Origin of the sequence: Citrobacter sp. XT1-2-2 (assembly GCF_023516235.1) — a bacterium.
In the GTDB taxonomy this organism is placed as follows: Bacteria; Pseudomonadota; Gammaproteobacteria; order Enterobacterales; family Enterobacteriaceae; genus Citrobacter; species Citrobacter werkmanii.
In genome coordinates this window covers 4,367,909-4,483,251 of sequence record NZ_CP097324.1, presented here as the reverse complement: position 1 = coordinate 4,483,251, position 115,343 = coordinate 4,367,909, and the positions used below count along the sequence as shown (strand labels likewise).

Annotated in this window: 103 protein-coding genes (2 of these 103 running past the window's edge); 60 read left to right on the top strand and 43 right to left on the bottom strand. The window is 53.3% G+C overall.

What is annotated here, in order from left to right:
* Positions 1-3, bottom strand: partial view of an OapA family protein gene (locus M4I31_RS21290; RefSeq protein WP_085048460.1) — the 5' portion only. The gene continues 648 nt to the left of window position 1, outside the view; 3 of the gene's 651 nt are visible here — the first part of the coding sequence; the start codon lies at positions 1-3; its stop codon lies beyond the left edge, outside the window.
* Positions 4-222: 219 nt separating this feature from the next.
* Between M4I31_RS21290 and fklB the strand changes: the two genes are divergently transcribed.
* Positions 223-843: an FKBP-type peptidyl-prolyl cis-trans isomerase gene (fklB, locus tag M4I31_RS21285; RefSeq protein ID WP_038642968.1), complete on the top strand. Its 621-nt coding sequence runs from the start codon at positions 223-225 to the stop codon at positions 841-843.
* 308 nt (positions 844-1,151) lie between these two features.
* A complete protein-coding gene (cycA, locus tag M4I31_RS21280; protein WP_038636591.1) occupies positions 1,152-2,561 on the top strand; it encodes a D-serine/D-alanine/glycine transporter in 1,410 nt (469 codons plus the stop codon).
* Between the two features lie 147 nt (positions 2,562-2,708).
* Here cycA and ytfE read toward each other — a convergent pair whose 3' ends face one another.
* Positions 2,709-3,371 carry an iron-sulfur cluster repair protein YtfE gene (ytfE, locus tag M4I31_RS21275; protein WP_069324744.1) on the bottom strand — a complete coding sequence of 221 codons (663 nt, stop codon included), beginning with the start codon at positions 3,369-3,371 and terminating at the stop codon, positions 2,709-2,711.
* A gap of 244 nt (positions 3,372-3,615) precedes the next feature.
* On the opposite strand from ytfE, the gene M4I31_RS21270 reads away from it, so the two are divergent.
* The gene (locus M4I31_RS21270) at positions 3,616-5,187 is read left to right on the top strand and encodes a methyl-accepting chemotaxis protein (RefSeq protein ID WP_061382738.1); all 1,572 of its coding nucleotides are present in this window, start codon (positions 3,616-3,618) and stop codon (positions 5,185-5,187) included.
* Between the two features lie 61 nt (positions 5,188-5,248).
* Here M4I31_RS21270 and M4I31_RS21265 read toward each other — a convergent pair whose 3' ends face one another.
* From M4I31_RS21265 to M4I31_RS21255, 3 genes are all read right to left on the bottom strand, one after another.
* Positions 5,249-6,217, bottom strand: coding sequence for a DMT family transporter (locus tag M4I31_RS21265; RefSeq protein WP_085048459.1), 969 nt, complete (start codon positions 6,215-6,217; stop codon positions 5,249-5,251).
* 76 nt (positions 6,218-6,293) lie between these two features.
* The gene (locus M4I31_RS21260; protein ID WP_085048490.1) at positions 6,294-7,118 is read right to left on the bottom strand and encodes an AraC family transcriptional regulator; all 825 of its coding nucleotides are present in this window, start codon (positions 7,116-7,118) and stop codon (positions 6,294-6,296) included.
* Positions 7,119-7,199: 81 nt separating this feature from the next.
* A complete protein-coding gene (locus tag M4I31_RS21255; RefSeq protein WP_085048458.1) occupies positions 7,200-8,048 on the bottom strand; it encodes an SDR family oxidoreductase in 849 nt (282 codons plus the stop codon).
* A gap of 90 nt (positions 8,049-8,138) precedes the next feature.
* Between M4I31_RS21255 and M4I31_RS21250 the strand changes: the two genes are divergently transcribed.
* Positions 8,139-8,519, top strand: coding sequence for a helix-turn-helix domain-containing protein (locus M4I31_RS21250; protein WP_038642973.1), 381 nt, complete (start codon positions 8,139-8,141; stop codon positions 8,517-8,519).
* 62 nt (positions 8,520-8,581) lie between these two features.
* Here M4I31_RS21250 and M4I31_RS21245 read toward each other — a convergent pair whose 3' ends face one another.
* Positions 8,582-10,525, bottom strand: coding sequence for a bifunctional 2',3'-cyclic-nucleotide 2'-phosphodiesterase/3'-nucleotidase (locus M4I31_RS21245; RefSeq protein WP_085048457.1), 1,944 nt, complete (start codon positions 10,523-10,525; stop codon positions 8,582-8,584).
* Between the two features lie 186 nt (positions 10,526-10,711).
* Between M4I31_RS21245 and cysQ the strand changes: the two genes are divergently transcribed.
* Positions 10,712-11,452, top strand: coding sequence for a 3'(2'),5'-bisphosphate nucleotidase CysQ (cysQ, locus tag M4I31_RS21240; protein ID WP_038636607.1), 741 nt, complete (start codon positions 10,712-10,714; stop codon positions 11,450-11,452).
* Here the strand turns inward: cysQ and M4I31_RS21235 are convergent.
* Positions 11,442-11,999, bottom strand: a complete 558-nt coding sequence (locus tag M4I31_RS21235; RefSeq protein WP_038636612.1) for a YtfJ family protein — start codon at positions 11,997-11,999, stop codon at positions 11,442-11,444. The two genes, cysQ and M4I31_RS21235, sit on opposite strands and share 11 nt — an antisense overlap.
* 327 nt (positions 12,000-12,326) lie before the next feature.
* Here M4I31_RS21235 and M4I31_RS21230 point away from each other — a divergent pair, with 327 nt between their 5' ends.
* Positions 12,327-12,533 (top strand): DUF1107 domain-containing protein, encoded by a 207-nt coding sequence (locus M4I31_RS21230; RefSeq protein ID WP_003025710.1) that lies wholly within the window; start codon positions 12,327-12,329, stop codon positions 12,531-12,533.
* A gap of 67 nt (positions 12,534-12,600) precedes the next feature.
* Here M4I31_RS21230 and M4I31_RS21225 read toward each other — a convergent pair whose 3' ends face one another.
* Positions 12,601-13,941, bottom strand: a complete 1,341-nt coding sequence (locus tag M4I31_RS21225) for a hemolysin family protein (RefSeq protein WP_003025713.1) — start codon at positions 13,939-13,941, stop codon at positions 12,601-12,603.
* Between the two features lie 151 nt (positions 13,942-14,092).
* A complete protein-coding gene (gene msrA, locus M4I31_RS21220; protein ID WP_032940276.1) occupies positions 14,093-14,731 on the bottom strand; it encodes a peptide-methionine (S)-S-oxide reductase MsrA in 639 nt (212 codons plus the stop codon).
* Between the two features lie 212 nt (positions 14,732-14,943).
* Between msrA and tamA the strand changes: the two genes are divergently transcribed.
* From tamA to M4I31_RS21205, 3 genes are read left to right on the top strand one after another with little or no spacing between them, the layout of a single operon-like run.
* A complete protein-coding gene (gene tamA, locus M4I31_RS21215; protein ID WP_085048456.1) occupies positions 14,944-16,677 on the top strand; it encodes an autotransporter assembly complex protein TamA in 1,734 nt (577 codons plus the stop codon).
* Positions 16,674-20,450 carry an autotransporter assembly complex protein TamB gene (gene tamB / locus M4I31_RS21210; RefSeq protein WP_085048455.1) on the top strand — a complete coding sequence of 1,259 codons (3,777 nt, stop codon included), beginning with the start codon at positions 16,674-16,676 and terminating at the stop codon, positions 20,448-20,450. The genes tamA and tamB overlap by 4 nt, the downstream gene beginning before the upstream one ends.
* A 2-nt stretch (positions 20,451-20,452) precedes the next feature.
* A complete protein-coding gene (locus M4I31_RS21205) occupies positions 20,453-20,797 on the top strand; it encodes a gamma-glutamylcyclotransferase (RefSeq protein ID WP_003025723.1) in 345 nt (114 codons plus the stop codon).
* 118 nt (positions 20,798-20,915) lie between these two features.
* On the opposite strand, the gene ppa is transcribed toward M4I31_RS21205, so the two are convergent.
* Positions 20,916-21,443 (bottom strand): inorganic diphosphatase, encoded by a 528-nt coding sequence (ppa, locus tag M4I31_RS21200; protein WP_038636623.1) that lies wholly within the window; start codon positions 21,441-21,443, stop codon positions 20,916-20,918.
* A gap of 309 nt (positions 21,444-21,752) precedes the next feature.
* Here ppa and ytfQ point away from each other — a divergent pair, with 309 nt between their 5' ends.
* The 5 genes from ytfQ (at position 21,753) to M4I31_RS21175 (ending at position 27,610) form a co-directional block, all read left to right on the top strand.
* On the top strand, positions 21,753-22,709 hold the full coding sequence (ytfQ, locus tag M4I31_RS21195) for a galactofuranose ABC transporter substrate-binding protein YtfQ (RefSeq protein ID WP_085048454.1): 957 nt from the start codon (positions 21,753-21,755) through the stop codon (positions 22,707-22,709).
* 158 nt (positions 22,710-22,867) lie between these two features.
* Positions 22,868-24,370, top strand: a complete 1,503-nt coding sequence (gene ytfR / locus M4I31_RS21190) for a galactofuranose ABC transporter, ATP-binding protein YtfR (protein WP_038636628.1) — start codon at positions 22,868-22,870, stop codon at positions 24,368-24,370.
* 13 nt (positions 24,371-24,383) lie between these two features.
* A complete protein-coding gene (gene ytfT, locus M4I31_RS21185; protein ID WP_038642975.1) occupies positions 24,384-25,406 on the top strand; it encodes a galactofuranose ABC transporter, ATP-binding protein YtfT in 1,023 nt (340 codons plus the stop codon).
* Positions 25,393-26,394 carry a galactofuranose ABC transporter, permease protein YjfF gene (gene yjfF / locus M4I31_RS21180; protein ID WP_085048453.1) on the top strand — a complete coding sequence of 334 codons (1,002 nt, stop codon included), beginning with the start codon at positions 25,393-25,395 and terminating at the stop codon, positions 26,392-26,394. The genes ytfT and yjfF overlap by 14 nt, the downstream gene beginning before the upstream one ends.
* Positions 26,395-26,497: 103 nt before the next feature.
* Entirely contained in the window at positions 26,498-27,610 is a 1,113-nt protein-coding gene (locus M4I31_RS21175) for a methyl-accepting chemotaxis protein (protein WP_085048452.1), read from the top strand.
* 111 nt (positions 27,611-27,721) lie between these two features.
* Here the strand turns inward: M4I31_RS21175 and fbp are convergent, their stop codons facing one another.
* Positions 27,722-28,720: a class 1 fructose-bisphosphatase gene (gene fbp, locus M4I31_RS21170; RefSeq protein WP_032940279.1), complete on the bottom strand. Its 999-nt coding sequence runs from the start codon at positions 28,718-28,720 to the stop codon at positions 27,722-27,724.
* 175 nt (positions 28,721-28,895) lie between these two features.
* Between fbp and mpl the strand changes: the two genes are divergently transcribed.
* Entirely contained in the window at positions 28,896-30,275 is a 1,380-nt protein-coding gene (gene mpl, locus M4I31_RS21165) for a UDP-N-acetylmuramate:L-alanyl-gamma-D-glutamyl-meso-diaminopimelate ligase (RefSeq protein ID WP_085048450.1), read from the top strand.
* A 492-nt stretch (positions 30,276-30,767) separates the two neighbouring features.
* Positions 30,768-31,601: a myo-inositol utilization transcriptional regulator IolR gene (iolR, locus tag M4I31_RS21160; RefSeq protein ID WP_085048449.1), complete on the top strand. Its 834-nt coding sequence runs from the start codon at positions 30,768-30,770 to the stop codon at positions 31,599-31,601.
* Between the two features lie 52 nt (positions 31,602-31,653).
* On the opposite strand, the gene iolT1 is transcribed toward iolR, so the two are convergent.
* Positions 31,654-33,087 (bottom strand): myo-inositol import MFS transporter IolT1, encoded by a 1,434-nt coding sequence (gene iolT1, locus M4I31_RS21155; protein WP_085048448.1) that lies wholly within the window; start codon positions 33,085-33,087, stop codon positions 31,654-31,656.
* A 458-nt stretch (positions 33,088-33,545) separates the two neighbouring features.
* Here iolT1 and iolT2 point away from each other — a divergent pair, with 458 nt between their 5' ends.
* Positions 33,546-34,982, top strand: a complete 1,437-nt coding sequence (gene iolT2 / locus M4I31_RS21150; RefSeq protein ID WP_085048446.1) for a myo-inositol import MFS transporter IolT2 — start codon at positions 33,546-33,548, stop codon at positions 34,980-34,982.
* 364 nt (positions 34,983-35,346) lie between these two features.
* Here iolT2 and iolB read toward each other — a convergent pair whose 3' ends face one another.
* On the bottom strand, positions 35,347-36,156 hold the full coding sequence (gene iolB, locus M4I31_RS21145) for a 5-deoxy-glucuronate isomerase (protein WP_085048445.1): 810 nt from the start codon (positions 36,154-36,156) through the stop codon (positions 35,347-35,349).
* A gap of 24 nt (positions 36,157-36,180) precedes the next feature.
* The gene (gene iolA, locus M4I31_RS21140; protein ID WP_085048444.1) at positions 36,181-37,686 is read right to left on the bottom strand and encodes a malonate-semialdehyde dehydrogenase IolA; all 1,506 of its coding nucleotides are present in this window, start codon (positions 37,684-37,686) and stop codon (positions 36,181-36,183) included.
* A gap of 426 nt (positions 37,687-38,112) precedes the next feature.
* Between iolA and reiD the strand changes: the two genes are divergently transcribed.
* The 5 genes from reiD (at position 38,113) to iolI1 (ending at position 43,420) form a co-directional block, all read left to right on the top strand.
* Entirely contained in the window at positions 38,113-38,937 is an 825-nt protein-coding gene (reiD, locus tag M4I31_RS21135; RefSeq protein WP_137361604.1) for a myo-inositol utilization transcriptional regulator ReiD, read from the top strand.
* 258 nt (positions 38,938-39,195) lie between these two features.
* Positions 39,196-40,116, top strand: a complete 921-nt coding sequence (gene iolE, locus M4I31_RS21130) for a myo-inosose-2 dehydratase (protein WP_139815567.1) — start codon at positions 39,196-39,198, stop codon at positions 40,114-40,116.
* 18 nt (positions 40,117-40,134) lie between these two features.
* Entirely contained in the window at positions 40,135-41,145 is a 1,011-nt protein-coding gene (iolG1, locus tag M4I31_RS21125) for an inositol 2-dehydrogenase IolG1 (protein ID WP_085048442.1), read from the top strand.
* A gap of 97 nt (positions 41,146-41,242) precedes the next feature.
* Positions 41,243-42,586, top strand: coding sequence for a lysosomal glucosyl ceramidase-like type III secretion effector SrfJ (srfJ, locus tag M4I31_RS21120; RefSeq protein ID WP_085048441.1), 1,344 nt, complete (start codon positions 41,243-41,245; stop codon positions 42,584-42,586).
* Positions 42,587-43,420 (top strand): 2-keto-myo-inositol isomerase IolI1, encoded by an 834-nt coding sequence (gene iolI1 / locus M4I31_RS21115; RefSeq protein ID WP_085048440.1) that lies wholly within the window; start codon positions 42,587-42,589, stop codon positions 43,418-43,420.
* Here iolI1 and M4I31_RS21110 read toward each other — a convergent pair.
* Positions 43,417-44,583 (bottom strand): MFS transporter, encoded by a 1,167-nt coding sequence (locus M4I31_RS21110; protein WP_085048439.1) that lies wholly within the window; start codon positions 44,581-44,583, stop codon positions 43,417-43,419. The two genes, iolI1 and M4I31_RS21110, sit on opposite strands and share 4 nt — an antisense overlap.
* A gap of 60 nt (positions 44,584-44,643) precedes the next feature.
* Positions 44,644-46,581, bottom strand: a complete 1,938-nt coding sequence (gene iolC, locus M4I31_RS21105) for a 5-dehydro-2-deoxygluconokinase (protein ID WP_139815566.1) — start codon at positions 46,579-46,581, stop codon at positions 44,644-44,646.
* A 418-nt stretch (positions 46,582-46,999) separates the two neighbouring features.
* On the opposite strand from iolC, the gene iolD reads away from it, so the two are divergent.
* The 5 genes from iolD to iolH all read left to right on the top strand — a co-directional run bounded on the left by iolD (position 47,000) and on the right by iolH (position 53,356).
* The gene (iolD, locus tag M4I31_RS21100; protein ID WP_085048437.1) at positions 47,000-48,940 is read left to right on the top strand and encodes a 3D-(3,5/4)-trihydroxycyclohexane-1,2-dione acylhydrolase (decyclizing); all 1,941 of its coding nucleotides are present in this window, start codon (positions 47,000-47,002) and stop codon (positions 48,938-48,940) included.
* Between the two features lie 180 nt (positions 48,941-49,120).
* Complete coding sequence (iolG2, locus tag M4I31_RS21095) at positions 49,121-50,143, top strand: D-chiro-inositol-2-dehydrogenase IolG2 (protein WP_085048436.1); 1,023 nt, start codon at positions 49,121-49,123, stop codon at positions 50,141-50,143.
* A gap of 72 nt (positions 50,144-50,215) precedes the next feature.
* Positions 50,216-51,442 (top strand): MFS transporter, encoded by a 1,227-nt coding sequence (locus M4I31_RS21090; RefSeq protein WP_085048435.1) that lies wholly within the window; start codon positions 50,216-50,218, stop codon positions 51,440-51,442.
* Between the two features lie 160 nt (positions 51,443-51,602).
* A complete protein-coding gene (gene iolI2 / locus M4I31_RS21085; protein WP_085048434.1) occupies positions 51,603-52,418 on the top strand; it encodes a 2-keto-myo-inositol isomerase IolI2 in 816 nt (271 codons plus the stop codon).
* Between the two features lie 53 nt (positions 52,419-52,471).
* Complete coding sequence (gene iolH, locus M4I31_RS21080) at positions 52,472-53,356, top strand: sugar phosphate isomerase/epimerase IolH (RefSeq protein WP_085048433.1); 885 nt, start codon at positions 52,472-52,474, stop codon at positions 53,354-53,356.
* Between the two features lie 66 nt (positions 53,357-53,422).
* Here iolH and yjgA read toward each other — a convergent pair whose 3' ends face one another.
* Positions 53,423-53,974, bottom strand: a complete 552-nt coding sequence (gene yjgA, locus M4I31_RS21075) for a ribosome biogenesis factor YjgA (RefSeq protein WP_038636638.1) — start codon at positions 53,972-53,974, stop codon at positions 53,423-53,425.
* A 95-nt stretch (positions 53,975-54,069) separates the two neighbouring features.
* On the opposite strand from yjgA, the gene pmbA reads away from it, so the two are divergent.
* From pmbA to M4I31_RS21020, 11 genes are all read left to right on the top strand, one after another.
* Entirely contained in the window at positions 54,070-55,422 is a 1,353-nt protein-coding gene (pmbA, locus tag M4I31_RS21070) for a metalloprotease PmbA (RefSeq protein ID WP_085048432.1), read from the top strand.
* Between the two features lie 86 nt (positions 55,423-55,508).
* Positions 55,509-55,895 (top strand): cytochrome b562, encoded by a 387-nt coding sequence (gene cybC / locus M4I31_RS21065; RefSeq protein WP_038636643.1) that lies wholly within the window; start codon positions 55,509-55,511, stop codon positions 55,893-55,895.
* Positions 55,896-56,204: 309 nt separating this feature from the next.
* The gene (locus M4I31_RS21060; RefSeq protein WP_016151467.1) at positions 56,205-56,513 is read left to right on the top strand and encodes a PRD domain-containing protein; all 309 of its coding nucleotides are present in this window, start codon (positions 56,205-56,207) and stop codon (positions 56,511-56,513) included.
* A 10-nt stretch (positions 56,514-56,523) separates the two neighbouring features.
* Complete coding sequence (locus M4I31_RS21055) at positions 56,524-56,886, top strand: SFCGS family glycine-rich protein (RefSeq protein ID WP_038636646.1); 363 nt, start codon at positions 56,524-56,526, stop codon at positions 56,884-56,886.
* A 2-nt stretch (positions 56,887-56,888) separates the two neighbouring features.
* On the top strand, positions 56,889-57,188 hold the full coding sequence (locus tag M4I31_RS21050; protein ID WP_085048431.1) for a DUF4312 family protein: 300 nt from the start codon (positions 56,889-56,891) through the stop codon (positions 57,186-57,188).
* Between the two features lie 22 nt (positions 57,189-57,210).
* Positions 57,211-57,987: a DUF4311 domain-containing protein gene (locus M4I31_RS21045; protein WP_006686375.1), complete on the top strand. Its 777-nt coding sequence runs from the start codon at positions 57,211-57,213 to the stop codon at positions 57,985-57,987.
* Positions 57,988-57,998: 11 nt separating this feature from the next.
* Positions 57,999-58,643 (top strand): DUF4310 family protein, encoded by a 645-nt coding sequence (locus M4I31_RS21040; RefSeq protein ID WP_038636652.1) that lies wholly within the window; start codon positions 57,999-58,001, stop codon positions 58,641-58,643.
* 58 nt (positions 58,644-58,701) lie between these two features.
* Positions 58,702-59,835: an amidohydrolase/deacetylase family metallohydrolase gene (locus M4I31_RS21035; protein WP_085048430.1), complete on the top strand. Its 1,134-nt coding sequence runs from the start codon at positions 58,702-58,704 to the stop codon at positions 59,833-59,835.
* Positions 59,819-60,937 (top strand): DgaE family pyridoxal phosphate-dependent ammonia lyase, encoded by a 1,119-nt coding sequence (locus M4I31_RS21030; RefSeq protein ID WP_085048429.1) that lies wholly within the window; start codon positions 59,819-59,821, stop codon positions 60,935-60,937. The genes M4I31_RS21035 and M4I31_RS21030 overlap by 17 nt, the downstream gene beginning before the upstream one ends.
* Positions 60,934-61,674: a KDGP aldolase family protein gene (locus tag M4I31_RS21025; protein WP_085048428.1), complete on the top strand. Its 741-nt coding sequence runs from the start codon at positions 60,934-60,936 to the stop codon at positions 61,672-61,674. Before M4I31_RS21030 ends, M4I31_RS21025 begins: the two co-directional genes overlap by 4 nt.
* A gap of 21 nt (positions 61,675-61,695) precedes the next feature.
* Positions 61,696-63,609, top strand: coding sequence for a BglG family transcription antiterminator (locus M4I31_RS21020; protein ID WP_085048427.1), 1,914 nt, complete (start codon positions 61,696-61,698; stop codon positions 63,607-63,609).
* Between the two features lie 68 nt (positions 63,610-63,677).
* On the opposite strand, the gene M4I31_RS21015 is transcribed toward M4I31_RS21020, so the two are convergent.
* The 6 genes from M4I31_RS21015 to M4I31_RS20990 are packed head-to-tail and all read right to left on the bottom strand — an operon-like array spanning position 63,678 to position 71,066.
* The gene (locus M4I31_RS21015) at positions 63,678-64,070 is read right to left on the bottom strand and encodes a DUF4280 domain-containing protein (RefSeq protein ID WP_085048426.1); all 393 of its coding nucleotides are present in this window, start codon (positions 64,068-64,070) and stop codon (positions 63,678-63,680) included.
* Complete coding sequence (locus M4I31_RS21010; RefSeq protein WP_233593214.1) at positions 64,067-64,990, bottom strand: ImpA family type VI secretion system protein; 924 nt, start codon at positions 64,988-64,990, stop codon at positions 64,067-64,069. Before M4I31_RS21010 ends, M4I31_RS21015 begins: the two co-directional genes overlap by 4 nt.
* Positions 64,987-68,526 (bottom strand): type VI secretion system protein, encoded by a 3,540-nt coding sequence (locus M4I31_RS21005; RefSeq protein WP_201745927.1) that lies wholly within the window; start codon positions 68,524-68,526, stop codon positions 64,987-64,989. The genes M4I31_RS21010 and M4I31_RS21005 overlap by 4 nt, the downstream gene beginning before the upstream one ends.
* Entirely contained in the window at positions 68,526-69,275 is a 750-nt protein-coding gene (locus tag M4I31_RS21000) for a DotU family type IV/VI secretion system protein (protein ID WP_085048423.1), read from the bottom strand. Before M4I31_RS21000 ends, M4I31_RS21005 begins: the two co-directional genes overlap by 1 nt.
* The gene (tssK, locus tag M4I31_RS20995; protein WP_085048422.1) at positions 69,256-70,593 is read right to left on the bottom strand and encodes a type VI secretion system baseplate subunit TssK; all 1,338 of its coding nucleotides are present in this window, start codon (positions 70,591-70,593) and stop codon (positions 69,256-69,258) included. Before tssK ends, M4I31_RS21000 begins: the two co-directional genes overlap by 20 nt.
* A 14-nt stretch (positions 70,594-70,607) precedes the next feature.
* On the bottom strand, positions 70,608-71,066 hold the full coding sequence (locus M4I31_RS20990) for a hypothetical protein (protein WP_038636684.1): 459 nt from the start codon (positions 71,064-71,066) through the stop codon (positions 70,608-70,610).
* A gap of 372 nt (positions 71,067-71,438) precedes the next feature.
* Here M4I31_RS20990 and tssB point away from each other — a divergent pair, with 372 nt between their 5' ends.
* From tssB to M4I31_RS20940, 10 genes are all read left to right on the top strand, one after another.
* A complete protein-coding gene (tssB, locus tag M4I31_RS20985; protein WP_085048421.1) occupies positions 71,439-71,951 on the top strand; it encodes a type VI secretion system contractile sheath small subunit in 513 nt (170 codons plus the stop codon).
* An 18-nt stretch (positions 71,952-71,969) separates the two neighbouring features.
* Entirely contained in the window at positions 71,970-73,451 is a 1,482-nt protein-coding gene (gene tssC, locus M4I31_RS20980) for a type VI secretion system contractile sheath large subunit (RefSeq protein WP_069324762.1), read from the top strand.
* 18 nt (positions 73,452-73,469) lie between these two features.
* Positions 73,470-73,952: an Hcp family type VI secretion system effector gene (locus M4I31_RS20975; RefSeq protein ID WP_085048420.1), complete on the top strand. Its 483-nt coding sequence runs from the start codon at positions 73,470-73,472 to the stop codon at positions 73,950-73,952.
* A 9-nt stretch (positions 73,953-73,961) separates the two neighbouring features.
* Positions 73,962-74,339 (top strand): type VI secretion system baseplate subunit TssE, encoded by a 378-nt coding sequence (gene tssE / locus M4I31_RS20970; RefSeq protein WP_085048419.1) that lies wholly within the window; start codon positions 73,962-73,964, stop codon positions 74,337-74,339.
* A gap of 19 nt (positions 74,340-74,358) precedes the next feature.
* The gene (tssF, locus tag M4I31_RS20965; protein ID WP_085048418.1) at positions 74,359-76,080 is read left to right on the top strand and encodes a type VI secretion system baseplate subunit TssF; all 1,722 of its coding nucleotides are present in this window, start codon (positions 74,359-74,361) and stop codon (positions 76,078-76,080) included.
* On the top strand, positions 76,044-76,988 hold the full coding sequence (locus tag M4I31_RS20960) for a type VI secretion system baseplate subunit TssG (RefSeq protein ID WP_085048417.1): 945 nt from the start codon (positions 76,044-76,046) through the stop codon (positions 76,986-76,988). Before tssF ends, M4I31_RS20960 begins: the two co-directional genes overlap by 37 nt.
* Entirely contained in the window at positions 76,979-79,480 is a 2,502-nt protein-coding gene (gene tssH, locus M4I31_RS20955; RefSeq protein WP_085048416.1) for a type VI secretion system ATPase TssH, read from the top strand. The genes M4I31_RS20960 and tssH overlap by 10 nt, the downstream gene beginning before the upstream one ends.
* Positions 79,481-79,554: 74 nt before the next feature.
* Positions 79,555-80,061 (top strand): hypothetical protein, encoded by a 507-nt coding sequence (locus tag M4I31_RS20950; RefSeq protein WP_139815565.1) that lies wholly within the window; start codon positions 79,555-79,557, stop codon positions 80,059-80,061.
* A gap of 90 nt (positions 80,062-80,151) precedes the next feature.
* A complete protein-coding gene (locus tag M4I31_RS20945) occupies positions 80,152-82,116 on the top strand; it encodes a type VI secretion system Vgr family protein (RefSeq protein WP_250856826.1) in 1,965 nt (654 codons plus the stop codon).
* On the top strand, positions 82,116-82,637 hold the full coding sequence (locus tag M4I31_RS20940) for a toxin-antitoxin system YwqK family antitoxin (RefSeq protein ID WP_085048414.1): 522 nt from the start codon (positions 82,116-82,118) through the stop codon (positions 82,635-82,637). The genes M4I31_RS20945 and M4I31_RS20940 overlap by 1 nt, the downstream gene beginning before the upstream one ends.
* Positions 82,638-82,658: 21 nt before the next feature.
* Here the strand turns inward: M4I31_RS20940 and nrdG are convergent, their stop codons facing one another.
* The 5 genes from nrdG to treR all read right to left on the bottom strand — a co-directional run bounded on the left by nrdG (position 82,659) and on the right by treR (position 90,016).
* Positions 82,659-83,123, bottom strand: coding sequence for an anaerobic ribonucleoside-triphosphate reductase-activating protein (gene nrdG, locus M4I31_RS20935; protein WP_085048413.1), 465 nt, complete (start codon positions 83,121-83,123; stop codon positions 82,659-82,661).
* Positions 83,124-83,243: 120 nt separating this feature from the next.
* Positions 83,244-85,382 (bottom strand): anaerobic ribonucleoside-triphosphate reductase, encoded by a 2,139-nt coding sequence (gene nrdD / locus M4I31_RS20930; RefSeq protein WP_038636715.1) that lies wholly within the window; start codon positions 85,380-85,382, stop codon positions 83,244-83,246.
* A 409-nt stretch (positions 85,383-85,791) separates the two neighbouring features.
* A complete protein-coding gene (gene treC / locus M4I31_RS20925; RefSeq protein ID WP_085048412.1) occupies positions 85,792-87,444 on the bottom strand; it encodes an alpha,alpha-phosphotrehalase in 1,653 nt (550 codons plus the stop codon).
* A 49-nt stretch (positions 87,445-87,493) separates the two neighbouring features.
* Entirely contained in the window at positions 87,494-88,912 is a 1,419-nt protein-coding gene (gene treB, locus M4I31_RS20920) for a PTS trehalose transporter subunit IIBC (RefSeq protein WP_038636721.1), read from the bottom strand.
* 156 nt (positions 88,913-89,068) lie between these two features.
* On the bottom strand, positions 89,069-90,016 hold the full coding sequence (treR, locus tag M4I31_RS20915) for a trehalose operon repressor TreR (RefSeq protein WP_038636723.1): 948 nt from the start codon (positions 90,014-90,016) through the stop codon (positions 89,069-89,071).
* Here treR and mgtL point away from each other — a divergent pair.
* From mgtL to M4I31_RS20895, 5 genes are all read left to right on the top strand, one after another.
* The gene (gene mgtL, locus M4I31_RS24145; RefSeq protein ID WP_353654526.1) at positions 89,988-90,260 is read left to right on the top strand and encodes a mgtA regulatory leader peptide MgtL; all 273 of its coding nucleotides are present in this window, start codon (positions 89,988-89,990) and stop codon (positions 90,258-90,260) included. The two genes, treR and mgtL, sit on opposite strands and share 29 nt — an antisense overlap.
* Before the next feature lie 144 nt (positions 90,261-90,404).
* Complete coding sequence (mgtA, locus tag M4I31_RS20910; RefSeq protein WP_069324770.1) at positions 90,405-93,113, top strand: magnesium-translocating P-type ATPase; 2,709 nt, start codon at positions 90,405-90,407, stop codon at positions 93,111-93,113.
* A 375-nt stretch (positions 93,114-93,488) separates the two neighbouring features.
* The gene (locus M4I31_RS20905; protein ID WP_085048411.1) at positions 93,489-94,466 is read left to right on the top strand and encodes a TRAP transporter substrate-binding protein; all 978 of its coding nucleotides are present in this window, start codon (positions 93,489-93,491) and stop codon (positions 94,464-94,466) included.
* Positions 94,467-94,528: 62 nt separating this feature from the next.
* Positions 94,529-95,038 (top strand): TRAP transporter small permease, encoded by a 510-nt coding sequence (locus M4I31_RS20900; RefSeq protein ID WP_038636733.1) that lies wholly within the window; start codon positions 94,529-94,531, stop codon positions 95,036-95,038.
* A 30-nt stretch (positions 95,039-95,068) separates the two neighbouring features.
* Positions 95,069-96,355 carry a TRAP transporter large permease gene (locus M4I31_RS20895; RefSeq protein WP_003839607.1) on the top strand — a complete coding sequence of 429 codons (1,287 nt, stop codon included), beginning with the start codon at positions 95,069-95,071 and terminating at the stop codon, positions 96,353-96,355.
* 91 nt (positions 96,356-96,446) lie between these two features.
* Here the strand turns inward: M4I31_RS20895 and ridA are convergent, their stop codons facing one another.
* From ridA to pyrL, 4 genes are all read right to left on the bottom strand, one after another.
* Positions 96,447-96,833, bottom strand: coding sequence for a 2-iminobutanoate/2-iminopropanoate deaminase (gene ridA, locus M4I31_RS20890; RefSeq protein WP_000047544.1), 387 nt, complete (start codon positions 96,831-96,833; stop codon positions 96,447-96,449).
* Positions 96,834-96,909: 76 nt separating this feature from the next.
* Positions 96,910-97,371, bottom strand: a complete 462-nt coding sequence (gene pyrI, locus M4I31_RS20885; RefSeq protein ID WP_069324772.1) for an aspartate carbamoyltransferase regulatory subunit — start codon at positions 97,369-97,371, stop codon at positions 96,910-96,912.
* Positions 97,372-97,384: 13 nt separating this feature from the next.
* Complete coding sequence (pyrB, locus tag M4I31_RS20880; RefSeq protein WP_085048410.1) at positions 97,385-98,320, bottom strand: aspartate carbamoyltransferase; 936 nt, start codon at positions 98,318-98,320, stop codon at positions 97,385-97,387.
* A gap of 36 nt (positions 98,321-98,356) precedes the next feature.
* Positions 98,357-98,458: a pyr operon leader peptide gene (gene pyrL, locus M4I31_RS20875; RefSeq protein ID WP_003025819.1), complete on the bottom strand. Its 102-nt coding sequence runs from the start codon at positions 98,456-98,458 to the stop codon at positions 98,357-98,359.
* Here pyrL and M4I31_RS20870 point away from each other — a divergent pair.
* A complete protein-coding gene (locus M4I31_RS20870; protein ID WP_087857458.1) occupies positions 98,438-98,560 on the top strand; it encodes a hypothetical protein in 123 nt (40 codons plus the stop codon). The two genes, pyrL and M4I31_RS20870, sit on opposite strands and share 21 nt — an antisense overlap.
* Here the strand turns inward: M4I31_RS20870 and M4I31_RS20865 are convergent.
* The 5 genes from M4I31_RS20865 to arcA form a co-directional block, all read right to left on the bottom strand.
* Complete coding sequence (locus M4I31_RS20865) at positions 98,557-99,036, bottom strand: arginine repressor (protein ID WP_038636746.1); 480 nt, start codon at positions 99,034-99,036, stop codon at positions 98,557-98,559. The two genes, M4I31_RS20870 and M4I31_RS20865, sit on opposite strands and share 4 nt — an antisense overlap.
* A 144-nt stretch (positions 99,037-99,180) precedes the next feature.
* Positions 99,181-100,584 carry a YfcC family protein gene (locus tag M4I31_RS20860; RefSeq protein WP_038636748.1) on the bottom strand — a complete coding sequence of 468 codons (1,404 nt, stop codon included), beginning with the start codon at positions 100,582-100,584 and terminating at the stop codon, positions 99,181-99,183.
* A gap of 55 nt (positions 100,585-100,639) precedes the next feature.
* The gene (gene argF, locus M4I31_RS20855) at positions 100,640-101,644 is read right to left on the bottom strand and encodes an ornithine carbamoyltransferase (protein ID WP_085048409.1); all 1,005 of its coding nucleotides are present in this window, start codon (positions 101,642-101,644) and stop codon (positions 100,640-100,642) included.
* A gap of 56 nt (positions 101,645-101,700) precedes the next feature.
* Positions 101,701-102,633: a carbamate kinase gene (arcC, locus tag M4I31_RS20850; RefSeq protein WP_038636753.1), complete on the bottom strand. Its 933-nt coding sequence runs from the start codon at positions 102,631-102,633 to the stop codon at positions 101,701-101,703.
* Positions 102,634-102,642: 9 nt separating this feature from the next.
* Complete coding sequence (gene arcA, locus M4I31_RS20845; RefSeq protein ID WP_085048408.1) at positions 102,643-103,863, bottom strand: arginine deiminase; 1,221 nt, start codon at positions 103,861-103,863, stop codon at positions 102,643-102,645.
* Between the two features lie 672 nt (positions 103,864-104,535).
* Here arcA and M4I31_RS20840 point away from each other — a divergent pair.
* Entirely contained in the window at positions 104,536-104,988 is a 453-nt protein-coding gene (locus M4I31_RS20840; protein WP_038636759.1) for a YhcH/YjgK/YiaL family protein, read from the top strand.
* A gap of 108 nt (positions 104,989-105,096) precedes the next feature.
* Here M4I31_RS20840 and argF (M4I31_RS20835) read toward each other — a convergent pair whose 3' ends face one another.
* Positions 105,097-106,101, bottom strand: coding sequence for an ornithine carbamoyltransferase (gene argF / locus M4I31_RS20835; RefSeq protein WP_085048407.1), 1,005 nt, complete (start codon positions 106,099-106,101; stop codon positions 105,097-105,099).
* Positions 106,071-106,166: a hypothetical protein gene (locus M4I31_RS24140; RefSeq protein ID WP_371924008.1), complete on the bottom strand. Its 96-nt coding sequence runs from the start codon at positions 106,164-106,166 to the stop codon at positions 106,071-106,073. The genes argF (M4I31_RS20835) and M4I31_RS24140 overlap by 31 nt, the downstream gene beginning before the upstream one ends.
* Before the next feature lie 98 nt (positions 106,167-106,264).
* Here M4I31_RS24140 and rraB point away from each other — a divergent pair, with 98 nt between their 5' ends.
* The 3 genes from rraB to M4I31_RS20820 all read left to right on the top strand — a co-directional run bounded on the left by rraB (position 106,265) and on the right by M4I31_RS20820 (position 108,498).
* Positions 106,265-106,690 (top strand): ribonuclease E inhibitor RraB, encoded by a 426-nt coding sequence (gene rraB / locus M4I31_RS20830; protein ID WP_005134179.1) that lies wholly within the window; start codon positions 106,265-106,267, stop codon positions 106,688-106,690.
* Between the two features lie 51 nt (positions 106,691-106,741).
* A complete protein-coding gene (gene miaE / locus M4I31_RS20825) occupies positions 106,742-107,500 on the top strand; it encodes a tRNA isopentenyl-2-thiomethyl-A-37 hydroxylase MiaE (RefSeq protein WP_085048406.1) in 759 nt (252 codons plus the stop codon).
* A gap of 167 nt (positions 107,501-107,667) precedes the next feature.
* Complete coding sequence (locus tag M4I31_RS20820; protein ID WP_038636769.1) at positions 107,668-108,498, top strand: hypothetical protein; 831 nt, start codon at positions 107,668-107,670, stop codon at positions 108,496-108,498.
* Positions 108,499-108,524: 26 nt separating this feature from the next.
* On the opposite strand, the gene M4I31_RS20815 is transcribed toward M4I31_RS20820, so the two are convergent.
* From M4I31_RS20815 to pepA, 4 genes are all read right to left on the bottom strand, one after another.
* Positions 108,525-109,028: a GNAT family N-acetyltransferase gene (locus M4I31_RS20815; RefSeq protein WP_038636772.1), complete on the bottom strand. Its 504-nt coding sequence runs from the start codon at positions 109,026-109,028 to the stop codon at positions 108,525-108,527.
* A 220-nt stretch (positions 109,029-109,248) separates the two neighbouring features.
* Positions 109,249-112,104 carry a valine--tRNA ligase gene (locus M4I31_RS20810; RefSeq protein WP_085048405.1) on the bottom strand — a complete coding sequence of 952 codons (2,856 nt, stop codon included), beginning with the start codon at positions 112,102-112,104 and terminating at the stop codon, positions 109,249-109,251.
* Entirely contained in the window at positions 112,104-112,547 is a 444-nt protein-coding gene (gene holC / locus M4I31_RS20805) for a DNA polymerase III subunit chi (RefSeq protein ID WP_085048404.1), read from the bottom strand. Before holC ends, M4I31_RS20810 begins: the two co-directional genes overlap by 1 nt.
* A gap of 144 nt (positions 112,548-112,691) precedes the next feature.
* Positions 112,692-114,203, bottom strand: coding sequence for a leucyl aminopeptidase (pepA, locus tag M4I31_RS20800; protein WP_038636783.1), 1,512 nt, complete (start codon positions 114,201-114,203; stop codon positions 112,692-112,694).
* 153 nt (positions 114,204-114,356) lie between these two features.
* Here pepA and M4I31_RS20795 point away from each other — a divergent pair, with 153 nt between their 5' ends.
* Positions 114,357-114,407, top strand: a complete 51-nt coding sequence (locus M4I31_RS20795; protein WP_212723231.1) for a hypothetical protein — start codon at positions 114,357-114,359, stop codon at positions 114,405-114,407.
* Positions 114,408-114,469: 62 nt separating this feature from the next.
* Positions 114,470-115,343: the 5' portion of an LPS export ABC transporter permease LptF gene (gene lptF / locus M4I31_RS20790; RefSeq protein WP_038636786.1), read on the top strand. Its footprint extends 227 nt past the window's final position; only the first 874 of its 1,101 coding nucleotides appear in the window; its start codon is at positions 114,470-114,472; its stop codon lies off the right edge, out of view.

The following is a 115,343-nucleotide window of genomic DNA, read 5'->3' as shown; positions in this document are numbered from 1 at the left end:
CATGGCTTTCCTCCTGCTCCGCGTCTCGTTCCTCAGTCATAGAGTATAGATCGCTAACTCTATGATACTTGTTCGGGTACCCGCTTTCGTGACATTCATGCGGACAATAGTCATTGTTTCTTTTTCCTCGCGATTTGTCATCAGTTCCCGAGACAAAGTTTTACCGGATGCGGCATGGCTGATATGCTGCCCGCTACTTTACATCCGATGAAAGGAAATATGATGGCTACCCCGACTTTTGACACTATCGAAGCGCAAGCAAGCTACGGCATTGGTTTGCAGGTAGGACAGCAGCTGAGCGAATCCGGTCTGGAAGGGCTGTTGCCTGAAGCGCTGGTAGCGGGTATCGCTGACGCGCTGGAAGGCAAGCATCCGGCAGTGCCGGTTGATGTTGTGCATCGCGCACTGCGTGAAATCCACGAGCGTGCTGATGCAGTTCGTCGCGAGCGTTTCCAGGCTATGGCCGCTGATGGCGTTAAATATCTGGAAGAAAACCGTGAGAAAGAGGGTGTGAACAGCACTGAATCCGGTTTGCAGTTCCGTGTTCTGACCCAGGGCGAAGGTGCTATCCCGGCACGCACCGACCGCGTTCGCGTGCATTACACCGGTAAACTGATCGACGGTACCGTGTTCGACAGTTCTGTCGCACGTGGCGAACCGGCTGAATTCCCGGTTAACGGCGTCATCCCTGGCTGGATTGAAGCGCTGACTCTGATGCCGGTGGGTTCCAAATGGGAACTGACTATTCCTCAGGAACTGGCTTACGGCGAGCGTGGCGCTGGCGCGTCCATTCCTCCGTTCAGCACGCTGGTATTCGACGTTGAACTGCTTGAGATTCTGTAAGCAGTGACTTCTGTTCCCCCCGAGGCCGGGGGGAGCAAAGAAATAGCGTGAAAAGCTATAGTTACGCCGTTGTCGATATTTTATCTTGCAAATGCCTCACCAGCGTGTATTTTTGTGAGCTGATTCGCGCTATCAGAGTGATATGACACTCACTTTAAACATTAAATTAACATTATATCTAAATCTTAGTATTCATCCCGCCAATTCTTACCTAATATCGATGAGTCCTGCTAACAGGATCGTCGTATCATAGACACACTAAAGGCCGTAGAGCCTGAACAACACAGACAGGTACAGGAAGAAAAAACATGGTAGATCAGGTAAAAGTCGAAGCCGCAGAAGAGGCTTCGTCTGAACAGTCGCTACGGCGCAATCTCACAAACCGTCATATTCAACTTATTGCCATTGGCGGCGCAATCGGTACCGGCCTGTTTATGGGCTCCGGTAAAACTATCAGTCTTGCCGGACCGTCGATCATCTTTGTGTATATGATCATCGGTTTCATGCTGTTTTTCGTGATGCGGGCAATGGGAGAGTTGCTGCTCTCGAATCTGGAGTACAAATCCTTTAGTGATTTTGCCTCCGACCTGCTTGGGCCATGGGCCGGGTATTTTACCGGTTGGACTTACTGGTTCTGCTGGGTTGTTACCGGGATGGCCGACGTTGTCGCCATTACGGCGTATGCGCAATTCTGGTTCCCTGAACTCTCAGACTGGGTCGCCTCGCTGGCGGTGATCGTGTTGCTGCTGAGCCTTAACCTCGCCACGGTAAAAATGTTCGGTGAGATGGAGTTCTGGTTTGCGATGATCAAAATCGTTGCCATTATCGGTCTGATTGTCGTCGGCCTGGTGATGGTGCTGACGCACTTCCAGTCGCCAACTGGCGTTCAGGCATCGTTCACGCATCTGTGGAATGACGGTGGCTGGTTCCCGAAAGGGCTGAGCGGCTTCTTTGCCGGCTTCCAGATTGCGGTGTTCGCGTTTGTGGGCATTGAGCTGGTGGGGACAACCGCTGCGGAAACCAAAGATCCGGAGAAATCTCTGCCGCGCGCCATTAACTCGATCCCGATCCGTATCATCATGTTCTACGTTTTCGCGCTGATTGTGATTATGTCCGTCACGCCGTGGAGCTCGGTAGTACCATCCAAGAGCCCATTCGTTGAACTGTTTGTCCTGGTTGGTCTGCCCGCGGCGGCGAGCCTGATCAACTTTGTGGTGCTAACTTCTGCGGCCTCTTCCGCAAACAGCGGCGTGTTCTCTACCAGCCGTATGCTGTTTGGTCTGGCGCAGGAAGGCGTGGCGCCTAAAGCGTTTGCCAAGCTGTCTAAACGCGCGGTTCCGGCGAAAGGTTTAACCTTCTCCTGTATCTGCCTGTTGGGCGGCGTGGTGATGCTGTATGTGAATCCGAGCGTGATTGGCGCGTTCACCATGATCACCACCGTGTCGGCGATTCTGTTCATGTTCGTATGGACCATCATTCTTTGCTCGTACCTGGTGTACCGCAAGCAGCGTCCGCACCTGCATGAAAAATCAATCTACAAGATGCCGCTCGGTAAGCTGATGTGCTGGGTGTGTATGGCGTTCTTTGTTTTCGTACTGGTACTGCTGACGCTGGAAGAGGATACTCGCCAGGCGCTGATCGTGACGCCGCTGTGGTTCATCGCGCTGGGTCTGGGCTGGTTGTTTATCGGTAAGAAACGTATGGCAGGCGTGCGTTAATCGCTACGCAGTGAGGTGTAGGCCGGATAAGGCGTTTACGCCGCATCCGGCACTATGCTGGCGGGATTGCCTGATGCGGCTTCGCCTTATCAGGCCTACGTTCGAGGTCGTTGTAGGCCCGGTAAGCGCTAACGCCACCGGGCTTTTTTATTCACCTGCGAGGGCACGCGGGAACAACACATTATTTTCCAGACTGATGTGTTCCATCAGGTCGTCGATCATCTCGTTAATGCCGTTATACATGGCTTTCCAGGTGGTGCAGGCTTCTGGCGGCGGCGTCACATTATGGGTGATGTGTTTGATCACTTCGACCAGTTCACCGGCATCGTCATGCTCGCTTTCCATCACGCTGATTGGTCCCATTGCCTGGCTACCCATACCCTGTTTAATCATCGGGAACAGGATCTGCTCTTCCTTCATCATGTGGCTGGACAGCTCTTCATGCAGCATGCTCAGGTTCTTCGCCAGACCGCGCGGTACGTTCGGTTTGTCTGCGTGGACGCGTTCAACTTTCGTGGCCTGCAGGATCAGTTCCGGCAACTGTTCGCGATGTCTGTCGTGATAACGCACAATGATATGGTCGATGATTTCAGCCAGCGCCACGGTACGCCAGTCTTTCTCCAACGGCTGTTCAGCCAGTTGCGCGAGCTGCGCCTCGATAGCGTCTAAATCCAGCTCTTTACGTGCGGCAGCGCGTGCCAGCGTTTGCTTACCGCCGCAGCAGTAATCCATATCGTATTTACGAAACAGGGCCGAAGCGCGAGGAATAGAGAGCGCCAGTTCACCTAAAGGTTGATCGCGATAAGACATTGCCGTTACCTCATTCTCAATAATATAAGGTGTATTTTAAATGCAACTTATAGAGAAGGCTATAACCCTTTCGGGGTGGGGTGTTTTGTGATGAGCGTCACGAAAATTTCTTATTTCGTTAAGGTGCTGAATCTTATTGAAAAGGGGAGAAATGGCGAAAAAAGCTGCGCCGGAGAATTAAATAAGCGCACGCCGCTGCCGATAGTTAGACCTCAGACAATACCTGCATAATAAAAGGCAACAGATGTTCAAACGAATCAAAGTGATAACCTTACTTATCACCGTGTTACTCGCGCTGGGCGCGATGCAGCTCATCTCCGCAGGCGTCTTTATTGGCGCACTCAATAACGATAAACAGAACTTTAATGTCTCTCAGCTTTCCAGTCAGAACGTGGCTGAATTTACCGATGCGTGGATTAGCCTGAACCAGGCTCGCGTCACGCTCAACCGGGGGATGCTGCGTTTACAGGGAACGATGGCCAGCGAGATCAACGGTGGTCAGTTGAAAGAACTGGTGAACACGGCAAATCGTCTGCTGGCCGAGTCGAAAGAGCATTACGATAAATACTACGCCCTGCCAGAAACGCCGGGGCTGGATGAGCGTCTGGCCGATCGACTGGAAGAACAGTACGGCATCTATTCTGCGACGCTGGCTAAAATGAACGCGCTGCTGGCTGAAGGTAAGCTGGAAGAGATGTTCAAGCAGAATGCTGAGCAGAAGCAGACGGCCATGCAGGAAGTATATCGGGAATGGCGTGCCGCGCAAACGGCGCTGGCCACTGCCGGCGTGCAGGACAATGAGAGTGATTACCGCAAGATAATCTGGCTGTTGTCTGCCGTGATGTTGACTGTCGTCACTGTGATTGTCGCCAGCTGGCTGGCGATGCAGCGCGTGTTGCTCAAGCCGCTCCACGAGGTGATGGGACATATTCGCCACATCGCTGCGGGTGACCTGACGCATAGCATCAACGCCGATGGCAGCAATGAAATGGCGCTGCTGGCAAGTAATGTGCGTGACATGCAGCAGGCGCTGGCGAATACGGTCAGCGTGGTGCGTGACGGGGCTGACACTATCTACACCGGCGCGGGTGAAATTGCCGCAGGCAGTAACGATCTCTCTTCACGTACCGAGCAGCAGGCTGCCTCTCTGGAAGAGACCGCTGCCAGCATGGAACAACTCACCGCCACCGTGAAGCAGAACGCGGATAACGCGCGTCAGGCGACCAGTCTGGCAAAAAACGCCTCACAGACGGCGCTGAAAGGTGGAACCGTGGTTGATGGCGTGGTGCGTACAATGGACGAAATCGCCACCAGCTCCAGCAAAATCGCGCAAATTACCTCTGTTATCGACGGTATTGCCTTCCAGACCAATATTCTGGCGCTGAACGCGGCGGTAGAAGCGGCGCGTGCGGGCGAACAGGGCCGTGGTTTTGCCGTGGTCGCTGGCGAAGTTCGTACTCTGGCGCAGCGTAGCGCTCAGGCGGCAAAAGAGATTAAGGCGCTGATTGATGACTCGGGCAATCGGGTCAATGCCGGTACGGCGCTGGTGCATGAAGCAGGCGAAACGATGGCGGAGATTGTCAGCGCCGTGACCCGCGTGACCGACATTATGGGCGAAATTGCCTCGGCTTCTGATGAACAGAGCCGGGGTATCGATCAGGTAGGCCAGGCCGTTGCCGAGATGGATCGCGTGACGCAGCAAAATGCTTCGCTGGTGGAGGAGTCCGCTTCCGCTGCCGCCGCCCTTGAAGAGCAGGCAGCACGACTGAACCAGACCGTGGCGGTATTTAAAGTGTCGCGCCGGATGGCGGCGTAAACGCCTTATCCGGCCTACATGAGATCGTACAGTCCTTGTAGGCCTGATAAGCGCAGCGCCATCAGGCATCCCCTGAAACCGGCACTACCGCCGGTTTCTGCGGTTTTGACCGCACCGCAATTACCACGCCTATTACCAGCAGCGCAATACCGCTTAGCGTCAGCAGCGGCGGAAAAGCCTGGCGCAGCATAAAGGTATACAGCAGGCCAGCCAGCGTTTCGAAGACAATCAGCGGGCCGAGGATCACCGTCGGCAGCTTCTGGCTGGCGACGTTCCAGCACAGCGCGCCAACCCACGAACACAATACCGCAATGGCTATCATCAGGCCGATAAACACATCCGGACGCGGGCCGAAGGGCAGGGCGAAACCTGGCGTTTGCCCATGCAGCCACAGACATGCTGCAATGTACCCCAGCAGAGAAACGGGCAGCGTCACCAGCGCCTGAGCCGTCGCCCATATCATCGGATGCTTATCGGGATTCTCGCGCAGCCAGCGGGCATTACGCAGTGCATACCACGCCCAGCACACCACTGAGACAAGCGCCAGCACGATACCAGAGCCATAACGCCAGCCGCTGAAATCGGGTAATCCCTGGTTCAGCTCCGAGATATTCACGCACAGCAGGCCAATAGCAATTAATATCAGCGCAGGTGACAGACGCCACCAGGATAATTTACCGTCACGCTGGCTATAGAGCAGGTTGGCGAAGACCGGGATCACCACCGGTAATGTACCAATAATCATCGTTGATACCGGCGCGCCGGTACGCTGGATGGCGCTGGCCAGGCAAACGTAATAAATCAGGTTACCCATCATCGTTAGCGCCAGCGCCGTTATCCAGTCTTTACCCGTCAGTTGGCGCAGACGTGCGCGTCCCAGCCAGGCGATCGGCACAGCAATCAGCCCCAGCGCCAGATAGCGTCCCATCGACTGTAATACTGCCGGGTATTCCGGCACGATCAGCGGCCCGACAAAAATTAATCCCCACATCAGCCCTGCCAGCAGGGCGTACAGCACGCCGCTAATCATTGTTAACATCCACATCATTAAACATTGCGTTGAGTGTAGGTAGGGAGAGTGCAGCCGTATTGTATGAGATTGCGCATTAGCGCGAATAAACCTGCTTCTGATAACGTACCGGCGTAATGCCGTAACGATGAGTAAATGCGCGGGTGAGATGCGACTGGTCGGTCAAACCGGTTGCGGCGGCGACCTCTGCGGCGGGCATTCCGTGAGTGAGAAAACCTTTGGCTCGCCACAGGCGAATGGCCATCAGCATTTGGTGCGGCGTAACGTGGAAATGAGACTTAAACTGGCGTTGAAAATGCCAGGGACTCAGTGAGGCAACCCGCGCCAGTTCGTCGAGCGTTATCGGGTGCATGTAATTATCATGCAGATACTCGCGTACCCGTTCAAAGCGATGCGCCCCTTCTGCAGATGTTGGCGCATGGCGGGCCAGCGGCTGGAAGGTGTCGATCAGATCGAGCAATAACCCTTTTTGCGCCAGCGCATCCTCTGTGTTCCACAGGCCGTGGATCAGTGAGCAGATCTGGCGCGAGCGCAGCGGATCGTGACGCGTTACGTCATGAAACCACCAGTGGCGGATCCCGGTGAGCTCTTCCAGAAGATCGGGCTCAAGATAGATCATCCGATAGCGCCAGCCATCGGCGGTTTCGGCTTCGCCGGTATGCAACTCATCGGGATTCATGGTGACGACAGAATGGGCGGGCGCGACGTACTGCGTACCGCGATAGCGAAAACGTTCGGCTCCGGCTTCTATCGCGCCAATGCCAAACGCTTCATGGGTATGTGGTTCAAAGGCGTAACGTGAGATGTGCGCATGATACAGCTCAACGCCCGGCACCTGCGCCAGATGGCGAAAGCGGGCGCTGTCTTTCTCATCAATAAACTGCTCAGGTACACCTTGCACGTTTTCTCTCCCCACGCATCATCCTGTCATTATCAGAGAGGATGCGCGGGGATGCCACCACAATTAACTAATTTTTAACACTTATACGATGCCTTTGACGCTGTCAGCCAATGATGTGGTTGGGCGGCCAATCAGTTTGCTCAACGTATGGCTGTCATCGAACAGACCGCCTTTAGAGGCGCCAACGTCAGAATCAGCCAGCATCTCCGCCAGCCCGGCAGGCAGACCAAAGCCTTTCAGCGCTGCGGCAAAATCAGCTTCGCTCAGGTTCTGATACACCACTTTTTTACCGCTCTGCTTTGCCAGCTCGGCAGCCAACTGGCTCAGGGTCCAGCCTGCATCGCCCGCCAGTTCGTAGGTTTTACCGGCGTGCCCCTCTTCACTGATGACGCGCGCGGCGGCTGCGGCATAGTCGGCACGGGTTGCCGAGGCGATTTTGCCTTCTCCCGCCGCCCCGATAAAGACGCCGTGTTCCAGTGCAGCTGGCGCGCTGGCGAGATAGTTTTCGGTGTACCAGCCGTTGCGCAGTAGCGCATAAGCGATACCGGATTCAGCCAGCATCTTCTCGGTGGCGACGTGTTCATCGGCCAGCCCCAGCGGGGAGGTGTCGGCGTGCAGCAGGCTGGTGTAGGCGATAAATTTCACGTGGGCAGCCTTTGCTGCATTAATCACGTTGCGATGCTGTGGGGCACGTTGTCCCACTTCGCTGGAGGAGATCAGCAGTAGCTTGTCGATACCCTGTAAGGCAGTCGAAAACGCGGCTTCGTCGCTGTAATCCGCCTGGCGAACGGTAATGCCCTGCTGGCTAAGCGCCGTCGCTTTAGCGGGGTTACGCACGATAGCCACAATCTGGCTGGCAGGAACGGTTTTCAGTAGCGATTCAATAACGTGTTGGCCCAGTTGGCCGGTGGCGCCGGTAATTGCGATCATGGGGTAACTCCTTGGTATTGGTCTTGTGTTTAATCACGCTAACACTTAAACTTACTTTTAGTAAGTACGCACAAAAAGGTTAGTATGAAAATGACAGCGTCGACCCTCTCCCAGCAATTACGCGATGGCAATTTGTTTGCCGAGCAATGCCCTTCACGCGAGGTGTTAAAACACGTCACCAGCCGCTGGGGCGTGTTAATTCTGGTGGCGCTGCGCGATGGTACGCACCGCTTTAGCGATTTGCGCCGGAAGATGGGCGGCGTCAGTGAAAAAATGCTGGCGCAATCGCTGCAGGCGCTGGAGCAGGACGGGTTTATCAATCGGGTGTCTTATCCGGTGGTGCCGCCGCACGTGGAATATAGTCTGACGCCGTTGGGTGAGCAGGTGAGCGATAAAGTCGCCGCGCTGGCGGACTGGATAGAACTGAATTTGCCGCAGGTTTTGGCGCAACGGGAAGAGCGGGTTGCGTGATAGGTTGGCAGTGTGTTTTGTAGGCCGGATAAGACGCTAGTGCGTCGCATCCGGCACGAGAGTTACTTACTCAAATCCAACTGATAAATCGCAAAGCCGATATCATCGGTAGCGACTTTTTTCAGCGGATATTGCCCTTTCTCTTTGATAAACGCTGCGGCTTTCTCAGACGGTGACGTTTCAAAACGAATATCCAGTGGCGTATCACTGTGAATCGGCGCCAGACGCCAGTTGTTATCTGCCGCCGGATGAATTTCACCGGCACGCTTCGTCTCAGCACCAATCCATGCGGCCAGCACCGAGCGGTTTTCATCTGGTGACGCAAACGCGATGTGGTTGTCTCCGGTTCCGGCAAACTTACCGCCATAGGCGCGATAGTTGTTGGTCGCGACGAGGAAGGTGGCGTTAGGGTCGACAGGCTTACCGTTAAAGGTCAGATTCTTAATCCGCTCTGCTTTTGGGTTGATGGTCTGGCACTCGCCGTCGTAGCGGGCGGGCTGTGAAACATCAATCTGATAATTCACGCCGTCGATCACGTCAAAGTTATAAGTACGGAACCCATCCCAGTTGATCAGCGACTGCGGCTTGCTGCTGTGAATATCAATTTGATTAAACTGCCCGGCGGAACATTCCAGCCACTCTTTCACCTCTTTGCCGCTGGCTTTCACGACCACCAGGGTATTGGGATAGAGATACAAATCAGCGGCATTACGGAAGGTTAACTGGCCTTTTTCGACTTCGACAAAGCTGGCCGGATCGTTCTTGCGTCCACCGACCTTAAACGGCGCGGCCGCGGAAAGTACCGGCAATTTTGCCAGGTCCGGATCGCCCTGAATAAAATGTTCCACATAGGCTTTCTGGGCGTTATTCACCACCTGCACGGTCGGGTCATCCTGAACCAACGCCAGGTAGCTGTACATGTTGTCGGCGGATTTACCGATCGGTTTGCTGACGAATTCACGGGTGGCGTCGTGATCGGCTTTCAGGATCTCTACGATTTTTTTGTCTTCACCGGCCAGTGATTTTTTCGCCGCGGCGTCATAAATGGGGCGTGCCTCTGCTTTCGCCTGGCTGACCTGCCATTTACCGCTGTCGTTATTCAGTACCAAATCTACGACGCCCAGATGATCGCCCCACATGCCCGGCATCACCGCCGGTACGCCATTGAGCGTGCCTTTCGCGGTATCCGCGCCTTTAATATTGGCAAAATCTTTACCCGGGAAAACGGCGTGAGCATGACCAAACATAATGGCATCCACACCCGGTACTTCACTGAGATAATAAACGGAGTTTTCCGCCATCGTCTGATACGGGTCGGCAGAAAGGCCGGAGTGAGCAATCACCACCACGACATCAGCGCCTTTTTTCCGCATTTCCGGCACATACTTACGCGCGGTTTCGGTGATGTCATTTACCGTCACTTTGCCGCTAAGGTTAGCTTTATCCCAGGTCATGATTTGTGGTGGCACAAAGCCGATATAGCCAATCTTCAGCGTCTGCTTGTTACCTTGCTGGTCGACCACTTCAGTTTCTTTGATCAAATAAGGCGTAAATAGCGGCTTTTTGGTCTTAACATCGATGATATTGGCGTTAACGTAGGGGAACTTCGCTCCGGCCAGCGCGTTATGCAAATACTCCAGACCATAGTTGAATTCATGATTGCCGAGGTTACCCACCGCGTAATCCAGCGTATTGAGCGCCTTATATACCGGGTGAGTTTCGCCCGCTTTCAGCCCTTTGGCCGCCATGTAATCCCCGAGCGGGCTGCCCTGAATCAGATCGCCGTTATCAACCAGCACGCTGTTTTTGACTTCACCACGCGCGGTGTTGATCAGACTTGCCGTGCGCACCAGGCCAAATTTTTCAGTCGGCGTGTCTTTGTAATAATCGAAATCCATCATATTGCTATGTAAATCAGTGGTTTCCATTATTCGCAGATCAACGGTCGCGGCATTCACGCTGGCTGCAATCAGCGTTGCCAGAAGCGTTGCACTAAACTTAATCATCAGGGGCATCCTTTTAAGATCTAAGCCACAAAAGAAAATGTATATAAATCTTCTTGCTTACAGAACTGTGAATCATGACATGAATATAGCGTTTAAAACCGCAGACGCTATCACAGTTGGCGGATCCCCTGACGATCGGGTATAAGTAAAACAACGAGTTAACACCACTGACAAACGAGGTGGAGAATGTTAGAACATGTATGCCAGCTTGCACGGAACGCGGGCGATGCCATTATGCAGGTCTACGATGGAATCAAACCGATGGAGATTACCAGCAAGCAGGATGATTCTCCGGTCACGGCGGCGGATATCGCTGCGCACACGGTGATCCTCGAAGGATTACAGGCGTTGACGCCGGATATTCCGGTTCTGTCTGAAGAAGCTCCTCCTGGCTGGGATGTTCGCCAGCACTGGCAGCGCTACTGGCTGGTGGACCCGCTGGACGGTACCAAAGAGTTTATTAAACGTAACGGTGAATTTACCGTCAATATTGCGCTGATTGAACAGGGAAAGCCGGTGCTTGGCGTGGTTTACGCGCCAGTAATGAAGGTCATGTACAGCGCGGCAGAAGGTAAAGCGTGGAAAGAAGAGTGCGGTGTGCGCAAACAGATCCTGGTACGTGACGCGCGTCCACCGCTGGTGGTGATTAGCCGCTCGCATGCCGACAATGAGTTAAAAGAGTATCTGCAACAACTGGGCGAACACCAGACCACGTCGATTGGCTCGTCGCTGAAATTCTGCCTGGTGGCGGAAGGGCACGCGCAGCTGTATCCGCGTTTTGGACCAACTAACGTCTGGGACACCGCCGCTGGCCACGCCGTTGCCGCCGCAGCCGGAGCGCACGTTCACGACTGGCAGGGGAAACCGCTGGACTACACCCCACGTGAATCGTTCCTCAACCCCGGCTTTCGGGTCTCTATTTACTGAGCAATTTATGCAGCAGGGCAATCACCTGCTGCACCTCTTCCTGCGTTAATGCACCATCTTTTGCCCACTGTACGCGTCCGTCCTTATCGAGTACCGCAATAGCGGAGCTTTCTTCATCCAGTTGCCAGGCTTTACGCGCAATGCCGTTGCTGTCGACAATAAATTGTGACCATGGATAGAGCTTCTTGTTGCTCTCCAGACTGCTGCGCACAAACATACCGGAGCCGGGAATGGCGTCATCCGTGTTGACGATAGTGGTGGTCTGGTATTTGTCGTGCGGCAGGTTCGCCGCTTTGATAGCTTCAATCAGGTTCGCGTTTTTCTCTTTAGCGGAGGTGCGCCCGGCAATGTGTTGCACAATCCGTACTTTGCCGGGCAGTTGCGCGCTATTCCAGCTTTTGTAGCTAAACTTATCGTTATCAAGAATCAGTTCGCCGCGATCGGCGATCCCCACCGGTGGTACGCGCTGGTTAGTCTCAAACTTATGGGCGGAGGCAATCATCGGCAGCAGCAGGCACGACAGCGCCAGCAGTTTTCGTAAGGTCATAGGTTTTCCTTCTTTCTTTATTTTGCAGGTGATCCGACCACTTGGGTCTGGAATTTAATCATATGTGCGATTGATGCTTTTTCCCGCAAGCGCGATGCCAGTTTGCGGACGGGCGCACAAATCCTGCGAAAATCGAAGGCTTATACTGAAGACAGCGAAGCGTTGAAAAGATAATTCTGAATAATTGTAACTTGAAGGTAAATAAACTTATACACGCTGGAAACATCAACGAGATAGTCTATAGTCATAGGGCATTAAAATTTGCGCCTGAGGATTGTCGGACCGATTGTGGTACCGCAAAGGCGTAATGCTCAGCAGGAGACAACAATGAAAATTTTCCAACGATACAACCCGCTGCAGGTGGCGAAGTACGTGAAGATCCTGTTTCGTGGACGGTTATATATCAAGGACGTAGGCGCTTTTGAATTTGATAAGGGTAAGATTCTTATCCCAAAAGTGAAGGACAAGCTGCATTTTTCCGTGATGTCCGAAGTTAACCGTCAGGTCTTGCGTCTGCAAACTGAGATGGCTTGATCAAAGTGCTATGCGGTAGTTAAAAAAACGGCTCCAGGACTGGAGCCGTTGATGTTTCTGCAAGGCGCTATGACGCCTTCGCCTCTTCCTTCGCATCCGGCAGTTTCGGTACCAGAACGGTAGGTTTACTGTCCAGACGCGTCACCAGCAGCTGATCGATCTTGTAGTTATCGATATCCACCACTTCAAATTTGTAGCCTGAATATTTCACCGAGTCGGTGCGTTTCGGGATTTTACGCAACATGAACATCATAAAGCCGCCGATGGTCTCATAGTTGCCGGACTGCGGGAATTCGTCGATATCCAGGACGCGCATGACGTCATCAATCGGCGTACCGCCGTCGACTAACCATGAGTTTTCATCACGCGCCACGATCTGCTCTTCGAGGCCCTGACCGACTAAATCGCCCATCAGCGTCGTCATCACATCGTTGAGCGTGATAATCCCCACCACCAATGCATACTCGTTCATGATGACGGCAAAATCTTCGCCTGCGGTTTTGAAGCTTTCCAGCGCTTCAGAGAGCGTCAGCGTATCCGGGACGATCAGCGTATTGCGGATCTGCACGCCGCTGTTCAGCGCCATGCTCTGGTTGGCCAGCACGCGGTTGAGGAGATCCTTTGAATCGACATAGCCAATGATGTGGTCGATATCTTCGTTACACACCAGGAATTTGGAGTGCGGGTGTTCCGCCACTTTGTTCTTCAGGCTCTGCTCGTCTTCGTGAAGATCGAACCAGATAATGTTCTCGCGCGACGTCATTGAAGACGGTACGGTACGGGATTCCAGTTCGAACACATTTTCAATCAGCTCATGTTCCTGCTTGCGCAGAACACCCGCCAGCGCACCGGCTTCGACCACGGCGTAAATGTCGTCTGACGTGATGTCATCTTTACGCACCATCGGGATTTTAAACAGGCGGAAAATGTTATTTGCCAGACCGTTAAAGAACCACACCAGCGGGCGGAAGACCAGCAGACAGAAGCGCATCGGGTTGATGATACGCAAAGCCACAGCTTCTGGCGCAATCATACCGATGCGTTTCGGGGTTAAATCCGCGAACAGGATGAACAGGCCAGTAACCAGTGAGAAGGACAGAATAAAACTTAACTGTTCGGACAGCTCTGGAGCGAAGTACTTTGAGAACAGACTGTAAAACGCCGGGGAAAAGGCCGCATCACCCACGATACCGCCGAGAATGGCGACCGCGTTAAGGCCAATCTGCACCACGGTAAAAAACATGCCGGGGTTTTCCTGCATCTTCAAAACACGCTGTGCGTTTACATTGCCTTCATCGGCAAGCAGTTTAAGTTTGATTTTGCGTGATGCGGCAAGCGAGATCTCGGATATCGAGAAAAACGCACTCACGGCGATCAGGCAGAGAATGACTAAAATACTGTTTAACATATCTTATCCGACCGTTCGGGTCAGATCCTCGGAAGGGAGAAGTTGATAAATCCGTGTGAAATACACATTGAAAACCGGCTCGTGGAAGTGAGCCGGTAAATTCAGAAGCTAGTATAGCGTAAGGTACTGTAACGTCGCCAGAGGGGGAAATTTAACCTTGTGGTGGCAAACACACGCCAATCCCGCCAATTCCACAGTATCCATAAGGGTTTTTGTGCAGATATTGTTGGTGATCGTCTTCGGCATAATAGAACGGGGTTGCCGTACTGATTTCCGTTGTAATGGTCCGCTCGTCGCCAGCGGCGGTCATCGCCGCCTGAAAACGTTCAAGGCTGGCCTGTGCTGCGGCGGTTTGCTCTGGCGTTAAGGGATAAATAGCGGAACGATACTGCGTACCCTGGTCGTTCCCCTGGCGCATACCTTGCGCCGGGTCGTGATTTTCCCAGAACACCTGCAGCAGTTGCTCGTAGCTGATAACATGCGGGTCATAGACGACGCGTACCGCCTCGGCATGCCCGGTATCGCCAGAGCAAACTTCCCGATAGGTCGGGTTAGGGGTATAGCCGCCGGTGTATCCGGCTGCGGTGCTGTACACGCCGGGTAATGACCAGAATAAACGCTCCACGCCCCAGAAACATCCCATGGCGAAAAGGGCGATTTCCATACCGTCGGGCACGTTGGTCATCGAATGTTGGTTAACCGCATGCAGCGTTGCCACTGGCATCGGGGTGTTGCGTCCAGGTAGCGCATCTGCTTGAGTAACGAGATGCTTTCTATCAAATAAACTCATGGCCGTTCTCCCGAAATCAGTCATTTGGGTTAAGGTTGTAACGAGACGCGTCTTTGCCCACAATAAACGGCATGAATACGTCTAGAGTTAAACATAAGAAATATTTGGGTTGCCGTCTGTTTTTCAACTCTTATTGTTGATTTTTTGTTAAGCCGAGGAACGGCATAGTATTTTTTTCCAGGGGTGGGAAAAAAGGATATTCAGGAGAAAATGTGCCACATATCCGTCAGTTATGTTGGGTGGGATTACTGTGCTTAAGTGGCTCCGCCGCCGCCGCGAATGTTCGCTTACAGGTCGAAGGATTATCAGGACCGCTGGAGAAAAACGTCCGTGCGCAGCTGTCCACGATTCAAAGTGATGAAGTCACGCCAGACCGACGCTTTCGTGCGCGCGTTGATGATGCCATCCGCGAAGGGCTAAAAGCGCTGGGCTACTTTGAGCCGACCATCGATTTTGAGCTGCGCCCGCCACCGGCGAAAGGACGCCAGGTGCTGATTGCCAAAGTAACCCCCGGCGAGCCGGTGCTGATTGGCGGCACCGAAGTGATTCTGCGCGGTGGCGCGCGTACGGATAAAGATTACCTGGATCTGCTGAAAACGCGCCCGGCAATCGGCACCGTGTTGAATCAGGGAGACTATGACAACTTCAAAAAATCCCTCACCAGCGTGGCGCTGCGCAAAGGTTATTTCGACAGTGAATTTAATAAAAGCCAGCTTGGAATAGCGCTTGAGCGCCGTCAGGCGTTCTGGGATATCGATTACAACAGCGGCGAACGCTATCGCTTTGGGCATGTCACCTTTGAAGGCTCGCAAATTCGTGATGAGTACCTGCAAAACCTGGTGCCATTTAAAGAAGGTGAAGCGTACGAGTCGAAAGATCTGGGGGAACTGAACCGTCGTCTGTCGGCGACCGGATGGTTTAATTCTGTGGTTGTCGCGCCGGAATTTGATAAAGCCCGCAAAACCAAAGTGCTGCCGCTAAAAGGCGTGGTCTCGCCGCGTACCGAAAACACCATCGAAACCGGGGTTGGTTATTCAACTGACGTCGGGCCACGGGTGAAGACCTCGTGGAAAAAGCCGTGGATGAACTCCTATGGCCACAGCCTGACCACCAGCGCCAGCATCTCTGCGCCAGAGCAGGTCCTTGATTTTAGTTATAAAATGCCGCTGTTAAAGAACCCGCTGGAGCAGTATTACCTGGTGCAGGGCGGCTTTAAGCGTACCGATTTAAACGACACCGAGCAGGACTCCACGACGCTTGCGGTTTCCCGCTACTGGGATCTCTCCAGTGGCTGGCAGCGCGCGATTAACCTGCGCTGGAGCCTCGACCACTTTACGCAGGGTAACGTCACCAATACCACTATGCTGCTCTATCCGGGCGTGATGATTAGCCGGACACGTTCGCGCGGCGGTCTGATGCCCGTCTGGGGCGATTCACAGCGTTATTCCATTGATTACTCCAATACGGCCTGGGGCTCAGACGTTGATTTCTCCGTCTTCCAGGCGCAAAACGTCTGGATCCGCACGCTGTACGACAAGCATCGCTTTGTGATGCGCGGTAACCTCGGCTGGATTGAAACCGGGGACTTCGACAAAGTGCCGCCGGATCTGCGTTTCTTCGCCGGGGGCGATCGCAGTATTCGCGGCTATAAATACAAATCTATTTCGCCTGAAGGCAGCGACGGTAAGCTGAAAGGGGCCTCGAAGCTGGCAACTGGCTCGCTGGAATACCAGTACAACGTGACCGGGAAATGGTGGGGCGCGATGTTTGTCGATAGCGGCGAAGCGGTCAGCGATATCCGCAAAAGCGATTTCAAAACCGGCGCCGGGGTCGGCGTACGCTGGCAATCGCCGGTCGGTCCCATCAAGCTCGACTTTGCCGTTCCTGTCGGCGACAAAGATGAACATGGTTTACAGTTTTACATCGGTCTGGGGCCTGAATTATGAGTTTATGGAAGAAGATAAGCCTCGGCGTGCTGATTTTTATCCTGCTGTTGTTAGGCACGGTGGCGTTTCTTGTCGGCACCACCTCGGGCCTGCACCTGATCTTCAAAGCAGCTGATCGCTGGGTTCCGGGGCTGGAAATTGGTCAGGTCACCGGCGGCTGGCGGGATTTATCGCTCAAAAATATTCGTTATGACCAGCCTGGCGTGGCGGTGAATGCCGGCGAAGTGCATCTGGCCGTCGGGCTGGAGTGTCTTTGGGATAGCAGCCTGTGCGTCAACGATCTGTCGCTGAAAAATATCAACGTGGCGATCGACAGCAAGAAGATGCCGCCTTCAGCACCGGTTGAGGAAGAGGATAGCGGCCCGCTTAACCTTTCCACACCTTATCCGATTACGCTTTCACGCGTGGCGCTAAACAACATCAATATCAAAATCGATGACACCACGGTTTCAGTGCTCGATTTTACCTCCGGCCTGAACTGGCAGGAAAAAACGCTGACCCTGAAGCCAACGTCATTACAGGGCCTGCTGATTGCCCTGCCTAAAGTGGCGGAAGTGGCGCAGGAAGAGGTCGTTGAACCGAAGATTCAAAACCCGCAGCCGGATGAAAAACCGCTCGGCGAAACGCTAAAAGATCTGTTCTCAAAGCCGGTGCTACCGGAAATGACCGATGTCCATCTGCCGCTCAACCTCAATATTGAAGAGTTTCGCGGCGAGCAACTGCGCGTGACCGGGGATACGGATTTAACGGTGCATAACATGCTGCTCAAAGTGAGCAGTATTGACGGCAACATGAAGCTCGACGCGCTGGATATCGACTCTAATCAGGGCACGGTAAACGCCAGCGGTACGGCGCAGCTCACCAACACATGGCCGGTAGATATTACCCTCAACAGCACGCTGAACGTCGATCCATTAAAAGGCGAAAAGGTGAAGCTGAAGGTCGGCGGCGCGCTGCGTGACCAGCTGGAAGTCGGCGTCAATCTGTCTGGCCCGGTTGATATGGACCTGCGTGCGCAAACGCGTCTGGCAGAAGCCGGATTACCGCTCAATCTGGAAGTGGTGAGTAAGCAGGTTTACTGGCCGTTTACCGGCGACAAGCAATTCCAGGCCGATGACATTAAGCTCAAGCTGACCGGCAAAATGACCGACTATACGTTGTCGATGCGTACCGCGGTGAAAGGGCAGGATATTCCTCCGGCTACCATTACGCTGGACGCCAAAGGCAACGAACAGCAGATTAATCTCGACAAACTGAGCATTGCGGCGCTGGAAGGGAAAACCGAACTGAAAGCGCTGGTGGACTGGCAGCAGGCGATCAGCTGGCGCGGGGAGTTAACGCTGGATGGTATCAACACCGCGAAAACAATCCCGGACTGGCCGTCAAAGCTGAATGGTCTGGTGAAAACGCGCGGCAGTCTGTACGGCGGAAGCTGGCAGATGGAGATTCCTGAGCTGAAGCTGACCGGTAACGTGAAGCAGAACAAGGTTAATGTAAACGGCTCGCTGAAGGGGAACAGCTACCTGCAGTGGACGATCCCGGGCCTGCATCTGGAACTGGGGCGCAACAGTGCGGACGTGAAAGGGGAACTGGGGGTTAAGGACCTCAATCTCGACGCGACGATTGATGCCCCGAGCCTGGATAACGCGCTGCCGGGATTAGGTGGCACGGCGAAAGGGCTGGTAAAAGTTCGCGGTACGGTAGAAGCGCCACAGCTGTTGGCGGACATCACCGCCCGCGGCCTGCGTTGGCAGGAGCTTTCCGTTGCTCAGGTTCGCGTCGAAGGCGACGTGAAATCGGCGGAGCAAATCGCCGGTAATCTCAACGTTCGCGTAGAACGGATTGTACAACCTGACGTGAATATCGGCCTGGTGACGCTCGATGCCAAAGGCAGTGAGAAGCAGCATGAGCTACAGCTGCGCATTCAGGGCGAGCCGGTCTCAGGGCAGCTCTCCCTGGCAGGCAGCTTTGATCGCAAAGAGCAGCGCTGGAAAGGGGAATTAAGCAATACCCGTTTCCAGACGCCGGTTGGTCCGTGGGCGCTCAATCGTGCGATCGCGTTGGATTATCGCAATCAGGAACAAAAAATCAGCATTGGACCGCATTGCTGGAACAACCCGAATGCGGAGCTGTGCGTACCACAAACCATTGATGCTGGTGCAGAAGGACGCGCGGTGGTGAATCTCAACCGTTTCGACCTGGCGATGCTGAAACCGTTTATGCCGGATACGACTCAGGCCAGCGGGGTGTTCACCGGCAAAGCCGATGTCAGTTGGGACACGACCAAAGAGGGGCTGCCGCAGGGGCAGGTCACGCTTTCCGGGCGTAACGTGAAGGTCACGCAAAGCGTGAACGATGCGCCGCTGCCTGTGGCATTTGAAACGTTGAATCTGACCGCCGACCTGCACGACAACCGTGCCGAGCTGGGCTGGCTGATTCGCCTGACTAATAACGGGCAGTTTGACGGAAAGGTGCAGGTGACGGATCCACAAGGGCGCCGTAACCTGGGCGGCAACGTCAATATCCGCAACTTCAATCTGGCGATGGTGAACCCTATCTTCTCACGTGGTGAAAAGGCCGCGGGGATGATCAACGCCAACCTGCGTCTGGGCGGCGATGTGCAAAGCCCGCAACTGCTTGGACAACTGCAACTGAGCGGACTGGATATCGACGGTAACTTTATGCCGTTTGACATGCAGCCAAGCCAGTTAGCCGTTAACTTCACCGGAACACGCTCAACGTTGGCGGGTGTGGTGCGTACGCAGCAGGGGGAAATCAACCTGAGCGGCGACGCAGACTGGAGTCAAATAGACAACTGGCGGGCGCGCGTTGCGGCGAAAGGCAGCCGGGTGCGGATCACCGTGCCGCCGATGGTGCGTCTGGATGTCTCGCCGGATGTGGAATTTGAAGCGACACCGAGCCTGTTTACCCTGAACGGCAATGTCGATGTGCCGTGGGCGCGTATCGTGGTCCACGATCTGCCGGAAAGCGCGGTAGGGGTGTCCAGCGATATGGTGATGCTTAATAACGATCTGCAGCCCGAGAAACCACAGACCGCCGGGATCCCGATCAACAGCAACCTGAATATCCACGTCGGTAATAACGTGCGTCTTGATGCCTTTGGTTTGAAAGCGCGTCTGACGGGCGATCTGAAGGTGGTGCAGGATAAACAGGGGCTGGGGCTTAACGGGCAGATTAATATCCCGAGCGGTCGCTTCCATGCCTATGGTCAGGATCTGATTGTGCGTAAGGGCGAGCTGTTATTCTCCGGTCCGCCGGATCAGCCGTTGCTCAATATTGAAGCGATTCGTAACCCGGATGCTACAGAAGATGACGTGATCGCCGGCGTTCGCGTCACGGGCACGGCTGATGAACCGAAAGCGGAGATCTTCTCCGACCCGGCGATGTCGCAGCAAATGGCGCTGTCCTACCTGCTTCGTGGGCAAGGACTGGATAGTGAACAGAGCGACAGCGCGGCGATGACTTCAATGCTTATTGGCCTGGGGGTTGCACAAAGTGGTCAGGTTGTGGGTAAAATCGGGGAGACATTTGGCGTAAGCAATCTGGCACTGGACACGCAAGGGGTGGGTGACTCATCTCAGGTCGTTGTCAGCGGATACGTACTGCCAGGTCTGCAGGTGAAATATGGTGTGGGTATATTTGACTCCTTAGCGACACTCACGCTACGTTATCGTCTGATGCCTAAGCTATATCTGGAAGCAGTGTCTGGCGTAGATCAGGCACTTGATTTGCTCTATCAGTTCGAGTTTTAGCAATGCGAATATTTGTCTATGGCAGTTTACGAACCAAACAAGGCAACAGCCACTGGATGACCAATGCCCTGTTGCTGGGAAATTTCAGTATCGACAACTACCAGTTGTACAGCCTGGGCCACTATCCAGGCGCCGTTCCGGGAAATGGAACAGTACACGGGGAAGTTTATCGTATTGATAACGCCACGCTGGCAGAGCTTGACGCTCTGCGTACCCGTGGTGGTGAATACGCACGCCAGCTAATTCAAACGCCGTACGGAAGTGCATGGATGTACGTGTATCAACGTCCGGTTGATGGCTTAACGCTGATTGAAAGCGGTAACTGGTTAGACAGAGACCAGTACTGATATATACCCGATAAGTAAAACGCGCCACCCTCGGGTGGCGTTGTTTTATGTGCCCGTTGCACTCGCATTTGGGCACAAAAAAGCCCCGACATGCGGGGCTTAGCATCAAAAGTAAGAATTACTTCTTCGCGCGCTCGAAGGAAGCAACGATTTCAGCTTTAGCAGCTTCTGCGTTGTCCCAACCGTCAACTTTCACCCATTTGCCAGCTTCGAGGTCTTTATAATGCTCGAAGAAGTGGGTGATCTGCGCTTTCAGCAGTTCCGGCAGGTCGGACACATCTTTGATGTGATCGTATTCTTTGCTCAGCTTGGTGTGCGGTACCGCAACCAGTTTCGCATCTTCACCGGATTCGTCGGTCATTTTCAGAACGCCAACCGGACGGCAGCGGATCACTGAACCAGGCTCCAGCGGGTACGGAGTCGGGACCAGAACGTCAACCGGATCGCCATCCAGAGACAGAGTGTGGTTGATGTAACCGTAGTTGCACGGATAGAACATCGCGGTGGACATGAAGCGGTCAACGAACAGGGCGCCGCTCTCTTTGTCAACTTCGTATTTGATCGGATCTGCGTTGGCAGGGATCTCGATAACAACGTAGATATCTTCCGGCAGGTCTTTACCGGCAGGGACGTTGAGTAAGCTCATGTCTGTTTCCTTTAAATAAGCTATGGCAAACAAGTGGCGGGTATTATAGCCAACTCGCGCGGAATGTCTCCGCTTGTTTTCGCTTTCTCTGCGTTCATTTTCTTCTTTTTCTCTCTCTCCGGTGACAGAAAAATCCATATCTTCAGCCGCATTTTTCATAGTGATATGAAAGCGATTACAAACTTGTGATTAACGTTTTATTTACTTTTTTGAAGTGTGATGTAACGCAATCCGTTACATGCTCAATTGTCTATAGTTTTTTCGCGACGGTTTATTAACCAACAATAATCACCCTACGAGGACGCACTTATGTGGAAGCGCTTACTTTTAGTCACAGCAGTTTCGGCAGCCATGTCGTCTATGGCAATGGCAGTCCCATTAACCGTAGGATTTTCGCAGGTTGGCTCTGAATCCGGCTGGCGCGCCGCAGAAACCAACGTGGCGAAAAGCGAGGCCGAAAAGCGCGGAATTACGCTGAAAATCGCTGACGGCCAGCAAAAGCAGGAAAACCAGATTAAAGCAGTCCGTTCATTTGTTGCCCAGGGCGTCGATGCCATCTTTATTGCACCGGTCGTGGCAACAGGTTGGGAGCCGGTGTTAAAAGAGGCCAAAGATGCCGACATTCCGGTCTTTTTGCTCGATCGTTCCATCGATGTAAAAGACAAATCTCTCTATATGACTACCGTCACCGCCGATAACGTGCTGGAAGGCAAATTAATCGGCGACTGGCTGATTAAAGAAGTGAACGGCAAGCCGTGTAACGTCGTTGAGCTACAAGGAACCGTTGGCGCCAGCGTGGCGATCGATCGTAAGAAAGGGTTCGCTGAAGCCATCGCTAACGCGCCAAACATCAAAATTATCCGCTCTCAGTCCGGCGACTTCACCCGCAGTAAAGGGAAAGAAGTGATGGAGAGCTTTATTAAAGCGGAAAACAACGGCAAGAACATCTGCATGGTTTACGCCCACAACGATGACATGGCGATCGGCGCTATTCAGGCGATCAAAGAGGCGGGCCTGAAACCAGGCAAAGATATTCTGACGGGGTCAATCGACGGCGTACCGGATATCTACAAAGCGATGATTGATGGTGAAGCCAACGCCAGCGTCGAGCTGACGCCGAATATGGCTGGCCCGGCATTTGACGCGCTGGAGAAATTCAAAAAAGACGGCACGATGCCTGAGAAGCTGACCATTACCAAATCGATCCTCTATCTGCCGGATACCGCGAAAGAAGAGCTAGAGAAGAAGAAAAACATGGGCTACTGAGCCTTCATGAAACTGCCGGGGGCGCTGCGTTTGCCCGGCCTACATTAAGCTCTTTGTAGGCCGGATAAGGCGTTACGCCGCCATCCGGCATTTGTTGCCTGATGGCGCTGCGCTTATCAGGCCTACGAAACGCCGTGACCTCGTACCGGAGGAATGCCATGACCACCGACCAACACCAGGAAATCCTCCGTACAGAGGGCTTAAGCAAATTCTTTCCCGGCGTCAAAGCGCTGGATAACGTGGATTTCAGCCTGCGACGCGGCGAGATCATGGCATTGCTCGGCGAAAACGGGGCGGGGAAATCGACGCTGATCAAAGCGTTGACCGGTGTATATCATGCCGATCGCGGCACGATCTGGCTCGAAGGCCAGCCTGTCTCCCCCAAAAATACCGCCCATGCCCAGCAACTGGGGATTGGTACCGTGTACCAGGAAGTGAACCTGCTGCCCAATATGTCGGTAGCGGATAACTTGTTTATTGGCCGCGAACCGCGGCGCTTTGGCCTGTTGCAGCGCAAACAGATGGAAAAGCGCGCGACGGAACTGATGGCGTCGTACGGTTTTTCCCTTGATGTGCGCGAGCCGCTGAACCGCTTTTCCGTGGCAATGCAGCAGATCGTTGCCATTTGTCGGGCGATCGATCTCTCCGCGAAGGTACTGATCCTCGATGAACCTACCGCCAGCCTCGATACCCAGGAAGTTGAAATGCTGTTCGGCCTGATGCGGCATCTGCGCGATCGCGGCGTCAGTCTGATCTTCGTCACCCACTTCCTCGATCAGGTTTATCAGGTCAGCGATCGCATCACCGTCCTGCGTAACGGCGGCTTTGTGGGCTGCCGTGAAACCCATGCGCTGCCGCAGATCGAACTGGTCAAAATGATGCTGGGCCGCGAACTGGATACCCACGCGTTACAGCGTGCGGGCCGCACGTTGCTGAGCGATAAACCGGTGGCGGCGTTTAGTGATTTTGGTAAGAAAGGCACTATCGCCCCGTTCGATCTGCAAGTGCGTCCCGGTGAGATCGTCGGTCTCGCCGGACTGCTGGGATCCGGGCGAACGGAAACGGCGGAGGTGATCTTCGGCATCAAACCCGCCGACAGCGGCAGCGCACTGATCAAAGGTAAACCGCAGACCTTGCGATCGCCGCATCAGGCTTCGTGCCTGGGGATCGGTTTTTGCCCGGAGGATCGGAAAACGGATGGCATTATTGCCGCCGCCTCGGTGCGGGAAAATATCATTCTGGCGTTGCAGGCGCAGCGCGGTTGGTTGCGCCCCATTCCCCGCAAAGAACAAAACGAGATTGCCGAGCGCTTTATTCGCCAGCTTGGTATTCGCACCCCTAACGCCGAACAGCCGATCGAATTTCTCTCCGGCGGCAATCAGCAAAAAGTCTTGCTGTCGCGCTGGTTACTGACCAAACCGCAGTTTCTGATCCTCGATGAACCCACGCGCGGGATCGACGTCGGCGCGCATGCCGAGATCATCCGCCTGATCGAAACGCTGTGCGCCGATGGTTTGGCCCTGCTGGTTATCTCATCGGAACTGGAAGAACTGGTGGGTTATGCCGATCGGGTCATTATTATGCGCGATCGCAAACAGGTGGCCGAGATCCCACTGGCTGAATTGTCCGTCCCGGCGATCATGAACGCCATTGCGGCCTAAGGAGACTATGGTGATGCCTCAATCTCTCCCTCAATCCAATCCGCCTGAACGACGGTTTCATTGGCCCAAGGGAATGCCACAGCTGGTGGCGCTACTGCTGGTGCTGCTGGTGGACAGTCTGGTCGCGCCGCACTTCTATCAGGTGATTTTGCAGGATGGTCGGCTGTTCGGTAGCCCGATTGATATTCTCAACCGCGCCGCACCCGTGGCGCTGTTGGCGATTGGTATGACGCTGGTGATTGCCACTGGCGGCATTGATCTTTCCGTTGGCGCTGTGATGGCCATTGCCGGGGCGACGACCGCGGCGATGACGGTGGCCGGGCACAGCCTGCCGGTGGTGCTGCTTGCCGCCTTAGGCTCCGGCATTCTGGCGGGATTGTGGAACGGAGTTCTGGTGGCCATCCTCAAGATCCAACCGTTCGTCGCCACGCTGATCCTGATGGTTGCCGGGCGCGGCGTCGCGCAGTTGATCACCTCCGGGCAGATCGTCACCTTCAACTCGCCTGAGCTTTCCTGGCTTGGCAGTGGCTCACTGTTACTGTTCCCCACGCCGGTGATTATTGCGCTACTGACGCTGGTGGTGTTCTGGCTGCTGACGCGGAAAACGGCGCTGGGCATGTTTATTGAAGCGGTGGGTATCAACATTCGCGCGGCGAAAAACGCCGGGGTCAACACCCGCATTATTGTGATGCTTACCTATGTCTTGAGCGGCCTGTGTGCCGCTATCGCCGGGATCATTGTTACCGCGGATATTCGCGGCGCGGATGCGAATAACGCCGGATTATGGCTGGAGCTGGACGCTATTCTGGCGGTGGTCATTGGCGGCGGTTCGCTGATGGGCGGGCGCTTTAACCTGCTGCTGTCGGTGATAGGCGCGTTAATTATTCAGGGGATGAACACCGGGATTTTACTGTCGGGCTTCCAGCCGGAACTGAATCAGGTGGTCAAAGCCGTCGTGGTGTTGTGTGTGCTGGTTGTGCAGTCACAACGCTTTATCAGCCTGATAAAAGGAGTGCGTGGTCATGATAAAACGTAATTTACCGCTGATGATCACCCTCGGCGTGTTTGTGCTGGGCTACCTCTACTGCTTGACGCAATTTCCGGCTTTTGCTTCCACCCGGGTGATTTGCAATATCCTGACCGATAACGCTTTTTTAGGGATTATCGCCGTCGGCATGACCTTCGTGATTCTCTCTGGCGGGATCGACCTTTCCGTTGGCTCGGTGATTGCCTTTACCGGCGTATTTCTGGCAAAGGCGATTGGCTACTGGGGGATTTCTCCGTTACTGGCCTTCCCCCTGATTCTGCTGATGGGCTGTGCGTTTGGCGCGTTTATGGGATTACTGATTGATGCGCTGAAGATCCCGGCGTTTATCATTACCCTGGCGGGAATGTTCTTTTTGCGCGGCGTTAGCTATCTGGTTTCTGAAGAGTCGATCCCGATTAACCATCCGGTTTATGACACGCTCTCCAGTCTGGCATGGAAAATTCCCGGCGGCGGTCGTCTGAGTGCGATGGGTTTGCTGATGCTGGCGGTGGTGGTGATTGGCATCTTCCTGGCGCACCGTACACGGTTTGGCAATCAGGTATATGCGATTGGCGGCAACGCCACCTCTGCTAACCTGATGGGGATCTCCACCCGCAGTACCACCATCCGTATTTATATGTTGTCTACCGGCCTGGCCACGCTTGCCGGCATTGTTTTTTCAATTTACACCCAGGCCGGTTATGCGCTGGCGGGCGTCGGTGTCGAGCTGGATGCGATTGCCTCAGTCGTGATTGGCGGTACGCTGTTGAGCGGCGGAGTGGGTACGGTTTTAGGCACCTTGTTTGGCGTGGCTATTCAGGGCCTGATCCAGACCTACATTAATTTTGACGGCACATTAAGTTCCTGGTGGACCAAGATCGCGATTGGTATTTTATTGTTTATTTTTATTGCCTTACAACGCGGTCTCACGGTGCTTTGGGAAAATCGTCAAAGCTCGCCGGTCAGCCGCGTAAGCACGGCGGCGACACCAAAGTAACGTCCTGATTTTTCAAGAGACATTTAAATACCTAAACTTTTTCCGGTTGTAGTCGATAGGTTCTGTACAGGTCTGTTTTAACCCTACAACCGGAAATATAACAATGCCAAAATCCCTTTCAATTCGATCAAGTTTGTTGGTGTTATTGTCTCTGCTGGCGTTTCTGCTGTTGCTGACCGGCGGGATGGGGCTATACGCCTCTACCCGCATTATTACTTCATTGATTTATCACGGTATTATGAGTGCAGCAATGCTGGCGGCCATCGCCTTGCTGGCGGTTATTTGGTTTATGCTGCGAAATAAGTTTCTCAAACCGCTGGATAACATTGTTGAACAGCTGGAACGTCTGGCGACAGGCGATTTGTCGCCAGTTAGCGCGCCGTCGGCCAGCGCCGAATTCAACCGTCTCAACGCGGCAATGGATGAAATGCGCCATGCGCTGGGCGACTCGGTGCAACGCGTGCGTGACGCCAGCTTGCAAATTGATATCGGTAGCCGTGAACTGACGGCCGGAAACCAGCATCTGGCGCAGCGTACTGAATCGACAGCCACGTCGCTGGAACAGACCGCTGCCAGCATGGAAGAGTTAACGGCGACCGTGAAACAGAATGCGGACAACGCCGAACAGGCGCACCAGTTGGCAAAATCGGTATCGGATACCGCCGATCGCGGCAGCGAGATGGTGTGCTATGTGATCGAGAAAATGCGCGATATTGCCGGCAGTTCCAGTCGTATTGCCGACATCCTTAGCGTGATAGACGGCATCGCATTCCAGACCAATATTCTGGCGCTCAATGCCTCCGTTGAAGCGGCGCGGGCCGGTGAGCAAGGACGGGGTTTTGCGGTTGTCGCAGGTGAAGTACGTAATCTGGCCAGCCGCAGCGCCGAAGCGGCAAAAGAGATCCGCGCGTTAATCAGCGATTCACACACTCACGTCGGTGAAGGGAGCGAGCTGGCGCAACAGGCGGGCGAAACCATGGATGAGATTGCCACTGAGGTGATGCGCATGACTAAGCTGATGCGTGAAATCGCCAGCGCGTCCCAGGAGCAGAGTCGCGGCATAGAGCAGGTGAATATCGCGGTGATTCAGATGGATGAAACGGCGCAGCAAAATGCGGCACTGGTACAGCAGTCTTCAGCGGCTACCCGCTCGTTGGAAGAGCAGTCACATGCGCTGCTGGAAGCGATGGCGGCGTTTAAGCTACAGACAACGTAACCGAACGTAGGCCTGATAATGCGAAGTCGCCATCAGGTAATGTCACTGCATCATGCCGGATGGCCCTTCGCTTATCCGGCCTACAACGTACAGTAGGCCGGGATAGGGTGTTTACGCGTCCGGGAACTCGCGGATAAAGCGTTCTACATCTTCAACCATATGGTCATTGCCCACGAAGAAGGAACGGCGCTGGTGCAGGCTTTCCGGGATGATATCCAGAATACGTTCTTTACCATCGCTGGCTTTGCCGCCCGCCTGCTCGGCCAGGAAGGCCATCGGGTTGCATTCGTACAGCAGACGCAGTTTCCCTTGCGGGTGGCTGGCGGTGCTTGGGTACAGGTAGATCCCGCCCTTCAGCAGATTGCGATGGAAATCCGCAACCAAAGAGCCAATGTAGCGCGAGGTGTACGGGCGCTGGGTTGACTTATCTTCTTCCTGACAGAATTTAATGTACTTCTTCACGCCATTCGGGAATTTGATGTAGTTGCCTTCGTTAATGGAGTACGTGCTGCCTTTTACCGGGAAGCGCATACGTTCCTGGCTGAGGCAGAATACGCCCAGAGAAGGATCGTAGGTAAAGGCGTGTACGCCACAGCCGGTGGTATATACCAGCATGGTGGAAGAACCATAAACCACGTAGCCCGCAGCAACCTGCTTGTTGCCCGGTTGCAGGAAATCCTCTTCCGTGACCGGTGTGCCGACTGGGGTTACGCGGCGGTAAATAGAGAAAATCGTACCGACAGAGACGTTAACATCGATGTTGGATGAGCCATCCAGCGGATCCATTAGCACAACATATTTTGCGTGTTCGCAGCCTTCGAAGACGACGATTTCATCCTCTTCTTCCGAGGCAATGCCCGCCACAATGTCGCGCGCCTTCAGTGCAGCTTTCAGTTTTTCGTTCGCGAACAGATCGAGTTTCTGCTGAACCTCTCCCTGCACGTTCTCAGCACCGCTGGCACCCAGGATATCGACCAGACCGGCCTTGTTGATATCGCGGTGGATGATCTTGGCGCCCAGCTTTATTGCCGACAACAAAGCAGTGAGTTCACCGGTAGCATGAGAAAACTCGTGCTGCTTTTCGACAATAAATTCACCTAACGTTTTCATAACACTTTCCCTGCAATTTATGTGGAGTAAAGCGACCGCAACAATATTAACAAATATTTCCATTGTTGCGCTTAGGTGAATCGCGCCAGCAAACTACGGAATATCCTGAAATGCGTTTCTCACTTGCCGGACATGTGCGTAAAATGGCCCCCAGATTAAAAAAGGATAGTGACGTATGCGCATTCATATTTTGGGAATTTGTGGCACTTTCATGGGCGGTCTGGCGATGCTGGCGCGCTCGCTTGGTCATGAAGTAACCGGTTCGGACGCCAATGTGTATCCGCCGATGAGTACCTTACTTGAGAAGCAAGGCATTGATTTAATTCAGGGTTACGATGCCAGCCAGCTCGACCCGCAGCCGGACCTGGTGATCATCGGCAACGCCATGACCCGTGGTAATCCCTGCGTGGAAGCGGTGCTTGAGAAAAACATTCCATACATGTCCGGCCCGCAATGGCTGCATGACTTTGTGCTGCGCGATCGCTGGGTACTGGCGGTTGCGGGTACGCACGGTAAAACCACCACTGCCGGAATGGCGACCTGGATCCTTGAAGCCTGCGGCTATAAGCCTGGCTTTGTGATCGGCGGCGTACCGGGCAACTTTGAGGTTTCTGCGCGTCTGGGCGAAAGCGACTTCTTCGTGATTGAGGCGGATGAGTACGACTGCGCCTTCTTCGATAAGCGTTCTAAATTTGTGCATTACTGCCCGCGTACGCTGATCCTCAATAACCTTGAGTTCGATCACGCGGACATCTTTGACGATCTGAAAGCTATTCAGAAACAGTTCCATCACCTGGTACGTATCGTGCCGGGCCAGGGACGCATCATCTACCCGGAAAACGACATCAATCTGAAACAGACGATGGCGATGGGCTGCTGGAGCGAACAAGAGCTGGTGGGTGAACAGGGTCACTGGCAGGCGAAAAAGCTGACCACCGATGCATCCGTTTGGGAAGTGTGGCTGGACGGTGAAAAAGTGGGCGAGGTGAAGTGGGGCCTGGTCGGCGAACATAACATGCACAACGGTCTGATGGCGATTGCGGCTGCCCGTCATGTTGGCGTAGCGCCTGCCGACGCGGCGAATGCGCTGGGCTCGTTCATCAACGCCCGTCGTCGTCTTGAACTGCGCGGCGAAGCAAACGGCGTGACGGTGTATGACGATTTTGCTCACCACCCGACGGCGATTCTGGCAACGCTTGCCGCACTGCGCGGTAAAGTGGGCGGCACCGCGCGCATTATCGCGGTACTGGAACCTCGGTCGAACACCATGAAAATGGGCCTGAGCAAAGACGATCTGGCGCCGTCGTTAGGACGCGCGGATGAAGTGTTCCTGCTGCAACCGCCGCATATTCCGTGGCAAGTGGCGGAAGTCGCTGAAGCCTGCGTACAGCCTGCGCACTGGAGCGGCGATGTCGATGCGCTGGCAGATATGGTGGTGAAAACCGCACAGCCAGGCGATCACATCCTGGTGATGAGCAACGGCGGGTTTGGCGGCATTCATCAGAAACTGCTGGATGGCCTGGCGAAGAAAGCTCAGGACTTAACCGCGTATTAAATTACTATGTAGCCAGCCAACTTTGTGGCTGGCAGTTTTATATTGGGCAACTTGCCATTGGAAGCGCACTCCGCTCGCCGTGGGACGTTAAAGCCCTACTGAAAAAGATCATTTGCCGCTCAGTATTGAAAAAGAGTAGACGCATATCCTTAAGGTAATCAGTGTAATACACTAAGAGTGTTCCGCCAGTTGCCGTAAGCGGGACGAAAAGAGCCAGTTCGCAATAACAGATGAAGATTTCGTGATTTATAAACGTCATCTTCTGCCTTTCAACGTTTGCGATGCCGCCTGGCTGCGGGCATCGTCCAGTCATAACAATGCTGATTCTGTTGCATTTATGCGTTCAGATTCAGATTGCTCAGAACCCAGCCCGCCTGCAAATTCTGTACTGAAGATAACCACAGCGCAATTTGAATGTTGTTAACTGTATGGTCAGTTCATTTGTGCTAATATCGTTATTTACGAAATTTTCGTTCTATTAGAGTATTATGCATGTCTAAACATCAAACTCAACTTTCCTTACTGCAGGATGATATCCGCAGTCGCTATGACAGCCTTAGCAAACGTCTTAAACAAGTTGCTCAGTATATTCTGGATAACAGTAATAGCGTTGCTTTTGACACGGTCGCTTCCATTGCGCAGCATGCGGATGTCCCCCCTTCGACGCTGATTCGTTTTGCTAATGCGTTTGGTTTTAGCGGATTTAATGAAATGAAACAGGTATTTCGCCAACACCTGATGGAGGAAACTGTAAGCTATACCGAGCGGGCGCGCCTGTTCAGACAGAAAAATGCGGATGAAGGGGAACCTACCCCGGAAAAGCCGGGTGAAATTCTGAAGCTATTTTCAATGGTGAATGCACAGGTATTACAACAATTACCGGTGCAGATTAAAAATGAGCAGTTGGATGCTGCGGTAAATCTGCTCGCGAAAGCCGAAAATATATATGTGATTGGATTACGTCGTTCGTTTAGCGTGGCCAGTTATTTAACTTACGCATTGCGCCATCTCGAGAGACGGGCATTTTTAATTGACGGTATTGGCGGAATGTTCTCTGAACAGCTGAGTATGGTCAGCCCTGATGATGTTGTTATTGCCATCAGCTACTCGCCTTACGCGCAGGAAGTGGTGGAATTGGTCGAGCTTGGCGCGAAACGGGGTGCGCACCATATTGCGATAACTGATAGTCAGGTCAGCCCGCTGGCAGCGTTCAGTGAAGTCTGTTTTGTGGTACGTGAAGCGCAGGTCGATGGTTTCCGGTCTCAGGTTGCGTCCATGTGTCTGGCGCAGACGTTAGCTGTTTCACTGGCGCTGGCGACGGAGTAAAAAAAAACAAGCCGATGATCGTATTTAGCGATCATCGGCATTGTGGTGAGAGTTAATCAGAATAACGTTCGGCTTGGATTGGCGGCAGTTTTTTTCTGCGTTTTGCTAACACGACGCTCTCCATTTTCTCCAGCGAAATACCTTTTGTTTCCGGCAGGTAACGGCAGATAAAAAAGTAACTGAAGACGCAGCAGATAGCGAATATCCACATCGGAAATGCGCCGTGGAAATGAGAAAGTAAATACGGGTTTTCATTAATCATCGGGAAGCATTGTGAAACTATAAAGTTTGCCATCCACATAAATCCGACCGAAATACTCATTCCCTGTGACCTCATCCGGTTAGGGAATATTTCAGAAATAAGCACCCATGCACCCACGCCCCAGGAAAGCGCGTAGAAAATCATAAAGAACAGCATACCAAATAGCGCGAAATAACCGGTTGCCTGGCTGTACAGCGCCCATGATGTGAGCAACAAGCCGATGATGCTGCCGATAGTGCCTTTCCGCATCAGTGACAAACGACCCATCTTATCCATAATCATTGCGCCAATAATGGAGCCGATAAGCTGAATTACGCCGATCCAGATTGTCTGGAACAGGGCTTCCTGGGCGCTACCGGTCACATCCTTAAGGACGATTGGTGCGTAATACATCATGACGTTAACCCCGGTCACTTGTTGCAGTATAGCGATCATGCAACCCAGAATCAGGATGAAACGCACGTTCCCGTCGCGGTAATTGAGTTTTTGATGTGCGTTTAGTTGGTCATTTTGCAGTGAGGTTTTTATATCGGCAAGAAGATGTCTGGCATGCTCTTCGTTGGATATTTTGGTCAGGATTTTTAGCGTCTCCTCCTCGCGACCAATCATCATCATCCAGCGGGGAGATTCCGGGATTAAAAAGACTAAAATACAGAACAAAATGCAGGGAATAATACCTGCAGCAAACATATAGCGCCAGCCAAGCTCAATAAGCCAGGTATCCGCTGCAATCGACGCTATTTTGTAGTTAACGTAGAAGATCAGAATCTGACCAAAAACGATAGCGAACTGCTGCATACTTAATGCTCTTCCGCGCATGTTTTTAGGTGAGACTTCAGACATATACATCGGTGATACTGTTGCCGCCAGACCGACTGCCAGGCCACCGATAATTCGATAAATCACAAAATGGGTGAACGTGTAGGAGAGGGAGGTACCCACTGCGGAAATCGTGAATAACAGTGCTGAAATCATCAATGATTTCTTGCGTCCAAAACGTTTGGATAAATATCCGGCGCTAAACGAGCCAATAACGCACCCCACCACAACGCAGGAAACTGCCCAGCCGGTCTCAGCAGGAGATAGATGAAAGTAGCTGGTAAGTGAACCAATCGCACCTGAAATAACAGCAGTATCGTAGCCAAATAATATTCCGCCCAGTGCGGCGATCGCGCAGATGCGTAATATGTAACCCGTATTATAACAACTATCTGATGTGGACATAGGTAGATTATCTCCAGAATAAACTTCATCTATCTGTTTGTATTCAGTGAGCAAATAGACAAATTCATCTTATGTCGGTCATCGCCGTAGCGCTGCCGACGATCTTATAGCTATTGAGAACTCTCGTTTCACAAACTATGTTTTAATTTCAAATCGATCAATAATGAAACTTATGTTTTGTTATGGTTATCACATTTCGAATTTCATAATCCTGGCATTTTTCATCGTTAAGATGCCGGATTTTGCGCAATGACTTTCTTTATCTTTATGAAATTACTATGTTTTATTGGTATGTTGACAGTGCCTCTGTTCAACTTGTCAGGGGCTGTACTTTTTGCTCTTTCCTGGAATATCTCCATTTCGTGATCCTTTGCATGGAATTTTTCTTCTAATAAATGCAAAAATAAAATGAAAAATTTCATTGGTGTGTTGTTTCCTCAACAGGCAAGGGAGGGGTTATGTCTCAGAGAAGTAAGTACAATTCGGCCTATGTGTACACCCTGTGTTGTATTGCGGCGCTGGCTGGATTGATGTTTGGTTATTCAACGGCGGTGATTACCGGGGTGGTATTGCCTTTACAGCAGTATTACCAACTGACGCCAACCGAGACCGGATGGGCCGTTTCCAGTATCGTGATTGGTTGTATCATCGGCGCGCTGGTGGGGGGGAAAATTGCCGATAAACTGGGGCGTAAACCTGCGCTTCTGATCATTGCGATCATTTTTATTGCTTCTTCCTTAGGGGCGGCGATGAGCGAATCGTTTATGATCTTCTCTCTTTCCCGCATTGTGTGTGGTTTTGCTGTTGGGATGGCCGGAACGGCATCCACCATGTATATGTCTGAACTGGCGCCTGCTGAAATTCGCGGCAAAGCGCTGGGCATTTACAATATCTCCGTGGTGTCTGGCCAGGTTATCGTTTTTATAGTCAACTATCTGATAGCAAAAGGAATGCCTGCTGATGTGCTGGTTTCCCAAGGCTGGAAGACTATGCTTTTTGCACAAGTAGTGCCATCAATTGCGATGTTAGCGATTACGCTTTTCCTGCCTGAATCACCGGCGTGGTGCGCCCGTAACAACCGCGGCGAAGCCCGTTCGATAAAGGTGCTTACTCGGGTCTATAGTGGATTAACGGCCACAGATGTGGCTGCTATTTTTGACGGCATGAAAGAAAGCGTACGCCCACAGGACAACGTCGCTGGGGGAGAACGCACCAGCCTGAAAAGCTCAGCGGTGCTCCGCTATATTCTGTTGGTTGGATGCTGTATCGCCGTTTTGCAACAGTTCACAGGCGTTAACGTAATGAACTATTACGCGCCGCTGGTGTTGCAGAACAGCAGTACCGAAGTGGTTATGTTCCAGACCATTTTTATCGCGGTATGTAATGTGGTGGGCAGTTTTATCGGCATGATCCTGTTCGACCGCTATGGTCGTATTCCGATTATGAAAATTGGTACCATCGGCTCAATTGTCGGGCTGTTGATCGCGTCATACGGTTTGTACACCCATGATACAGGTTACATTACCATCTTTGGCATCCTGTTTTTTATGCTGCTGTTTGCCGTCAGCTGGAGCGTTGGCGCATGGGTACTGATTTCTGAGGTTTTCCCTGAAAAGATTAAAGGTTTTGGGATGGGGTTGGCGGTGAGCCTGATGTGGATAGCCAACTTCCTTATCTCACTGTTGTTCCCGGTCATAAATGATAACGCCTGGCTGCAGGAGACCTTCGGTGGCGCTTTCTCGATGTGGATCTTTGTCGTCTTTAATTTGGTCTGCTATGTCTTTATTTCTCGCTATGTACCGGAAACAAAAGGGGTACCGCTAACGGAAATTGAACGGCTGGCCGAGAACAAGCTGCGTGAGATTCAGGGGAAACGTCGCGATGTAATAGTCTGATACACCTCTGATATTAGCGGAGAATATCCGGAGATATTCTCCGCTGGTTACACAACCTTAAATCCCTCCAGCGAGTGCCCACAGGATATACCCTGTTGAAACCTCCACTGTATTGATCACCTCTACGTAAATACTTGCTCCATAATAATATCGGCAAACAGGGTAAGTCCCCTTTGTCCTCATTATTATTTAACAGAAAGTCACGGCGCATTCCTTGTGGGAGCCGTGTCGTAATAAGCTATATACAAAACAGGGAAATAATTTGAGGGAAGGCGGAGATCGATCTTATAAGCTCGTGCTGCGCAGAGTTGAATAAAAAAGCCAGCCGCAGAGGACGGCTGGCAAAATACTACTCAACGAAGTGTTATCGAGGGTAGTCTGGTGAGTTAATCCACGCGTGGTTCTCTTCCCAGGTGAAACGCCATTTTCGTAACGGGCCGGCCATCACGTTCAGATAGTAGTTATCGTAACCCGCGATGGTGGCAACCGGGTGGTAGCCCTTAGGTACTTTCACTACATCCCGGTTATAGACCGCCATACATTCATCCAGGCTGCGATCGTCGGTGTAGACGCGCTGTAAGCAGAATCCCTGAGGTGGATTGAAACGGTGATAGTACGTCTCTTCCAGATAGGTCTCTTGACCTTCAACTGCTGTATCGTGCTTGTGCGCGGGCCAGGAGCTGGTATCACCTTCATTGGTGTACACTTCAACGACTAGCAGGCTGTCGGCGAGCTGGCTATCAGGAAGGATGTTATGCACCAGGCGCTGATTGCGCCCTTTTCCCCGATGCTCTACCCCGACCTCTTGTGGCAAGATCAGACGTACCGGAAGATCTCCGAATCCCGGCGCGCTGCACACGGCCAGCTCAAGGTCGGTTTCGGCTGTCACTTTCGCCTCCGTATGATGCGGGAGGTAAACTGAATAAGCAGGAATGCGCTCAAATGGACTCATGCGCTGGCCAATCCGATAGAAAAAACTGTCGGCGGCCTTAACGCTGGCCAGCCCGGCAACCAGCACCAGGCAGCGTTCGCGCTCATCGGACGGCAGGGTTATCGACTCTCCAGCCTTCAACTGCCAGACATCAAAACCGACATACTCCCAGCCTGCATTTTGAGGGGAAATGTGTTGTATATTCCCCGACTCAGACGTACAGGTACTCAGCAAGTTGGCCATAATCTTCTCCTTCCTGAAAGCGTATTAACCGAGAGTCGGCATACTGAACTCCGATACGATCTGCTGTCCGTTCGGCCAGCGCGCGGTAACGGTTTTCATCCGGGTATAGAAGCGCACGCCATCCGGCCCATGGACGTTCAAAGCACCAAACACCGAACGCTTCCAGCCGCCAAAAGAGTGAAATGCCATCGGCACCGGAACTGGAATATTAATACCGACCATCCCGGCTTCAACCGACTGGGCGAATTCGCGCGCATAGTGACCGTTGGTGGTGAAAATCACGCTGCCGTTGCCGAATTCATGGGAGTTTACCGTGCTAATAGCGGCGGCATAATCCGGGACGCGCACAATTCCGAGAACCGGGCCAAAAATTTCTTCGCGCCAGATGGTCATCTCAGGCGTGACGTTATCAAACAGCGTGCCGCCGACATAAAAGCCTTCAGGATATCCCGCCACGCTATAGTTGCGGCCATCCATGACCAAAGTGGCTCCCTCGTTAACCCCTTTGTCGATGTAACCCAACACTTTCTGTTGATGAGCACGTGAAACAACCGGGCCCATTTCATTTTCATCTTTGCCGCGCAGCTCTCCCGGGCCGATACGTAGCGCCGCAATCAGCGGTTTCAGGCGTTCGATCAGACGGTCCGCCGTTTCATCGCCCACCGCGACCACTACCGGCAGCGCCATACAGCGTTCGCCCGCGGAGCCGAATGCTCCGCCCATAATGGCGTTGACGGTGGCGTCCAGGTCTGCATCCGGCATGACTATTGCGTGATTTTTGGCGGCCCCGAAGGCCTGTACGCGTTTGCCATGGGCGCTGGCAGTGGTATAGATATGTTCCGCGACAGCGGAGGAACCGACAAAGCTGACTGCCTGTACGCGAGGGTCGCTGGTCAACAGGCTAGCCGCTTCATTGCCACAGTGAACAACGTTAAACACGCCGTCCGGCAGGCCAGCCTCCTGCAGAAGCTGCGCCATACGTAACGATGCGGACGGCACCAGCGCGGGCGGCTTCAGGACGAAGGTATTGCCGCAAGCCAGAGCAACCGGGAACATCCACATAGGCACCATTGCCGGGAAGTTAAACGGTGTGATGCCTGCCACAACCCCAAGCGGCTGCATTAATGAAAAGCTGTCAACGCCCGAGCCGACGTTAAAGGAGTACTCTCCTTTGCTGAGGTGCGGGATCCCGCAGGCAAATTCGACAACCTCTATGCCGCGCGTCAGCTCGCCAAGCGCATCTGACCAGACCTTGCCATGCTCGCTGACGATCAGCGCCGCCAGTTCGTCCCGATGTTTTTCCAGTAATACTTTGAATTCAAAAAGGATACGCGCCCGGCGTAGCGGAGTCATTTTACTCCATGCCGGAAAAGCCTCATGTGCGCTTTGAATTGCTGCCAGCATCTCTTCTCGGGTGCTCTGGGTGACCTGACGAATTACTTTACCGGTGGCCGGATTAGTCACCGGTAGCGTCTCGCCGCTGCTGCTCAGTGTCGTTTTGCCATGAATAAAATTGCCGATTGTTTCCATCTCTTTTTTATCCTCTTAAACCGATGTTGACGACGTTCTGACTGAGCGGTACAGGCTTCAGCCTAAAACGCATACCGTATTCAATGTAAATTTTAGGATTAAAAATTTCAAATTTATTTTTATGAAATTTTTTTTTGAAAAAATCATGGTCGATTTTTATCTGGAATTATGTGCAACAAAAAACATGATTTATGATTAATTTATTGATTTTTATTATTTTTCATGAGTTTCTCATCAAGGGTGGTCTGCTGTGTTGGGGGATGGTTTGGAAAAAATTATGATCTGTATAGCATTTTTGTTTCATTTGGTGTGGTATAAAAATTCAAATTTCAGGGGTGTTGCGGCACCACAGTTTCGGATGTTGGAGGGTAAATCATGCGCTTGTGCTTCTGTCCTTCAGAACGAGAGAATAAGGCTCAGCCCCAGTTGGCGTATGTTAGTCAGGTTAGTGAGAGCAATGGTCCGTTTGTCCGGTTCATGCATATGCACCCACAGACCGTTGAACTGATACTTATCACTGAAGGAGATGGGGAGTATTTCATTGGCGATCGCATCTACCCGGTTCGTAAAGGCGACCTGGTAATTTATAACAGCCAGGTGGTACATGATGAGTATCTGGAAAGCGGGAGGCCAATTGGCACTATTTGCTGTGGAATTAACAATATTTCGTGTCCGGGTCTACGTGAGAATGCGCTAATACCGGATGATATTGTGCCGGTTATTCCACTGTATCATCATTATGCAACGGTGGAGAAACTGATGAGCTCCGTGTTTACCGTTATTAACCAGCATGCGGTAGAAGGCCCAACAATGGCGCAGTTATTGACCCGGGTAGTACTCAAATACATTGAGGGAAATGTATTATTGCGAACAGGTAACGATGCCATACAGCGCCATGAAAATTTACTTGATTCAATAAAAACCTATATTGATCGCAATTTCTATGAGCCAATTCGGCTGGATACGCTGGCGACGAAATTTAATGTCAGCCCTTATTATGTGTCCCATGAATTTAAACGCCGCTATGGTTATTCACCGATGGATTACCTGATCAAACGTAGGCTGGGAGAGGCACAATCGTTACTAACCACGGATGAAGGTGGGCGCGAAAAGATCACCTCTATTGCCTATCGTGTTGGCTTTAGCAACCTTAGTCATTTTCAGAATTACTTTAAGAATAAAGTGGGGAAAACACCTGGTCAATATCGCAAGGATTATCGCAAGGCTAATTATTTATTGTTTGAATATTAATGTTTGTTAAAATCTAATTGTAATAGGAATGGTCGCAATACTGCGGCCATTTTTATTTGTTGGTATGTCTTATGCGTTTATCTATAGTGCGAAAAGACTGGCAATATCATTAAAGAGTGATGATTTTTTTGTGATATCTGACGCATTTATCTCTCTTCTTCGACCAGGATAGATAAAGTTTTTCAGGCTACAAAAAGTAATATGTTGTCCATCAAAGGTTAACTTGCATCGCGGTATGCAGTAAAAGCGTTTCATTAAGTGGGAGCCAGCAACATGTACAATGTAAAAAAGAGCATTAAGTTGGGGATTGCGCCTATTGGTTGGCGCAATGATGATATTCCTGAAATTGGTAAAGAAAATACATATAAACAAATACTTAGTGATGCCGCGCTTACCGGTTTTTCCGGGACGGAAGTTGGCGGTTGTTATCCGCAGGATCCTGCTGAGTTAAATAAAGAGTTAATGCTTCGCGGGCTGGAAATACCAGGCCAGTGGTTTTCTTCCTTTATTATTCGCGATGGTATTGAATCAGCGATGAATGCTTTTGAACAGCATTGCGCTTATTTGCAGGCAATACATGCATATGTCGCTGTTGTTTCAGAACAAACTTATAGTATTCAAGGTATTATCGATAAATGCGTATATACGGAGAAGCCTGGCTTCAGCGACAACGAATGGCAGCTTTTATGCGAAGGACTTAATGCGCTTGGGAAAATTGCCAATACGCATGGGCTGAAGCTCGCTTTCCATCATCATATGGGCACCGGTGTGCAGACTCTGCTGGAAGTGGATCGACTAATGGAAAATACCGATCCGCAATTTGTACATCTGCTGTTTGATACCGGGCATATGTATGTTTCAGATGGCGATGTCATGCCGTTACTGCATAAACATTTTGATCGTATTAAACACGTTCACTTTAAAGATGTGCGTAATGAAAAACTCAAAGCGTGTCGCCTCGCGAAGAAATCATTCCTCAATTCTTTCCTGGATGGAGTGTTTACCGTTCCCGGCGATGGAAATATTGATTTTAAATCCGTATTAGCTTATCTGGTCGAGCATCAATATTCTGGCTGGATTGTTGTTGAAGCCGAGCAGGATCCTAAGAAATATAACCCATTGGAATATGCGCAAAAAGGTAAAAAGCATATTGATGAGCTACTGAAAAATTATCTTTGATTGAAAAGGAAACAGAAAATGACTTTAAAAGCAGGTATTGTGGGTATCGGCATGATCGGCTCCGATCACTTAAGACGTCTGGCCAACACCGTGTCAGGTGTTGAGGTTGTTGCTGTATGTGATATCGTCGCGGGCAGGGCGCAGGCGGCGCTGGATAAGTATGCGATTGAAGCCAAAGACTATAATGACTATCACGATCTGATTAATGATAAAGACGTTGAAGTGGTCATCATTACCGCATCAAATGAGGCGCACGCCGATGTGGCAGTTGCCGCGCTAAATGCTAACAAATATGTTTTCTGCGAAAAACCGTTAGCGGTGACGGCTGCAGATTGTCAGCGTGTGATTGAAGCAGAGCAGAAAAATGGTAAGCGTATGGTGCAGATTGGTTTTATGCGCCGCTACGACAAAGGTTACGTTCAGCTGAAAAATATTATCGACAGCGGCGAAATCGGTCAGCCATTAATGGTTCATGGACGTCATTACAATGCCAGCACGGTGCCAGAATACAAAACGCCACAGGCTATCTATGAAACATTGATTCATGAAATTGACGTTATGCACTGGCTGCTTAACGAAGATTATAAAACCGTTAAGGTTTACTTCCCGCGTCAGTCCAGCCTGGTGACCACTCTGCGTGATCCGCAGCTGGTAGTAATGGAAACCACCTCCGGCATCAATATTGTGGTTGAAGTGTTTGTGAACTGCCAGTACGGCTACGACATTCACTGCGATGTTACCGGCGAGAAAGGAATGGCGGAGCTGCCAACCGTCGCCAGCGCTGCGGTACGGAAAGCGGCGAAGTATAGCACTGACATTCTGGTTGACTGGAAACAGCGCTTTATTGATGCCTACGACGTTGAGTTCCAGGATTTCTTCGATCGCCTGAACGCAGGATTGCCGCCGGCAGGCCCAACGTCATGGGATGGTTATCTGGCTGCGGTTACCGCTGATGCCTGCGTGAAGTCTCAGGAAACAGGGAATACCGAGATTGTTGAATTACCCTCAAAACCTGATTTCTACAAATAAACCTTCCGCGTATTAAGACCTCCTGCCGGATAGCGATGCTTAAGCGTCTTATCCGGCATATCACAATTTATTATCTTCTTTTATCCGGAACTCCCCTATGAAAGGCAGACTCATCTCTTCCGATCCGTATCGTCAGCAATTCCTTGTTGAGCGCGCGGTCTCTTTTTCGCATCGTCAGCGTGATTGTAGTGGATTAATCAGCGTCTTACCGCGCCACACGTTACAGCAGATTGACGGATTCGGCGGCAGCTTTACCGAAGGTGCGGGCGTGGTATTCAACAGCATGAGCGAAAAGACGAAGGCGCAATTTCTTTCCCTTTATTTTTCTGCTCAGGAACATAATTACACTCTGGCACGGATGCCAATTCAGAGCTGTGATTTTTCCCTGGGCAATTACGCGTATGTCGATTCCAGTGCTGACCTGCGGCAGGGACGACTCTCCTTTTCCCGCGATGAAGCGCATTTAATGCCGCTGATTTCTGGGGCGTTGCGGTTCAATCCACAAATGAAGCTGATGGCTTCGCCGTGGAGCCCGCCGGCGTTTATGAAAACTAATAACGATATGAACGGCGGCGGCAAGCTGCGGCGCGAATGCTACGCCGACTGGGCCGATATCATTATCAACTACTTGCTGGAATACCGCCGCCACGGCATTAATGTGCAGGCGCTCTCCGTGCAGAATGAGCCAGTGGCGGTAAAAACCTGGGACTCCTGCCTGTATAGCGTAGAAGAGGAGACAGCCTTTGCCGTGCAGTATCTGCGCCCGCGCCTTGCCCAGCAGGGTATGGATGAGATGGAGATCTATATCTGGGATCACGATAAAGATGGCCTGGTGGACTGGGCTGAACGCGCCTTTGCTGACGAAAATAATTATAAGGGAATTAACGGGCTGGCATTCCACTGGTATACCGGCGACCATTTTTCGCAAATACAGTATCTGGCCCAGTGCCTGCCGGATAAAAAACTACTGTTTTCCGAAGGCTGTGTGCCAATGGAGAGCGATGATGGTAGCCAGATTCGCCATTGGCATATCTATCTCCATGATATAATTGGTAATTTCAAATCTGGTTGTAGTGGGTTTATCGACTGGAATCTACTGCTGAACAGTGAGGGTGGACCGAATCACCAGGGTAATCTGTGTGAAGCGCCCATTCAATACGATGAGCAAAACGATGTGTTGCTGCGTAATCACTCCTGGTATGGTATTGGCCACTTCTGCCGCTATGTGCGTCCGGGGGCGAAGGTCATGCTTTCTTCAAGTTACGATAATCTTCTGGAAGAGGTGGGATTTGTGAATCCCGACGGCGAGCGTGTGCTGGTGGTGTATAACCGTGATGTGCAGGAAAGGTGTTGCCGGGTGCTGGATGGCGATAAAGAGATTGCATTAACGCTGCCGCCGTCAGGCGCCAGTACATTGCTATGGCGGCAGGAGTCGATCTGAATGATGAAGCTGGGATTTAATGAAGCGACCTGTATGCGCAACTCCACGCTGGCACAGGATGTCGTATTGGCGGAACGTTTTGGCTATGATTACATCGAAATCCGTCTGGATATGTTGCAGGAGTGGTTGCAGGAACATACGTTAGGTGAGCTGGCAGACATTTTTGCCGCCGGTCACCTTAAGCCCTGGGGCTACAATTCGCTGGAAGACATTACGTTTTGTGATGGCGAAAGCTGGGCGGAGAAACGGCGGCAGTTGGCTTTCGCCTGTCATGCTGGCTCGGTGGTGGGTGGTGATTGTCTGGTCGTGGTGCCCACCATTCGTCAGGGGGGGAATTTTCCGCCAGGGGAAACGGTGAAAGATTCAGTGAAGCGTCTACGCGAGATGGCGGCAGTGGCGGAAGAAAGTCAGATGCGGCTGGCCTTTGAGCCGATAGGTTCCGCAGGATGCTGTGTGCGCAGTCTTGCCATGGCGATGGAGATAGTAGATGCGGTTGATCGCAGTAACGTCGGGCTGGTCGTCGATGCCTTTAATCTTTACCTGCACGATCAATGGCGGGATCTGACCACGCTTCGCCAGATCCCTGTGGAAAAGATCTTCGTTTACCACATTGATGACGCCGATAATCTGCCGCCGGCAACACTGGATCATTGCCATCGTCTGTTTCCTGGCAACGGAGGGGTCCCACTGCATGAGATCACGCGTGAGCTAGTGCAAAAGGGCTATGAGGGGATCTGTTCGCTGGAACTGTTTAACCCAGGCTACTGGCAGATGGCGGCCAGCGAAGTCTTTGCGATAGGGGCGGAAAAGACTCGCCCCTTCTTAACGGCTTAATGTTGCCGCAGCAGGAGATGGACAACCGCCGCGCCCAGCAGCGCAAAGGCCGCGGCCAGAAGAAAGACCTGCTGATAGCCGATGAACGGCGTCAGCAGGCCTGCTATTGGTCCGGTAAATCCGTAGGCCAGATCCTGAAATGCTGACCAGACGCCGAGGGCTGTACCACGAATCTCCGGTGGCACTCTGCGCACAACCTCTACGCCCAGCGACGGGAACATCAGCGAACAGCCGCAGCCGGTAATTGCCGCGCCAATCAGTGCAGCGCCTGCTGACGGAGCTGCCCACATGACTGCCAGTCCGGTCCCCTCTACCAGTAATGAAAAGGTTGCGACCGTGGCACCGCCGTAACGGTCGGGAAATTTGCCGCAGAAAAAGCGGATAGCGATAAACGCAATGCCAAACAGCGTCATCGCAAAACCGGTGTTATCCCAGTGACGCTCGTTGAACCAGAGTGCGGTAAACACGCTGAGGGTGGCAAAACCAATGCCCTGGAGCACAAGCCCTGTTCCTGGTCGCCACACCAGGCCAATTACCCGTAACACCGGAACGCGGGGACGGGCTGTTGGGATATTCCCCGGAATGCCATAGATGACTCCGCTGGCGATGATCGGCAACAGCACAACAAGGACTGCCGGAAGCGCCAGACCACTCCTGGCGTAAAGCGACAGCCCCAGCGGTGCACCGATAGCCAGCGCACCGTAGGTCGCCATGCCGTTCCATGAAATAACCTGACCCGCGTGAGTCGAGCCCGCCAGCCACATCCCCCAGGTTAAATTACCGGTCAAAATGAAACTTTCACCGACGCCCAGCAATACACGACCAACAATCAGTATGGCCCATGCGAGTAGCGGAACCGGGTGAGCGATCAGACTGACCAGCATCAGCAGACCCGATGCGGCGCAGTAGAACAGACCGGTGATAACCGTCCGACGTCCGCCTGACGTGTCGGCTTTTCGACCCGCGGCGCCCCGGGTAAGCAAGGTGGCGATAAACTGGCTACCTACCGCGATACCGATCAACAGATCGCTCAGATGTAACTCCTGCTGAACGTACAGCGGCAGCATAATCAGCGGGATGCCAATAGTCAGATAGTTGAGGAACATCGCGGCGCTGATGCGAAACAGCGCGGTTGATGTGGAATGTTGAGTGAGAGCTGGCATGGGATCGTCCTTGAACACGCCCCGCGCTTGATGTAGACACGGGGCGTGATGGGGCAGGAATTAACGTGCCGGGCGGTATTCGCGCCAGTAGTCGATAAGCGTGCGGTATTTTTGTTTCACCGTTGCGATGAGTTGTTCATCGTTAAGCTGGCCGCCTAACCACTGACGTGACGGTTCAGCAAAGATGGTCCGGCCGACGGCGAAACCTTTCACCCAAGGCATATCCGCCGCTGCGGCGAATCCTGACTTCAGCTCGCTTTCCGGTGCGTCCAGACCAAGTATCAATATACCGCGACATTCGGGGTCATAATGCTCAATGTGCTGGCTGATTTCTCGCCAACGAGCGGGGCTTAACGGCGGCAGTTTCCACCAGTCCGGCTGGATCCCTAGTTGATAAAAACGTTCCACAATCTGAGGATAGTATTGCTCATTCTGGTCTGCTGCATCGCGCGGCAAGATGACTTCCAGCAGCAGATCGTGACCAGACTGACAGCAGGCGCGGTAAACCTCGTCAATGAGCGTCTCTTGCGCAAGACGTACCGACTCTGCGTCCTGTGGATGATAGAAAACCAGGCATTTCACGACGTGCTCTTGCGGCCAACTGACAAGCTGAGAGCCAATATCGCCATGTTCCAGCTTCAGCGGATACGAACCGGGCATCTCAACCGGTCGGCCAATCCACCATCCCTGGCCGGTCACGTCGTTAAGCGCCTGCTGACCAAAGGTGGTATCGGCAAGAATGCCGCTATTATTCTGTAAACCTGCCTCAAGCGCCGCCTGCCGCGCCCCTTCCAGCAGTAGCATCTTCAGGGCGGGGAGCGCAGATTCACTTGCGCCGACTTCATTTGCGATATCCACCAGTTGCTTGCGATGGTCAAAGGCGAATACGCACAGCTCCGGCCAGTGCTGTTTACGGGTTGTAACCCGATGAAGATGATTCAGTCGCTGGTCTTTGTCTGGCCGGGCGATGGATTGTTCACGCGCGAGGTAGTCGTCCAGCTCTTTTTTGGTTGGCATTGCTGGGGCACAACCGTGGCGCGATACTACTAACGCGCCGCAGGCGTTTGCATAGCGGCAAGCCTGCTCCCAGCTTTCATCGTTCAGGTATCCCCGCAGCAAACCTGACATAAATGCATCGCCTGCGCCCAGCACGTTCAGAACGTCTACGCGTACGCCGCTATGTATCTTCACCTGCGACCAGTCATCGGCGATGTTGCCTTCAAATACTGAGCAGCCCAGCGCGCCGCGTTTGCACACAAGTACCGCCGGGGTCAACTGCCGGACGCGCCGTAGGGCGGTCAGCGTGTCGGTACTGCCGCCGGCGATATGGAATTCTTCTTCGGTCCCAACGATCAGATCGAAATGGCGCAATACCTGCTGGAGCTGTTCGGTAACCTGTGGTGAGGCAATGAAACGCGTTTCACCGTCTCCTAGCGACGTCAGGCCCCACAGCACGGGACGATAGTCGATATCCAACGCCCGCCGCAGGCCGTGTTTTTGCGCATACTCCAGAGCTTTAAGAACGGCGGCGCGCGTATTGGGGTGGGAAAGATGGGTGCCGGTGACGGCTAATGCGCGTGAAGAGGCGATGTAATCTTCGCGGATATCCTCGGGTGTTAGCGCCATGTCCGCGCAGTTATCGCGGTAGAAGATCAGCGGAAAGGTGTCCTGATCTTTAATGCCGAGGATTACCAGCGCGGTCAGACGATCGCGATCCGATAGAAGGCACTGCGTATCCACACCAACGCGGTTTAATTCTTCACGTACGAAACGTCCCATATGTTCATCGCCGACGCGGGCCAGCATAGCGGAACGTAATCCCTGAATGGCCGTGCCGTAGGCAACATTGCCTGACGATCCTCCTAAATATTTAGCGAAAGTCGTCATATCCTCCAGCCGTGATCCGATTTGTTGACCATACAAATCAACGGCAACTCGCCCCAGACAGATAACGTCCAGCGGCTTTTGCTCACTACTGACTGCTTTATTCATTGACATATCCCCTAACAGAAGACGGCGTTATTTTTGCTCATACTAAGGTTTGATGATTTCATTTTCAATAAAAATGGAACTAACGTTTTTATTTTTTGTTTGAACAAGATCACAGAAACGGCATTTTTGGGTGGCGTGTATGAATCAATTTTTATTGTGTTTTTTCTTCTAATTTATTGATTAATATTGATTTTAATGCTTTTGTAACTCTATGGAAGATAAATTTCATTTTCATGAAAAATACGACTAAATGGCGAAATTTTTTAACCGTTTTTTGATCTCCTTCCCATAAATGAAATATAAATTCCATATAATCATGAAGACGGAAATTTTGATCCTATGATAAGTCTCTTTGTTTTTGGGGCTGAAGCGATGCATAAGTAGGCAACGACAGCCGAACGGTTGATAAAAGCAGGTGGGGTACATGAAAACAATCAGGTTGACCATGGCGCAGGCTTTGGTGCGCTTTCTTGATAATCAGTACATCGACGTAGACGGCAGCGAAATCAAATTTGTAAAAGGGATTTTCGCCATTTTTGGCCACGGGAACGTCGTCGGATTGGGACAAGCGCTGGAAGAGGACTGTGGCCAACTTAGCGTTCATCAAGGACGTAACGAACAGGGAATGGCGCATATCGCGACGGGATTTGCCCGCCAGATGCGTCGCCATCAAATTTATGCCTGCACCTCCTCAGTGGGGCCGGGGGCCGCCAATATGATCACCGCAGCGGCGACCGCGACGGCTAACCGTATTCCACTGCTTTTGCTGCCGGGCGATGTGTACGCATCGCGTCAACCCGACCCGGTTTTGCAACAGGTTGAACAAGAACACGATCTGACGCTGAGCACCAATGACGCTTTCCGTGCAGTTAGCCGCTACTGGGATCGCATTACGCGTCCGGAACAGCTAATGAGCGCCTGTATCAGCGCGATGCGGGTGTTAACCGATCCGGCGGATACGGGGGCCGTGACGCTTTGCCTGCCACAGGATGTGCAGGGCGAAGCTTGGGATTATCCGGATTATTTTTTCGCTCGCCGGGTCTATCGTCTTGAGCGTCACGCGCCGACGGAGCCGATGCTGAACGAGGCGGTTACGCTGATTTGCCGCCACCAGCGGCCGCTGATCGTTTGCGGCGGGGGCGTGAAGTATTCGCAGGCTGAAGAGGCGCTGCTGAGATTTGCCGAACGCTGTCATCTGCCGATTGCTGAAACCCAGGCTGGCAAGGGAGCGCTCAGTTCTGCACATCCGCTGATCGTCGGTGGGATTGGCGAAACCGGTTCACTGGCGGCGAATTTGCTGGCGCAGGAGGCCGATCTGATTATCGGTGTGGGGACGCGTTATACCGATTTCACCACCTCCTCAAAGTGGATCTTTCAGAATCCCGACGTGCGCTACTTGAATATCAACGTCAGCCGTTTCGATGTCTTCAAGCTGGATGGCATACAGATGCAGGCTGATGCTCGCGTCGCCCTGACGCAGCTTAGCGAACGGCTGGCCCATGAGCATTATGCTTCGCAATGGGGTGAGACTATTCACCGCGTCCGCTCGCAATATATAGCGGAAGTTGAGCGCGTCTATGCTGTGGAATATTGCAGAGAGGGCTTTAAACCTGAAATTGAGGATCATATGGATACTCAAAAGGTGTTTGAAGAGTTTAATGCGATTACGCGGTCGTGGCTGACCCAGACGCGTGTGCTGGGTGTGCTTAACCGGATGCTGCCGGAAAACGCGTTAGTGGTGGCGGCGGCGGGCAGCCTACCGGGCGACCTCCAGCGCGTCTGGCAAAGCCGCGGCGAGAATGATTACCACGTCGAGTACGGCTACTCCTGTATGGGCTACGAGGTCAACGCCGCATTGGGGGCCAAGCTGGCGCAGCCAGAGCGCGAGGTGTACAGCTTCGTGGGTGACGGCTCGTTCATGATGCTGCACTCTGAGTTGGTCACTTCCGTCCAGATGGGGAAAAAGATCACCGTCATTTTGCTCGATAACATGACCAACGGCTGTATCAATAATCTGCAAATGGAACACGGTATGGACAGTTACTTTACCGAGTTTCGTTTCCATCAACAGGAGAGTGGTCGTCAGGAAGGCGGGTTTATCCCAGTCGATTTCGCTCGCATCGCTGAAGGGTATGGCTGTAAAAGCTATCGCGTCACTACCATTGGACAACTGCATGAAGCATTGGAAGATGCACGCAAACAGACCGTGAGCACGCTAATAGACATAAAAGTGCTTCCCAAAACGATGGTGCATAAATACCTGAGCTGGTGGCGCGTTGGCGGGGCGCGGGTATCCCGTAGCGAACGCATCCAGGCGGTGGCGCGTATGCTTGAGGAACATATTGGACAGGCTCGGCAGTACTGATTGACTTGCCGTCGTTCAGGTTGCTGAAGTGTGGTTATTTTTCTGCAACCTGAACGATGCAGTGTCCACGCATTGTTTGCTTTTCAGAACGGCAAAATAAAACGATCCGTTTTTCTCAGAATTACGAATGCTTTTCTTTTGCGGTTTAAAATTTACTATTCATGATATTAAGAGGTATGAATGAAAAAGCTTCGATGTGGTGTTATTGGCCTCGGCCGGGTAGGTAAAATGCATGTTGAGAATATGTATTTGCTGCCTCAATTAGATATTATCTGCGCCGCCGATTATTTTATTGAGGAGATGAGCGATTGGCTTTGTTCGGTAAATATAACTTCAGGGTATAAAAATTATCATGAACTTTTACAGCGTGATGATATAGAGGCAGTTTTTATTTTCACCTCAACAGACATGCACGAAGAGATTGTCATGGCGGCAGCGCAGGCGGGGAAGCACATTTTTTGTGAAAAACCGCTCAGTATGAATGAAGATGAGCAGGCCTCAATGGCGGTGCTGAGAAAAGTGAAAGAGAAGGGGGTGACTTTGCAGGTTGCCTTTAACCGCCGTTTTGATCCTCAGTTTCACGAGGTCTTTGAGCTGGTGCGCAGCGGCAAGATTGGTCGGCCCCAGATGATAAAAATTACCTCCCGCGATCCAGACCTGCTGCCCCATGATCTGATCAAACGTATTGGCGGTCTGATTTTTGACTTCACTATGCATGACTTTGATATGGCACGTTTTATGATGCAGGATGAAGTCAGCGAAGTCTACGTTAAGGGCAATACGCTGATTGATCCCAGCCTGAAAAATATTGATGACGTTGATACTCTTGCGGTGATGTTGACTTTCAGAAACGGCGGCTACGCACTCATTGATAACAGCCGTCGGGCGGTATATGGCTATGACCAACGGGTGGAGGTTTTTGGCTCAGAAGGGATGGCGTATGCGGATAACGTTAGTGAGTCGACGGTGAAAGTTTTCAACAGCCAGCACTGCGTAATGAAAAATCCCCTTCCTGATTTCACTGTCCGTTATCGCGAGGCTTACCGAACGGAAATATTACACTTTATAGATTCAGTCCTGCATCATACGCCAGTTGTCTGTACCGGCGAAGACGCATTATTGGCCCAGCGTATCGCTATTGCCGCGCAGCAATCATTAAAAAGTGGACTACCGGTGAAAATAGCAAGCGATATTTATCTTTAACTGCATCTGTTAATAATGAATAAACTCTCGCACTGAAAAGTGTGAGAGCTTTTCTATACCGAGGGTAATAAAATGAAAGAAATGCAGGCAACGCTGCCCCAGACATTTTATATAAAACCAGGTAAGTTTATCTGGAGTTACCTGGGAACATTTTTATTTATGTTGGGCGGCTGTATCGAGAACAGCTGGTTATCTGCCTGGTTAAATACGCAGGGATTTGATCAGTCTCATATAGGGCAGATTTTTGCCGGATATGGGATTGTGGTCGCGATCACCTCCTGGCTATCCGGTGTCTGTGTGGACGTTTTTGGTCCTAAAAAGGTGATGGTTACCGGTTTTATCGTCTATTTGCTGGCTTCCGTCGCGTTTCTGAACTTTGCGCTACCCAGCCATGATTTTAGCGCGATTCTCGTCACCTACATGCTGCGTGGCGTGGGGTATCCGCTGGTCTGTTACTCCTTCCTGGTACGCCTGACCATCCAGTTGGATAATCACCAGCAAGGGATCGGCACCTCGCTGTTTTGGGTGGTCTATAACCTAGGTTTTACTATCATTGGGCCAGTGGTGGCGGCGTCGTTAATTCCTGCGCTGGGGCACATCAACGTGATGTGGGCCGGGATGGGCGTTGCGCTGCTGGGGGTTCTCTTCATGCTGGTGCTGGAACGCAATGAATTTATTCTGAAGCCGCGAACGACGCCGGTCTTCAAAGAGTTATCTGCGGGTATCTCCATTATGTATGAACGGCCACGGATCGGCCTGGCGGTGATAGTCAAAACTATTAACGGTCTTGGCACCTATGGATTTGTTGTCGTATTACCTCTTTTCCTGCTGGATAAGCATTTTACGCTGGAGGAGTGGGCGAGCATTTGGGGGATTACCTTTATCTCTAACCAGGTCTTCAACATTATCTTTGGCTGGATGGGCGATAAAATTGGTTTTCGCCGAACCATCCAGATTTTTGGCAGCATCCTGACCGGTGTCGCTACGCTGATTGTTTACTGGGTACCGATGATATGGGGCCATAACTATGTCGCCTTTATGCTGGCAATGTGTTTGTGGGGGGCAGGGCTGGCTGGCTTTGTGCCGATGACGCCGCTGGTGCCGATGATGGCGCCGGATAAGAAGGGGGCGGCGAACTCGGCCGTGAACTTTGGTTCCGGCCTGGGGAATTTCGTTGGGCCCGCTCTGGTCTCCGTCCTGGCAGGGTTCGGCACCGGCGTGGTGATGTATACCATGGCGGGGCTCTATTTATTCAGCGGCATTCTGGTGCAATTTCTTAAAGTGCCTGGCGAGAAATAGTTTCAAATATTCTTCAAAAATCCCTTATAACCTGTGATGTTTATCACTAAATTAAACCGGTTTTTATCAAGATTGATAAAGCCGGTTTTTTCACCCTACGTTAAATTGTACTAACGAATTACGATTATTTACCCACTCATATGCGTTCAGGGAGAAAATAATGAATATCGAAAAAACACGGTTTTGTATTAACCGGAAAATTGCACCGGGTCTAAGCATCGAAGCATTCTTTCGACTGGTTAAACATCTTGAATTTAATAAAGTGGAATTGCGTAATGATATGCCGGGCGGCAGCGTTACTGATGACTTGAATTATAATCAGGTACGTAACCTGGCGGAAAAGTATGGACTTGAAATTGTCACAATTAATGCAGTCTATCCCTTCAACCAACTGACCGATGAGGTAGTAAGAAAAACGGAAGAATTATTACGAGACGCGCAGGGAGTTGGCGCGCGGGCATTAGTGCTTTGTCCGCTGAATGACGGAACGATTGTGCCGCCGGAAGTTACGGTTGAGGCAATAAAACGACTGAGCGATCTCTTTGCTCGGTATGATATTCAGGGGCTGGTTGAACCTTTGGGGTTCCGCGTAAGTTCGCTGCGTTCTGCCGTCGAGGCTCAGCAACTGATCCGGGAAGCAGATTCCCCCTTTAAGGTTTTGCTGGATACCTTCCATCATCATCTATACGAAGAGGCCGAAAAAGAGTTTGCGTCACACATTGATATTTCCGCTATCGGTCTGGTGCATTTGTCCGGTGTGGAAGACACCCGACCAACGGAAGCATTGGCTGATGAGCAGCGTATTATGCTGAGCGAAAAGGATGTGATGCAGAACTACCAGCAGGTGCAGCGCCTGGAAAATATGGGATATCGCGGTATTTACGCTTTTGAACCTTTTTCTTCCCAGTTGGCTTCCTGGAGTGAAGCGGAAATAGAGGAACAAATTAATCGCAGCGTGTCATTGCTGTTGCAATGAGGCAGCTAATATCCAGGTGATCGTTTTTCAGTTTCCGCAGCGTGGTACTTACAATGAAAATTGCTTTTGATGTCGATGTTATTAAACATTTACCCATTACACAAATGGTACGGCAGGTTTCCGAGTGGGGATATAAATATATTGAGCAGTCGCCGCACCCACGTATTAATCCGTTTTATAAACATCCTAAAGCCGGTCGCGAAACAATGCAGGAATATAAACGCGCCTTGCAGAACTACGGTGTGGAAATCTCGTCATTTATTGTGGTTTATCGTTGGTCCGGCCCTGATGAAGAGCGTCGGCGCGCCGCGGTAACCAACTGGAAGCGGATGATTGAGATTGCCGTTGATATGGGCGTACAGGTGATTAATACCGAGCTTTCCGGGACGCCGGATGAGCCGGAGATTTGTGAAGAGATGTGGTATCGCTCCATGGAGGAACTGCTGCCGATCGTGGAACGAGAGGGAATTCGAATCGAAATTCAGTCTCACCCTTGGGATTTCTGCGAACTGAACGATGAGACGGTCGACATGGTGCAGTCTTTGCGTAGTGATAATGTGACCTATCTGTACAGCGCACCGCATGGCTTTTTTTACGATAAAGGACAGGGCGACGTCGCAAGGATGCTGAACTATGCCGGGGCCGAACTTTCGCATGTTCTGCTGGCAGATACGCACAACCACACGCTCCCCTGCCGCTACATCATGAATCCGCCAGGCGTGAATGCGACGATTCATCAGCACATCGGGCTGGGAGAAGGTGAGGTCGATTTTGAAGCGCTATTCCGGACGCTGCGCAACATGGATTTTGCAAACCGCACGTTTAAGGTGGGCGGTGAGGCAATTATCACCACGTCGCTGTTTGGTTACCCTGAAAAAATGAGTGTTCAGGCGGTGGAAACGCGCGAGCGGATCGAGCGCGAGCTACTCGGACGTTAAAAACGCGTGGATTTGCCTGTACCGCGCCACAGGCTGGCGCGGTCATTTGCGGCAATTACCCTGAAATTACGCCTCGTTTTCTGCCAGTTCACGCAGGTACTGGAAAATCTGACGCGCTGATTTCGGCGGCTTGTTGCCCGCTTTTTCTTTCCTGGCGTTACGCACCAGAGAACGCAGTTGCTGACGGTCGGCGTCAGGCCACAGGTTCATCACTTCTTCGATGGCTTCATCGCTGCCATCAACCATACGGTCACGCAGTTGCTCCAGCTTATGGAAGACAACAACCTGCTGGTTGTGACGGTTTTTCAGCTTGTCCAGCGCCTGACGGATAGGATCAACATCGCGCTGGCGCAACATTTTGCCAATCAGCTGCAGCTGGCGGCGGCGACCTTCCATCTTAATGCGCTGGGCCAGCTCAATGGCGGCACGTAAATCCGCGTCGAGCGGGATTTTATCCAGCGCGTTTTTCCCCAGTTCTACCAGTTCCACACCCAGGCGTTTTAACTCCTCGGCGTCACGTTTTATTTCACTTTTACTGACCCAGATAATTTCATCGTCTTCGTCTTCGATGTCATCACCGGGAACGTCGTCGAGCCAGTCTTCGGGCTGCTTAGTCATGTCAGGCTCCTTAAAAAAAGAGGCTAATGTTACCAGTTAAGATGCGCACTGAAAAACGGTTCTCTGTTAGACTTCAGAGAAACTCTCTCTACATTATGGCATTTGCGATGAAAGTAATCTCACAAGTTGAAGCGCAGCGTAAGATTCTGGAAGAAGCGGTCTCGACGGCTCTGGAATTAGCGTCAGGTCAGTCGGATGGCGCGGAAGTCGCTGTTAGCAAGACCACGGGTATTAGCGTCAGCACCCGTTATGGTGAAGTGGAGAACGTAGAATTCAATAGCGATGGTGCGCTGGGGATTACGGTTTATCACCAGAACCGTAAGGGCAGCGCATCCTCCACCGATTTAAGCCCGCAGGCGATTGCCCGTACCGTGCAGGCCGCGCTGGACATCGCTCGTTACACCTCGCCGGACCCATGCGCGGGCGTGGCAGATAAAGAACTGCTGGCCTTTGATGCGCCCGATTTGGACCTGTTCCACCCCGCGGACGTTTCCCCTGACGAAGCTATCGAACTGGCTGCTCGTGCTGAACAGGCGGCGCTGCAGGCTGATAAGCGTATCACCAATACCGAAGGCGGCAGCTTTAACAGCCACTATGGCATCAAAGTGTTTGGCAACAGCCACGGCATGCTGCAGGGCTACTGCTCCACGCGTCATTCCCTTTCCAGTTGCGTGATCGCGGAAGAAAATGGCGATATGGAGCGTGATTACGCTTACACCATTGGCCGGGCGATGGGCGATCTGCAAACGCCGGAATGGGTAGGGGCAGACTGTGCGCGCCGTACCTTATCGCGCCTGTCTCCGCGTAAGCTTTCCACCATGAAAGCGCCGGTTATTTTCGCCAATGAAGTGGCGACCGGACTGTTCGGACACCTGGTCGGCGCGATTGCTGGTGGCTCTGTATATCGCAAATCCACTTTCCTGCTGGACTCGCTGGGCAAACAAATTCTGCCGGAATGGTTGACCATTGAAGAGCATCCCCATCTGCTGAAAGGGCTGGCCTCCTCGCCATTTGACAGCGAAGGCGTACGCACAGAGCGCCGTGACATTATTAAAGACGGCATTTTGACCCAGTGGCTGCTGACCAACTACTCTGCCCGTAAGCTGGGGCTGAAGAGCACCGGTCATGCGGGCGGGATTCACAACTGGCGTATTCCTGGACAAGGTCTAAGCTTCGAGCAGATGCTCAAAGAGATGGGCACGGGCCTGGTGGTGACCGAGCTGATGGGGCAGGGCGTAAGCGGCATTACCGGCGATTACTCGCGCGGCGCGGCGGGCTTCTGGGTCGAAAACGGCGAAATTCAGTATCCGGTGAGTGAAATTACCATCGCCGGTAACTTAAAAGAGATGTGGCGTAATATCGTCACCGTCGGCAACGATATTGAAACGCGCAGTAATATTCAGTGTGGTTCAGTCCTGTTGCCGGAGATGAAGATCGCCGGGCAATAAAACCCGTCATACTTCAAGCTGTGGCGTGAATTATTGAGGGCATCTGGCGTTTGTTTATTTTTGAATAATAAAAAAGGAAGTGAGCAATGCGTAAACACCTGTTAGCGATCGTCGCAGCTTCAACGCTGATTCTTGGTTCTTCTGCGTTTGCAGCCGATCTTGAAGACGATATGGGGATCCTCAACGACAACCTGAAAATCGTCGAAAAAACGGATAATGCGACTGAGCTGAAAGACGCGTTAACCAAAATGCGTGCAGCCGCGCTGGACGCGCAAAAGGGAACGCCGCCGAAGCTGGAAAACAAATCCCCGGACAGCCCGGAGATGAAGGATTTCCGCCACGGCTTTGACACGCTGATCGGTCAGATCGACGGCGCATTGAAGCTGGCGAACGAAGGTAAAGTCAAAGAGGCGAAAGCCGTTGCGGAAGACCTGAAAAAAACACGCAACGAAAACCACAAGAAGTTCCGTTAATTTGCTCTATCCGGCCTGCAAATCGTAGGCCGGATAAGACGCCAAAGGCTATCCCCGTCACATTTTTTCAACTTTAGAGTTAGAGAAGTCATTCGCCGAACTGGCTGTTTTCTGCTCATCTCTTGCGATGCCCGTCACAGTTTCCCGCCACTAAAGCGCAAATATCGCCTTTTCTGCGGCATAGATCACTATCGCTGCGCCTCTTTCCACTTCGAAGTGGAAAACAACTCGCTACAAACTTTTAACCCCCGCCGCTAATTTACCCTCAGAGCCATTAGTGGGGTAAGACGAGTGAATAACGGAGCTGTAATGAATGACATGGGGGAATCGGTTGAACTGGCCGACCGCATGCTGGCGCAAGTGTATGCCTTGCTGCGTGAACGCCACATTATTCCCAACGCTGTACAGGAACAGATGCTGACGTCGCATGTTCGCGCCATGGCGCACCGCTCGGTAACGGGTGAACCCTTACCAGAAGTCGATGCCAGCTTGTTTGATGAAATATCTGCCGAATCAATGGCGCTTGCCCGCGACGTGGTCGCTGAGTTTGGCAATCTTCCTGAGGAAGAGGCCTGGCTGCTGTCGGTGCACTTCGAAGTCGCGAAAGACAACCTTTAAGGAGCAAAAGATGGATCAAATTACCGTAGTGATTGGCGATCGCCTGGGTAAAGGCCAGAAAGTGGCGGCAGGCGTTGAGAAAGCGGGTGGCCGCGCGGTCGTGGTGCCGGGTGTCGCGGCAGATATGAAGCTGGGCGATGTGATGAAAGCGGAAAACGCCACCTTTGGGATCTCGTTTTGCGGCAGCGGCGGGGCGGGCGCGATTACCGCGCAAACCAAATATGGCTACAAGGCGAAATATGGCATGCGCTCGGTCGATGAAGGGGTAACCGCCATCAACGAAGGCTGCAACGTGTTGGGGTTCGGTTTTATGGACAAAGAAGAACTCGGCGAGCGCCTGGTACAGGCGTGGCAAAAGAAATACGGCGCTTAAGCATGAAAGAGCAATTCACCACCACGGTGAGAGTCACGGGTAAGGGGGAGGCGAAAGCGCGCGCCTTTGCCGACGCCCTGAACCACGTTCAGGCTGCGGTGATGAAAGCGTCCCCGCATATCTTACTGCGTATTGAGCCACAGGATGTGCAGGTTGTTCAAGCGCGTGAAACGGTGCGCAAAGAGGAGTTTTTGTTCCTCTTCCTGCGCCGGGAAAGACGCACCTTCAGCGTGGAGCTGGACGTGACCGTCAACGTGACTGCCATCAATCTCGACAAGGTGGATTTCGTTACGCAACGCTGATCTTTTATTAAAAGGCATAATTATGTTCCTGATAATATTAATAAAATCGCTCATCATCGGCGGCCTGGTTGGCGTCGGTGTCGGCGCTGGGGCTGCACGCATGTTTCATGCGCCGACCACTCAAGGGATGGGCGCGTTTCGTACTCTGGGAGAACTGAATTCCTGTGAAGGGGATCCGGCTTCTCACTTCTCATTCGGTCTGGGCTTTTTCTTTAACGCCTGGGCTTCTTCCGTTGCCGCAGGGGCGTTCACGCAGGACGTCGACCATCGCATCATCCCCAACTGGGGGGCCGCCGCGCTGATGATCAAAAATCGCAACGTTGGTGAAACGCTGCACGATCCTAAGCGCATGGCGATCGCCTGCGGTGTTATCGGCATGATTGTCGTGACCTTCCTGAACCTCACCGCGTCATCCGTACCGGAAGCGCTACAGGTTACTGCCGTTAAGGTGCTGGTGCCCGCGGCAAACCTGCTGGTCAACACCGTGATGCCAGTGATCTTCTGGCTGGCGGCGATTGATGCCGGCAAGAAATCCGGCTTCTGGGCTACCGTTTTTGGCGGCGCGGCGCAGTTAATTATGGGTAACGCCGTCCCGGGTCTGGTTCTGGGCATTTTGATCGGCAAAGGTGTTGAAGAGAGCGGCTGGAACCATGTGACGAAAGTGATGATGGTGGCTATCGTCGCGCTGTTCGTCCTGAGCGGCTTCTTCCGCGGCTTCGACATGAAGATGATCGAATCCTTCCATCTGACCGTGCCTGACTGGTTGGAACTTATCCATAACTCGCTCAGCGGTAAATAACGGAGGCCATCATGGAACAGAATAAAGGTTTTTGGTTCGCCGACTGGTCGTTCCCGATCTTCGTTGGCCTGCTCTCATCCGGCGTGTTTGCCGGAACGCACATGTACTACCTGTACGGTATCGGCGCATTCAACGAAGTGGCGTTCGTGGCGATGTTGAAAGCGGGAATGGACACCGGCTCCTACGGGGCGGTAGCGGCATTTGGCGCCAGCTTCCTGTTTGCCCGCATCATTGAAGGTTCGCTGGTAGGGATTCTGGATATCGGCGGGGCGATCCAGACCGGGGTCGGGTTAGGCGTTCCGGCGCTGCTGTTGGGCGCGGGAATTATCTTCCCGGTCGCCAACTTCGCTGCCTCGCTGGTCACCGGTCTGGTGATTGGTCTGGCGATTGGCTACATCATCATTCTGGCGCGTAAGTTCACCATCAATCAGAGCGACTCAACCTACGGAGCGGACGTGATGATGGGAGCCGGTAACGCTTCCGGTCGCTTCCTCGGTCCCTTGATTATCCTCAGCGCGATGACGGCCTCTATTCCGATTGGCGTGGGTTCGCTGCTGGGTGCGCTGCTGTTTTATATCTGGCAAAAACCGATCACCGGCGGGGCGATTCTCGGCGCGATGATCCTCGGTTCCATCTTCCCGATTGCGATTAGCTAACTGTTGATTTGTAGGCCGGATAAGGCGGTTACGCCGCCATCCGGCAAAGGAGAGAACGATGTTTGATTTACTCCTGCGCCATGCGCGTCTGGTCGATGACACGCTGACTAATATTGCCCTTCAGGATGGCAAAATCGCGGCGTTGGGTAACGTTGATGGTTCGGCGCTGAAAACCATTGACCTGCGCGGCGAATGTTACGTTAGCGCGGGTTGGATTGATTCTCACGTTCACTGCTACCCGAAATCGCCGATTTACCACGACGAACCGGACAGCGTGGGTATTGCCACTGGCGTAACCACCGTAGTGGATGCCGGGAGCACTGGCGCTGATGATATTGACGATTTTTACACGCTGACCCGTGGCGCGGCCACCGAAGTATATGCGCTGCTGAATGTTTCACGCGTTGGGCTTATTGCCCAAAACGAGCTGGCTGACATGGCCAACATTGACGCCGATGCGGTGCGGCTGGCGGTGAAACGTCACCCGGACTTTATCGTCGGCCTGAAGGCGCGCATGAGCAGCAGCGTGGTAGGGGTTAACGGCATCACGCCGCTGGATCGCGCCAAAGCGATGCAGGCGCAAAACGGCGACCTGCCGCTGATGGTGCACATCGGCAACAACCCGCCAGATCTGGATGAGATCGCCGAACGCCTCACTGCGGGCGACATTATTACCCACTGCTACAACGGTAAGCCGAACCGCATTCTGACGCCGCAAGGTGAGTTGCGGGCGTCAGTGACGCGGGCGATTTCACGCGGCGTGCGTCTGGATGTTGGGCATGGCACCGCCAGCCTGAGCTTTGCGGTGGCAAAACGCGCTATCGGCCTGGGTATTTTGCCGCACACCATCAGCTCCGATATTTACTGTCGCAACCGTATCAGCGGCCCGGTGCATTCCCTGGCGAATGTAATGTCTAAATTCCTCGCCATTGGTATGTCGCTTCCGCAGGTCATTGAATGCGTTACCGCCCATGCTGCCGATGGTCTGCGCCTGAAACAGAAGGGGCGACTGCAGGTCGGTCTGGATGCCGATTTAACCCTCTTTACGCTTAAGCGCCAGCCAACCGTGCTGGTAGATGCAGAAAACGACAGCCTGCAGGCTGAACAACTGCTGGTGCCGCTTGCCGCAATACGTGCAGGTAAGGGCTATATGACCGAACAAGGGAGCGCGGAACATGCCTTCGATTTTTGAGAAATACAAATTAAAACAGGTGATTAACACATCAGGCCGCATGACGGCGCTCGGTGTCTCTACGCCGCGACCCGAAGTGGTTGAGGCCGCGATGGCGGGGATGAACCAATACTTTGAGATGAAAGACCTGGTGAATAAAACCGGTGACTACATCGCGAAATTGCTGGAAGTGGAAGGGGCAACCGTTGTCTCCTGCGCTTCGGCCGGGATCGCCCAGTCGGTCGCGGCTGTGCTGGTTAAAGACAGCGACTGGTTGCTGGAGAACCTGCACGTCACGCCCATCGACAACAACGAAATCGTGTTGCCCAGAGGCCACAACGTCAACTTTGGCGCGCCGGTGGGCACCATGGTAGCGCTTGGCGGCGGCAAGGTCGTAGAAGCCGGTTATGCCAATGAATGTTCCGCGGCGCAACTGGCAGCGGCCATCACACCGCGCACCGCGGCCATTCTGTATATCAAATCTCACCACTGCGTACAGAAAAGTATGCTCAGCGTGGAGCAGGCTGCGGTGGTGGCGCGCACGCATAATCTACCGCTGATTGTGGACGCGGCGGCGGAAGAAGATTTGCAGTGCTACTACCGCGTGGGCGCAGATCTCGTTATCTACAGCGGCGCGAAGGCGATTGAGGGGCCAACCAGCGGTCTGGTGATCGGTAAAACTCAATACGTTGAGTGGGTAAAACGTCAAACGGCGGGTATTGGCCGGGCAATGAAGGTGGGTAAAGAGGGAATACTTGGCCTGACCTGCGCTATTGAACTGTACCTCAACGCGCAGAAAGAGAGCGGTGCGGAAATGGTCGAGAAAATGACGCCGTTTATTAATGACTTGAATCAGCTTCACGGCGTAAGCGCCCGCGTGGTGTGGGACAGTGCAGGGCGCGACATCGCACGCACGGAAATTAAGTTTGACGAAGCGGTAACCGGGATCGCCACGGGCGAACTGGTCGACGCGCTGAAGCAAGGGGAGTACGCGATTTACTTCCGCGGTTACAAAGCCAACGAAGGCATTATCGAAGCCGATGTACGCAGCGTTGATCGCGCGCAACTGGAGATTGTGGCCCGTCGAATTGGTGAAGTGATTTCGCAGGAGAAAAAAGCATGAAACTGATCCCTAATTTTTATCGCGACCGCGTCTGCCTGAACGTACTGGCAGGCTCCAAAGAAAACGCCCAGGAGATTTACGCGGCGGCGGAAGGGCACGTGCTGGTTGGCGTACTGTCAAAAAATTACCCGGATGTCGCAAGCGCGGTAACGGATATGCGTGAATACGCGGCGCTTATCGACAATGCGCTCTCCGTGGGGCTGGGGGCGGGCGATCCTAACCAGTCGGCGATGGTCAGTGAAATTTCCCGTCAGGTGCAGCCACAGCATGTTAATCAGGTCTTTACCGGCGTGGCGACCAGTCGCGCGCTGCTGGGCCAGCAGGACACGGTGGTCAACGGTCTGGTTTCGCCAACCGGTACGCCGGGACTGGTAAAGATATCCACCGGTCCGCTAAGCAGCAAAGCGCCGGACGGCATTGTGCCGGTAGAAACCGCCATTGCGCTGCTCAAAGATATGGGCGGTAGCTCAATTAAATACTTCCCAATGGGCGGCCTGCAATGCCGTGACGAGTACATCGCGGTCGCCCGGGCCTGCGCGCGTCATGACTTCTGGCTGGAGCCAACGGGGGGGATCGATCTGGATAATTTCAGTGAAATCCTGCAGATCGCCCTCGATGTCGGTGTGAGCAAAATCATTCCTCACATCTATAGTTCGATTATTGATAAGGTGAGTGGTAACACCCGTCCGGACGACGTACGCCAACTGATGGCGATGACCCGGGCCTGCGTAGGCTAATTGACAGATGAGGAAACTGACGTGCGATTCCCCAACCAACGTTTAGCGCAGCTATTTGGCATGTTGCAAAACGAAGCGCTTCCACAGGACGAGCTGGCGCAGCGGTTGTCGGTTTCCACACGCACCGTACGGGCGGACATCACCGCGCTAAACGCGCTGCTCACCCAGTATGGCGCGCAGTTTGTCCTCAGCCGGGGTAACGGTTATCAGCTCAAAATTGACGATCCGGCAAGTTTTCATACCCTGCAGACGCAGCAGCCCGACTCGTTGCTGCGTATCCCACGCACCAGCCAGGAACGGGTTCACTGGCTGGTGGTTCGCTTTCTGACCTCGGCCTTTTCGCTGAAGCTGGAAGATTTGGCTGATGAATGGTTTATCAGTCGCGCGACGCTGCAAAACGATATGGCAGAGGTGCGCGAGCATCTGCAACGTTATCATCTGACGCTGGAAACGCGCCCGCGACACGGCATGAAGCTGTTCGGCAGCGAGATGGCGATCCGCGCCTGTTTGACCGATCTGCTGTGGATGCTGGCACAGCAGGATCCGCAGCACCCATTGGTGACGGAAGAAGCATTGAATGCCGGGCTTCCTGAGCGGCTGCAACCCGTTTTGCAGGACATTTTCGCCCGTTTTCATATCCGCCTGACCGATGAGGGCGAGCTGTTTTTGCGCTTGTACTGCGCGGTGGCGGTACGGCGGATTAGCGAAGGGTATCCGCTACCGGAATTTGCCGCAGAAGAAGCCGAGCAATCTGTATGCCTGGCCACACGGGAAATCGCGGCGGTATTGCATCGGTTGGCGGATAAACCGCTCTCCATTTCTGAAGAGAACTGGCTGCAGGTGCATATTGCTGCTCGCCAGGTTCAGGAGATCGCTCCCAGTGCCATCAATGCGGATGATGATGAAGCGCTGGTCAATTACATCCTGCGGTTTATCAACAGCCAGTACAACTACAACCTGTTGAATGACAAGCAGTTACATGCCGACCTGCTGACGCATATTAAAACGATGATCACCCGGGTGCGTTACCAGATAATGATCCCTAATCCGCTACTGGAAAATATTAAACAACACTATCCGATGGCATGGGATATGACGCTGGCCGCCGTCTCGGGATGGGGCAAATATACGCCTTACACCATCAGTGAAAATGAGATTGGTTTCCTTGTCCTGCATATCGGCGTTGGGCTGGAACGTAGTTACAACATTGGTTATCAAAGGCAACCGAAAGTTCTGCTGGTATGCGATGCCGGAAATGCGATGGCACGGATGATTGAAGCGGTGTTGGCGCGTAAGTATCCGCAGATAGAAATCGTCGATACCGTGACGCTGCGCGACTACGAACAGCGGGAAAGCATCAGCGAAGACTTCGTGATTTCGACCGCGCGGCTCGGAGAAAAAGATAAGCCTGTGGTGATGATTGCGCCGTTCCCTACCGATTATCAACTGGAGCAGATTGGCAAACTGGTGCTGGTCGACAGAACCCGTCCGTGGATGCTGAACAAATTTTTCGATGCCGCCCATTTCCGCGTTATCGATGGCCCAATGGATCAACAAACGTTGTTCAATACACTATGCCGTCAGCTGCAGGATGAAGGCTTTGTTGATGCGGAGTTTCTTGATTCGGTGGTCGAGCGTGAGGCCATCGTCAGCACTATGCTGGGTGACGGCATCGCCCTGCCGCACTCCCTCGGTCTGTTGGCAAAGAAAACGGTGGTCTACACCATTCTCGCCCCGCAGGGTATTGCCTGGGGCGATGAAACGGCGCACGTGATCTTCCTGCTCGCCATCAGTAAAAGCGAGTATGAAGAAGCAATGGCGATTTATGATATTTTCGTCACTTTCCTGCGCGAGCGGGCCATGACGCGACTCTGCGCGTGCCGGAATTTCACCGAGTTCAAAACGGTCGCCATGGAGTGCGTGAGTCGCTTTTAAAGACGCTGCGATTATCCTGCAGCGTCGTCTCCTGCAATCGTTCCCCCCTTAATTTCAAGGGCATCACATCACGGCACAACGGTCATTACCTGGCCGGGGAAGCTAATCTGGATCACGCCGCCCCACATGCAGATCAGCTTTGACTGGGCGGTGAGTGCGGGCATATTTCCCACTAATACCGTGGGTGAGCCCGGCGCCCAGGGGGCCGGTGTGGCGGGGATACACGGCATTGGCGTCAGCACGCCGAGCGCCGCCGCGGTTGCGGCTGCAACGGTCGGGTTAGCGATGCTGTTGCACATCCCGAACGGCAGAATGTTTACAAACGGTTTGTTATCCATAATATTCGCCATCGGCAGGTTGTTGACGATGGTTCGGCTGGTGGGCAACACGTTCAGTGTAGCTGGCGCAATGCCAAACGAGCATTGCAGCATCGCGCCAGTACATACGGCAGGACAACTCATGGCAGTACCCCCAATTGTTTCCACAGTCGGCGAGCGGACTCATCGCCGCTAATCAGTTCATTGAGCAATTCAGGTAGCGGCGTATTCCCCCAGGCAAAGGCGCGATAGAGCAGATAAGGCACCGGGCTGTGTGGTTCAGTACGCGCCAGGTAATCCGCGACCTCTTTAATCATCCGATACGCTTCCCCGCGGTGGGCAAATGCGGCGGGATTACCAGGCGCTGGTGCCGCTTCTTGTACGACAGGCTGTGATGGGGCTGGCAAGTTAGCCCCCAATGCTTGCAGGCAGGTTTTAATTTTTTGTTCCAGCGGATTGAAAGACGGTGCGGATGCTGCGGGCCAGCCCTGACATACGGTATTAAGCCGCGTAAGCCATTCAAGACTTGCTGTTAGCGCCGTAACGATCGACTCTTCCGCCCCAGGTAGGGGAACGTCTGATAATTTTCCCTGCTGCCACTGTGATAAGGAGATATGCTCTCCATTCGCTATAAATAGCGGAGCTTCGGCGACCAGAACGGCGTAATGCTGCGCCATCCAGCAAAGTGGGGCGGCGCGATAATCATAGTCGCCCTCTTTGATTTTTGGGTGCAATTCCTCTGGATAACGCTCCAGCGCCAGCGTGGCCAATGCCAGCGCATCGGGCAAAGACGTTAAGCCTTGTGACCGAATCCATGCCTCACCCAGCCAGCTCATAATCACCAGATCCTTGCTGAGCGTTTTTGTCAGCGACGTGGCGATCTGTGCGACGGCGTCCCAGTCAGCGCGTCGCGGCGTGCTTTGCCAGACGCCCGTGGGCAGCGTTTCGTCATCCTGCTGGCGAGCGGCGACCAGTCGGTCGAACTCTGGTGAATAGCGGATCGCGTCTCCGCACGGTTTATCCGCCTGAATAGGCGTCAGTAATGCCTGAATATGTTCCATCATTTTCCTTGTGATAATCCCTGTTCGGTAAGCGGTACCCACGGTAGCAGCGCTTTGCCCTGTGCATCCAACAGCGCGATCTGCCAAAAGACGGTGGTTTGTAACTGTTGCTGACCATCTCCCACAGGAAGCGAAAAGCGTAATGGCAGCGGTTGCGCCAGCGCGCCGCCGACGCGCTGTTGTTTGATCATCCTCAGCAGTGACCATGCCCCCTGCCAGCGCCAGCGACCAGTATCACCGCTTACCGTTACACCTGTCTGTGACAGACCTGGCATTGGTCGCCAGGCGGAGTTTGTTGCCCAGCGTAGACTAAAGTTCAGGCTGTCTCCGCTACGCCAGTGCAGATCCGTCGTGCCGCCGGGGTAGCTTATTGCCTGTTGATTGCCGGTAAGCCGCCAGTCGGCAATTTGGTCAGCGCCGACCTCGCGGTGACGAGAGGTGCGCCAGATAACGCGTAACGTAACCCCTTCCGGACTGACCAGCGCGGAAAGTAATGGCTGCGCCGCCGCCAGTTGTTGAATCAATGGCGGCTGCGCAGAGAGCGTTTCTGGAGGGAGCTGCGCGAGTAAAGTCGTGAGTTCGCGAACCCGATCGACATCGGCATCCGGTGCCTGTGGCGCGGCGGTAAAGGGGAAATGCCCCGCCAGCCAGACGTTGTACAGTGTGAAGATTTGCCCCACCGTGCCAATGCTCGCCTGCTGGCGTAGCTGCTGGCATGTTTGCTGCGATGCGTTTACCAGCGCGTTCAGCGATTGGCTGTAAAAATCGTTACCGCCGGAAGTGGTGAACTGCGCCAGCTCGCTCTGACAATTCTGAGCGGAAAGCGTGGGCAGCGCGGCGGCAAGCGTGGTCATTTGCATCGGCGGACTACCAGGATCCTGTTGTTGCAGGCGCTGCATTGTGGCCAGTGAACTGCTCCAGCGGACGATAAGCTGGTTTTCCGTCGTGGTAAGCCATGGACGCTGTTTGTCGAGCCAGTCGATATCCTGCTGATAGCGGGTCAATGCGCCGGAGATTTGCGCGGCTTGCGCGTTGGCCCAACCGGCAATCTTCTGCCCGCTGATCTGCGCCTGCTCTGCCGTGGCGTAATTCACGGCGGGAGGGGCGATCGCCGGCAGTAACGCGCCGCCGTCCTGGCGCACGCGGGCAATCACCTGGGCTGCGGCTTGCTGACGTAATGCGATGGCAAACTGAGGACGATTAAGCTGGTTGAACGCGTCAATGAGTTGATCCGCGCTAGCCGTACTGAGATTGCTATGGTCAGGTGACTCGGCTGCCCCCGAGTACAGTGCCTGAAGCATGGCGTTTTCAACTGCTTGCCGGGCCAGCATAGTGAGTTTGGGACGCCAGATACTGTCCGGAAGTTGTTGTATAAAACGCTCATATCCGCCAAATAGCGCCAGTGCCTGCTGGAGTTGTAGATTCCCGGGATAACCTGCTGTTCTGTCGGTCGGCAGGCTCGCCCCACGCTGCCAAAACGGTTGATTGAGCAGATCGCGCAGGCTTTTTTGCAGCGCGACAACATCCGGTGACACGCTGAACTCGCCTTCCGGCGACTGCTCGGTTAGTGAGGAGAAATGCAGACGGGAACCATCGACCTGTGCCAGAAAGCGTTGGCGCAATAAGGCTTCATGACGTAAAACGTCTTGAATCACATCATTGTCGATCAGTCGGAGCGTGCGTGCCTGGGTGAGGAGCTCATCCAACGGCAGCCGAATAGGTGAGTGAGTCGCATCGCGGCTAAGATTATTAATCGTAGTTAGCGTGGCCTGTAAACGGCTGACCTGACGGATTAAGGAACGCACAAATAGCGGAGTAACCCGTGAGTCATTGCTGAATAACGTCAGTAACTGTTCGAGCTGCTCTTCGTTGTTATCCAGACTGGTGTTGCCATAATTCTGCTCCAGCCAGCGCATCGTTTCGCGAGAAAAATACTCGCTGTTTCGCTGCGTTAATTCACTGGCGTCAGGCAACTTGAGGCGTGAAAGGTTGAGGGTGGCAATCATCCCATTCAGACGATCCTGCGACGGTAGCGATTCTGTATCTACGGTCACGCCCCAGATGCTGGCGCTGACGTTTGCCAGCGTCTGTATAGTGGGTTGCTTCACCTGCATTAATTGCAGTAATGGTAAATAACGCGACTCCATTTGCTTTGCCTGGCTAAGCAGGTGCTGAATCTGGCGGTAACGCTCCTCGGGCAGTAGCTCCTCCTGCTCTGACATCTTCTCACTTTGACTTTGCAGACAGATGCTGTTGGTCGCAGGTAATAACAGGCTGGCTAACGTGGCGTTATTAAAGGTATCCCGTAATTTTGTGTCGGTATGGCTGAACAAGGAACCGGGCCAGACAACAGATCGAAACTGCCACTGTGGAATACCGTTAAGCACTCGCCAGTACAGTGCGGTGGATCGTTCGCCGGCGTTATTGGCGCGCAGGGTTTGTGTGGCCAGCACTTGCAGACGATCGTGTAGTAAAACGGCGTTGGTATGTTGGTATTGCCAGCTCCAGATCATTGCCGCCAGCCAGATAACACAAAGACAGCTATAACAGGCGAGGGTAATGAAATGGCGGCGCAGATTCAGGCGCAGCAGGCGGCGGACCGGGAGCGCCAGACCACGCTCGGCGGCAATTTTGCCGCTCAGTAGCGTCTGGCAAAACTGCATCCGTGGTTTATCATGGGTTAGCGTACGGGCGACAAACCAGATCCCACGCAATAGTGGAGGTTCATCGCGGGCGTTGCTGTTAAACAGAGAATCGAAATAATCATGCAGCGGGGCGGCTAGCGGCAGGAGGTTTTCCGGCAGACGAAACAGATCTTCCGGCGTATTTCCCCGCAGCGCGCCGAGTTCCGTGATGAGCATGCGCAGTGAGCTTCGGGTATTGTCCAGCGCGCTGTCTATCCACTGTGGCTTCCAGATGGCCTCTCTGGCGACCGGGATGGCACTGCCGATGGGGCTGCGACGAGCCTCCTCCGGCAACATGGCTAACAAAGACGAAGCCCCTTCCAGTGCTTCTACACCGCTTATCAGCAGGTAGACCGGTAAACTCAACCCACATACTTGCTGTAGCTGTTGGCAGTTGTTCAGTAGGCTGGCGCGAGCGGCCTCATCGCCGTGCAACTCATCCAGCGACAGGGTGATAATCAGTGCGTCCAGTGGACGCTGCGGACGACTTTTCACCAATGCCGCGAGCATTTTTTGCCAGTCATTCTGGCGAATAAGCCGTTTTTTCCCGGTAGTTTGCAACGTTTGCGGCAGGCACAAAACACTACACTGAGGGTTAAACCACCATTGCCCGAACCAATACTCCTGGCCGTCGGTGAGTGACCAACTGCGACAAAGCAGACGGTTATCTTCTTCGTCGCCCAGCATCAGTATGCGCATACTGTTGTAAGGATCCTGACCGCCGCAGGCGCGCTGGATCTCTTTTTGCGCACGGATGAACGTATCGTTGCGGTATTCCCACTGCCACCAGACGCACCAGAGGGTCATCGCCAGCAGCACCAGCACAATAATCAGCAGAGTCAGCCAGTGTTGCATCACCTGGAATCTCCCTGGCAGGACTGGGTCACCGGGAAATCAGGCAACGTATTCACGCCGATAGCATCTTCAATACTTAGCCACAATCGTTGGCTTAACAGCAGCAGAGCGAGCAGTATGATGAGGGCAATCAGGTGCAGACGTGAGTTGTCAGGCAGGCGACGGTGTGCCGGAAGCTGTAATGGCGTTTCCAGTGCTGCAGATTCCATTCGCTGGGCAATATCGCTGAACCTGGCGTCATGCTGGAAAGCAAAATGCCATAGCAGGTGACAGGTTTCCTGGTGGGTCTGTGGATCAAAATCGTCACGCCGGGAACCGAACCCCAGCGTCAGGCAACGTAAATAAAGCGCGGCTAAATCGCGCTGTCCGGGGCTGCGCTCATTGAGTAACGCGGTGATCTTATGAGGGATCAGATCGCCGGCGCTATGGGTCTGCCACAAATGGTACTCCAGCGGGCAACTCTGCCAGAGTGAGAGGGCTGGCCAGTCGCCATAGAGTACAGATTCATCAATCAGCGCGACCAGGGCGTAAACCGCATCATCAATCTGCTGCTGAAAGGGGGTACCCAATTCACGGATTAGACGTCGGTTATACTCTGCCACCGCCTGACTGGCGTACTCAAAAGCCTCCGTGTGCAATTCATCAGGCGGCAGCGTGGTGCTTTTCCAGCATTCAAACTGCGCCAGCCAGCGAGAGAAGACGTCATCAAACAGACGGCAGGCAGGCATATCAGGATTCGTAGGCGTCATGGCGATCCTCCTGACGGTAAAGCATGATCCGCTGCGGCATGTCATCGGTTTCATGCAGCGGAGCAATGACCAGCGGCGTCTCTTTTTCAAACCACTGGGTGGTAAGCGTTAACGTGAACAGGGCGATACTGCTGTCGACTTCCCAGTCGCCGTGCTGTTCGGCGGACAGCGGAGCGAGTGTCATCCCATGCATTCGCTGACGACGCAAAACGGCCAAAAACGGTTGGCTGGCGATAAGGCTCTTTTGTAACCAGCTTTCTGCTCTGGAGGTGCTGCCAGCAGGCATCAGCAGACCAATCACCACCTGTTCTCCGGCATGGATATTCGCGGGGAGCTGAAGCGAAAACATGTTATCCAGTTTGCTGAAGTTGATCCGTTGATAGCGGCGATGAATATGCGCCAATTGATTTTTCAACATGGTGAAAAGGGAGGCGAATGCCGGCTGCATGTTTTGATAATCGAAGGTCGGCAGCAAGGGCAGGGTTTTATCCTGGGTCAGAATTGCCGTCTGCCCGAGAAATAAACACAGCGCGCGGTAAAGATCCTCAGGGTGTGGACGCCCACCGTTAATCATGCTTTCCAGCAGCGGTAAAGCCCCTTGAATACTTTGTAACGACAACGTTAGCCACAGCCAGTCATGGGTGCGTTGGCTCTGTTGCGCCAACTGCATTTCCCGGCTTAAAAACAGAATTTTTTCTCTTGCCTGTAAGCAGAGTTGTCGCGTGTTGCGGGAAAGATAGCTCTCTTCACTGACGCTGGGCGAGGGCGGAAACCAGTCGCTCTGACGAAATCCTGCTTCGGTATACACTATCTGAAGTAGCGGCAGACAGATTAAATCGGCGCGTTCATGCTGACAAACCAGGCGTGGTGCGGGCTGCCACAGCGAAATACTTTCAGGAAATTCTCCGCTGCTCAGATCCGGCATTGGGGCGCTGTTCGTTGAGCGATAGCGGCCATTCATCAACTGCCACTGTCCGGCGCGGTTTAGCGGCGGCAGCGCCAGCCAGAGAATATGTTCACTGTCCGGCGCGGCGGGGAGCAGATGTTGGCAGTCGAACTCCAGCGGCGAGTCGCGGCTGATATCGTACTCTACCGGCGTGCCGTCGGGCATGATTGCCTCAAGACGCAGGATACGCAGCATACCGGCACACAGTGCGGCTTCGTCGATATGTAGGTGGTTCACGCCCCAGAATCCGGGATTGGCGCACCGCGCCAGCATGGCGGGAAGCATTTCATTGCGCAGCGCCTGTAACTGGAAATGTTGCGGCAACATCGCCATCCCTTCGTACCAGCAGACCATTGCCGGAATCGTGCTCATAGTATCTTCCTTGTTCAGGGCGCCAGAATTGCCTCATCCGTCATCAGTAGCAGATGCAGTGAACTGACTTTATCCAGCCGGAGCCGGTGATCGCCTTCACTGCGATAACGCGCAAACAGTAGTGTTGCTTCTGTCGTAACGCCCTGCAGGGGATTTTCTTGCGCAACAAAACGTGAACCTGGCACCAGTTCCAGAGACCAGACGCGAAATCCGTCAGGGTTATCACGCAATAATTGTGATTTGGCATTAAACCACTGTGTCGCGGAGAGTGACTGGACGGTGGGTAACAGCGCGCTATCGGTAATAGCGACAATATCCACTGCTACCGGTGCGTTATCATTGGCATCCGGAACTGTTTCAATAATCACATCATTAAATGCCACACGGTTTTGCCACAATGAACAGCCGCTATTCAGTAACGTTAAGGTACTGAATAATATTAATATGGCCGAATGGCATATGCCGCTTTTCATATAAAGTCCTTTTATATTGTTATAAGAACGGTAATTAATGGTTGAGGTTTGTTTTTTGATTTAAATCATTATTCAGCGCGGATTATAAAATAAAAAACGTTTTACTTGATTTATTCACATGGTGAATTAGTTTTGTTGAAAATATCATTTCAGTGATTATTTATTTGTATCTTATTGATTTTAATTGGTTATTTAATTGCTTTTGATTTTTATCAAAGCGGCAATCCTGGTGTAAAAACTGAAAAATTAAGTTGATATTTATTTTTTGTTGTGTTTTTTATATTGCATGTAGTTATTCAGAAAAATCTATTTTCGAATAATGGTGCGGCAAAAATAGCACCAGGGATACTATTGCAATAAAAAGGATTAAATATGGCAGAGAGCATTCAGCATAAACTCAACCGTATTAGGCCGCCGCGCGTGCAAATAACCTATGACGTGGAAACTGGTGGCGCGATTGAGAAAAAAGAACTTCCTTTGGTTGTTGGTATTTTAGCGGATCTATCCGGGCATCCAGCATCTCCACCGGCCAAATTACGTGAGCGCCGTTTTGTTGAAATCGATCGTGATAATTTCGACGATGTACTCTCTTCTGCCTCGCCTCGTCTGGCGATACAGGTTGAAAATCGTCTGGCTAATGATGGCAGTAAACTGAACGTAGAACTCCACTTCAACGAATTCGACGACTTTTCTCCTCTCAATATCATTAATCAGGTTAAACCCCTCCAACGTCTTTTTCTTGCCCGTCAACGCTTACGCGACCTGCAAACCAAACTGGATGGTAACGACGATCTGGATACGTTGTTGCAGCAGGTAGTCAATGACAACGCTGAGCTTCAGGCGTTAAGACCCATTGCTGAAGAAAAACCGACTGACAACGCGTAACTAAAAAGGGGAAGAACAATGGACAATGTTCAGGAACAAGCTGAAACCGGTGGGCAAACCGTTACGCTGAGCGTGCTGGACCGCATTATTCAGGAAGGGCGGATGGCGCGCGATGAGCTACAGCAGACCTACGCGCGTGACATGCTGGAAGAACTGGCTACGCAGATTCTTGATGAAGGGATGGTGATTGAAAGCGATACCGTAGCGATGATCAACCACCGCATCGCGCAGATTGACGCGCTCATAAGCGACCAGTTGAATGAAGTATTACATCACCCGGAGATGCAGAAACTGGAAGCCTCCTGGCGTGGCCTGCATCAATTTGTGATGAATACCGAAACCAGCACCCGGCTGAAATTGCGTCTGCTGAATGTGTCACGTAAGGAGTTGCAGGACGATCTGGAAAAAGCGGTCGAGTTTGACCAGAGCACGTTGTTCAAAAAACTGTATGAAGATGAATACGGGACTTTCGGCGGCAACCCTTACAGCGTGTTGGTGGGCGATTTTGAGTTTGGTCGACATCCGCAGGACGTGGCGCTGCTGGAGAAAATCTCCCAGGTGGCGGCAGCGGCCCATGCGCCATTTATTGCTGCCGCCAGTCCGCGCTTATTTGATATGGGATCGTTCGCTGAGCTGGGCGTCCCGCGCGATCTGGCGAAGATCTTCGAAAGCACCGAATTGATTAAATGGCGAGCCTTCCGCGATAGCGATGACTCCCGCTATGTCTCGCTGGTGTTACCGCATGTGTTGCAGCGTCTGCCGTACGGACCGGATACGGTGCCGGTAGAAGGGGTGAACTTCGTTGAAGATGTTAACGGCATGGACGCGAGTAAATACCTGTGGGGCAACGCCGCATGGGTGCTGGCTAACCGCATTACCGAGGCATTTGCCTTGTATGGCTGGTGCGCGGCGATTCGTGGCGCTGAAGGCGGTGGACTGGTGGAAGATCTTCCAGCGCATACCTTCTCTACGCCATCCGGCGATATCAGTCTGCGCTGCCCAACGGAGATAGCCATCACCGATCGCCGTGAGAAAGAGTTGAACGATCTCGGGTTTATCGCGCTGTGCCATAAAAAGAATACTAACACCGCCGCATTCTTTGGTGGACAAACGACTAATCAGGCAAAAATCTACAACACGCCGGAAGCCAACGCCAACGCGCGCATTTCAGCGATGCTACCGTACATCCTGGCCGCCTCGCGCTTTGCGCACTACCTGAAGGTTATTATGCGCGACAAGATTGGCAGCTTTATGAGCCGTGACGAGATCGAAAGCTACCTCAACAACTGGATTGCCGATTATGTCTTGCTCACCGACAGCGCCCCACAGGAGATCAAAGCGCGTTATCCACTGCGCGAAGCGCGGGTGGATGTAAGTGCAGTGCCTGGCAAGCCGGGGGTCTATCGCGCGGTTGTATTCCTGCGTCCGCACTTCCAGTTAGAAGAGTTAACCACCTCTATCCGTCTGGTCGCCGAACTGCCGCCACCGGCAGCCGCTTGATCATTAAGGAGATAAACCATGGATGCAATTTTTTTAAAGCTCGACGATATCAAAGGCGAAAGTCAGGTTGATGGATTTAAAGATCAGATAGAGATCATGTCCTACAGCCATAACGTCGCAATGCAGGTCACCAACGACGTCAGTAACACCGAACGCACCTCCGGACGGGCGCACGTGGGGGAAATGTCGCTGACCAAGTTTGTCGACCTTTCCACGCCAAAGCTTAATGAGTACTGCTGCAGCGGGAAGATGATTAAAGAAGCCGTGTTGACGTTATGCCGTAATGATGACGACAAAATACTGCCACTTATCGTGTATACCCTGGATAACGTGATTATCTCGCATCTGAGCGTGAGCGGCGGTTCCGGTGGCAAACCGGTGGAAACGATGTCGCTAAATTTCACCAAAATTAAATGGGAAATTACCGCTCAGAAACTGGGAGGTCAGAAAGAGGGTAACGTCTCTTCCGTCTGGGATATGGCGATGAATAAGAAACCGTAACTTGAGGTAATGCCCATGTCACTACCCGTCGCGCTGCTCGACAGACTGATGGATGAGGACATTACGCCGCGTGAGTCGGTTTGCCGGGAGTTGAGAAGACTGTTCAACTCCCGTGCGGCAGAAGATGCTGACACATTGCCGGTGCTGCTTGCCTGGGGCGTCCCGGAATGGCACGGGCTGAACGCAGGCGATGAACGGGTGCTGCGTTGGTATTGCCGTCAGCTGCGCGCTGTTATTTTGCGCCATGAGCCCCGGATTCAGGCGCTGATCGTGAGCGTAAAAGATGCCCATCATCAGACGCTGGCGCTGCAACTTGACGCGATGCTGTGGAACGACGACGAACCGCTAACGCTGGAGCTGGCGTACCAAAATGGCGGTTGGCGATAACCCGTATCAGGGGAGATCAATGGACGATCGATTGCTTGATGATTATCTGCAAGAGCTACGATGGCTGCGAACCGCCAGCGGTGAATTCGCTCGTCGGCATCCGCATGTTGCTTCCCGACTGCGGCTGAGTGAATTCGATTGCCCGGATCCCCATGTTGAACGACTTCTGGAAGGCTTTGCGTTGCAAAGCGCCAGGCTGCATCAGCGTCTTGATGACGGCTTTGGTGAGCTATGCGACTCGCTACTGGAACAGCTCTCTCCCCATTTGTTACGCCCTTTTCCTTCTTGCGCAACCGCTTGTTTTACCGCCGATCCGCTGGCGGGCGATCTGAGTCAGGGCTACATGCTTCCTGCCGGAACGCCGTTATACGCGCAAACGGAAAGTGGAGAAACGGTCTGGTGGCGCACGGCATTGGCGCAAACGCTATGGCCTATCGAGATTGAAAATGTTGACTGGTGTGATGCCGCACAGGCCCGGCAGTTGAGCGGAATGGCGCAGGCGCGTGGCGCATTGCGTATTCAGCTACGTTGCCTGCCGTCGCATCAGTTCTCAACGTTGGCGGTAACACAGTTGCGCATTCATCTCAGCGGTTCGCCGCAAATCAATGCCACGCTGTTTGATTTGTTATACGCCCATGTCATTGGGCCGCTGCGCCCACATCCCATTGGCCTGCTGAATGCCGAAAAGATTTTGCCCAGCGAACCGGGCGTAGAGTCCAGCGTGCTGGCGCTCAGTGCCTGGATGAACTGTCCGCAGACGCTGATGTATTTTGATTTACCGCTGCCGTCGACGGGCGAGGGCGACAGTATCACGGTGTGTATCCCTTTCGACAATGCTCCACAGGCAGCACAGCATATTAAACCTGGCGATATTCGTCTGGGCTGCGTGCCGGTAATAAACCTTTTTACTCGCACCTCAGAGCCGCTGTTTGTCGAACATACCCAGAGCGAACATCGGCTGGTCGCCGATCATCATGACAAAAATGTGCACATCTACCGCGTACAGGCGCTGTGGATGAGTCGCCGTGAGAAAGCCTGGCGCGTTCCTGCGTACTACTCAGCCCAGGGGCATAGCGAGGCCCGCTGGTTCTGGTATGCACGGCGTCACCGCCACCAGGGGAATGCGCTGTGGCTAACGCTAGTGGACAGCCGTTTTGACCCGTATATTGCGGATGAAGAAACCAGTCTGACGGCAACGCTCTGGTGCAGCAACGGTGAGCAAGCCGCACAACTTACAGCGGGAACGCCATTGAACTTCGAAGTGCCGGGCCCGGTTGCGCAAGTACATTTACTGGGTACGGCGACCACGCCTTCTGAGCCAGCATTACAGCGGGACACGCGCTGGAAGTTGCTTTCCTCGCTGGCGCTCAATCACCTGTCGCTGGTGGAAGGCGAGATGGCGCTGGCGTCGCTGAAAGAGCTGCTGGCGCTGTACGCCCCTTCCGCCGCGTCACCCGCCGTCTGGCAACAGATTAATGGTATTCGCGAGATGCGTTGCCAACGGGTCAGTGAGCATCGGGGAGGTGATGCCTGGCGCGGTTGGCATAACGGCATCCGGGTGACGTTAGCCCTTGAACCACAATCATTTACTGGCAATAGCCGACTGCTATTTGCCGGCATCATCGCCCGTTTTCTGGCTCGCAATGCCACCGCGAACTGCTTTGTTCGTACGGTATTGCAGGAAGATGGAGAGGAACTGTCGCTATGGACAGAAGCCGAACAGACCGCGCTGATAGCGTAATCGCCCAATTGCGGCGCGAGCCGTGGCGCTTTTCGCTCGAGCAGTGTATCCGCATCTTACGGGCGAGCGGTGAAACGCCCGCGCTGCGGGGGGAACTGGGGCTGGCGTTCACGCCTGCGGAGGTGTCGCTGCGCGACGGTACCCTTCAGGTCCACAGCCTGGGGCCGGGCGGAGCCGATGGGGTGCTTCCCTACGGCTGGCTGGAATGGCTGCAACAGGCGGCGCAGGATAAAAACAGCGCGTCGCAGGACTTTATTCATCTGTTTCAACAGCGCTTGATTCAACATCACTGCCATAGCCTGAGCCTGTATCGGCTGGCAACGCCTTACGCCAGGCGAGAAGATGCGCCGGGGTTTACGTTGATGCGGGTGCTGTGTGGTTTTGAGCTGGATGCCGTAAAAAAGCCTCAGTCTGGGCAGCTACAGCGTCTGCTGTCGCAAAGCAGCGGGCTGGCGAATCGTCGGCGTTCAACGGCGGGATTTGTGGCGCTGGTGGCGGCAACGCTCGGTATCACCGTTCATATTGAGGAGTTTATCGGGCGCTGGCAATCCTTGCCGCTGGCGTCTCAAAGCCGGACCGGGTGTCGGCTGGGGCGCAATAGCGTCGCTGGTCGGCGAATATGGAATCAGCATGCGGCGCTACGGGTGCATCTGCGTGCGGAAAATGCCGCGCAGTGGCGAACATTTTTACCTGGCGGGCGGGGATTTATTCAACTGAGCAAATTAGCGGAAATCTGGTTTGGCGCGGGAATAACGCTGGAATTGATGATGCGCGCAACCCTGACTCTGGATCATCGCTTAACCCGCGCTGCACCGCCGCGTCTGGGTTATACCGCGCAACTGGCAGGGCGCAAGCCCGCCATGTTCCATTGCCAACAGCATCTTGAGGAGAACAGTAAATGGATTTGAAAGCGCTGGTAAAACGACTGAACCCAATTTGTTTTCGTGCGCTGGAACAGGCCGCCGAACGCAGCCGGGCGCAGGGACACTGGTTCGTTGAGCCGGAGCATATGCTGCTGGCTTTACTGGATGATGAACGCTGTGATTTAGCGTATTGCCTGAGCAACGCGGCTATCTCCACCGATACGTTACGTGAAGAGATCCAGCGTGCTCAGGCGCAGTTCAAAACGGGCTGTACGCGGATGCCGGTGTTTTCCGTACACCTGATAGAGCTACTGGAAGGGGCGATTTTGCAGGCGACGTTCCAGCGTATTCCTCTGGTTCGTTCGGCCTTATTGCTCCTGACCTTACTCACCCGAGAACGGCTGCGTACCCAGTTGGCGCAGGGAATGCCACTATTGTTACAGCTTCCGGCTGCGGAGCTGGAAAGCCAGTGGCAGAACTGGTGTCGCAACTCCGTTGAGGAGGCTGCAGACCCTGACAAGGGCGAATCCCCGAAGCGTGAAGGCGGGGTTCTGGATCAATATACGCACGATCTGACGCGTGACGCGCGGGAAGGGCGGATCGATCCGATCATCGGGCGCGACGCGGAGATCCGCCAGTGCATCGACATCCTGCTGCGCCGTCGGCAGAACAACCCGATTCTGGTGGGCGCGCCAGGTGTGGGGAAAACCGCCGTCGCCGAAGGGCTGGCGCTGCGCATCGCCGAAGCCAGCGTGCCGCCGCCGCTGCGTGATGTCGCTCTGCTGGCGCTCGATCTTGGCTTGTTGCAGGCGGGAGCGGGCGTGAAAGGTGAATTTGAGCAGCGACTAAAAGGCGTCATTGACGCCGTTAAAAAATCCCCGCAGCCGATTATTCTGTTTATTGACGAGGCCCATACGCTGATTGGCGCGGGCGGCGCCGAGGGCGGCAGTGACGCCGCCAACCTGCTGAAACCGGCGCTGGCGCGTGGGGAACTGCGTACCATCGCCGCCACCACCTGGCAGGAGTACAAAAAATATTTCGAGAAAGATCCGGCGCTGGACAGACGTTTTCAGCGTATCCAGATCGAGGAACCGGACGAGAACAGCGCGGTAATTATGCTGCGGGCGGTGGCCGATAAACTGGAGGCGCATCACGGGGTACAAATTCTGGATACGGCGATCCGCGAGGCGGTGCGCCTCTCGCAGCGCTATATCTCTGGTCGCCAGTTGCCGGACAAAGCGATCAGCGTACTCGACACCGCCTGCGCGCGGGTGGCGCTGGCGCAGCATGACGTGCCGCCCCAGCTTGAGGAGATCCGTCAGCATCTGGCGGCCATTGAAGAAGAGAGCGAACGTCTGAATCGTGAGCTGCTGGTGGGCGTCGATCATCACGACAGGCTGTGTGAACTGGAAGCGCAGGCGGAAAAACTCCACCAGCAGGCGCGGGAGGTGGAGGAGCGCTGGCAGGACGAGCGCCAGCGGGTCGGCGAGCTACAGGCCGCCCGTCAGCGAATGCTGGATCTCAGCGTGCGGCTGGAAGAGGATGATGAACTGGAAGAGGAACTGGTGGAGTGCGCCGCGCTGATCGGCAAACTGGAAACCGCCGCTGCCCAGCTACGTGACGAAGTGCCGCTGGTGCCGGACTGCGTCGATCCCGCCACGGTGGCTTCGGTGATCAGCGGCTGGACCGGGATCCCAATCGGCCAGATGCAGACCGATGAAGCCCACGCCCTGCGCACGCTGGTTGCACAGATGAGCGAGCGGGTAATGGGACAACAGGCAGCGCTGGAGACCATCGCCCAACGCCTGCGCGCCTATCGCAGCGGCCTGACCGATCCGCAAAAGCCGGTCGGCGTGTTCCTGCTGGTGGGGCCAACCGGCGTGGGTAAAACCGAAACCGCCTATGCGCTGGCCGATGCTTTGTACGGCGGCGAACGCAATCTGATCACCATTAACCTGTCGGAATATCAGGAGGCGCATACCGTCAGCCAGCTCAAAGGCGCGCCGCCGGGCTACGTTGGCTACGGCAGCGGCGGGGCGTTAACCGAAGCCGTGCGCCGTCGCCCCTATTCGGTGGTGCTGCTCGATGAAATCGAAAAGGCGCACCCGGATGTGCTGGAGGCATTTTATAACGTTTTCGATAAAGGGGTAATGGAAGACGGCACCGGGCTGATTGTTGATTTTAAAAACACGGTGATGCTGGCGACCAGTAACGTCGGCGCGGAATTAATTCTCGACACGCCAGCGGCTGAATTAAACAGCGAGCGCTTTAACGAGGCATTGCGTGAGGAGTTATTAAAACATTTCCGCCCGGCGTTTTTAGCAAGGATGACCACGGTGGCGTATCGGGCGTTGGATGAAGAAATATTAAAAGGCATTGTGCTGGCGAAGCTGGAGAAATTAGCTCAGCGGTATTTTGTGGCGACGGGGGAGAAATTAAATATGGAGGATGGGTTGGTAGAAAGGGTTATGGAGAAGTGTAAAGGAGCCGGGGCCAGAGATGTGGAGAACCTGGTGGTTGGGGATTTTTTTAAATAATGAATATATGAGTGTTTATTAAATGTAAAATTTGATATTAAAGTTAGAACTATATAAATTTAGAAGGAGTCAGTATGACAATTGAAGTTGTTCCTCACACTCTCGCGCCTAGTGGGCATTGGACACAAGAAGATTCTGATTTTACTGGAGAAATGCGTAGGCGTCCAGATAATCATGCCGAAATGATAGCATTGTGTAAATATTCAAATAAAGAAAGGGTATTGTTATTTGTGCAAAATGCATTTCCTTGTGATGATTGTCATAATACTTTTATTTCAAAAACAAAAATACTTCCGAAACCATTGTCAAAAGTAACGTCTAAAACAAGAACAATGATAGTGGAATCTAAGCCTTTGAAGATAATAATAAGTATCCAAGACGACAAAGGTACTTATCGCCCCTCTTTTTGCACGTCAGTGCCGGGAGGAGTTAAACCTCCATGTTTATTGATTTATCCAGGGGATGGTGGGGCTGATTTTTTATATATTGAAGGTCGTGATATATCTAAAATACCAAAATATATGTTTTCTGATTGTGCAAAGGGAATAACAATTGCGGAACTCCCACAGTATACATGGTGAATATCATCTTATGATGAAAAAATAATTCACATATAGATAACGTCTTCTGAAGATATTTTTATACAAAACTAAATTGGTTTGGAATTTATTATGCCCGACACCACTATAATAAAACTCACCGCCCCAACCCTGACCGGCCTTACCGCCGCCACTGTACACACCGACTCCCAGCTTAACAGCCTGACCACCGCCACCGTCGCGGGAACCACTTCCGCGCCGTTAACCTTAGACAGCACGCTGGCGACCCATCTGACTGCCACCATCAACAGCGCTGATTACGACGGGCTGATTGCCGAGGCGCACCAGCTCCCCGCCACCGCTAACGCCGATCGCTACCAGTTTGTCCTGCGTCCCTGGCTGTGGTGGCTGACGCTTGCCAGTAACAACCGTGTGTTCCAGAACCTCAGCGCGCAGGAGATCGTCGAGAAGGTGTTTAAAGACGCCGGGTTTAGCGACTACAAATTTCAACTGAAAAGCAAACCGGCGAAGCGTGAATACTGCCTGCAATACAACGAAAGCGATTTTAATTTTGTCTCGCGGCTGCTGGAGCAGGAGGGGATTTTCTGGTTCTTCACCCACGCAGCAAGCAAGCATACGCTGGTGCTGGCGGATGATAACAGCGCCTTCCCGCCGATACCTGGCGACAAAAAAGTGAAGTATCAGGCCGCAGCAAGCGGCGCACGGGAAACCGGGATGATTCGCTCGGCAGAACTGCATTTACAGGCCACCGCGCAGGGCTTCCAGAGCAGCGACTATAACTACGAGCAGCCAAAAGCGGCGCTGTTTGCCCAGGCCGGTGAGAAGAAGGGCGGTATGCAGTATCAGCATCCGGGGCGTTTTAGCGTTAAAGCCGAAGGCGACGCGCTGACGGCGTGGAAGGTTAACGCCCTGAAAGCGCAGGCGAAACAGCTGGTTGGTGAAAGCGACTGCGCGGCGTTGATGGCCGGGCACTGGTTTACGCTAACCGATCATGACGACAAATCTCTGAACATCGACTGGCTAATCACCGCCGTTAGCCACGAGTACGACGGTGAACGCTATCGCAACCGCTTCACTGCTATTCCAAAGGCCACGCCGTATCGCCCCCTCGCCGTGACGCCACAACCCTTTATGCATACGCAAACGGCGACGGTGGTGGGTAAAAGCGGCGAGGAGATCTGGACCGACAAACTTGGTCGGGTGAAGGTGCAGTTCCCATGGGACAGAGAGGGCAAAAGCGACGAAACCAGCTCCTGCTGGCTGCGGGTGGCGACGGCGTGGAGCGGCAACGGCTTCGGCGCGCAGTTTATCCCGCGCATCGGTCAGGAAGTGGTGGTGAGCTTTATCGACGGCGACCCGGATAAACCGCTGATTACCGGCTGCGTCTACAACGGCGCGAATGCGCTGCCGTACGCACTTCCAGCGAACCAGACCCAGTCGGGCATTAAAACCAAAAGTGAAAAAGGCTTCAACGAACTACGCTTCGACGACAAAAAAGATGCCGAGCTGCTGGCGATGCAGGCGCAAAAAGACTTCCAGCTTACCGTTCTTAACGACAGCAAAACGACTATCAGCCATGACGACATTCAGAACGTCAAAAACGACCGCACGCGTACCGTTGAAGAGGGCAACGAAACCGTCACCCTAAAAAAAGGCAATCGTGCGGTGAAAATCGAAAAAGGCAGCGACACACTGGAGGTAAAAGAGAAGCGCAGCGTGACGGTGAAAGGCGATCAGGAGCACGTCATCGACGGCAACGAGACGCATAAGGTAAAGGGCAACTACACGCTGAACGTCGATGGCAACCTGACGATTAAGGTCAGCGGTACGCTAACTCTCGAGAGCGGTAAAACGTTGGACATCAAGAGCGGGTCGGGTCTTAACGCCAGCGCGTCGGGCAGCATGAAGCTGGATGCCACCAGCATAGCCAGTGAAGCGAAAGCCTCTCTGACCCAGAAAGCCGCAACCATCAGCCACGAAGCAAAAGCCACGCTCACCAGCAAAGCCAGCGCGACCCAAACGGTGGATGGTGGCGGGATGCTGATAATTAAAGGTGGCCTGGTGAAGATTAACTGATGAGCGATACGCAGGAATATCACCTGGATAACACCCTGCTACGGGCAAATCTTGCGAACGACCAGCTAAACGGTGAGACGAGAATTGAAGAGAACGGACGCCTGCTGGCAGTTTTGCGATATCAACAGGGGGCGCTGCATGGGGTAATGGAGCGCTGGCATCCTAACGGTCAGCTAGCTATGCAGCAGGCGTATCGTGAGGGCAGGCCGGACGGTATTGCTCGTTACTTCTCGGAAAACGGCGAGCTACTGCGAGAAGAGCAGTGGCTTGACGGCCTGCTGCACGGCGAATGCCGCAGCTTTTATCCTTCCGGGCAGCTACAGCAGCGTGAGCAGTGGAGTCAGGGGTTGCGTCACCAGCTCAGCGAACAGTTCTATCCGGACGGCTCGCTTGCCCAGCGTCTCTGTTATGAAAAGGGGATACTGAAAGGGGAAGCGGAGCGCTGGCTGCCGGATGGGCGTGCCATTGATGCCCGTGGTAAAGCGCAATCGCGAATGAGTAAATGGACGGAGAGGCTGTGAACACGCCTCTCCTGAGTGATTTTATCGCAAATGATGCACGACCTGGTTGCTGCTACCGCGCCAGATCAGCGCCGGGTCTTTGAGGTCCTTCACAAATTTGCCATCAACCAGCACATTGATGAGATCCACCACCTGCATCTGTGCGGCGTTGAGTTCATCGAGCTTGTAGCCGGTCCACACCCAGATATCTTTCCCCGGACACTCAGCGCGAATACGTTGTACCAGTTGCAGAATATCCGGCACGTTTTGCGGATGCAGCGGATCGCCGCCCGACAGCGAAATTCCCTGACGGTGAATACGTGTGTCGTTCAGATCGGCAATGATCTTATCTTCCATCTCTTTGGTAAACGGCTCGCCGGAATTGAGCCGCCAGGTGCTTTTGTTATAGCAACCGGGGCATTCGTGCACGCACCCTGACACAAACAGGGTGCATCGGGTTCCTGGGCCGTTGACGATATCGACAGGATAGTATTGATGGTAGCGCATAGAGGATGTCCAGAAAGCATTTAGGCCGGATAAGGTGCTTGCACCGCATCCGGCAACATTGTGATGCCTGATGGCGACGCGATTGCGTCTTATCAGGCCTACGGCCTTTGCAAACGGATATTAACCGATCTGCCCATTGCCTAAATGCTTAACGCGGCGCTTCACTTCTTCCTGCTTACCGGCGTTAAACGGACGTGCGTCCGGGCTGCCTAAATAACCGCACACGCGGCGGGTGACCGACACGCGCGCGGCGTCGTGGTTACCACATTTCGGGCAGGTGAAGCCTTTACTGGTGCACTCGAACTCACCGGTAAAGCCGCACTCGTAGCATTCATCGATTGGCGTGTTGGTGCCGTAATACGGCACGTGCTGATAGCTGTAATCCCAAACGTCTTCCAGCGCTTTCAGGTTGTGCTGAATATTCGGGTACTCGCCGTAGCAAATGAAGCCCCCGCTCGCCAGCGGCGGGTATGGCGCTTCGAAATCGATCTTGTCGTACGGGTTCACCTTTTTCTCCACGTCGAGGTGGAAGCTGTTGGTGTAGTAACCTTTGTCGGTTACGCCCGGCACCACGCCAAACTCGGCGGTATCCAGACGGCAGAAGCGGTCACACAGGTTTTCACTCGGCGTGCTGTACAGGCTAAAGCCATAGCCGGTCTCGTCTTTCCACTGATCGACCGCCTGACGCAGACGTTCCACAATGGCGATACCTTTGGCGCGCAGCTGCTCGCTGTCATAGACATGTTTGTCGCCAAACAGCGCGTTGATGGTCTCATGAATGCCGATGTAGCCCAGAGAGATAGAGGCGCGACCATTTTTAAAGATCTCAGACACGTCATCGTCCGCTTTCAGACGCACGCCGCAGGCACCTTCCATGTACAGAATGGGCGCAACGCGGGCTTTTACGCCTTCCAGACGCGCGATACGGGTCATTAGCGCTTTACGCGCCAGCACCAGACGGTCGTCGAGCAGTTTCCAGAAGGTGGCTTCATCGCCATGGGCTTCCAGCGCGATACGCGGCAGGTTGAGGCTGATAACGCCGAGGTTGTTGCGACCATCGTGAACCTGTTCGCCGTTCTCGTTTTCCCACACGCCGAGGAAGCTGCGGCAGCCCATTGGCGTTTTGAACGAACCGGTGACTTTGACTACCTGATCGTAGTTCAGGATGTCCGGGTACATACGCTTGCTCGCGCATTCCAGCGCCAGCTGCTTGATGTCGTAGTTCGGATCGCCAAACTTGTGGTTCAGACCATCGCGAATCGCGAACACCAGTTTCGGGAACACGGCGGTTTTACGGTTTTTACCGAGGCCAGCAATGCGGTTACGCAGAATAGACTGCTGGATCAAACGCGATTCCCAACTGGTGCCCAGGCCAAAACCAAAGGTGACGAACGGCGTCTGACCGTTGGCGGTATGCAGGGTGTTCACTTCATACTCAAGGGACTGGAATGCGTCGTAGCACTCTTTCTCGGTACGGGAATGGGCATAACCGTCAGCGTCCGGGATCTGCCATTCTTCAGCGGTCTTGCGATGTTTATTAAAGCTCTCGGTCACGAACGGCGCGAGAACTTCATCAATACGGTTAATGGTAGTACCGCCATAAATATGGCTGGCAACCTGCGCGATAATCTGCGCGGTCACGGCGGTCGCGGTAGAGATGGATTTTGGCGGTTCAATCTCCGCGTTACCCATCTTAAAGCCCTGCGTCAGCATGCCTTTCAGGTCGATCAGCATGCAGTTAAACATCGGGAAGAACGGCGAGTAGTCGAGATCGTGATAGTGAATATCACCACGCTCGTGCGCCTGAACGACATCACGCGGCAGCAGGTGTTGGCGCGCATAGTGTTTGGCGACGATCCCGGCCAGCAGGTCGCGCTGGGTCGGGATCACTTTGCTGTCTTTGTTGGCGTTTTCGTTCAGCAGAGCAGAGTTGGTTTGCTCAACCAGACCACGAATTTCCTGGTTCAGACGGCCACGTTTTTCACGCTGGATATCACGGTCGTGGCGATATTCGATGTACGCACGGGCGAGTTGTTTGTACGGGCCAGACATCAGCTGGTTTTCTACCGCTGTCTGGATCTCGTTGATATCGACCTGGCTGCGCTCATTCATCAGGCTACTAACGACTTCTGCGACGGTGGCACAGTAATCTGCGTCATCGACTCCCGCTGCTTTAGCTGCACGCAGAATGGCTTCTTTGATGCGCTCTGATTTAAACGGCACTTTACAGCCATCTCGTTTCATCACATGCGGTGTCATGATCACTCCATATTTATAAGAACAGGTTATCCACAGAGGTTGGGGAAGCGACCATGGCTTTATTCATCTCTATTGCCAATGACTTCCCGCAATCCTGACCCACGTTATCCACAATTCCACCGTGAAGCGGTGCATTGTAGTTGTAGCAATTATAGGCTATTAATACAACATATTGGGTCGGCGTGCATTTTAAGTTCTATATGTAGTGATTTGCATCAAGGATGTTTACGATTTTTTTGATGTAGCGCAAAGTAAAAATCGGAGCGTACAGATGACGGGCGCTACAGCCGATTGTAAATTACCCTTGGAAAATTCTGATTAATTATTCAGCAAAAACAGGAAGGTAAGCTGAGCGTAGGCGACAACGCCCGGCCACGCTATGCGTACCGGGCCTGAACATCATTGCAAGCTATTTTTGCACCCACCAGACGGCTTCAAAAGGACGCAGCGTCATGTCAACGGGTTGGCTGGCGACCTCGGCATAGTTGTGCATCAGCACCTGCCAGTTTCCATCGGCATGCGTCGGTTGCCAGCTCTGGAAGGTATCGCTCAGGTTGGCAATGACCAGCAGCCGCCGTCCTTGCCATTCGCGCTGATAACACCATACGTGTGGGCTGTCTGGTAACAGATCCTGGTAATCGCCCCAGGTGATAACTGGCTCCGTTTTACGCAGGGCGATCAGCTTCTGATAGGTGTAAAACACGGAATCGGCATCATCAAGCGCCGCTGCAACGTTGATCTCGGCTGCGTTGTCACACAGATTGATCCACGGTTCGCCCGTGGTGAAACCCGCGTGCTGGCTGGCATCCCACTGCATTGGCGTGCGGCTGTTATCGCGGGATTTACTGGCGAGGATTGCCAGCAACTCTTCGGCATCGCGTCCCTGCCCGTTCAGTTCGGCGAACATGTTATGGCTTTCTACATCGCGGTAATCGGTAATCTGGCGGAAGTGCGGGTTGGTCATGCCAATCTCTTCCCCCTGGTAGATATAGGGCGTGCCCTGCATACCGTGCAGCACCATCGCCAGCATTTTGGCGGCGGGCACACGGTATTTCCCTTCATCGCCAAAACGCGACACGATGCGCGGCTGATCGTGGTTACACCAGAACAGCGCATTCCATGCGACGTTGTGCATGCCCTGCTGCCAGTGGCGGAACAGAGTTTTGAGCGCCACGTAGTCCGGTTTGGCTAACGTCCATTTTTCACCGTTGGGGTAATCCACCTTCAGGTGGTGGAAGTTAAAGGTCATCGACAGTTCGCTACCGTCCAGCGCGGCGTATTGCTGACAGTTTTCCAGCGTGGTGGAAGACATTTCGCCGACTGTCATCAGGCTACTTGGGGTGAAAACGTCGCGGTTCATCTCGCGTAAAAACGCATGCGCGCGCGGACCGTCGGTATAAAAACGGCGACCATCGCCGTCGGGATCGTTCGGGAAGTCCTGATCTTTGGAGATAAGATTGACTACGTCGAGGCGCAGGCCGTCCACGCCGCGATCGGCCCAGAACTCGCACACTTTTTTCAGCTCGGCGCGTACCGCCGGGTTTTGCCAGTTCAGGTCGGCCTGCTCAGGGGCAAAGAGATGCAGATAATACTGCTCGCTTTCGGCGTGCCAGCCCCAGGCGCTGCCGCCAAATTTTGACTGCCAGTTGTTCGGCGGGGTGGTCGGTTCGCCGTCGCGCCAGAGATAAAACTGACGATACGGGCTGTCTTTATCCAGCGCCTCACGAAACCAGGCGTGCTGGGTTGAGGTGTGGTTAAACACCATATCCAGAATAATGCGTATGCCGCGCGCTTTCGCCGCTGCTACCAGTTCGTCAAAGTCTGCAAGCGTGCCGTAAGCCGGGTCAACTGACATGTAGTCGGCGACATCGTAGCCGTTATCAACCTGCGGCGAAATGTAGAACGGCGTCAGCCAGATAGCGTCCACGCCCAGCTTTTGCAGATAGCCGAGGCGCTGCGTTACGCCGCGCAAATCACCCGTGCCACTGCCGGTGGTGTCCTGAAAACTCTTGGGATACACCTGATAGATAACGCCGTTTTGCCACCAGTGTGGAATATTCATTGCTGTTTCCTGGAGATACGATGGGGCGCAACTGCGCCCCGAAGAAAAGTTACACAATCTGTAATGTGCCCTGACGGTATTTACGCTGGTAGACGAATGAGGTCAGTACCATCGGGATAACGATCGCGATGACCATCGCCATGCCAAACACCTGCCAGTAAGTCGGCTGAATGGAGAGGATACCCGGCAGGCCGCCGACGCCAATGCCGTTCGCCATCACGCCGTTCAGGCCGCACAGCAGACCGGCGAGACCGGAGCCGATCATCGCGCACAGCATCGGGAAGCGGTATTTCAGGTTGATCCCGTACATCGCCGGTTCCGTTACCCCGAGATAAGCCGAGATCGCCGCAGGTACTGATATTTCGCGTTCATTGTGTTTGCGGCTGGAGATAATGATGCCGACCACCGCAGAAGCCTGAGCGATGTTTGACAGCGCAATCAGCGGCCATACCGGCGTACCGCCCATGCTCTGGATCATCTGCATGTCGATAGCCAGCGTGGTCTGGTGTACGCCGGTGATCACCAGCGGCGCATACAGGAAGCCGAACAGCGCCGCGCCAATCGGCGCAAAGCTGCCGGTCATCAGATGACGAACCGCGAACGCCACGCCGTCGCCGATCATGCGGCCAAACGGACCGATAAAGGCGTGCGCAAGGAACACCGCGAGGATCAGCGAGCACACCGGGACGATCACCAGATACAGATAATCCGGGACGATGCGTTTCATGCGCGTTTCAATAAACCCGAGCGCCAGACCGGCCAGCAGTGCCGGGATAACCTGCGCCTGGTAGCCCACTTTCTCTATGCTGAACAGGCCGAAGTTCCACACTTCCGGCACCTGTTGACCGAGCAGATAGGCGTTCATCAGCTGCGGCGAAACCAGGGTCACACCCAGCACAATACCGAGGATCGGCGTACCGCCCATTTTCTTCACCGCTGACCAGCAGATCCCGACAGGCAGATAGAAGAAGATCGCTTCGCCAATCAGCCACAGGAAGTCGTAGAGGGTTTTCAGCGACGGATGCATCTGCGCCAGCGTCTGCCCGTTACTCATTGGCAGATCGCCGATCACATTGCGAAAACCTAAGATCAAGCCGCCGCTAATCAGCGCTGGCAGCAGAGGGAAGAAGATCTCTGCAAAATGAGAAATGAGCTGTTCATGCCACTTCATGTTCTGCCGCGCGGCTTTTTTCGCCTGCTCTTTGTCGGCGCTGGCCTGGCCGGTGGTCGCCAGCAGCGCTTTGTAGTAATCGCCCACCTCGGTGCCAATCACCACCTGAAACTGCCCGGCGTTGGTGAAGCAGCCTTTGACCATCGGCAACTGCTCTATCTCTTTTGGCCTGGCATTCGCAGGCTGATTCAGCACAAAACGCAGGCGAGTGATGCAGTGGCTCACCGTAGCGATATTGTCGCGCCCGCCTACCAGCTCAATCAGCCGGTCGATGTCTGCTTGTTTTATTTTGCTCATGATGACGTGTATTCCCCGTAGGCCGGATAAGACGCGTTAGGTCGCCATCCGGCAACTCCCGCGTTGTTGGCGCAAGAGTATATCTTCGATGAATATTTAAAAACGGGAACGTTCCCGAAACGCAGCGAAGATCACAAATTAGCGCTCAGAAAGCGATCAGGCGAGGGTGGAAGGAATAACGATTTGCCGTGGTTCGCTGCGGCCATTGATCTGCTCGATCAGCTGCGAGGCCGCTTGTCGTCCGGCTTCGGCGTAACCGGGATCGACGGTGATAATTTCCGGATGGAGGAATTTCATTAGCGGTGTGTTGCCCACACTCGCCAACTGCAGATTATCAATCCGCTGCTCCTGCAGATATTTGCTGACCCCAAGGGCAAGGGTATCCGTCGCGCAGACTAAGGCGGTGGTTTCCGGGGTGATGACATTGGCGGCCTGCTCATAACCCTGCTTCATGGCCAGGCCCGGTAGCGCGGCAACCGGATGCAGTTTGTGTTTCTTACAGAATGCCAGGTAGGCTTCATGACGGCGCTTACCGGTGGTCACGTCGCTATGGGGGACGCCAAGAAAGCTAATATGGCGGTGGTCGCGATCGTATAAACGCTGCATCAGGGTATGAATAGCGCCCTCATCGTCATAGCAGACGGAGGCAAAGCCTTTGGCATCTCTGGCCAGCAGCACCAGAGAATCCTGCCAGGAGGTGAGCATCGTTTCGGTAATGCCGGTAAAACCAAACAGCACCACACCGTCAATATTACGGCGTCTGAGCATGCCCAGATGTTCTTCGACCAGTTCAGGCGAGAACTGGCTTTCCATCATGATCGGATCGTAACCCTGTTCATAAAAAGCGGGCAGCATGGTCTGCACGGCGAGATTTTCTGAAAGAGAATCCAGGCGCGTGACGATAATCGCCACCACCTTGTCGCTTTGCCCACGCATGGCGCGTGCGGAGCGGGAAGGGGAAAAACCGTGCTGATTCATCACCGCTTCGACGCGTTCGCGGGTACGTTCGCTGACGCCGCTTTCGTTGTTGAGAACGCGGGAAACCGTGGATTTCCCCACGCCGCTTAAGCGGGCGATGTCTTTAATGGTCAGCCGATTTTGCATCCTGTTTTCCCGTGTCGCGTGTGAAGTTATGCCAAAAGAGAATAACTTTACTCAAGCACAGTGCAATGGGCAAAGTCTGGTATACGTTTGGTTTAGTTTCTATGCTTTATCATACCGCCATAATTGCCACAAACCTTATGGTTTTCTGCGTATAATCCGCGGCGCTTATCATTCACTTACCGGAGGCTATATGGATCCCGATCCCACCCCTCTCCCGAGACGGAGAAACACAACTTTCCGGTAAGCCTGTCTTTCACTGTCTTACCGGATGCGTAAGACAGTGACGTTCTGACGTCCCTGTTGTGATTTTAAAATTGCCATCAGGCAAGGCTTTGCCACGCCTGAAAGATTTACTGCGCCTGTTAAGACTGGCGCAGGGGGACTGCCTATGTTCAAAAATATGACTCGCCAGCTGTTTGCCCGGCTTAACCGCCATTTACCACATCGTCTGGTGCATCGCGACCCGTTGCCCAATGCGCAGACCGTTGCCAGCACACCGATCCCGCCCTCGCTGAGCGAACATTGCCTGAAAATGGCGCTGATGGACGAAGCCGCGCTGTGGAAAACGTTTGGCGCACATCCGGAAGGATTAAACGCCGCAGAGGTCGAGAGCGCCCGCGAAATCCATGGCGAAAACCAGTTGCCGGCGCAGAAGCCGTCGCCGTGGTGGGTGCATCTGTGGGTCTGCTACCGCAATCCGTTTAATATTCTGCTGACCATTCTTGGCGCCATTTCCTATGCCACTGAGGATCTGTTTGCTGCTGGCGTAATCGCGCTGATGGTCGCCATCTCGACGCTGCTGAATTTTGTGCAGGAGGCGCGTTCCACCAAAGCGGCAGATGCGCTAAAAGCGATGGTCAGCAACACCGCCACGGTGCTGCGCGTTATCAACGAAAAAGGCGAGAACGGTTGGGTTGAACTGCCAATTGACCAGTTGGTACCCGGTGATGTCATCAAGCTGGCGGCAGGGGATATGATCCCGGCGGATTTACGTATCGTCCAGGCGCGCGATCTGTTTGTGGCGCAGGCTTCGCTGACCGGTGAATCGCTGCCCGTGGAGAAAGTCGCAACCAGCCGCGACCCGCAGCAAAGCAACCCGCTGGAGTGCGATACGCTGTGCTTTATGGGGACCAATGTGGTGAGCGGCACGGCGCAGGCTATCGTGATTTCGACCGGAGCCAATACCTGGTTCGGGCAACTGGCGGGGCGCGTCAGCGAGCAGGAAAGCGAGCAGAATGCCTTCCAGAAAGGGATCAGCCGCGTCAGCATGTTGCTGATCCGCTTTATGCTGGTGATGGCACCCATTGTGCTCATCATTAACGGCTATACCAAAGGCGACTGGTGGGAGGCGGCGCTGTTTGCGCTGTCTGTTGCGGTGGGGCTGACCCCAGAAATGCTGCCGATGATCGTCACCTCGACGCTGGCGCGCGGGGCGGTGAAGCTGTCTAAACAGAAAGTCATCGTCAAGCACCTTGATGCCATCCAGAACTTTGGCGCGATGGATATCCTGTGCACCGATAAAACCGGGACCCTGACGCAGGATAAAATTGTGCTGGAGAATCATACTGATATCTCTGGAAAACCCAGCGAGCACGTTCTGCATTCCGCGTGGCTGAACAGCCATTACCAGACCGGGCTGAAGAATCTGCTGGATACGGCGGTACTGGAAGGCGTGGATGAGGAATCTGCCCGCCAGCTTTCTACCCGTTGGCAGAAAATCGATGAGATTCCGTTTGATTTTGAACGTCGCCGCATGTCGGTGGTGGTGGCGGAAGAAACGGATGTGCACCACCTGGTGTGCAAAGGCGCGCTGCAGGAGATCCTCAGCGTCTGCACCCAGGTGCGCCACAACGGCGAGATTGTCCCCCTGGATGAGGGCATGCTGCGTCGGGTGAAACGCGTTACCGATACGCTGAACCGTCAGGGGCTGCGCGTAGTGGCGGTGGCCACCAAGTACCTGCCCGCGCGTGAAGGTGATTACCAGCGTATTGATGAGTCGGATCTGATCCTCGAAGGCTATATCGCGTTCCTCGATCCGCCGAAAGAGACCACCGCGCCGGCGCTGAAGGCGCTGAAAGCCAGCGGTATTACGGTGAAAATTCTCACCGGCGATAGCGAGCTGGTGGCGGCAAAAGTGTGCCATGAAGTGGGGCTGGATGCGGGCGATGTGGTGATTGGCAGCAGCATTGAAGGGTTAAGCGATGACGAACTGGCAACGCTTGCTCAGCGCACCACGTTGTTTGCCCGCCTGACGCCGATGCACAAAGAGCGCATTGTCACGCTGCTCAAGCGTGAAGGTCACGTAGTTGGCTTTATGGGCGATGGCATCAACGACGCTCCGGCGCTGCGCGCGGCGGACATCGGTATCTCTGTTGATGGCGCGGTCGATATTGCACGTGAAGCGGCGGATATTATCCTGCTGGAAAAAAGCCTGATGGTGCTGGAAGAAGGGGTGATCGAAGGACGCCGTACTTTTTCTAACATGTTGAAGTACATCAAAATGACGGCCAGTTCTAACTTCGGTAACGTGTTTAGCGTGCTGGTGGCGAGCGCCTTTTTACCGTTCCTGCCGATGTTGCCGCTGCACTTACTGATTCAGAACCTGCTGTATGATGTATCCCAGGTGGCGATTCCGTTTGATAACGTCGACGAAGAGCAGATCAAAAAGCCCCAGCGTTGGAATCCCGCCGAACTGGGCCGCTTTATGATCTTCTTTGGGCCGATCAGCTCGATCTTTGACATTCTGACCTTTTGCCTGATGTGGTTTGTCTTCCATGCCAATACGCCAGAGCATCAGACGTTGTTCCAGTCGGGCTGGTTCGTGGTGGGCCTGCTGTCGCAAACGCTGATTGTGCATATGATCCGTACCCGTCGCGTGCCGTTTATCCAAAGTCGCGCCGCATGGCCGCTGATGCTAATGACGCTGGTCGTGATGGTGGTGGGCATTGCATTGCCGTTCTCGCCGCTGGCCAGCTATCTGCAATTGCAGGCGCTGCCGCTGAGCTACTTCCCGTGGCTGATTGCGATTCTGGCGGGCTACATGACATTGACCCAATTAGTGAAAGGTTTTTATAGCCGTCGCTACGGTTGGCAGTAAACATCAAACTTCTCAGCAGGATGGTGTAAATACCATCCTGCATTTCTCTTTTTCATTCGAAAGATATTCTCGCGAAATCGTAGTGTTTTATTTTTATTGAAATGCTAGCTGAGGGAATTAGTATCAAATCGCCTTCTTTGCGTTGCTTTTTTATCAATAAAACGATCTGCGTTGCAAAAATGAAACACTGTGCTAAAAATTATTAGCGTCTGCGATTTTTTGTGAACGCAGTCATCGAAATAAATTGTTACACCAGCTAGTCTGCGCAGGTAACGTCGTTAAGAAAGTTTCTCGCTGCCCGTTTTAATTCCGGCAGTCATTTGCTCTGCAAGCTATTCCTGTTAATGGATATTATGAACTTCTGGAGAAGGACAAATGAAACTGACAAAAAACCTGTTAAGTCTGTGTATTGGCGCGTCCGTATTACTGGCGAGTCATGCAACGCTGGCACAAACTTTTCGCGCCGCGGATGTGCATCCGGCTGATTACCCGAACGTCGTCGCAGTGAAACATATGGGGGAGAAACTCAGCGCCGCGACCGATGGCCGTCTGGAGATTAAAACATTTCCAGGTGGCGTGTTAGGTGATGAAAAACAGATGATTGAGCAGGCGCAATTAGGCGCTATCGATATTATTCGCGTCTCAATGACGCCTGTTGCCGCCATTCTTCCTGAAATTAACGTATTTACCCTGCCGTATATCTTTCGCGATGAAGACCATATGCATAAGGTCCTTGACGGCATGATCGGTCAGGAGATTGGCGACCGCCTGACGGCCAATACGAAATCGCGGCTGGTATTCCTGGGTTGGATGGACGCCGGGACGCGCAACCTGATTACCAAAAATCCGGTGGTGAAACCGGAAGATTTACACGGTATGAAAATCCGCGTTCAGGCGAGTCCGATAGCGCTGGATACCTTAAAGGCGATGGGCGCTAACTCTATCGTGATGGGCGTCAGCGAAGTGTTTAGCGGTATGCAGACCGGCGTTATTGATGGTACGGAAAATAACCCGCCAACATTTGTTGCGCACAACTATTTACCGGTCGTTAAAAACTATACCTGGAGCAAACACTTTATTATTCCTGAGCTTTTTCTGTTTTCCAAAGCCAAATGGGATAAATTGAAAAAAGAAGACCAGGAACTCATTATTAAGCTCGCCAAAGAAGCGCAGGTTGAACAACGCAAACTTTGGCAAGAATATAATGCGAAATCTCTGGAAACTATGAAAGCCAATGGCGTTCAGTTCCACGATATTGATACGGACTATTTCTATAAAGCCACGCAGTCAGTGCGGGATAATTACGGTAAAGACCACCAGGATTTGATCAAACGTATTCAGGATATGAAGTAATTCATCAGGCGGAGGGGAGCAATCCTCAGCCTGAGTCTTTTGATTAATTCGAGGTGATAATTATGGGTGAATGTTATTCATCGGTAATGGATTTTCTTTATCGGGTCTCTATGTGGATTGCCGGTGTCGCATTATTGGTTATGGTCGCCATTATCCCAATTGGCATATTCGCACGCTATGTCCTGAACAATGCCCTGTCATGGCCTGAACCGGTCGCCATTCTTTGTATGGTGACGTTCACCTTTATTGGCGCGGCGGTGAGCTATCGCGCAGGTTCGCATATCGCGGTGAGCATGGTGATTGACCGTCTGGGGGAGTCCGCCCGTCGTTACTGCTCGATTGTCGCAGATATCATGTTGGTGGCGATCAGCCTGTTTATTCTCTGGTATGGAATCAATCTGTGTCTTGAGCTGTGGGACCAGCCTGTCGCGGAATTCCCGCTTTTAAGCGCCGGGCAAAACTATCTGCCGTTGCCGATTGGCTCCGCCATCACGCTGCTGTTTATCGCAGAAAAGATTTTCCGCGGCCCGCAATATCAACGTCCCGTTGTCATGCTGGGTTCAACCAGCTAGTTACCGCCCCCATTTCATTAAGGAAAGCAGATGGATGCATTTATTCTCGTCTTTACGCTTGGCATTATGCTGGCGATTGGGGTACCGGTAGCGTACGCGGTTGGCATTAGCGCCATCATTGGAGCCTGGTATATTGATATTCCGCTGGAAGCCGTGATGATCCAACTGACCAGCGGAGTAAACAAGTTTTCGCTGCTGGCGATCCCATTCTTTATTCTGGCCGGGGCAATCATGGCGGAAGGGGGGATCGCGCGCCGCCTGGTGAATTTTGCCTATATTTTCGTTGGCTTTATCCGCGGCGGGCTGTCGCTGGTAAATATCGTCGCCTCGACCTTTTTTGGCGCAATTTCAGGATCGTCGGTGGCTGATACCGCTTCTATCGGTTCAGTGATGATCCCGGAGATGGACAAAAAAGGCTACCCGCGCGACTTTGCCGCGGCGGTAACCGCCAGCGGCTCGGTGCAGGCGATCCTCACGCCGCCCAGCCATAACTCGGTTATCTACTCGCTGGCAACGGGCGGGACGGTGTCGATTGCCGCGCTGTTCATCGCCGGGATCCTGCCGGGCCTGTTGCTGAGCTTTAGCCTGATGGTGATGTGCGTGGCTTTTGCCCATAAACGCGGTTATCCAAAAGGGGAGCGCGTACCGTTTCGCCAGGCGCTGAAGATTTTCGTCGATACGCTGTGGGGATTAATGACGGTGGTGATCATCATGGGCGGGATCCTGTCAGGTATCTTTACCGCAACGGAATCCGCGGCGATTGCCTGTCTGTGGGCCTTCTTTGTCACCATGTTTATCTATCGTGACTATAAATGGTCTGAGCTGCCGAAGCTGATGTTCCGCACGGTGAAGACGGTCACTATCGTGATGATCCTGATAGGCTTTGCCGCCGCGTTTGGGGCCGTCATGACCTATATGCAGTTGCCGATGCGGATTACCGAAGCCTTCACCAGCATCTCGGATAACAAATATGTCATCCTGATGTGCATTAACATCATGCTGCTGCTGATCGGTACGCTGATGGACATGGCGCCGCTGATCCTGATCCTGACGCCAGTGCTACTACCGGTGACCAACGCGCTCGGCATTGATCCGGTCCATTTTGGCATGATCATGCTGGTGAACTTAGGGATCGGCCTGATTACGCCGCCGGTGGGGTCGGTGCTGTTTGTGGCCAGTGCGGTGAGTAAGCAGAAAATCGAGCAGGTGGTGAAGGCGATGCTGCCATTCTACCTGGTGCTGTTCCTGGTGCTGATGCTGGTGACGTACATTCCGGCGATTTCGCTATTCCTGCCGAAACTGTTTGGCGTGATGTGATAAATGCCCGGTGGCGCTCGCGCTTACCGGGCCTACAAACTACGCTTGCATAGGCCGGATTACGCGAAGCCGCCATCCGGCACAAGGTGGTTTAGCGACGAACGGCGATCGCTTCAATCTCGATTTTCACGTCTTTCGGCAGACGAGCAACTTCCACGCAAGAACGCGCCGGGAAGGTCGCGTTGTGCTCGGTGAAGAACGCTTCGTAGGTGGCGTTGACGGTAGCGAAATCGTTCAGGTCTTTCACGAAGACGGTCGTTTTAACGATGTCGCCCACTTTCAGACCTGCTGCTTCAACGATAGCTTTTACGTTTTCCAGCGACTGACGCGCCTGAGCGGACACGTCTTCCGCTACGGCGCCGGTTTTCGGATCGACCGGGATCTGACCGGAAGTGATTACCATGCTACCCAGGTCAACACCCTGTACGTATGGGCCGATTGCTGCTGGTGCATTTTCCGTCGCGATAGTCTTGCTCATGATTTCTCCTGAATTACAGCGGTAATAGAATGTTCCCACTCATTATAGGGAGCAGGGATCTCATAACCAACCCTAATTAGTTGGCCAGCACCACATAATGCGAAAACTCTTTTTCACAGTATTTGCATTTGAGTGCGATGTCATCAGCACGCTTTTTCACTGCAAAACTGGAAGAAACCGGCTCAGCATGACTGATGCAGTTGCTGTTCGGACACACCAGCACGTTGTCGATGCGCTCTGGCAGACTCGGACGTGATTTACCCACCACGTCGTAATTATCAATGCGGTTCACCGTTGCCTGCGGCGCGTACAGAGAGAGCTGGTTGACCTGCTCGTCGGTCAGGAAGGTATTTTCAATTTTAATCAGGTCCTTACGACCCATCTCACCGGACGGCAGATTCAGACCGATGGTGATTCGCTGGTCGGTTTCTGTCAGCTTGAACAGCGTCAGCAATTTAAAACCAACCTGTGCGGGAATATGGTCAATCACGGTGCCACGTTTGATGGCTTCAACCTGCAGTTTGTTATCGTGTGTCATCTCTTTTTCTCCCTTACAGTGCCAGTTCGCTATTCAGTACCAGTGCCAGTAACGCCTGGCGGGCGAAGATGCCGTTGCCAGCCTGCTGGAAATACCAGGCGTGCGGCGTCTTATCGACGTCGGTGGTGATTTCATCAATACGCGGCAGCGGATGTAGTACCTTCATATTGGCTCTGGCGCCGTTCAGGTCGCTGGCGCGCAGGACAAACTGTGCTTTCACGTTGGCGTATTCGGATGGGTCCAGACGCTCTTTTTGTACGCGGGTCATGTAGAGGATATCGACTTCCGCCATCACCTCTTCGATAGTGCCATGCAGGCTCCAGGCGATGCCCTTTTCAGTCAGCATATCCAGAATGTACTGCGGCATGGCCAGCGCATCCGGGGCGATGAAGTAGAAGCGGTTGCCTTCAAACTTCGCCAGCGCCTGGGTTAAAGAGTGGACGGTGCGGCCATATTTCAGATCACCCACCATGGCGATTTGCAGATTGTCCAGGCGGCCCTGTGTCTCCTGAATGGTAAACAGATCCAGCAGCGTTTGGGTTGGATGCTGGTTAGAGCCGTCGCCCGCGTTAAGAACCGGAACGTTACCAGAGAATTCTGTTGCCAGACGCGCGGCGCCTTCCTGCGGATGACGCATGACGATGGCGTCGACATAGGTGCTGATGACGGAAATGGTGTCAGCCAGCGTTTCGCCTTTTTTGCCCAGAGACGTGTTGCTGCTGTCAGAGAAACCTACCACGCTGGCGCCCAGACGGTGCATAGAAGTTTCAAAGGATAGACGGGTGCGGGTGGACGCCTCAAAGAAGCAACTGGCGATGACCTTATGCTTTAACAGCTCCGGTTGTGGGTTCGCTTTTAATTTCGCCGCCGTTGAGAGGACCAGATTGAGGTCATCGCGGCTGAGGTCGTTTATGGAAATGATGTGTTTTTGATAGAGCGGGTTAGCCATGTTTATCTCCTGACGCCTGGGCAAAAAAAAAGCCCCTCAATTGAGGGGCTCGGAATGGGTGATCAACGGAAAGAAAAACGGCAGGCCAGCGTCCTTTTTCAGACGCGGTAAGACAAAATGTCGTACACACTGAACCATACATCCTCCCGGCAAATTGTCCGCGATTATACTCAGCTACGTTATGGGATCAAGCGAAAAATGCACGATTTATTCATCGCAAACGGTTCTTCTGAATTTTAATTCATTTTAAAGAGATAATTAATCTGCTTGTGAACCAGGCCCGTTCGCTGCACGACGCGCGGCGCGACCCAGACGATACTGCTGCCGGCAATGACGCCCAGAATTTCCGGCAAGGCGTGATAATCGAGGATTCTGGCAACCGCGCGACCATATCCTGCAGCGGTGTGAATGAGGATAAACTCGCTATTGTGTTCTATGCTGACCACCATTTCAGCGATCGATCGCGCCGCATCAGGAGCGGGTCGTGACTGAGGATTGACAGAATAAATTTTTTGCCCTTTTGTATTTCTTATTTTTATGGCCCCAAGCAACTTCAGCAAACGAGACACCGTCGACTGACTAATACTGGTAAAGCCGTGGCTTTGCAGATCGCGGCGCAGCGCTTCCTGGGACAGGTAGCTTTTTTCGCTAATCAGGCGCTGACACATCGCCAGCTGTTTTTGCTCTTTGGCAGAGTAATCATCGAATTCCTTCATAAAATCACCTTATATTTCTTATCTGTATCAATGCGATGGCGAAATTCACCACATTTGCAGTATCAATAACGGCTCAAACGGGCGGTTGTGCAGAAAAACGAGAGAACGATCAAAAAAGCCGTCGGATACCGACGGCTAAAAGAGCTACAGCATCGCGCCGATACTCAGGACGACCATGTTCAGTAACGTCAAAATAAGCAGTAACGGAGCGACCCATTTCAGGTAACGCACATAGGGAACGCGCGCGATGGCCAGCCCCCCCATCACAACCGCAGAGGTGGGCGTAATCAGATTCACAATGCCGGAAGCGGATTGATACGCGGTGACGACCAGATCCCTCTGTACATGCGCGAAGTCGGCCAGCGGGGCCATAATGGGCATGGTGAGGACCGCCAGCCCAGAGGACGATGGGACCAGGAAGGAGAGCAACACTTCCAGCCAATAGGTCACATTGATGAAAATGGTGGTGGAAAGGCCGGAGACTATATTTTCGGCGCTGTGCAAAATGGTGTGAGTGATCATGCCGTTATCCATCACCACGACGATGCCGCGCGCAATACCGATAATCAGCGCCACGCCAAGCAGATCCCGCGCACCGTCAATGAACGTACTGGTAAATGCCTCTTCACTCATGCGGGCGATTACGCCGACGATAATCGCAGCAGCCAGAAAGACTGCGGATATTTCTGCCATCCACCATCCGAGTACCGCCACCCCATAGATCATTACCGCAAAGGCGGCGGCGAAAATCAGCAGGATCCATTTCCGCGTTGCCGTGAATTCCAGATTGGTATTGGCGCGACTACCGAGAAAATGGGCGCGGTTTTCCTCCATTTTATCCGCCACGATAGACAGCTCAGGATGGCTGCGAACTTTCCGGGCATAGCGCATGACCCACACCACGCAGATCACATAGCCGACGACCAGCAGCAGAATGCGCATCAGCATTCCCTGGGTGAAGGGGATCCCGGCCGCGTTGGCAGCGATAACCGTTGCGAACGGGTTAATGGTCGAACCGAGTGTGCCGATACCTGCGCCGAGCAAAACGGTCGCAGCAGCGACCAGTGGATCAAAGCGGGCCGCCATCATTACCGGGACGAGCAGCGTGTAAAAAGGTAGCGACTCTTCCGCCATCCCGTAAATCGTACCGCCGGCGGCGAAAAGTCCCATCAGGATGGGGATCATCCACTCTTCTTTGCCGTTAAGCCTGACCGTTACGCGTTCGATACCGGCGTCAATGGCGCCCGTTTTATTTACCACGCCGAGAAAACCGCCGATGATCAGGACAAACAGCGCCACATCAATGGCGCCGGCGGTGTAGGTCTCGTGATTATAAAGACCGTCAATTGGCGCCAGCAGTACAGCGGTAATGCCTTGTGGATGCGCCTCTGTGGGGGCATAAGTCCCGGCAACCGGCACTTCTTTACCCAGGGTCGCATTCATCGCCATCTGGTATTTCCCTGCCGGGACAATCCAGGTCATAACAGCGACGAGTGCAATAAGAATAAACAGGATGGTATACGCGCTGGGAAATTTGAATTTGCCCATGATGTTCTCCGGATAGCTCGGGCATATGCCGTCAGGCGACATATGCCCGCAGGGGTTAGTCGCCGAGTGTCGCTACCATGACCGCTTTAATGGTATGCATCCGGTTTTCTGCTTCGTCGAAGACGATGGAGTGTGCTGACTCGAACACCTCTTCCGTGACCTCAAGCCCTTTCAGGCCGTAAGCCGCTTCGATTTCACGCCCAACTTTGGTGTGTTCGTTATGGAAGGCGGGCAGACAGTGCATAAATTTCACATTGGGGTTGCCGGTTGCGTTGATGACTCGCTGGTTAATCTGGTAAGGCGTCATCAGGCTTACGCGTTCTGCCCATGCCTCTTTGGGTTCGCCCATGGAGACCCAGACATCGGTATAGAGGAAATCCACGTCGTAAACGCCTTCCTCAACGTCCTCCGTGAGCGTAATGCGCGCGCCTGTCACGCTGGCGATTTCACGGCATTCGGCAACCAGCGTCTCATCCGGCCAGAAGGATTTAGGGGCGACGAGGCGGATGTCCATCCCCATTTTCGCCGCGCCAACCATCAGCGAATTACCCATGTTATTGCGGGCGTCACCGAGGTAGGCGAAGCTCAGTTCAGGTAAGGTTTTGCCCGGCGCGTGTTCCAGCATGGTCATCAGATCCGCAAGGATCTGCGTAGGGTGAAATTCGTTGGTCAGTCCGTTCCATACCGGCACACCGGCGAACTGCCCCAGTTCTTCGACGATCTCCTGGCCATATCCGCGATATTCGATGCCGTCGTACATGCGGCCTAACACGCGGGCGGTATCTTTCATCGATTCTTTGTGACCAATCTGTGAGCCGCTTGGGCCGAGATAGGTCACCTGCGCGCCCTGATCAAAAGCGCCAACCTCAAAGGCGCAGCGGGTGCGGGTTGAGGTTTTTTCGAAGATGAGCGCGATATTTTTACCGACCAGCGTCTGTCTTTCGCGTCCGGCCTTTTTCGCCGTTTTTAATTCGATAGCCAGATCGATCAGGTACTGGATCTCTGCCGGGGTATAGTCGAGCAATTTAAGAAAATTGCGATTTTTTAAGTTAACAGTCATCAGAATGTCCTTATGTAGGCCGGATAAGGCGCAGTCGCCCATCCGGCAAAAATGGGTCATGCGTCGTAAGCAATGGTTTCGGGCCGAATCAATGTGCCTTTCTCTCCCGAGAGAATGGCCGGACCGTCGGCCAAGGAGCCGATGCCTGCTATCCCCTGGCATTGAGAGACAAAATTCGCGCAGGCGGTAACTTTCGGCCCCATAGAACCGGCGTCGAACTGCATCTCGCCGAGTATTTCGGGGGTGACCTGAGCCAGAGGGCGCTGGGTGGGTTTGCCCCAGTCGAGGTACACCGCGTCGGCATCGGTCAGGATGAGCAACGCATCAGCATGAAGCTGGCTGGCGAGCAGGGCGGCGGAGAGATCTTTGTCGATCACGGCTTCAATGCCGTGGTAGCCATCGGCTTTTTCCACGACCGGCACACCGCCGCCGCCATTGCAGATGACCAGATGATCGCGGGCGATCAACGCCTGGATCGCGTCACTTTCAACAATACGTTTGGGCTGCGGAGAGGGCACAACGCGACGGAACGCTTTACCATCGGCTTTGAAAACCCAGCCTTTTTCCACCTGTAATGCACTGGCCTGGGTTTGGTCGTAAATGGGCCCGATATATTTGGTGGGATTGCTGAAGGCTGGATCGTGGGCATCGACTTCAACCTGCGTCAGCAGGACGCTAATTTCTCGCTGTGGAAGCTGGTTTTTCAGCGCCTGTTGCAACATATAGCCAATCATTCCCTGACTTTCCGCGCCGAGAATGTCGAGCGGATAGGGGGTGACGCTGGCGTAAGCGCTGTTTTGTAACGCCAGCAGTCCAACCTGTGGGCCATTGCCGTGTACCAGAATCACACGCCACTGTTGCGTAAGCCGGGCGATGGTTTTTGCCGCCAGCTCAATATTCTTACGTTGGATGTCTGCTTCCAGCGGCTCGCCGCGTTTGAGCAGCGCGTTGCCGCCCAGAGCCACAACCAGGGTTGGTTTATTTTCCATGACGTCTCCTTAAATACCGTCGCGTTCCAGCGGGCAGCTCATGCAGCGCGCGCCGCCGCGTCCGCGTCCAAGTTCGTCGCCAGGAATGGGTAAAACGGTGATGCCGGCTTTGTCGTATTTCTCGTTGGTCCAGATATTGCGCTCGTAACCCACAACAACGCCGGGGCGTAGCGTCAGGACGTTGTTGGCGTCATTCCACTGTTCACGTTCGGCTTCGAAGGCGTCACCTCCGGTAGTAATCAGGCGAATTTGATCGAGCCCCAGCGCTTTTTCCAGGGCATGGATCAGCGTACTTTCCTGCGTCCGTTTCAGGCCGCCGCGCCCGTCTGGCGTCAGAGTCCAGCACTGCACGTCGGGGCGCACCACTTCCGGGTAGACAGAGAAGGTATCGATATCGATGTGGGTCATCACGGTGTCGAGATGCATACAGGAACGATGCTTAGGCAGTTCGACCGCGATGACGCGCTCTGCCTGGCGATGCTTGAAGAGTGACTGGGCAAGGAACTCGATTCCCTGTGGCGTGGTGCGCTCAGACATGCCAATAAGTACCGCACCGCGACCAATGACCAGCACATCTCCACCTTCTAATGTGGCGTGGTCGTAATTAATATTTTCATCACCGAAATATTTAATAAATTCACCATCGGCGAATTGCGGGTGCCAACGGTAAATCGCCCGCAGATTATTAGTTTCTCGTTGCCGGGCAGTTTTAGCCATCGGATTAATCGACACGCCGTTATATATCCAGCAGGAGGTGTCGCGGGTAAATAAATGGTTGGGCAATGGCTTCATAATAAAATCATTAATATCATGAGTATCCACCACCATATTTTTTATAGAGGCAGGGATTTCGCCATAGGTCAGCCCGCCGCTTAAATGCCGTGCCAGTTCCCGGTGCTGCATGTCCGCAAGCCAGGCGCGGACATCGGCGGCGAAAGTGGGTCCAAGGCGATAATCAGAAATTTGCGTATCCAGCAGCCAGCTTTTAGCGTCGGGAATATCCAGGGTTTGTGTTAATAAATCAGTGAGTAACAGAACCTCAATTCCCTCCTGGCGCAGCGTGTTGGCGAAAATGTCGTGCTCTTCACCTGCACGTTCTACCGAAAGCACATCATCAAAAAGCAGCTCCTGACAATTGGATGGCGTCAGCCTTTTTAAGCTGAGATTAGGGCGATGCAGCATCACGCTACGTAATTGACCGATTTCAGAACCGACATAATGCTTTTCCATCATTATTCCTTTAATACGATTTTAAAAAATAAAGAGGAGATGGCTGCAAATGCAATTTATTGCAGTCATGATTTTTCAGCTGATTTCAGAATCTATATTTAGATCTTATTTGATACGGAAACGTGATTTGTTTCACAGTCGGTTCGATATTTGAATTTGCTTTCCTAATATATGAGATGGCTCTGAGATTTTAAAAAATAATAAATACAATAACTGAATTGCTACGCATGAATATGTCTTGTTATTTATCTATGTTAATTTTATGTACATTTTTAAAAACATATACACTTAATAATCAATTGATTTTTATGTGTTTTTTATTATGAGGTGAATGTTTATGCGGTTCTGTGATTCTATTATTTGTACGGGACAGTTTATTGCCAAATAAATATGGTGGCGAACAAAGCGAGTGGGGGAGGTGTGAATTGTGATCGACGGCTGGGTTTTATCATAACACTTTCAAAACCAGCAAGTTACCAGCAAAGAGAAAAATGAGAGGGTAAGAGTTATGCAGTGTTTATGCATAACCTGATGCGTTAGGTTAACAACTATCTAACATTATCAGCGATAAACATGCGTTGCCGCAAAATATCGGTAATTAGGAGTGGTATGGCAGGCCGTTTTTTCGTATAACAACAAAAATGAAACGATGTTTTAATTAAGGGGTTTGAGATGATTGTCGGCAATATTCACAACCTGGGTGCCTGGCTGCCGGAAGAGCTGCGTCAGGCGATTGAGCACATTAAAACGCATGTTACGGATGCGACGGAAAAGGGTAAGCATGATATCGATGGCGATCGCCTGTTTTATCTGATTGCCGAAGATATGACGGAGCCGTTTGCACAGCGCCGTGCCGAGTATCATGCCCGCTATCTGGATATTCAGATCCTGCTCAAAGGGCAGGAAGGCATGACCTTCAGTACGCAGCCTGCGGGCGCGCCGGAAACTGACTGGCTGGCGGATAAAGACATTGCCTTCCTGCCGGAAGGGGCACAGGAGAAAACGGTGGTGCTGAACGAAGGTGACTTTGTGGTGTTCTATCCGGGGGAAGTGCATAAACCGCTGTGCGCAGTCGGCGCTCCGGCGTTGGTACGCAAAGCGGTGGTGAAATTGCGGGTGGAATAAGCGTGTTTGCCGGGGGGGCAGCTTCGCCTTGCCCGGCCTACGGGAGCGCGGTTGTAGGCCGGATAAGATGCTGAGCATCGCCATCCGGCATTCTTTTCATTCATGCCCTCACTTCGCTAATGTCGCCACCATTACCGCTTTAATGGTGTGCATCCGGTTTTCCGCCTGATCAAATACGATGCTGGCGGGTGACTCAAAGACGTCGTCGGTCACTTCCATCCCGCCGTGCAAACCGTACTGTTGCGCCATTTGTTTGCCAAGCGTGGTTTGATCGTCATGGAACGCGGGCAGGCAGTGCAGAAATTTAACCTGCGGATTGCCGGTGAGCGCCATCATCGCGCTGTTTACCTGATATTTGCGCAGCAGCGCAATACGCTCGGCCCACTTCTCTTTCGCTTCGCCCATTGACACCCATACGTCGGTGTAGATGAAGTCCGCACCTTTTACGCCCGTGGCGACATCTTCTGTCAGCGTAATATTGCCACCGTTTTTCTGTGCCAGCGCTTTGCATTCTGCCACCAGACTCTCATCCGGCCAGCAGGCCTGCGGTGCAACCAGACGCAGATCTAACCCGGTTAACGCGGCGGCTTCCAGCATCGAATTGCCCATATTGTTACGGGCATCGCCGGTGTAGACTAACGTCATCTCATTAAATGCTTTACCCGGCAGGTGTTCCTGCATAGTTAACAAATCCGCCAGTAACTGGGTGGGATGAAACTCGTTAGTTAATCCATTCCACACCGGTACCCCGGCATATTCCGCCAGCGTTTCCACTACTTCCTGACCGTGACCCCGATACTGAATACCGTCGTACATGCGGCCGAGTACGCGGGCGGTATCTTTAATCGACTCTTTATGCCCAATCTGGCTGCCGCTTGGCCCGAGATACGTTACGCGAGCGCCCTGATCGTATGCGGCAACTTCGAAAGAGCAACGAGTACGAGTCGAGTCTTTTTCGAAGATGAGCGCGATATTTTTACCGGTGAGTTGAGCGACCTCGGTGCCGTTTTTCTTATCTGCCTTGAGCTGCGTGGCGAGCTTGAGCAGTGACGTGAGTTCAGCAGAGGTGAAATCAAGCAGTTTCAAAAAGTGCTTCTGATAAAACGTAGACATGGTTTCCTCACATGGCCTAAGCCATTTATTGAATTAAAATTCAATTTATATGGATGTTTATTCATTTGCAACCTTGTTTAACAAATCTTTCCTGGAAAGGTGGAGGCAATGACAGCGGTATGTGACAATAAGAGTATCGGCAGGACATTATGAGGAACGAGCCATGGCAAACCCGGAACTACTGGAAGAGCAGCGTGAAGAAACACGCTTGATTATTGAAGAGTTACTCGAAGATGGCAGCGATCCAGACGCGCTGTACACTATCGAGCATCACCTTTCCGCGGACGACTTTGAAACCCTGGAAAAAGCGGCAGTAGAAGCCTTCAAGCTGGGTTATGAAGTGACCGAGCCGGAAGAGCTTGAAGTCGAAGAAGGCGACACGGTTATTTGTTGTGACATCCTCAGCGAATGCGCCCTGAATGCCGAGCTGATTGACGCTCAGGTTGAGCAACTGATGAACCTGGCTGAAAAATTTGAAGTGGAATACGACGGTTGGGGCACCTATTTTGAAGACCCGAACGGCGAAGAAGGCGAAGATGGCGACGATGAAGACTTCGTCGACGAAGATGATGACGGCGTGCGTCACTAAGTCATCTGCTGACCTGCGGTAGCCCAGGCTGCCGCAGGCCAAGGACAACGTATGGATTACCCGCAAATACTCTCCCCGATCCACAACTTCCTGCAATGTAAAACGCCTCAGGCCTGGCTTGATAAAGCGCGAGACCCGGTGAATCTGCCGCTGTTACTGACCGATCACCTCGTCTGCGAACTGAAAGCGGCGCAAACGGCAATGCTGCTGGTGCGTAAGTATGCCGCGGATAAACAGGGATCGCAGGCGCTGCTGGACTGGCTAAAACCCTATGAAGCCTTTGCTTTCAGGGAAGGGGATGAGCCGGATTTTATCGCGCTGAATAAACAGATAAGCAAAAGCGTTATGCCGCAAACCGACGACCCGTGGGGACGAAAGCTTATCGACAGCATGGTGTTGCTGATCAAAGAAGAGCTGCATCACTTCTCGCAGGTACGCGAGGCGATGACGATCCGCAATATCCCTTACATCAAAATTACCGCCAGTCGTTACGCCAAAGGTATGCTCAAAGAGGTTCGCACCCACGAGCCGCTGACGCTGATCGACAAGCTGATTTGCGGGGCGTATATCGAAGCCCGTTCCTGTGAACGGTTTGCCGCGCTGGCGCCGTATCTGGAGGCGGATTTGCAGGCGTTTTACCTGTCGCTGCTGCGATCCGAGGCACGGCACTATCAGGATTATCTGGCGCTGGCGCAGCAGGTTTCTGCTGACGATATCAGCGACCGGGTGCGGTTTTTTGGCGAAGTCGAAGCCGCGCTGATTACCTCTCCTGACGACGAGTTCCGCTTTCACAGCGGCATACCGGCTTGATTCCTTCTGTGACGCGCGCTGTTCAATCATCGCGCGTTTTACCTCTTCTCCCTTTCCGCTAGCAAAATCTGGTGGCTGGAAATCGCCCGCCGCTGCCGTAATAATCAAAATACACGAAGGGGGAAATATATCTCCTTACTTGAGATTGTTTTGCATAAGGATGGTTAATGAACTGGGCTCACGTATTGTTAGCAGGCTATATCGGGGTGGTGATTGCCATCGTCGTTGGCATGTTCCGTAAAAAAGGGTGGCTGGGCAAGATCTCTGGCGCGGTGGTCTTTGTGGTGGCGATTATTGCGTGGAATCTGTTTGATGTGCACTACCTGATCCCACGTGAAAACCCGGATTATGGTCTGACCGAAGAGCAGCAATTTGAAAAGGCGATGCTCTCTAATCCGGCGTTTCAGGTGATTAAGGAACAGGAGCCTGCGCTGACGCAAAAAATAATCAGCCAGGCAGCGCAGATGAAAAAAGCAGGGAGCAGTGAACAGCAGGTTATCGACGCGATACAGCCGCAGATTCTTCAGTTGCAAATGGCACGATTGCAGCAAGCTCCTGATGCCAATGTCATTGAATATATGAAAATTAATCTTGAGCAGATCGCCGCCGTGGCCAAAATAGGTGATGACGAATGCTTCCGCTTCCTGTTTCCGGCGGTAAAAGGTGGGATTAACCCGGCACGTCTTGTTCCGCGTGAGATCATGGATCGTCGTATGGCGAGTGACATGAGCATGATGTACGCCTCTCACGGACCGAAAAAACATACGGTTACGGCAGAGGAAAAGCAACTGGCGCTTCAGGACCTGCAAAGCATCAGCCCTGGCCTGGTACAGCGCTATGGACCGGATATTCAAATCATGGCCGATCCGACTAAAGCTGTCGGCAAAGAGAAGATTGCCTGTGAGATAGTGCAGGATCTCTGGTCACAGGTGTTGAAGCTGCCGACCGCGCGTTCGGCCGGCGTGATTCGTCTGATGCTTTCGGCTGAGATGCAGTAAGGTCAATATGGCCCCTCGGCGTAAGGTCAGAGGGGCTTTAACATCCGCACTTCACAATCCACGTGCCCGGTACAGCCCAGCGCTTCGCTGATGTGCTCAAAGCCTAAATGTTCATACAGGCGAATAGCCTCGGTCAGAAACGCGGTCGTTTCCAGATAGCACTGCTTAAAACCCTGCTCACGGGCGTGATCCAGCGCCATCAACGCCAGCTTTTTCGCCAGCCCCTGGCCGCGTACGCTCGACAGGAAATACATCTTCTGCAGCTCGCAAATGTCCGGCTCGCTACAGCCTAACGGCGCGACGCCGCCGCCGCCCACCACCTGACCATTCTGCTCAACGACCCAATAGGCTGCGCCCGGCTGGCTGTAAACCTGGAACAGTTCATCCAGATTTGGGTCGGCCACGGTATAGCCTTTATCAGCGGTAAGCCCGTATTCGGCGGAAACCTGGCGGATAACGCGGGCGATGGCGGCGTTATCGTCGGCGGTAAGACGACGCAGCGTCGCAAAGACAGGGGTAGTAACACTCATAGCGAACTCATGACAGAAACGTGGAACATATGCAGTTAATAACACTGCGGGGAGGGGAAGTGCAAGCGATGATAATTCAATAAAAAGCCTCTGATGCACACGCTCAGAGGCTTTTTATTCGTCAGTGGTGTCGGATGCGCTACGCTTATCCGACCTACGTTGACGCTGCCCGTTGGCCGGATAAGCGCAGCGCCATCCGGCAAATATACGGGCACGATGATTACAGCGCGGCGATAACCGCCTGCTGCTCAATCAGCTTCGCTTTCGCTTCCGCGTAACCGTCCAGCTTCTCACGCTCTTTGGCGATCACCGCTTCCGGCGCACGAGCGACGAAACCTTCGTTGGAAAGTTTGCCTTCGATACGGGCAATCTCACCTTCGATTTTCGCCACTTCTTTCGCCAGACGCGCCAGCTCATCTTCTTTGTTGATGAGGCCAGCCATCGGGATCAGCAGTTCGGCGCCGTCGATGATTTTGGTCACGGAAACCGGACCTTTGTCATCGGCAGGCAGCACGGTGATGCTTTCCAGACGCGCCAGGTTCAGCAGGAAGCTACGGTTGTCGTTCACACGACGCATCGCGTCAGCGCTGCAACCACGCAGCAGCAGCTCCAGCGGTTTGCCCGGCGCGATGTTCATTTCCGCACGGATATTACGTACGGCGACGATCGCCTGCTTCAGCCATTCGGTATCGGCCAACGCGGCTTCATCAACCTGCGCGGCGTTATATTCCGGGAACGGCTGCAGCATGATGGTGTCGGCGGTAATACCGCAAATGACCTTCACGCGCTGCCAGATAGTTTCAGTGATGAACGGGATGATCGGGTGCGCCAGGCGCAGCAGACCTTCCAGCACGGTGACCAGCGTATTGCGGGTGCCGCGCAGTTCAGACTCGGAACCTCCGGTCATCACCGGTTTGGTCAGCTCCAGATACCAGTCACAGAACTGGTTCCAGGTGAATTCGTACAGAATGCCCGCGGCGATATCGAAGCGGAAGTTATCCAGCGCTTCGCGGTACGCTTTAACGGTCTGGTTGAATTCAGCCAGGATCCAGCGGTCTGCCAGCGACAGGGTCATTTCGCCGCCGTTGAAGCCGCAATCATTTCCTTCAGTGTTCATCAGCACAAAGCGGCTGGCGTTCCACAGCTTGTTACAGAAGTTACGGTAACCTTCCAGGCGCTTCATATCCCAGTTGATGTCGCGGCCGGTCGAGGCCAGCGCGGCCAGGGTAAAGCGCAGGGCGTCAGTGCCGTGCGGCTCAATGCCGTTCGGGAACTGCTTCTCGGTACGTTTGGCAATCTTCTCAGCCAGCTGCGGCTGCATCATGTTGCCGGTACGTTTTTCCAGCAGTTCCGGCAGGGAGATGCCGTCGACCATATCCAGCGGGTCAATGACGTTACCCTTGGATTTGGACATCTTCTGGCCTTCGTCGTCACGGATCAGACCGGTCATGTAGACGGTATGGAACGGCACCTGCGGCTTGCCGTTTTCATCTTTGATGAAGTGCATGGTCATCATGATCATGCGGGCAATCCAGAAGAAGATGATGTCGAAGCCGGAAACCATCACGCTGGTTGGGTGGAACTGACGCAGCGCGTCGGTGTTTTCCGGCCAGCCGAGGGTGGAGAAAGTCCACAGCGCGGAGGAGAACCAGGTGTCGAGAACGTCTTCGTCCTGACGAAGCGCAACGTCGGCGCCGAGGTTGTTTTCCTGGCGGACTTCGTCTTCGGTACGGCCTACATAAACGTTGCCGTCGTTGTCGTACCATGCCGGGATACGGTGACCCCACCACAGCTGACGAGAGATACACCAGTCCTGAATATCACGCATCCAGGAGAAGTACATGTTTTCGTACTGCTTCGGCACGAACTGAATGCTGCCGTTTTCAACGGCTTCAACCGCCGGTTTCGCCAGCACGTCGGCACGGACGTACCACTGGTCGGTCAGCATCGGTTCGATAACCACGCCGCCACGGTCGCCGTAAGGAACGGTCAGGTCGTGCGGTTTGATCTCTTCCAGCAGACCCAGGGCGTCAACGGCTGCGACGATCGCTTTACGCGCGGCAAAGCGTTCCAGCTTCTGGAATTCAGCCGGAATCGCGTTGGAGTAAACGTCGGACTCTTCGCCTTTGGTGTCGTACACTTCCGCAGTTTCACGGATGTCGCCGTCAAAGGTCAGAATGTTGATCATCGGCAGGCCGTGACGTTTCCCGACTTCGTAGTCATTAAAGTCGTGCGCCGGGGTGATCTTCACGCAGCCGGTGCCTTTTTCCATGTCGGCGTGTTCGTCGCCCACGATCGGAATACGGCGGTCAACCAGCGGCAGGACAACGAATTTACCGATCAGATCTTTGTAGCGCGGATCTTCCGGGTTAACGGCCACGCCGGTATCCCCGAGAATAGTTTCCGGACGAGTGGTAGCGACGACCAGGTAATCTTTACCGTCTGCGGTCTTCACGCCGTCGGCCAGCGGATAGCGGATGTGCCACATTGAGCCTTTGGACTCGCGGTTTTCCACTTCCAGGTCAGAGATGGCGGTGCGCAGTTTCGGGTCCCAGTTCACCAGGCGTTTGCCACGGTAAATCAGGTCTTCTTTGTACAGGCGAACAAAGACTTCTTTCACGGCATTGGAAAGACCTTCGTCCATGGTGAAGCGCTCGCGCTCCCAGTCAACGGAGTTGCCGAGACGGCGCATCTGACGGGTAATGGTGCCGCCAGATTCCGCTTTCCACTGCCAGATTTTGTCGATAAACGCTTCGCGACCGTAGTCGTGACGAGTTTTACCTTCTTCAGCGGCAATCTTACGCTCAACCACCATCTGGGTCGCGATACCCGCGTGGTCGGTACCGGCCTGCCACAGGGTGTTTTTGCCCTGCATGCGCTGGTAGCGGATCATGGTGTCCATGATGGTTTGCTGGAAAGCATGACCCATATGCAAACTGCCGGTGACGTTCGGCGGCGGGATCATGATGCAGAAGGACTCTTTGCTTTCATCGCCGTTAGGTTTGAAATAGCCCTGCTTTTCCCAGTGCTCGTAAAGCGGCTGTTCGATATCTTGTGGGTTATATGTCTTTTCCATTATTTCCAGGTTGCCGTATTCAGGTTAAAACCAGCCACGCGGTATGCTTTGTAGCGATCGCGTGCCGATTGTTTCAAAGAATCTTCGTAAGGGACGAAGTCTATCACTTCTGTGAAAGCGGTGGCAAAATCTGCAAAGCCAACGCGCAAACTGATCAGCAGGTCGCGCGGGCTGCTGTTGCGTTTTTCCGGCCAGGCAATCTCTACCGGCGAGCCGCCTCTGGGACCTTCACCCGCCAGATTATGCGGCACGAATCTTTCTGCCGGTCTTGCCCACAGGGCTTCATCAAGGCGAAAGGCCTGCTTTTCGTTTTCGCAGGCGATCAGCACGCGCTTGCCAGCACGCCAACGTTCTGCGGCAATTTCACACACCAGTTGCTCGACGGCGCTTAAGCCATCAACGGTAGTGTCATTATCCAGAAGATAGAACGTCGCATTCTTCATATATGGGGCTTCTTGTGGTGGATTTAAATACAAGGCCGGGTGACCCGGCCTTATCGCCTGATGGCAACGCTCGCGCGTCTTATCAGGCCTACAGCTTGCTGCTTTGTAGGCCGGATAAACGTAGCGCCATCCGGCATTTACACATTACTCGTCGCCGTTAAATCCGGCGCGATTGAGCAGGAACTGCGACAGCAGCGCTACCGGACGACCGGTGGCGCCTTTGGCTTTACCGGAACGCCATGCGGTACCCGCGATGTCCAGGTGCGCCCAGTTATATTTACGGGTAAAGCGCGACAGGAAGCAGCCTGCGGTGATAGCACCGCCAGGACGGCCGCCGATGTTAGCCATATCCGCAAAGTTGGACTCCAGCTGTTCCTGGAATTCATCACCCAACGGCAGACGCCACGCGCGGTCGCCCGCCTGCTCGGAAGCACCGATCAGCTCGTGAGCCAGCGGATTGTGGTTCGACATCAGGCCGGTGATGTGATGGCCCAATGCAATCACGCACGCGCCGGTCAGCGTTGCCACATCAATGACCGCTTCCGGCTCAAAACGCTCGACGTAGGTTAACACGTCGCACAGTACCAGACGGCCTTCAGCATCGGTGTTCAGTACTTCAACGGTTTGACCAGACATGGTCGTCAGCACATCGCCTGGGCGATACGCGCGGCCGCCCGGCATGTTTTCGCAGCCCGCCAGTACGCCGACGACGTTGATTGGCAACTGTAGCTCCGCCACCATGCGCATCACGCCGTAAACCGCTGCCGCGCCGCACATGTCGTATTTCATCTCATCCATACCTTCGGCAGGTTTGATGGAGATACCGCCGGAGTCAAAGGTTAACCCTTTACCCACCAACACGATCGGGCGTACGTCTTCGGATTCGACACCTTTATACTCAATCACCGACATCAGCGATTCATTTTGCGAACCATTGCCGACCGCAAGATAGGAGTGCATGCCCAGCTCTTTCATCTGCTGCTCACCGATGACGCGAGTGACAACATTTTTGCTATAGCTGTCAGCCAACTGACGCGCCTGAGAAGCCAGGTAGGCGGCGTTACAGATATTCGGCGGCATATTACCGAGATCTTTTGCCGCTTTGATCCCGGCGGCAATCGCCAGGCCGTGCTGAATGGCACGTTCACCGCTGGTCAGTTCGCGGCGGGTCGGTACGTTGAAGACCATTTTACGCAGCGGACGACGTGGTTCGCTTTTGTTAGTCTTCAACTGATCAAAGCTGTACAGCGTTTCCTGGGCCGTCTCAACGGCCTGACGTACTTTCCAGTAGTTATTGCGGCCTTTGACGTGCAGCTCAGTCAGGAAACAGACGGCTTCCATCGAGCCTGTATCATTCAGGGTATTTATAGTTTTCTGAATGACCTGCTTATACTGACGTTCATCAAGCTCACGCTCTTTACCACAACCGATGAGGAGAATTCGCTCAGACAGGACATTAGGAACATGGTGCAGCAACAGGGTTTGACCCGGTTTGCCTTCCAGTTCGCCACGACGCAGCAGTGCGCTGATGTACCCGTCGCTGATCTTGTCGAGCTGCTCTGCAATCGGAGAGAGGCGGCGTGGTTCAAAGACGCCCACAACGATGCAGGCACTCCGCTGTTTCTCCGGGCTACCGCTTTTTACACTGAACTCCATGCACTACGCTCCTGAATCTTAAAGACAACGGCGGTGGCTACGGATAGAATTGCAAGCTTTCGTAACTCATTCCCGCTGTTGCGGTGACTTCGTGTTAATCTTAACGTTATTACGGCATTGGCACGTCAGAACAATTTCTGAGAGGTGGATCCGTTGAGTATAATGATCTTAGCGACGATTTCGACGACTCAAGAGAATAAATGACGTTTAAGCCATGAAACAAGCTAAATTCCGGCAAAAGACGGGTTTTTACGGGCGTATTTAAAGTGATAATCATAAGATATCTGGTTCGGGAAACGCTCAAAAGCCAACTTGCGATCCTTTTCATCCTGCTTTTGATCTTCTTTTGTCAAAAGTTAGTCAGGATCCTTGGTGCGGCGGTTGACGGTGATATCCCGGCGAATCTGGTGCTCTCGCTGCTGGGGCTGGGCGTGCCAGAAATGGCGCAACTTATCTTGCCCTTAAGCCTGTTCCTCGGGCTGCTGATGACGCTGGGCAAACTGTATACCGAAAGTGAAATTACGGTCATGCACGCCTGTGGGCTGAGCAAGGCTGTGCTCGTGAAAGCGGCGATGGTGCTGGCGTTGTTTACCAGTATTATTGCGGCGGTTAACGTGATGTGGGCCGGACCATGGTCCTCCAGGCATCAGGACGAAGTGCTGGCGGAAGCGAAAGCTAACCCCGGCATGGCTGCGCTTGCTCAGGGGCAATTCCAGCAGGCGACTAACGGCGGTTCGGTGCTGTTTATCGAAAGCGTTGACGGCAGCAACTTCAAAGATGTATTCCTCGCGCAAATCCGCCCGAAAGGTAATGCCCGTCCTTCGGTGGTGGTGGCTGATTCCGGACATCTTACCCAGATGCGCGATGGCTCCCAGGTCGTGACGCTGAACCAGGGCACGCGCTTTGAAGGGACTGCGCTGCTGCGTGATTTCCGCATCACTGACTTCCAGGATTATCAGGCGATTATTGGCCATCAGGCTGTGGCGCTGGATCCAAACGATACCGACCAGATGGATATGCGTACGCTGTGGACGACCGACAACGATCGTGCTCGCGCGGAGCTGACCTGGCGTATCACGTTAGTATTCACCGTATTTATGATGGCGCTGATGGTCGTACCGCTGAGCGTGGTGAACCCGC

Excerpts from the sequence above, each read along its gene's own strand:
- nrdG (WP_085048413.1), bottom strand. The coding sequence starts at position 83,123 with ATGCGCTACCATCAATACTATCCTGTCGATATCGTCAACGGCCCAGGA.
- tssK (WP_085048422.1), bottom strand. The coding sequence starts at position 70,593 with ATGAGCACGATTCCGGCAATGGTCTGCTGGTACGAAGGGATGGCGATG.
- M4I31_RS20815 (WP_038636772.1), bottom strand. The coding sequence starts at position 109,028 with ATGAGTGTTACTACCCCTGTCTTTGCGACGCTGCGTCGTCTTACCGCC.
- M4I31_RS20865 (WP_038636746.1), bottom strand. The coding sequence starts at position 99,036 with ATGAAGGAATTCGATGATTACTCTGCCAAAGAGCAAAAACAGCTGGCG.
- M4I31_RS20840 (WP_038636759.1), top strand. The coding sequence starts at position 104,536 with ATGATTGTCGGCAATATTCACAACCTGGGTGCCTGGCTGCCGGAAGAG.
- M4I31_RS21175 (WP_085048452.1), top strand. The coding sequence starts at position 26,498 with ATGCCAAAATCCCTTTCAATTCGATCAAGTTTGTTGGTGTTATTGTCT.
- M4I31_RS21000 (WP_085048423.1), bottom strand. The coding sequence starts at position 69,275 with ATGACGCCTACGAATCCTGATATGCCTGCCTGCCGTCTGTTTGATGAC.
- treB (WP_038636721.1), bottom strand. The coding sequence starts at position 88,912 with ATGAGCAAAATAAAACAAGCAGACATCGACCGGCTGATTGAGCTGGTA.
- argF (WP_085048407.1), bottom strand. The coding sequence starts at position 106,101 with ATGTCTACGTTTTATCAGAAGCACTTTTTGAAACTGCTTGATTTCACC.
- M4I31_RS21225 (WP_003025713.1), bottom strand. The coding sequence starts at position 13,941 with ATGTTAAACAGTATTTTAGTCATTCTCTGCCTGATCGCCGTGAGTGCG.
- M4I31_RS20990 (WP_038636684.1), bottom strand. The coding sequence starts at position 71,066 with ATGAAAAGCGGCATATGCCATTCGGCCATATTAATATTATTCAGTACC.
- M4I31_RS21270 (WP_061382738.1), top strand. The coding sequence starts at position 3,616 with ATGTTCAAACGAATCAAAGTGATAACCTTACTTATCACCGTGTTACTC.
- tamB (WP_085048455.1), top strand. The coding sequence starts at position 16,674 with ATGAGTTTATGGAAGAAGATAAGCCTCGGCGTGCTGATTTTTATCCTG.
- treR (WP_038636723.1), bottom strand. The coding sequence starts at position 90,016 with ATGCAAAATCGGCTGACCATTAAAGACATCGCCCGCTTAAGCGGCGTG.
- ppa (WP_038636623.1), bottom strand. The coding sequence starts at position 21,443 with ATGAGCTTACTCAACGTCCCTGCCGGTAAAGACCTGCCGGAAGATATC.
- M4I31_RS21010 (WP_233593214.1), bottom strand. The coding sequence starts at position 64,990 with ATGATGGAACATATTCAGGCATTACTGACGCCTATTCAGGCGGATAAA.
- M4I31_RS20820 (WP_038636769.1), top strand. The coding sequence starts at position 107,668 with ATGAACTGGGCTCACGTATTGTTAGCAGGCTATATCGGGGTGGTGATT.
- tssE (WP_085048419.1), top strand. The coding sequence starts at position 73,962 with ATGCCCATGTCACTACCCGTCGCGCTGCTCGACAGACTGATGGATGAG.
- arcC (WP_038636753.1), bottom strand. The coding sequence starts at position 102,633 with ATGGAAAATAAACCAACCCTGGTTGTGGCTCTGGGCGGCAACGCGCTG.
- srfJ (WP_085048441.1), top strand. The coding sequence starts at position 41,243 with ATGAAAGGCAGACTCATCTCTTCCGATCCGTATCGTCAGCAATTCCTT.
- iolT2 (WP_085048446.1), top strand. The coding sequence starts at position 33,546 with ATGTCTCAGAGAAGTAAGTACAATTCGGCCTATGTGTACACCCTGTGT.
- pyrI (WP_069324772.1), bottom strand. The coding sequence starts at position 97,371 with ATGACACACGATAACAAACTGCAGGTTGAAGCCATCAAACGTGGCACC.
- pmbA (WP_085048432.1), top strand. The coding sequence starts at position 54,070 with ATGGCATTTGCGATGAAAGTAATCTCACAAGTTGAAGCGCAGCGTAAG.
- M4I31_RS21110 (WP_085048439.1), bottom strand. The coding sequence starts at position 44,583 with ATGCCAGCTCTCACTCAACATTCCACATCAACCGCGCTGTTTCGCATC.
- M4I31_RS21205 (WP_003025723.1), top strand. The coding sequence starts at position 20,453 with ATGCGAATATTTGTCTATGGCAGTTTACGAACCAAACAAGGCAACAGC.
- iolB (WP_085048445.1), bottom strand. The coding sequence starts at position 36,156 with ATGGCCAACTTGCTGAGTACCTGTACGTCTGAGTCGGGGAATATACAA.
- M4I31_RS20810 (WP_085048405.1), bottom strand. The coding sequence starts at position 112,104 with ATGGAAAAGACATATAACCCACAAGATATCGAACAGCCGCTTTACGAG.
- iolD (WP_085048437.1), top strand. The coding sequence starts at position 47,000 with ATGAAAACAATCAGGTTGACCATGGCGCAGGCTTTGGTGCGCTTTCTT.
- M4I31_RS21030 (WP_085048429.1), top strand. The coding sequence starts at position 59,819 with ATGCCTTCGATTTTTGAGAAATACAAATTAAAACAGGTGATTAACACA.
- M4I31_RS21255 (WP_085048458.1), bottom strand. The coding sequence starts at position 8,048 with ATGATCGCAATTACCGGCGCCACCGGCCAACTGGGCCAACACGTTATT.
- mgtA (WP_069324770.1), top strand. The coding sequence starts at position 90,405 with ATGTTCAAAAATATGACTCGCCAGCTGTTTGCCCGGCTTAACCGCCAT.
- M4I31_RS21045 (WP_006686375.1), top strand. The coding sequence starts at position 57,211 with ATGTTCCTGATAATATTAATAAAATCGCTCATCATCGGCGGCCTGGTT.
- cycA (WP_038636591.1), top strand. The coding sequence starts at position 1,152 with ATGGTAGATCAGGTAAAAGTCGAAGCCGCAGAAGAGGCTTCGTCTGAA.
- M4I31_RS21055 (WP_038636646.1), top strand. The coding sequence starts at position 56,524 with ATGGATCAAATTACCGTAGTGATTGGCGATCGCCTGGGTAAAGGCCAG.
- iolG2 (WP_085048436.1), top strand. The coding sequence starts at position 49,121 with ATGAAAAAGCTTCGATGTGGTGTTATTGGCCTCGGCCGGGTAGGTAAA.
- iolC (WP_139815566.1), bottom strand. The coding sequence starts at position 46,581 with ATGTCAATGAATAAAGCAGTCAGTAGTGAGCAAAAGCCGCTGGACGTT.
- iolT1 (WP_085048448.1), bottom strand. The coding sequence starts at position 33,087 with ATGTCCACATCAGATAGTTGTTATAATACGGGTTACATATTACGCATC.
- rraB (WP_005134179.1), top strand. The coding sequence starts at position 106,265 with ATGGCAAACCCGGAACTACTGGAAGAGCAGCGTGAAGAAACACGCTTG.
- iolI2 (WP_085048434.1), top strand. The coding sequence starts at position 51,603 with ATGAATATCGAAAAAACACGGTTTTGTATTAACCGGAAAATTGCACCG.
- pyrB (WP_085048410.1), bottom strand. The coding sequence starts at position 98,320 with ATGGCTAACCCGCTCTATCAAAAACACATCATTTCCATAAACGACCTC.
- M4I31_RS21040 (WP_038636652.1), top strand. The coding sequence starts at position 57,999 with ATGGAACAGAATAAAGGTTTTTGGTTCGCCGACTGGTCGTTCCCGATC.
- ytfT (WP_038642975.1), top strand. The coding sequence starts at position 24,384 with ATGCCTCAATCTCTCCCTCAATCCAATCCGCCTGAACGACGGTTTCAT.
- M4I31_RS21245 (WP_085048457.1), bottom strand. The coding sequence starts at position 10,525 with ATGATTAAGTTTAGTGCAACGCTTCTGGCAACGCTGATTGCAGCCAGC.
- tssB (WP_085048421.1), top strand. The coding sequence starts at position 71,439 with ATGGCAGAGAGCATTCAGCATAAACTCAACCGTATTAGGCCGCCGCGC.
- iolG1 (WP_085048442.1), top strand. The coding sequence starts at position 40,135 with ATGACTTTAAAAGCAGGTATTGTGGGTATCGGCATGATCGGCTCCGAT.
- nrdD (WP_038636715.1), bottom strand. The coding sequence starts at position 85,382 with ATGACACCGCATGTGATGAAACGAGATGGCTGTAAAGTGCCGTTTAAA.
- fbp (WP_032940279.1), bottom strand. The coding sequence starts at position 28,720 with ATGAAAACGTTAGGTGAATTTATTGTCGAAAAGCAGCACGAGTTTTCT.
- tssC (WP_069324762.1), top strand. The coding sequence starts at position 71,970 with ATGGACAATGTTCAGGAACAAGCTGAAACCGGTGGGCAAACCGTTACG.
- yjgA (WP_038636638.1), bottom strand. The coding sequence starts at position 53,974 with ATGACTAAGCAGCCCGAAGACTGGCTCGACGACGTTCCCGGTGATGAC.
- M4I31_RS20860 (WP_038636748.1), bottom strand. The coding sequence starts at position 100,584 with ATGGGCAAATTCAAATTTCCCAGCGCGTATACCATCCTGTTTATTCTT.
- M4I31_RS21090 (WP_085048435.1), top strand. The coding sequence starts at position 50,216 with ATGAAAGAAATGCAGGCAACGCTGCCCCAGACATTTTATATAAAACCA.
- arcA (WP_085048408.1), bottom strand. The coding sequence starts at position 103,863 with ATGGAAAAGCATTATGTCGGTTCTGAAATCGGTCAATTACGTAGCGTG.
- iolR (WP_085048449.1), top strand. The coding sequence starts at position 30,768 with ATGTCTAAACATCAAACTCAACTTTCCTTACTGCAGGATGATATCCGC.
- M4I31_RS20900 (WP_038636733.1), top strand. The coding sequence starts at position 94,529 with ATGGGTGAATGTTATTCATCGGTAATGGATTTTCTTTATCGGGTCTCT.
- argF (WP_085048409.1), bottom strand. The coding sequence starts at position 101,644 with ATGACTGTTAACTTAAAAAATCGCAATTTTCTTAAATTGCTCGACTAT.
- ytfQ (WP_085048454.1), top strand. The coding sequence starts at position 21,753 with ATGTGGAAGCGCTTACTTTTAGTCACAGCAGTTTCGGCAGCCATGTCG.
- M4I31_RS21060 (WP_016151467.1), top strand. The coding sequence starts at position 56,205 with ATGAATGACATGGGGGAATCGGTTGAACTGGCCGACCGCATGCTGGCG.
- pepA (WP_038636783.1), bottom strand. The coding sequence starts at position 114,203 with ATGGAGTTCAGTGTAAAAAGCGGTAGCCCGGAGAAACAGCGGAGTGCC.
- ridA (WP_000047544.1), bottom strand. The coding sequence starts at position 96,833 with ATGAGCAAGACTATCGCGACGGAAAATGCACCAGCAGCAATCGGCCCA.
- M4I31_RS21265 (WP_085048459.1), bottom strand. The coding sequence starts at position 6,217 with ATGATTAGCGGCGTGCTGTACGCCCTGCTGGCAGGGCTGATGTGGGGA.
- M4I31_RS20960 (WP_085048417.1), top strand. The coding sequence starts at position 76,044 with ATGGACAGAAGCCGAACAGACCGCGCTGATAGCGTAATCGCCCAATTG.
- treC (WP_085048412.1), bottom strand. The coding sequence starts at position 87,444 with ATGAATATTCCACACTGGTGGCAAAACGGCGTTATCTATCAGGTGTAT.
- miaE (WP_085048406.1), top strand. The coding sequence starts at position 106,742 with ATGGATTACCCGCAAATACTCTCCCCGATCCACAACTTCCTGCAATGT.
- M4I31_RS20950 (WP_139815565.1), top strand. The coding sequence starts at position 79,555 with ATGACAATTGAAGTTGTTCCTCACACTCTCGCGCCTAGTGGGCATTGG.
- tssF (WP_085048418.1), top strand. The coding sequence starts at position 74,359 with ATGGACGATCGATTGCTTGATGATTATCTGCAAGAGCTACGATGGCTG.
- M4I31_RS21035 (WP_085048430.1), top strand. The coding sequence starts at position 58,702 with ATGTTTGATTTACTCCTGCGCCATGCGCGTCTGGTCGATGACACGCTG.
- M4I31_RS21005 (WP_201745927.1), bottom strand. The coding sequence starts at position 68,526 with ATGCAACACTGGCTGACTCTGCTGATTATTGTGCTGGTGCTGCTGGCG.
- cybC (WP_038636643.1), top strand. The coding sequence starts at position 55,509 with ATGCGTAAACACCTGTTAGCGATCGTCGCAGCTTCAACGCTGATTCTT.
- yjfF (WP_085048453.1), top strand. The coding sequence starts at position 25,393 with ATGATAAAACGTAATTTACCGCTGATGATCACCCTCGGCGTGTTTGTG.
- holC (WP_085048404.1), bottom strand. The coding sequence starts at position 112,547 with ATGAAGAATGCGACGTTCTATCTTCTGGATAATGACACTACCGTTGAT.
- mpl (WP_085048450.1), top strand. The coding sequence starts at position 28,896 with ATGCGCATTCATATTTTGGGAATTTGTGGCACTTTCATGGGCGGTCTG.
- M4I31_RS20895 (WP_003839607.1), top strand. The coding sequence starts at position 95,069 with ATGGATGCATTTATTCTCGTCTTTACGCTTGGCATTATGCTGGCGATT.
- iolH (WP_085048433.1), top strand. The coding sequence starts at position 52,472 with ATGAAAATTGCTTTTGATGTCGATGTTATTAAACATTTACCCATTACA.
- M4I31_RS21235 (WP_038636612.1), bottom strand. The coding sequence starts at position 11,999 with ATGACCTTACGAAAACTGCTGGCGCTGTCGTGCCTGCTGCTGCCGATG.
- mgtL (WP_353654526.1), top strand. The coding sequence starts at position 89,988 with ATGTCTTTAATGGTCAGCCGATTTTGCATCCTGTTTTCCCGTGTCGCG.
- M4I31_RS24140 (WP_371924008.1), bottom strand. The coding sequence starts at position 106,166 with ATGAATAAACATCCATATAAATTGAATTTTAATTCAATAAATGGCTTA.
- msrA (WP_032940276.1), bottom strand. The coding sequence starts at position 14,731 with ATGAGTTTATTTGATAGAAAGCATCTCGTTACTCAAGCAGATGCGCTA.
- pyrL (WP_003025819.1), bottom strand. The coding sequence starts at position 98,458 with ATGGTTCAGTGTGTACGACATTTTGTCTTACCGCGTCTGAAAAAGGAC.
- M4I31_RS20975 (WP_085048420.1), top strand. The coding sequence starts at position 73,470 with ATGGATGCAATTTTTTTAAAGCTCGACGATATCAAAGGCGAAAGTCAG.
- M4I31_RS20870 (WP_087857458.1), top strand. The coding sequence starts at position 98,438 with ATGTCGTACACACTGAACCATACATCCTCCCGGCAAATTGTCCGCGAT.
- M4I31_RS20905 (WP_085048411.1), top strand. The coding sequence starts at position 93,489 with ATGAAACTGACAAAAAACCTGTTAAGTCTGTGTATTGGCGCGTCCGTA.
- M4I31_RS21250 (WP_038642973.1), top strand. The coding sequence starts at position 8,139 with ATGACAGCGTCGACCCTCTCCCAGCAATTACGCGATGGCAATTTGTTT.
- iolA (WP_085048444.1), bottom strand. The coding sequence starts at position 37,686 with ATGGAAACAATCGGCAATTTTATTCATGGCAAAACGACACTGAGCAGC.
- cysQ (WP_038636607.1), top strand. The coding sequence starts at position 10,712 with ATGTTAGAACATGTATGCCAGCTTGCACGGAACGCGGGCGATGCCATT.
- ytfE (WP_069324744.1), bottom strand. The coding sequence starts at position 3,371 with ATGTCTTATCGCGATCAACCTTTAGGTGAACTGGCGCTCTCTATTCCT.
- iolI1 (WP_085048440.1), top strand. The coding sequence starts at position 42,587 with ATGATGAAGCTGGGATTTAATGAAGCGACCTGTATGCGCAACTCCACG.
- M4I31_RS20940 (WP_085048414.1), top strand. The coding sequence starts at position 82,116 with ATGAGCGATACGCAGGAATATCACCTGGATAACACCCTGCTACGGGCA.
- M4I31_RS21025 (WP_085048428.1), top strand. The coding sequence starts at position 60,934 with ATGAAACTGATCCCTAATTTTTATCGCGACCGCGTCTGCCTGAACGTA.
- fklB (WP_038642968.1), top strand. The coding sequence starts at position 223 with ATGGCTACCCCGACTTTTGACACTATCGAAGCGCAAGCAAGCTACGGC.
- M4I31_RS21230 (WP_003025710.1), top strand. The coding sequence starts at position 12,327 with ATGAAAATTTTCCAACGATACAACCCGCTGCAGGTGGCGAAGTACGTG.
- M4I31_RS21050 (WP_085048431.1), top strand. The coding sequence starts at position 56,889 with ATGAAAGAGCAATTCACCACCACGGTGAGAGTCACGGGTAAGGGGGAG.
- M4I31_RS20945 (WP_250856826.1), top strand. The coding sequence starts at position 80,152 with ATGCCCGACACCACTATAATAAAACTCACCGCCCCAACCCTGACCGGC.
- M4I31_RS21015 (WP_085048426.1), bottom strand. The coding sequence starts at position 64,070 with ATGAGTTGTCCTGCCGTATGTACTGGCGCGATGCTGCAATGCTCGTTT.
- tssH (WP_085048416.1), top strand. The coding sequence starts at position 76,979 with ATGGATTTGAAAGCGCTGGTAAAACGACTGAACCCAATTTGTTTTCGT.
- ytfR (WP_038636628.1), top strand. The coding sequence starts at position 22,868 with ATGACCACCGACCAACACCAGGAAATCCTCCGTACAGAGGGCTTAAGC.